The following is a 107326-nucleotide window of genomic DNA, read 5'->3' on the forward strand; positions in this document are numbered from 1 at the left end:
CGATTGCCGCCGGCCTGCGCGCCTGCGAGCTGGGCATGACGGTAAAGTTCTATACGGTTGCGGAACTCGTGATGCGATTGGGCGAGGCCAAACGTGCCGGCACGCTCGAGCGGCTGCTTGGCGAGATACAGCGAACGCAGTTGCTTATTCTGGACGAATGGGGATACATCCCGGTCGATAAGGAAGGCTCGCAATTATTGTTTCGCGTCATTGCCGATAGTTACGAGAGTCGCAATCTGATTATTACGACGAATCTGGAATTCTCCAAATGGGGATCCGTATTTACCGATGACCAGATGGCGGCTGCGATGATTGACCGTTTGGCACATCACGGACACTTGCTGGTATTTGAAGGCGAAAGCTACCGGATGAAGAACGCGCTGATGAAGGCGCGATAAACGAGGAGGCGATGGGAACATGACGGAACAAATCCAGCTTGCGGAGATGGAAGCGGCGATTGAGCGACTGAGGAATGAAATCCAGCAGCTTCAGGAAGAACGCGACGCCCTTGAGCAAGGAAATTTGGAGTTGTACAAGAAGCTGACGACCCCCGATTTCTAGCTGTTCATCCGCTAAAAAATTCCCCACGACTAAGATGGGGAAAAATGCACGATTTTTTTGGGGATTTTTGCTTGACGAAATACATTTATGATTAGTCGACCAGAGTCAGCAGCTCGCTGGCTGGCGTACGGGGTCTCGCCTTTCGCGTCTTCGACTTGTCGAAGTAGCCCATATGAAGCGTACCGACGACCTTTTGCCCCGGTTTGACGCCAATCGCCTCGCGAAAGGAGGGACTCCAGTTGTAGTCGTTCGTCTTCCAGACGACGCCGATATCGCGCTCCCAGGCGAGCAACTGCAAATTCTGGATCAGCGCGCTGGCGGCGGAGAACGCTTCCTCCCATTCCTTCGGCCGGGGCTCCTCGTCGATAAGAACGATCAGATGGACCGGGACGCCGGTGCAGTAAACATTGGCCACTTTCTCCCCAATTTGTTGCCTCTTGTCGTCGGGATAAGTTGACAGAACCGCGTCCGAGAATTGCTTGCGGCCATCTCCGACGAACAGGATGAACCGCCAGGGCTCGCGGTGCTAAAATTCAAAAAAATGGCCAACATATTGCTAGCAAGTCTGGCACCAGCTATACGGTAACAGGGTTAACACCAAATACTTCTTACACATTTGGAGTTTCGGCAGTAAATCCATTAGGAATAAGTACGTATTCTTTAATAACGGTTTCAACAACAACTCTTCAGGTAGGTAATATATATTTAATAATCCTATAGATGTAGATCTTCCGGCAGGAAGTTTTAAGGTTTATAGATTTACGCCACAATCAACGGGAGTTTATGAAATATCTACAAGTCCTTTTGGAGGAATCGGTGCAGAGAATGATACAGTTCTGTATTTGTATAGTGACAGCACGTTAAATAATGAAATAAACAAAAATGACGATAAGAGCGGCAGTAGTAGATTCAGTCTAATCAAACAAAATTTTGTAGCGGGTGTAAGTTACTATATTAAGATCAATCATTACAATACATCAGGTTCTGTACATGCGAGATTATCGGTAAAGGTTCCAAGTGGGGCACAGCTTCAAACCATCACAATTGACCAGCCCATAGATATGGATATCGAAGAAAATGAAGCTGGGCTGTTTGTCTTTACTCCACCAAGAACTGGTGAATATAGTATACGAACTGGGTATTATGGAGACAATTATAATGATGAAATGGGTGACACAATTTTATATTTATACAGCGATCCTTTATTTCAGAACGAGCTAGAAATGAACGACGATATTGATACAGAGAATAATAATTACTTTTCTGGTCTAACTCTGCTGTTAATTGGAGGAACAAACTATTACATTAGAATAGTTGGATATGGTGACAGTCCGTTCCGAGCAAGACTTAAAATAACGGGTTCACCATCCAAAACAGACCTAGATAATGATGGAATACCTGATGAACAAGAGATAGCTGGAATTAGAATCGGGTATCAGGGTACTTATGTGAAAACCGTTGTGACTGATCCAAATAATCCTGATACCGATGGCGACGGAATTGAAGATGGTATCGAACTGTTGGAGATGAAGTATTATAATAGCACAGGAAACTTTTATGAGGCAATTGATGATCCAAGTACCAACGTAATTGGTACTTTGGCTAATGGGGTTTCATTTGATATCCCGTCAAGTTTCAATCTATCATCAATTGATTCTTCGTATTTAGTCTCAATCTTACCTAGTGTTGAACAATACAAACGAAATATTAAATCTTATTATGATTATGTAGAAAGTTATACCTCTACATTGAGCTCAAAAGGAAATGATAGACTCTTAACACTTTCAGATCGCATCTTAGAGTCAGGTTTAGGGTACTATTTTGCTACAACTTACATCATTTCAAATATTCAAGAATTTGGCACAAATGAGGATCGATATTGGTTAGCTACGCAAACCAATAATATTGAACACCTCGCTGCAATAGAAAACGGCATAGGTATGGCTTCTACAGATGACATCGAAGCATCGGCATACGATCCTTATTACTTTCATAGGCTTGGGACAAGGATTCACAACGAAATAACAAAAGTGTTTGAAATGGATCTAACTAGGCGCTATACTTCGTATTCTGGCAAGCAAATTCCAGGTACTGTTCTGAAGGCTGATCTAGTCTATGACCTAGGCAGAGACGAATACGTGACAGTACCTGATATTAGACCCAATTCTGCTTTGCGTGCTGAGATTTTTGAAATAAAGCCAATAACTTGGTCGCGTCAGAGAGATCCAGTCCATTATTCACAGGCTCAAGCACAATTGAACAAATATATTTCTAAATATCAACAGTATTTTACGCAAAAAAGTGTAGAACATGGAAAAACAACTACGTGGTTTCGCTATGGCCAGATTATTATAGTTACAGGAACAAGGTACATTGCAAGGATCGTTCAGGATCCAACACAACCAGGTATGGTATACTATCAGTTAATAAATGAAAGAACGAATTATGATGAGACCTTTCTAGTATTTCCATACACAGTCCCGACTGAGAGACCTCAAGTAAGCGTCATCTATAATAATGTCCCAGTTCAAGGACAAATTGTGGCCAGAGAAAAAGAACCTGATGGATCTTGGGGAGATTACGGGGTTGCATTGTTGAACGTTACTGGTGCCGTTATACTAGTCGTAGGAACCGTCGTTGAAGATGTTGGTACAGGTGGGATTGGAATTGCTGATGATCCAATCTCCTTTGCAGTGGGAGCTAAGTTAGTCCAAGAAGCAGTAAAAGCTTTAAGAAGAGCTCCGGCTATCTGGTGGTAATTATTTTGAAAAGCCCGATGAACTTTATCGGGCTTTTTAAAGAAAGGCGGACAAAAATGAGCGAACAATCCTCTATTATTTTTGCGAAATCTACCGACATTTCAGACATCGAAAGCAAACTGAAAAAAACAAAGGCCATCTTGTTGCCCTCAACTAATTGGACAGGAATTGCCCTGAATGTCGCTTTACGCAATAACCGCAATAAAGCCAGTGAGCTTTCCATTCTACTTGACACGGTGGTGGTAAGCTATGTTTGCGACAGCGACTACTTTTTCGAATATGCATTTTTTGAGAATGGAATAGAACGAGCCTATTTACTGGTGAATTTTGACGGAGCGACAGAGAGCGTACGGGCTAACCTTTCGTATGTGAAGGAGCAGGTGGACCATCCCGAAAATATGGAGCAACTGGCAGAAGTGCTCGACACCTCTCATAGGATCAAAGCGGCGGAGCTATTTCTAAAATCGATTTATTCCGGGAAGGGATTAGATAATCTCACCTATCAGTCATTAAAAACGTATCTTCTCTACAACCCGGACGAAACTTGGTTGACTTCATTGCCTCGCGTCAAGAAGAACAGACACCTAGAGCCGATTCTTGACACAATAGGAGAACAGTTAAAAAGCTATGGATTCACGTATGATCCCGATTATAAAGAAGGGTATATTGATGTCTATTTATTTTCGAAAACGATAGATGATTTCAAGTACGGCGTTAGTCTAACAAAGTTAGACCGAAGCAGAGGATATGCGGTAAATTATCTTTTCCCTAGTCGGTGTAATCCGGAGTATTCCGATTATCATGAGCGAGGTTTCGGGTTCGTAATGAACTACAAGTCGGAAAAGGAGCTGTGCCCCAAGCTGCTTGAGCTTTCTGAGGATATCGTTCATAAAGGGTTAAAGCTGCTGGAGGAGAAAGAAATTCGGCCGTTTGATGTGCATGGCGTATATCGTCGTGGGCTTGATCCCTTTTTCGAGACATACGGCTATAAGAATGAATTTATGAGTCCGTCTTTACTGCATGGAGGAGAAGTTGTTTACGGGAAAAACGATAAAAAAGTCATTTTTAAGCAAGCTGTCAATCAAACCAACCTTGAAATCGAATTTGCGGATAGTCACTCTAACGCTCCTTTACATCAAAAGCTCAGCGAATATGCGGAGAAGTATCAAATTTACAACTTCTATAGAACTTATAACCACCTGCAGCATCATTATTACTATACGAACGAGAAGCAATTAGCGGAGATGCTGGCAAAGTCCGCAGAAGCGATCAAGCTAATTCTCGACGACGAGAAAGCCGGAATGGACTAGCCGCGCCGATAGTTCGCCGGAGTCGTGCCCGTCAGCTTCTTGAACACGCGGTGAAAATGGGGCAGGCTCTCGAAGCCGCAGCGTTCGGCGATCAGGCTGACGTTGTCGTCGCTGACGAGAAGCCGTTCCTTGGCAAGCACGATGCGCTTGGCGTTCACGTAATCGGTCAAGTTCATGCCGGTAATCTGCTTGAACACCCGGGAGAAGTGCGCACCGGTGACGGAAGCGTGCTTCGCCAGGGCGGCAAGGCTGAGATCGGCGCCGGGATGCGCCGCGATATAATGAAGGACGTCCTTCATCCATTGCGGACCGATGCCGGATTCGTCCGCGTCGTCGGCCGTCGCGCTGTTCACGTGGCGGTTGATCAGCAGAAGCCATTGCTGGAGCAGTAAGCCGACGGCATGGCGGTAGCCGATCGCTTTATTATCTAACTCCTCGCGCATGCGTTCAAGCGCTTCTTCCGTAGCTGTTCGAAGCGGCTCGTCGAGCTCCAGCCGGTAGCGCTTGCGCTTGCGGGCCAGGTCGAAGCAGCGCAGGCTGCTGTACGGTTCGCCGATGTCGTCGGCGGAAACGAAGCTCGGCGCGAAGAACACGGCCGTCGACGTTACCGGTTCCTGCGGATCCTGGAACGAGCGGTGGATCGAATTGCCCGGCACGAGCAGCAGGTCGCCCGCTTTGATGTCGTACAGCTTCTGGTCGATGAAGAACGTCGCCTTGCCCGAGTAGACATAGAAAAACTCATACTGATCGTGCAGATGGTCCGGCAGCTCCCGCTCCGGGCTTTTTTTATCTCTGTAGACGAATTCGAACGGAAACAGAGGCTCGCTCGAGAACGGTTTGCGGTAGATTTTCATCGGATGCGTCTCCTCAGGATGCGCCATACTTATAAAATATCAAAATAGAGTATATTTTCGCAAGGATTAAGCCTTTTTACAACGATTGCAGCTGATAAAATAAAAGCAATAGGACGACAAGCAGCCCCGGGACAGGGATCTGCTTTGGCATGCAGGGGGAGAGGTTATATGAGAATCGACGCGCATCAGCATTTTTGGAAAATCGAACGGGGCGATTACGGCTGGATTACGCCGGAGCTGCCCTCGCTATATCGCGACTTTCTTCCCGAGCATCTGAAGGCCTCGCTCGACAAGCACCGCTTCGACGGCACGATAGCTGTGCAGGCGGCGCCGACGTTGGCGGAGACGGATTATTTGCTGAGTCTTGCCGATGCGGACGATTCGATCGTTGGCGTGGTCGGATGGCTCGACTTGCACGATCCGAACCATCGGGACCATTATCGGATAATGGCGTCCCATCCGAAATTCGTCGGCTTCCGGATCATGATCCAGGAAATGCCGGACGCTTCGCGCATCTTGGAACCGGCTTTCGTGGAAGCGCTCCGCTCGTACGCCGACGAGGACGTTCCGGTCGATTTGCTTCTTCGCTCGGATCAGTTGGAACCGCTGACACGCCTATTGGAGCTCGTGCCGAATTTGCGCGGAGTGGTGGACCATCTCGCCAAGCCCGTTATCGCCGAAGGCTGTCTGGAGCCATGGCTTTCTCAGATGAGCGAGATTGCCGGACATCCCGGCATCTACTGCAAGCTGTCGGGCATGGTGACGGAAGCGGATCACGCGGCATGGCGGTACGATCAGTTCCAGCCGTACGTTCGCCATGCGAGCGAGCTGTTCGGTCCCGACCGCGTCCTCTTCGGAAGCGATTGGCCGGTCTGCCTGCTGGCGGCGAGTTACGATCAAGTGGTCGAAGCGATCGAGCGCAATCTGCCCGTAGAATGGGGAGAAGCGGAACGCGCCCGTCTGTACGGGCTTAATGCGAAGGAGTTTTATAAGCTATGAACAAGCTGAATCGACAGCAATTGCAAGCTGCGGGAGCGGCGTTGGGCCAAAGCCCGGATAAGCATGCCGCGAACGCAGCGGCCGGCGCGTACCCGAATGACGCGCCTGTAACGGTGCTGCAGATCGGCGAGGGCAACTTTCTGCGCGGTTTTTTCGACTGGATGGTGCAAGAAAGCCGTAAGCAGGGGCTGTTTCGCGGCGGAGTGGCGGTGACGCAGCCTCGGCCGTCCGGCAAGCCGAAGATCGACGCCCTGAACGGGCAGGATCGGCTGTATACGCTAGTTATTCGGGGCCTTGACAACGGGGAGCCGGTGGAGAGAAGAGAGCTGATCTCCGTATTCGCCGAAGCGTTCGACCCGTACGAGGATTGGCAGCGGCTGGTCCGCCTCGCGGAGAGCCCGGAGCTGCGCATCGTCGTCTCCAACACGACGGAGGCCGGCATCGCCTATCGCCCGGAGGCGCTGACGGAGGGCGAGCCGATCGTCTCGTACCCGGGCAAAATCGCTTACCTGCTGTACCGCAGATACTTGGCCTTCGGCGGAGCCGCCGACCGCGGCCTGCTCTTCCTTCCTTGCGAGCTGCTGGATAGAAACGGCGACGCGCTGAAGGAAGCGGTGCTGAAATACGCTGCCGACTGGGGGCTTCCGGAAGCGTTCCGGGAGTGGGTGACGACGGCCAACCGCTTCCTGAACTCGCTCGTGGACCGAATCGTCGCCGGGTATCCGGATCAAGAGCAGGCCGAGGCGTGGTTCGCCGAATGGGGCTATCGCGACGACCTTCTGTGCGTAGCCGAGCCTTACCATCTATGGGCGATCGAGGGGGAACCGGAGCTTGACGAGCTGCTGCCCTTTGCGAGCGCCGGTCTTAACGTCGTATGGACGGACACCCTGGAGCCTTACCGGAAACGCAAGGTGCGCATCCTGAACGGCGCCCATACGCTGATGACGCCGCTTGGCATCCTATGCGGAGTCGAGTATGTCCGCGAGCTGATGGAGGACGAGACGCTCGGCGCGTTCGTGCGGAGAACGGTGGGCGAGGAGATCATTCCGACTTTGCCTTACCCGCAGGACGAGATGGCCGCATACGCGAACGAGGTGTTCGACAGGTACTTGAACCCGTTCGTCCGCCACCGGCTGTCCGATATTGCGATGAACAGCGTCAGCAAGTTCAAGGTGCGCCTGCTCCCTTCGCTCGAGCATTACGCACTGAAGGGCGAGCGGGCACCGGACGGATTGGCGAGAGGCTTGGCCGCATTGCTTCGTTACTATCGCGTTAGACAAGAAGAGAACGAATATAGAGGGACGGCGTTCGACGGGCGTTCGTATGCGGTGCGCGACGATGCGGAGGCGCTGGCGACGCTCGCAGCCGCATGGGACGAAGCCGGGCGGACGAGAGAGACGCCGGAGGAAACGGCGGGACGTCTGCTGGCCTGCGAGACGCTGTGGGGCAAAGATTTGTCGCAATGGCCGGGACTGGCGGCGCAAGTGGCGCAAGTCTGGGCGGAATGGACGAAGGGGGAACGGACATGAGAGAATGGCTTCGCGTCTCGGAGCGCGACCAAGTCGTCATCGCTCTGAGAGCTTATACGGCGGGCGAAACGATCGCGCTGGAAGACGGAACGTCGGTAACGCTGGCCGAGAACGTCCCGGCCGGACACAAAATCTTGACGAGGCCGGTGGCCGAGGGCGAGGACGTGCTCAAGTTCGGCTATTCTATCGGGAAAGCGACAGCCGGTCTGCAGCCGGGCGCATGGGTGCACACGCACAATCTGCGTACGGGGCTGAAGGGCGTGCTCGACTACCGCTACGAGCCGGTACGCCCGCACATCTCCGCTCCGGCGCCGCGGCGCCGGACGTTCCAGGGTTATGTGCGGCCCGACGGCGAAGTTGGCATCCGCAACGAGATTTGGATCATCAACACGGTCGGCTGCATCAACAAGACGTGCGAGATCATCGCCAACCGGGCTAATGCGCAATATGGCGGACGCGTGGATGGCGTCTACCATTTCTCCCATCCGTTCGGCTGCTCTCAGCTCGGCGACGATCTGCAATACACGCAGAAGCTGCTCGCGTCGCTGGCGAACCATCCGAACGCCGCCGGCGTGCTCGTCGTCGGCCTCGGCTGCGAGAACAATCAGATTGAGACGTTTAAGCTGGCGATCGGCGATGCGGATCCGCGAAGAATCAAGTTTATGAAGTCTCAGGAAACCGAGGACGAATTGGAGGAAGGACTCGCTCTCGTCGAGCAGCTGGTCGAATACGCGGAGACGTTCAAGCGCGAGTCCGTGCCGGTCTCCAAGCTGAAGATCGGACTGAAATGCGGCGGCTCGGACGGCTTCTCGGGCTTGACGGCTAATCCGCTCGTCGGCTCGCTGTCGGATCGGCTGATCGATGCCGGAGGAACGGCGATTCTGACCGAGGTGCCGGAGATGTTCGGAGCGGAGACGATTCTGATGAACCGCGCCGCCGACGAAGCCGTGTTCGGGCGCATCGTGTCGCTTATTAACGATTTCAAGCAGTATTTTATCCGGCATAACCAGGAAATCTACGAGAATCCTTCTCCCGGCAACAAGGCCGGCGGCATTACGACGTTGGAGGAGAAGTCGCTGGGCTGCACGCAGAAGGGCGGACATTCGATCGTGACCGACGTCGTGCCGTACGGCGAACGGGTGAGCAGCACCGGGCTGAACCTGCTGGAGGCGCCCGGCAACGATCTCGTTTCCGTAACGGCGCTGACGGCTGGGGGCGCGCACATCGTCTTCTTCACGACGGGGAGAGGGACGCCGTTCGGCGGACCGGCGCCGACCGTGAAGCTTTCGACGAACAGCGAGCTGGCGCAGCGCAAGAAGAATTGGATCGATTTCGACGCCGGACGGCTGCTGCACGGCAAAAGCATGGAAGAGCTGACCGACGAGCTGTGGGAGCGGATGCTCGACATCGCCTCCGGCGAGTCGCGCACGCTGAACGAGAAGAACGGTTTCCGCGAGATCGCGATTTTTAAGGACGGAGTGATTTTATAATGAAAAAACGCAAGCTGGGCCGAACGGGACTGGACGTATCGGTGCTGAGCTTCGGGGCCTCCTCGCTCGGATCGGTGTTCCGGGAGACGGATGACGCAGAAGCGATTCGTACCGTGCATGCCGCGCTCGACAGCGGCATCAACTATATCGACGTGTCGCCGTATTACGGCCTGACGAAGGCCGAGACGGTGCTCGGAAGGGCGATCAAGGACGTGCCTCGCGACAAATTCCTCCTGTCCACGAAAGCGGGCAGATACGGAGCGGACAGCTTCGACTTCAGCGGACGCCGCATACGGGCAAGCCTGGAGGAGAGCCTGGCCAGACTTCATACCGATTACGTCGACATTCTGTTTTTGCACGATATCGAATTCGTTCCCTCCGGCATCATTTTGGAGGAAGCGGTGCCGATGCTGAAGAAGCTGAAGCAGGAAGGGAAAATCCGCCATTACGGCATATGCGGCCTGCCGCTTCAGCTGTTCGAGAAGCTGCTGCCGGAGATCGATGCGGATGCGATCATCTCTTACTGCCATTACTCGCTGAACGACACCTCGCTTCTCCGGCTGCTTCCGCTGCTCGAGAGCAAGGATATCGGTCTCGTGAACGCCTCACCGCTGTCAATGGGCTTGCTTAGCCTGAGGGGGACTCCGGATTGGCATCCCGCGAGCGCAGAGCTGAAGGCGGTATGCCGCCGGGCCGCGGAGCACTGCGCAAGCCGGGGCGAGAACATCGCCAAGCTGGCCGTGCAGTTCTCCACGGCGAACGAACGCATTCCGACGACGCTCGTCAGCACGGCCAGCCCGGACAACATACGCTCCAACGCGCAGTGGGCCGAGGAGCCGATCGACGAGACGCTGCTCCGGGAGGTGCTGGACATTCTCGAGCCGGTTCGCGATCTGACCTGGACGAGCGGCAGGCCGGAATACAACGAAGGCATCCATACGATGGGGGGAGAAGGATGAGGGGAATCGTCTGTGCGGAAATCGGCCGCTTCGAGCGGATCGAGCTGCCGGAACCCGAACTTAGGGAAGGCGAAGCGATCGTCAGCGTCAAGCGGGTCGGCATTTGCGGTACGGATTTGCATGCGTTCATGGGCAATCAGCCCTTTTTCGCCTATCCGCGGGTGCTTGGGCACGAGCTTTCGGGAATCGTCGAGCAAATCGGAGACAATGAAGCGGGATTGTCCGTCGGAGACCGGGTCGGCGTCATCCCGTATATGCACTGCGGGCAATGCGTCGCCTGCTGCCGGGGCAAAACGAATTGCTGCGTCTCCATGAAGGTGCTCGGCGTCCATATCGACGGGGGCATGAGGGAGCGCATTGCCGTTCCGGTCTCGCATCTGGTCCGCGCGAACGATCTGACGCTCGACCAAGCCGCCGTGCTGGAGCCGCTCAGCATCGGGGCGCACGCGGTAAGAAGATCCGGATTGCGGGCGGGCGAGACGGCGCTCGTCATCGGAGGGGGGCCGATCGGCCTCGGCGTGATGGCGTTCGCCCGGCATGCCGGGGCGAAGGTGATCGCCATGGACGTGAACGAGGACCGGCTGGCGTTCTGCCGGTCATGGGCTCGCGTCGACGCGACGGTGAACGCGCTCCGGGACGCGCCTGCCGAGGTGGCGAGGCTGACGGACGGCGATCTGCCGACGGTCGTGTTCGACGCGACGGGCAACGCGAAGTCGATGGCCGATGCATTCGGCTTGACCGCGCACGGAGGCACGCTTGTCTTCGTCGGTCTGGTCAAAACGGACATCGCCTTTCACGATCCTCTGTTCCACAGCCGCGAGCTGACGCTGATGGGCAGCCGCAACGCCACGAGAGCAGATTTCGAGCACGTCTACTCGGCGGTGAAAAGCGGCGTCGTCGACGTCGAGCGGTACGTGACGCACCGGGCGCCGTTCGGGGATATGATCGACTCGTTCGAGAGCTGGTTGAACCCGGCATCCGGAGTCATTAAGGCGATGGTGGAGCTGTGAACGGAAGCAAGGCAACGGGAGATGAACCGTAAGTCCGCCGCCAAGGCGCTATCTTGGCCTTGGCCCCGCAACCTCAGCTTCGCCAAGGCGCTATCTTGGCCTTGGTCTTGCAGCCCGGGTCCAGCCAAGGCGCTTTCTTGGCCTTGGCCCCGCAATCTCAGCCTCGCCAAGGCGCTTTCTTGGCCTTGACCCCGCAGCCCCAGTCCAGCCAAGGCGCTATCTTGGCCTTGGCCCCACAGCCCCGGTTCCGCCAAGGCGCTATTATAGCCTTACCCCCGCAACCTCAGCTTCGCTAAGGCGCTATCTTGGCCTTGGCCCCGCAGCCCCGGTCCCGCCAAGGCGCTATTTTGGCCTTGACCCCGCAACCTCAGCCTCGCCAAAGCGTTTTTTGAGACCTCGTTCGCCCCGCGCAAGCCTTTTCCACCGTCAACATTATGCTGCGCGTTCAGGCGGCTTCGACCTTCTCGGCCGGGACGGAAGAACCGGACGATTCCGTCCGCATGTAGAGCAGCAAGCCGGCGATGATGAACGCGCCCCCGATAAACTGGGAGGTTGTCGGCATTTCGCGGAAAAGCATCAGTCCCAACAGGCTGGCGCCCACGGGTTCGGCCAGCACGGACATGGAGATCGTCGTGGGGCTGACGTACTGCAGCAGCCAATTAAAGATCATATGGCCGAGCACCGTAGGGACGATAGCGAGCAGGACGAAAATGAGCCATTCCCGCGGCACGTAGTCCACGACATTAATTCCGAGCGCGGCATTATAGATCGCGAAGCAGGCGAATGCGACGGCAAACACGATCAGGCTGTACAAATAAGACGACACGCGCCGGAGAATGACTTTGGCCAGCAGCATGTTCACGACGACGGCCAGCATGCCCGCGAAGCTCAGCATATCTCCCTTAAACGCCTCTCCCGAGATGCGGAAATCCCCGGAACCGACGACGAAGGCGCCGGCGAGGGCGAGGGCGAGCCCAAGCAGCGGGAGCTTGCCGATTTTATCGCGGAAAGCGAAATAAGCGCCGATCATGACGAAGACGGGCTCGAGCGTAAGAATGATCGTGGAGCTGGCGATCGACGTGTAGTTGAGCGAGGCCATCCAGAGCAGGAAGTGCAGCGCCAGGAAAAATCCGGCCAGCCCCAGCAAGCCCCAGTCTTTGCGGGAGATGGAGGCCGTCGCCCGCAGCTGCCGCATGCCGAACGGCAGCATCAGCAGCACCGTGAACAGCATGCGGTACATGCCTTGCACGGACACCGGCGCATCCGAGTACCGGACAAGAATCGGCGAGAAGGAGATGGCGATCATTCCCACGACGAGTGGAATGAGAATAGGAATAGGCGATGATGACGCTTGGCGATTCATGGTTGACGGAGTCCCTTCCTCTTTAGCGCAATCTCATCATTGTATAGCCGAATCGGCGAAAGATCAATCCCTCTGCCTCTCCCTTTAATTTTATAGACAAATTTTATTTTTGTTTGTATATTTATAAACGTAATTAAAATTTGTTTTGAAATAAAGAGGGAGAACTCATCATGTGGCACAATCGTCATGTCCGCGTCATTTTATCGTCCAGAATCTTGCTTAACATGGGCGTATGGATCAGGAACTTCGCCATTTTGCTGTATGTAAGCGAAATGACCGACAACGACTCCTACTACGTCTCGTTAATTTCGGTTGCCGAATTTGCGCCGATCTTTATCTTCTCCATCATCGGGGGAACGTTCGCGGACCGTTGGAAACCGCGCCGCACGATGGTAGGAAGCGATCTGCTTACTTCGGCATCCGTATTCGCCGTGCTGCTGGCGCTGGTATACGGGACTTGGCATGCGCTGTTTTTCGCCGCATTCGTCTCTTCGGTGCTGTCGCAATTTTCGCAGCCGTCGGCGATGAAGCTGTTCAAACGGCACGTTCCCGATGACAGGCTGCAGGGCGTCATGGCGCTTCACCAGTCGATCTCGTCGCTGTTTATGGTCATCGGCCCGGTGGCCGGCGCCTTCGTCTATTCCAAATTCGGGATCGAGACTTCTTTGGTCGCGATGGGGGTGTTGATTCTCGGCTCCGGGCTTCTCCTGCTGAGACTTCCGAAGGACGACGAAGAGCCCGGTCCGGCCCGGGCAAAACCGCGATTTCTTCTGGAGCTGAAGAACGGCTTGCGTTACGTCGCCGCCAACCGGACGCTTCGCTCGCTTGGCGGCACGTTCATGGCTGCCGGGCTTGCGGCGGGCCTGATTCAACCGCTCCTGCTGTTTGTCGCCATAGAGAACCTGGGGCAGGACCGCGCTTTTGTCCAATGGCTGCTTATGGCTAACGGAGCGGCGACGCTGGCCGGCGGCGCTCTCGTCATGACCGCTGCGAAGAAAGCGAAGCCGCAGCAGCTGCTGGCTTTCGGATTGCTCGTCAGCGCAGCCGGAACGGTCGGCATAGGCTGGGCTCACAGCCTGGCGGCCGTCCTGCTGCTGCAGATTGCCACGGGACTATGTTACCCGCTGATCATGATCGGAATTCAAACGATGATCATGCGAAATACGGAGGGAGCTTACGTGGGCAGGGTAGGGGGAGTCATGACCCCGCTGTTCATGGGAATGATGGTCGTCGGCATGTCGCTGGCGGGCGGTTTGAAAACGACTTTGTCGCTTCAGATCGTCTATTCGATCTCGGGAGTTTTATTTTTGACGGGAGCGGCGGCGCTCTTCCCGCTGCTTGGCGTCGGAAAGAGGCATGCGGGCGAGGAGGATTACAGCCCGAACAGCCGGTAAACGAGGAAGGTGACGGCAGCGGCCAAGCTGGCTCCCGCCAGCGCCTGCGACGGCGTGTGGGCGCCGACGCGCCATCTCGCCCAACCGACAAGCGCGATGAGCGGAGCAAGCCAATAAGCGAACGGAGCGACGAGCAGCGCGAGCGTCAGCACCGTTCCCGTAATGCCGATCAGATGCAGACTAATTTTCCACCGGGCAAGCTGAGTGACGAGCAGCGCGGCGGCGACGGCGCAAATCATGCCGGCGAACACGGCCAGCAGCTCGACCGGCGCTTCCAGCAGGAAGAGGAACGCCAACGTGCAGAGCATGCTTCCGATCGTATACAGGAACGGAACGAGGCGCTGCTCGCGGCGGCTGACGTCGTGGTCGCTCCAGCGGCCGCGCGCGACGCCGCGCCGGATAAACGCGAACGGAGCGCCGGCCGCTCCGAGGCTTACGACGATCCCGCACAGCACGCCCTCATAAACGTTCGGAGCAAAGCGGACCGACACGGTCATGAATAACGGGACGATAAGCGCGAAAGGATGGAGCAGAAAAGATACGATGTGGGCCAGCCGATAGGCGGCAGGTTCGGACTTCATCCGTTCAGCCTCATTTCCGCGGAGTTCCATCGATTATAGCACACCGCCCCGTTTTTCCGCATACGTAAATCCGCTTCCGGAGCGGCTCCGAAAGCGGATCTGTCCATTCAGGTGAAGGTTCAGTCGACTAGGCCCATAAGGCCGGCCCACAGACGTTTATCCGCGTTGCGGTCGTTGCGGTCGCTGCCGCCGTTGTCGGCGTAGCCGGTGCCGGCTTGGCCGGCTCCTTCACCGTTATCGTCCGGCGTCTCCGCAACGCCCTCCGATCCGCTGTCAGTCCGGGATTGGCCGCCGTCGGACGCTGCGTCCGCGGGAATGACGCGGCGAGCCGTCACGTACGTTTTGTCCCAGGTGCTGCCTTCGAAATCGGAGATTGTGACGCCGATGCCGACCCTGTACGTGTGAAGGATCTTGCCGTCTCCGACATAGAGGCTGACATGATTAATGACGCCGTCCCGGTTCGTATCGGAGAAAATCAGGTCGCCGGGCTGCAGCTGGCTCTTCGGAACATATTCGCCGACTTCCGACTGCTGCCGCGAAGAACGGGGAATGCTGATGCCGTTTTGATTAAACACGTACTGGGTAAACGAAGAGCAGTCGAACGCGTCCGTGCGGTTCGATTCGGCCCCGTACAGATAGCGGACGCCGATGAATTTCTCTCCCGTGGCGATGACGTCGTCCGCGATCGAACGCGTCGCGGAGTCCGCGGCTTGAACAGCGCCCGTCGCGGCAAGCGCGGTATGGCCGCCCGCGAACATCGTCCCCGCGGAAAAGACGATCGTCAGGCCTAGCGTCGCGCCCAGCATCGCTTTGGTCACGTTGTTTGTAGCAAACGGATATTTCATGGCGATATGCCCCCTTGTCTGAAATTGATTGAATAGGGGCCGGTATCAAGCGTCCGATCCCGTCTGGCTTTCCACTTTACCACATCGATTGGGCCCATCATTTTCTAGTAACAGGCCGAAAACGCGCCTTCCAAGGAATTGGCGGCCATTCTTATAAAACGATGAGATTTTTCACATCCGAAACCGCTTGACAAACCTGCAAAGCGGGCTTAGAAAGCGCGCATAAGAAGCATTTGGGACCGTCCGTAGACGCCGGATGGGTCAAGCCGCAGGACCGCTATTTGCGGCTGAACAAGCTCGATCAAGCGAGAACGGAGTGCGAAGACGCCGAGCTTACCGCAAGTTGTGCGAAGGGCTTCCGGTGAAGAAAGACATCCGGGAGACGCTGGCGGTGCGGATCGGCTGCCGCCGGCCGGAGTCGAGCTTCGGTTCGGGTGAAAATAAGGATTGTCTTTCGCGCCATCGATGCTACTATAAAAGGAAGGAGGCAGCAAAATTCCAATTTTAAGGAGGTTGCGATCGAATGCTGAAAATCGCCGCACTCGTCGGAAGTCTGAGGCAGGGTTCCTACAACATGCAGTTGGCACTCACCATGAAGGAACGCTACATTAAAAAAATGAATCTGGAAATCGCCGACATTCGATCTCTTCCGTTCTTCGATCAGGATATGGAGTTGGATCCTCCTCCGGAGGTCGGAGCTTTCCTGCGCAAAGTCGCCGCAGCGGACGGCGTGCTGATCGTAACGCCGGAATACAACTGGTCCGTTCCCGGCGTGCTCAAGAATGCGATCGATTGGCTGTCGCGTCTGGACAAGGTGCTAATCGGCAAGCCGGTTATGACGGCGGGCGTATCTCCCGGAATGATGGGAACGATCCGCGCCCAGCTTCACCTTCGCGAAATATTGGCCAGCCCGGGCGTCCAGGCCAAGCTTCTGCCCCCGGCCGGTAACGAGATCATGATCAGCTCGGCGGCTCTGAAGTTCGACGAGACGACGAAACGGCTGGTCGACGAATCGACTTTGCGCCATATCGACCGCATCGTAGATCAGTTTATCGAGTTTGCGGCCGATCCTCGGTAAGCTCTCATCCGAAGAAGTCTCTTCCGTTGGAAACGGAGGCAGACTTTTTTCTTTTATGCCCTTTTTTACATATGTCAATATTGACATATAGAAAAAAAGGGCGTATTTTATTTCGTATGCGAACTATTTCCCTGCGAACAATAAAACGGGAAAGGAGAAAGGAGAAAGTAGAAAGGAGGCTCGCCTTGTGCAGGAGAACGAAGAACTCCAGATGATCTTCCAATCGTTCCGGGAAGTCAATCAAGCTTTTCACCAATCGATGACGCAGACGACGCAGCGATTGGGCATTACCGCCATTCAATATTTCGTCATGAAAATCGTCGCCGCACATCCGGGGATCGGCCTTAACGAGCTTGCGGACAAAATCTATTCCGTCACGAGCACGGCCAGCGGCATCGTCGACAGAATGGTTCGAGCCGGCTGGCTGTCCCGCGAACGGCCCCCCGAGAACCGCCGGTCGATCTCCCTGACGCTGACGCCGAAGGGGGAAGCGATGTGGGGCAAAGCCAGCGAACTGCGCCAATCGCAGCTGATCGCGGCGTTCTCGCAGCTGACCTCGGAAGACGTCCAGCAGCTGCAGCGCATACACAAGAAAATTGTGAACATGATACAGAGACAGAGAGAGGTAGAGAAACATGAATCATACGAGTAATTTAAGGAGAGGCCCGATTGTCGCTGCGCTGATTATCGCCGCTTTCGTGGCTATTTTGGCCCAGACGCTTCTGAACGTGGCTTTGCCCGTCATGATGGAGGATCTGGGCATTAACGCGAACACGATTCAGTGGCTTTCGACAGGGTACTTGCTCGTCAACGGCGTACTGATTCCGGTCAGTGCCTATTTGATCGACCGCTTCACGACCCGGCAGCTGTTTATGACCTCTGTCGGCTTGTTTACGCTCGGAACGATCCTATGCGCGGTTGCCCCCAACTTCGAGCTGCTGCTGACCGGCCGCCTGATTCAGGCGGCGGGAGCGGGAATTTTAATGCCGCTCATGTCGGTCATATTTCTGACGATCTTCCCGATCGAAGAGCGCGGCAAAGCGATGGGGATGATGGGGCTGGCGATGATCTTCGCCCCGGCGGTCGGACCTACGCTCTCCGGCTGGATCGTCGAGCATTACGACTGGCGCGTGCTGTTCTACGTCGTGCTGCCGATCTCGGTGTTTTCGCTGATCTTCGGCGCGATATCGATGAAGAACGTGACCAAGAACACGATGCCCAAGCTCGACCTGCTGGGCATCGTGTTCTCCACGCTCGGCTTCGGCGGACTGCTCTACGGCTTCAGCGACGCCGGACACGACGGATGGGGAAGCGCGCGCGTCATTGCCAGCCTGGCCGTCGGCTGCGTGGCGCTGATCTTGTTCTTCTGGAGAGAGTGGACGATCGACAAGCCGATTCTCGAGTTCCGCGTCTTCAAATATAATATGTACTCCCTGACGACGGTCATCAACGTGATCATTACGATGTCGTTGTATTCCGGCATGATCCTGCTCCCGATCTATCTTCAGCAGATTCGCGGCTTCTCGCCGATGGATGCGGGGCTGCTTCTGCTGCCCGGAGCGATTCTGATGGGGATCATGTCCCCGATTACCGGCATCATTTTTGATCGAATCGGGGCTCGCTGGCTGTCGGTCGTCGGTCTGCTCATTACGACATTCACCACCTACGAGTTCAGCCAGCTTACTGCTGATACGACTTACACTCACCTGATCCTGATGTACTCGTTGCGGATGTTCGGCATGTCGATGCTGATGATGCCGATCCAGACCGCCGGCATGAACCAACTGCCGCAAAGGCTGAACGCGCACGGCTCGGCCATGTCCCAGACGCTGCGGAACGTCGCGGGAGCGCTCGGCACGGCCTTCCTCGTGACGATGATGTCGAATTCGGCTGCAGCGCGCGTCAAGGAGTTGGTCGTCCAGGGCCGGATCGATCCGGCGGATCAAGCGGCCATGCTGGAGGTCACCCGGGAAGGCACGATCTACGGCATCAATCACTCCTTCGTCATTGCGACCTGGATGACGGTCGCCGCCCTGGCGCTCGCTTTCTTCATCCGGAAAGTGAAGCCGCACTCGGAGCCGGTCGCCGCGGCGCAGCTGCAAAAGCAAGCGAACTAGAGCCGCCGCGCGCGGCAACCATACAGGGCCGATTCCTCGCGGGATCGGCCTTGATCTCTTTTAGCCGACGGTCAAACGTGGTAGTATTCAAGAATACCGGACATCTTGGGGAGGCCTTCATGATCAAAAAGCTGCTACAGCCATTGAGCATTTCCAGAGGGTATTTTTACGCGCTGCATCTGCTGCTGCTGATCGTGCTTACAGCGTACGCGTTTTCTTTGTTCGGCATCCGGCTCGACTTGCCGAGCCTGTTCCAGTCGGATCTGGGAACGATGACGGTGGCCCATCGGGGCTCCTCCGGCTATGCGCCGGAAAGCACGCTGGCGGCCTACCGATTGGGCGTGAAAATGAAAGCGGATTACCTCGAGATCGACGTTCAGATGACGGCGGACGGAGAGCTGATCGCCATGCACGACAAGACGGTCGATCGAACGACGAACGGCAAAGGAACGGTCGGGCGGATGACGCTGGCTCAGATTAAGGCGCTCGACGCGGGCTCGTGGTTTAACGAGAAGCATCCGATCTATGCCCGGGAGGACTACGAGAACGAGAGGGTGCCGACCATTCGCGAGATTTTCGAGGAATTCGGCAAGAACACCCGCTATATGCTGGAGACGAAGGATCCGAGTCAGCAGCCGGGCCTTGAAGAAAAGCTGTGGGCGCTTATCGAGGAATTCAATCTGGAGAAGCACGTGGCGGTTCAATCGTTCAGCGCGGCCAGCCTGAAGAAGTTTCGGGCATGGGACGAGGAGGTGCCGCTGTTTCAGCTGCTGTGGTACAATCGGCCCGCGCAAATTACGGAAAGAAAGCTGACGGAGATCGCGGCGTACGCGAGCGGCATCGGAGCGAATTTCTTAAGAATTGACGAAAGCTACGTGAAGAAGGTGAAGCAGGCGGGCCTGCTGATCTATCCTTATACGGTCAACTATCAGGTCAACATGGAGAAGGCGGTCAAGTGGGGGGTCGACGGCGTTCATACGGATTTCCCCGACCGGCTGGTAGAAGTGATCGAAGAGGTGGGCCGCTCCTCCCCGATACGGACTTGACGATCGACGGCGTACGGCGAAAGCTGCGCGGCCGGAATAACCGTTCTAGGAGCGGCCTTTGTCGGGCTTCGGCTCGAAGCTTAAACAAGGCTTGCCCGAAGAGGACAGGACGGCCAGACTGGGCAGCGTATGCGACTTGAACCCGAACGATCTGCAGCCCTTCGGAAAGTTCGGGTCCCAGGTGACATAGAAATGCCGGCACTTCATGCAATCGACGCGGCGCGTTTCGGACAATGGAATCCCTCCGTTCCTCTGTTCTACGATATGATTATACTTGCGTCGACCCCCCTCGGTCGAGAGAGGAGAAGAAGATTTGAAAATCGGAAACGGGAAAGGAATGGCCTCGGCGGCAGCGCTCCTTCTGCTGCTGGCGCTCGCCGCCTGCGGAACGGATGAAGCGGCGACGCGGCCTCAGCCCCCGGAGACGCCGGCGCAGGCTTCCGCACCTCCGGAAGCTTCGGTCGCAGAGATTCCTTCGCGACCGCCCGCCGCCTCCGGAGAGGCTGGGGAGGAAGCGCAGCCGGACGAGCCAAGAGAGACGGAGAACGGGGAGCCGGAAACGCGGGAAGAAGGCGAGACGCCCGAACCGGAGCCGGTGTCCGTTCCGAAGCGGGGAGAGTTGCCGGAAGGGTTCGTCTATCTCGACGAGCGAATTCCCGACGCCCTGTACGACATTCGCTACGCGGGCGAGAATAACTTTGTCGGGACGACGATCGACGGGTATAAGGCGCCGCTCGCGATCATGACCGAGGAAGCCGCGGAGGCGCTGAACCGGGTCAACGAAGAGGTGAAGCGGAGCGGTTACGTGCTGCTCATCTATGACGCCTATCGTCCGCAGAAAGCGGTGGATCATTTTATTCGCTGGGCGGCCGACCCGGCCGACACGGCGATGAAGGACGACTTCTACCCGAAAGTCGACAAGTCGCAGCTGTTTAAGCTCGGCTACATCGCCTCGAAGTCGGGACATTCGCGCGGAAGCACCGTCGATCTGACGCTCGCGGACATCGAGACCGGCGTTCCTGCGGATATGGGGAGCCCTTTCGATTTTTTCGGAGACATCTCCAGCCACGGGACGAAGAACATTACGGCCGAGCAGACGGCCAATCGGGAACGGCTGAAGAAGGCTATGGTGATGCACGGATTTAAACCGTATAATAAAGAGTGGTGGCACTATTCGTTAAAGGGTGAGCCTTATCCGGGCGACTATTTCGATTTTGACGTCGAATAGACGACCGGGACAGGTTTATCCTTCCGCCGGGCGGGCATTCTAATTTTATCTTTGAAGGAACGGAGGCGTTATATGTCCTTTTATACGAGTGTGGAGAGGGCGGAACCGGAAGATACGACCGAGATCATGAGATTGCTGGTGAATACGGCGGAGTGGCTGCTTCGCAAAGGTTCGACACAATGGAACTCCTTGCTGAGAGGGGAGGATTCCCACAATACGCCGGAGTCGGTCCATCGCGGTGAAGTGTACATATTCCGGAACGACCGCGATATCACGGGAATGGTCATCCTCCAGGAGGAGCCCAACGCCTGGGACCGCCATCTCTGGGGCGACAAGGCCAACGACGGCTCGGCCGTATACCTGCACCGTCTGGCGGTCAATCGCAAATATGCGGGGCGGGGCATCGGGAAAGAGATTATGCTGTGGGCCGAAACCGCAGTTCGGGAGCAGCTCCATCGGCGGCTGATCCGTCTGGATTGTCTGGCCGCCATTTCGGCGCTGAACGAATTTTACCGCAAGCTGGACTACGAATACGTGGGAGAGGGCGTCAATGCAGCGGGAACCTACAGCAAATACGAGAAGAGAGTATAGCATGACGAATCCCGACCGCAGCTTGCACGATGCGGCCGGGATTTTTTGTAGGGGGGACGCGTCCGATGGCGGCATTTGAAGGGCGGCTCCCATTTCATCCGTTATTGTCCGAATGGTTCGCCGAGACGTTCGGAGCGCCGACCGACGTGCAGAGGCAAGCCTGGCAGGCGATCGGCGAAGGCCGGCATACGCTGATCGCGGCGCCGACCGGTTCGGGCAAGACGCTGGCTGCGCTGCTGCCCTGCCTCGATCGGCTGCTGCGAGCCGAGCGGTCGACGCCCGGCGTCCGCATCTTGTATCTCACGCCGCTCAAGGCGCTCAACAACGATATTCACCATCATGCGGTCGGTTTCGTGGAGCAGCTTCGGGAGCGGGCGGAGGCGAGCGGCGCGCAGTGGCCGGGCATCCGCAGCGAAGTGCGCACGGGAGACACGAGCGCAAGCAAGCGGGCCGCCATTCTGAGACGGCCGCCGGAGCTGCTCGTGACGACTCCGGAAAGCCTGTATTTGCTGCTGACGTCGGACAAGGGCAGAGCGATTCTGGCAACGGTCGAACAGGTCATCATCGACGAGATTCACGATGTCGCTGCGGACAAGCGCGGCGCCCATTTGTCCTTGTCTCTGGAGCGGCTCGTCCGGCTGCGGGGACGGCCGGTGCAGCGGATCGGCGTATCCGCGACTCAGAACCCGCTGGAGCGAGTGGCCGCGTTTCTCGGCGGCTGGGAACCGGAGCGCGAAGAGGCGGGAGAGGAGCGGAAGCGTCAGCCCCGGCCGGTGGCGATCGTCGAGAGCCGAATGCACAAGGAGATGAGCGTCTCGATCGCGATGCCTGACCAGAGCCAGCCGGCGCCACCCGCGAGGCCGTATGGCTGCCCCTGCTTGACCGTTTGATGAAGGCGATGGAGGGCTGCCGTTCGGTCCTCATTTTCGTCAACAGCAGAAGGCTGTGCGAACGGCTTTGCCTGCGGCTGAACGACCATGTCGGCTGCGAGATGGCGCGGTCTCATCATGGCAGCATAGCCAGGGAGCGAAGACTCGAAGTCGAGCGGATGCTGAAGGAAGGCCGCCTTCGGTGCATCGTCGCGACGTCTTCGCTCGAGCTGGGCATCGACGTCGGCCACATCGATCTTGTAATCCAGCTGGATTCGCCGTTGGAGGCGTCCAGAGGCGTTCAGCGCGTCGGACGAGCCGGTCACGCCGTCGGAGAGGCGAGCCGGGGCCTGCTGCTGGCCAGACAGAAGGCGGCGCTCCCGGAGCTGGCCGTTCTCGGTCGGCTGATCGCCCGCCGCGAAATCGAGGAGATTCGCATTCCCGAGGCGCCGCTGGACGTGTTGACTCAGCAGGTCGTCGCCATGGTCGCGGCGGAGGACTGGGAGGTCGGCGATCTGCTTGATGTGATTCGGCGGAGCGACAGCTATCGGAATTACCCGCTGTCCGGACTGGAGAGCGTTCTCCGGGTGCTGTCCGGTTATTTCCCGTTCGCCAAGCCGCTGCTCGACTGGGATCGCGTCTCGAATCGGCTGACGAGGAGACGCAACACCGCGATGGCGGCGGTCACCGGCGTCGGAACGATTCCGCAGAGCGGCAACTACCCGGTCCATCATCTGGACAGCCGGGCTCATCTCGGGGAGCTTGACGAGGAGTTCATCCAGGAAAGCCGGGTAGGCGACGTCTTTCAATTGGGGACGAGCTCCTGGATGATCCGGGAAATCCGCAACGACCGGGTATACGTGGCGGAAGTCGGCAACCGGTTCAGCGAAGTTCCGTTCTGGCGCAACGAGGCGGGCAGCCGCTCGTACGAGTTGGGGGTTCGGGTCGGCGCGTTTGTCCGGGAGCTGGCGGACCTGCTGGAGCTGGACGGCGAAGCGGAGGAAAGGGCGCGGGAAGCGGCCGAAGCCGCGGGCCGGATGCTTCGCGAACGTTACGGAATGGACGGGATCGCCTCCGAGCAGCTCATCGATCTCGTCCGTTCGCAGCACCGATTCTGCGCGCTGCCGACCGATCGGCAGATCGTGATCGAGCACTATCGCGACGTGATGAATCAGACGCATGTCGTAATGCACCATTATGGCGGAAGAAAAGTGAATCGGGCCTGGCTTCTGGCGATGAAGAGGCAGTTCGAGCAGCTTCTTCCTTATCGTCTGTACGGCAACGCCAAGGATAACGGCATCGAATTCGTGCTCCCGGAATGGGATTCGTCCTGGCTGCAGACGATTCTCCAGGTGACTCCGGGCAATATCGAGCGGCTTCTGACCGAAGCCGTCTCGGATTCGCCGATGCTCGGCATCGCCTTCCGCAGAATCGCCGAGAACAGCCTGCTTTTGTCGCGCAGCTTTACCCGCACGCCGCTCTGGCAGAAGCGGCTGCGCAGCGAAGAGCTGCTCCGAAGCGCCTTGCCGTACGCGGACAGCTTTCCGTATTTGCGCGAGGCGATATCCGAATGTCTGCACGTCGACTTGGGAATCGAGCAATTAAGAGATCTGCTGACGAAGCTCGTCTCGGGGGAGATCGACATCGTCGTGAAGGAAACCGCTTATCCTTCTCCGCTGGCCGCCCAGTTCATTGCCGATTACGTAAATATGCAGGTGTACGAAGGGGACGGGCTTGACGAGACGACCCGGATGCAGCTTCTTCATATCAGCAAAGATATGGCGGCGCAAATATTCGACGCCAGCGTTCTTGGCCAAGCCGTCCATCCGGAGGTCGTCGAAGCCGAGAGCCGCAGGCTGGACGAAACCGGCCGCGCGCCGGCCAGCGCGGACGAGCTGGCGGCGCTGCTTAAGCGCAGAGGGGATCTGACCTCCAAGGAAATCGTCCGCGCGGCGGGAGAAGAGGGGCTCGGCTGGTTGAGCCGGCTGCAGGAAGAGGGCCGCGTCTCGGCGGTCGAGCTGTCGGGGGACGGCGAGTACCGCTGGATCCCCGCGGACGAGAAGGAGATCTACGCCGAGTTCCCCGAGTCGCGCCAGTCGGTTCTGTTCGTGCTGGGAAGGTACGCCGATCATGTGATCTCCTTTACGGAATCGGATTTGTGCGAGCGCTACCCGGCGCTCACGCACGCCCAGGCGCGGCGGGCGGTGGAGGAACTGCTGGAACACCGTCTGATCGAGCGGGCTCCCCACGCGGTGGACGAGTCCGAACGGCTATGGACGAGCGTGAAGGTCGCCGAGCGGCTCGTGCGGCTGTCGATCCGTCATGCGAGAAGCATGGCCGAGCCGATGGAGGCGGCCAGATGGTGCGGACAGATCGCTATGAGGCAGCACGCGCGGGAAGGCTCGCAGCTTCAGGGCAGCGAGGGGCTGCTCGCGGTGCTGGAGCGGCTGCAGGGCTTATTCCTTCCACTGTCTCATTGGGAGACGATCGTGCTTCCGACGCGCGTGGCCTCCTATCGCAAGGAATATCTCGATCAGCTGTGCGCATCCGGCGATGTGATCTGGATCGGCCGCAAGGAGGAGGGCGACAAGGAAGGGAAAGTCGCATTTTTCCTGGCGGATTCCAAGCCGCTATTCGCCGCCTTTCTGGAGGAGGCGGCCGCGAAGCCGTGCAAGCATCCGGAGCTGCTGCAGCGCGTCGAGCAGGGCGGCGCGAGCTTCCTGACCCGGCTCAGCCGCGAGGACGGCAGGACGCCCTCCGAGCTGCTGGCCGATTTGATCGATCTGGCTTGGGAAGGCCGCGTATCCAACGATCAGTTCGCGCCGCTGCGGCTGCAGATCGGGACGGCTAAGCCGAAGCAGTGGGCGAGAGCCGGATCCGGGCAAGGCCGCTGGTATGCGACGAGCTCGCTGCTCGATGAAGGCAGCGGCTCCGCGACTGCCCGCAGCGGAGCATCGGAGGCGATCTCTTCCCGACAAGACTCGCCCGTACTCGTATGGACGCATCATTTGCTTAACGTCTATGGACTGATCAACAAAGAGCTGGTCGCAAGAACGGCTCCTTATTCGTGGGACCTGTTTTACCCGACGCTGAAGAAGCTGGAGGAATGGGGGGCGCTGACGAGAGGGAGCTTCATTCGCGGAGCGGCGTCGCTTCAATTCACGACGCGGGAGCTCAGCGAGTCGATCCGCCAACCGCTGCCGGCCGCTGCGGGCTCCGGGCTGTCGATTCTGTCCTCGGCCGACCCCGCCGTTCCTTACGGCCTGCTGATGGAATGGCCGGAGGAAGGCCGCGGGGCGAGCTACTCGCGCAAGCCGGGCAACTTCCTTGTCCTGCAGGGCGACAGGTGGCTGTTCTGGATCGAAAACAACGGGAAACGGGCGTTCTCGGCCCCGGGGGCCGTCGAGGAGGCGGAGGAGTCGGAGGAGCCGGCCGAGGAACGGGCCCCCTTGCTGCTGCAGGCGTTCCATGCGATCATTCGCAGCCGCAGGCTGGTGAAGCTCAAAGTCGACGCTTGGAACGGACGGCCGATTCTGGAGACGGAGCTGGGCCGCAGTCTGCTGGCGCTCGGGGGGGAACGGGACTTGCGGTCGCTCGTGTTTTGGTCCAAATAAGGGAAGTCAGGGCGGCTTGGATCGTGTACAATAAAGGGGAGCTTTCATCCAATTTCATGGGAGAGATGGCCTTGTTGAACGAGAGCGTGCTTTGGGAGGGTAAGCCCTTCAACTTCGGGTTCCCCAGCTTTACGCATTACCGGATCACGGAGCGCAGAATCATCGTGGAGAAAGGTATTTTCACCAAGCGCCGCGAGGAGATCCAATTGTACCGCGTCCGGGATATCACCTTGAAGCGCAACCTGTTCGAGAGAATGCTGAAGATCGGGGATATTACGGTCATCTCCACGGACTCGACGGCCCCGACCTACCTGCTGCGCAACGTTCGGGACAGCGTTGCCGTATCCGATCTGCTCGGACAGGCGGCCGAGAATGCCCGGTTGAAATACAGAGCCCAGGAGCTGACCGAGATCCAGGTTCAGTAAGCGGACGAAGTCCGCCGCTGCCCCGGAGACGAGCGAACAGCGAGAAACCGCCTTGAACGCCGCGAGCGGGCGTTCCAGGCGGTTTTTGCTTGCGCTAACGAAGCTTGATCGGCTTCTTGTACAGCGGATACAGCCACTTGACCCCGCTTGGCGTCATCGTATCCGCGAGCAGATGCGAGGCGTAGCCTGCGGCGGCGACGGCGGCGACGCCTTCGATGCCAGACTGCCGCTCCAGCCCCCAGCCGATCGCTCCCCAGCCGATCAGCGCCCACAGCGTATGGGTCATTCCGCGATGCTTCAGCCACGGAACCCAGACGACGAACACGCCTAATCCGGTCAGCCAAGCCATTCCATTCAGCCAACCGAAGCAGAGCAAGGCTCCGCCGATCAAGCTGACGAGAGCGTTCCGAATGACGCCCTGTCTGGCGACGAGGCCAAGCAGGAGAACCGAAGCGGCGCAGACGGCATAAGCCGGATCGAGGGTTCCCCGATCGGCGAACCGGTAAGCGAGGCCGGCAAGCATCAGAAGCCCGGATGCGAGCGCCGCGTTCCTCAGCCATTTGGAGAGCTTGGAGATTTTGCGGCTGAGCAGGCTCGGTCCGTCGAGATCCGCGCTGAGGGCGGACAGTCCGGCGACGGAGAAATAGAGCGTCGCATGGTTCAGGCTGAACGGATAATACGCGCATGCCAGAGCGCCGATCGCGCAGCCGATGGCCAGATGTGTCGTTCCCTTCATTCTTCCCTCCGCTGACGGTCTTGTTGGAAGCCTAGACCGATAACCCCGTCATAGGCGATAGGCAAACATATGTTTGCTTTCCTATTATACAAGCCGGCAGGACGGCTGAGCAACCCCAATGTTGCCAGGTTTAGCAAACAATCAACAAGCGGCCTTGCAGGAATCGTCCCAGTTGCCGGCGGAGCCCCGACGGTCACCGCGAACAAAGGCCAACTCGCGCCAACCACCAGCCCTCGCCAACACAGGCCAACGAACCCCTATACACTCCAACGCACTCCAACTCGCGCCAACCACCAACCCTCGCCAACATACGCCAGTCCAGGCCAACACACGCCAACCCCGGCCAGCCCACTAACGTAACGGTTGCCAGCGCCGCTAATTGTGCCATTTTCGCAGTACGGAGATTGTAACGGTTGCGGCAGCGGCTATTTCCGCCGAAACCGCGCCGTTTCGCTCGATAACCCCCAAATAAGCGCGGTGGCAACCGTTAGCTTTTCCTTTTTCGGGAAAACGATCGATTAAGCGCCACTGCAACCGTTAAACGTTGCCGACAGGAAGCGCCTTCGATCGCATACTATCGGTCGCATACCATCGACCGTATGCCACCGATCACATAGGACAACGGCTTAACCTGACGACATTGCCCTTCCCCCACCCCCGGGCAGAAGGCCCGGACGGACCGATCAGTTGAATCTCCCCTTGTATTTGCCCGTATTGCGAATATGGATCTTCACCGTAATTTTCCGGATGCAGTCCGGGCCGAGCATCATTTTTTGATTCTTTTTCAGTTCGTGCCACTTTTTGGGCTGTTTCCGGTAGAGCGTCTGCTCCAGCTTAAGCACATCGACGTTTTTCGCCAAGCCGCTCCGGAAGCTGTTCATAATCTCGTCGCGGACGACCTCTTCTCCTAGCCGCTCCAGCTTCTCCATGCTCGCGTTGGCGAACAGCTCGTCTACCGTCGCGTCCAATCTCAGACTTAATTCGAATACGGCCCGTCCGCCGATCACCTCGCTCTCGACGCTGTAGTCCGGATTGATCAAGATGAGACTGGCCACCGGTTTGCCTTCGGCAGGCACCCGGATGAGAGAGCGATTCAATTCGCCTTGCGTCCATCTCGTTCCGGAGAGCTCGTCCTCCGGCAGCCAGGCGACCGCCTTTTTATCATGGAAGAAATAAGCGCCGTCGATCGTCAGCATCGGCTGCTTCTTCCGGTCTTCCTGCCATACCTTCCGGTTAATCGCAATAGACGGCACCATGGCGGCTTGGGCCGGCTCGTTGATTTCCGCGATAATCCGGTTGCTGGTCTTGGGCATAATATACGAGCGCTGTTTGAACGTCGGCTCCGGGCTGAACAGGATCGTATCGAGCGGCGACAGGTTAAATACCGATTTCTGGATAAAGAGGTCGGGCAGCTTCTCCTTCGTTCCGTAGACGAGAATGTTGTAGCGAATTTCCCCGAACCGGTTGATCGAGCTGTAAATATCCTCGACGCCTCTTCTTAAAATTCTGTCGGTGCAGACGATCGTCTTGACGTGTCCCCAGAAAACCCGCATCTGGGAGGTCGCATAGATGGAGGAAAGCGACTCGCTCAGCGTCGTGCCTTTGCCCTGGGCCACCCAGACCGGCAGCAGCTTGCCGATCTCCATCGATTCGTTCCGGCCGACATTGCCGAAGTTCAGAAACTGAACGTAAGTGATAAACTCCCCGTTCTCGTAATCCACTCCGATCGCGGTGGCGTAGTCCATCGTCTGAATATCGTTGGAGTTCCAGCAGCCCGGAAGCGCCAGAAGCAGCAGACCGGCCGCCGCGATTTTCAGCAGCGCTCGTTTCATTTCTCGTCACCGTAGTGATCCGGATCGACCGGGTGAATCACTCCCGGCCGGGTTTTAATTTTGGCCCAGGGCACCCGCAGGTAGGAGACGGCCAAATTTTTGACGTTTAGCGGCGACATCGGCGCCAGGTACGGAACCCCGAACGAGTGCAGCCTAGACAGATAGGCGACGAACAGGATCAGAGACAGAATCAGGCCGTACATGCCGATGAACGCCGAGACGAGGAAGATCGAGAAACGGATGATGCTCACGATGGTGCTCAGCGACTGGTTGACGAGCGTGACGGAAGTGACGGCGGTAATGCCTCCGACGACGACGACGGAGGGGGAGACCAGTCCGGCCCGGATGGAGGCGTCGCCAATAATCAAGCCTCCGACAACCGTCAGCGTCTGTCCGATCGGACTCGGCAGGCGAACGCCGGCTTCCCGGAAGATCTCGATCAGCATAAGCAGAATGAACATCTCGATCTGGGCCGACATCGGCAATCCGAGGCGCGCTCCGGCGACCGTCGCCATCATCCGGAACGGAATTTGATCCTGATGGAAAGCGACGAGAGCCACCCACAGGCCCGGCAGCGAGATCGAGAGGAAGAGGCTGACGATGCGAACGACTCGGGCGAAGGAGATATAGGTGTAGTTAAAGTGAACGTCCTCCGGCGACTTCATCAGCAGAGACAAGCCTGCGGGGCCGATCAGAATCATCGGGATCCCGTCGACGATCAGAATGAACCGTCCGGCCAGCAGGCTGCTCACGACGTAATCCGGTCTGCCGGTCGTTGTGAATACCGGGAACACCGCGTACTTGGAATCGGCAAGCATCTCCTCGAGCTGGTTAATGCTGTACAACCCGTCAATGTCAATGGCGGACAGCCTCTTCTTGACTTCCCTCAAAATTTCCGGCGACAAAATATCCTTGAAATAGATTAATCCGACCTTCGTTTTCGTTCTTCGGCCCAGCGTGTACGTCTCGTAATTCAGACTTGCGCTCCGGATGCGCTTGCGGATTAAAGCGACGTTCACGACGAGATCTTCGGTGAACCCGTCCTTCGGACCCTTGATCGAGATTTCGGTGCTCGATTCTTCGGGAGAGCGGCCCGGCCGGTTGCAGATGTTCATCTTGTACAGGCGCCCGTTGGAGGGGAACAAGATCAGCGTGTCGCCCTGGAACAGAAATTCCGCCAGCTGTTCCGCGGTGTCCTCCGCTTGGAGAGCGATGAGCGGAAGGGCGCCCTGATATCCGCTGTCTGCCGAGCCGAAGCCTCCCCGTTCATAGGACTTTTCAAGCTCCGGCAAAATGATTTGTCCCAGCTGAATCGTATCCGTCAGCCCTTCGGCATAGATCAGAACCACCTCCGAATCGGGACTGTCGGCAAGCATGCACGGCATAATCTGTATATCCGACGATTGGGCGAATATATCCTTCAGCGTATCCAGCTTCCAATGGGGCGAAGCTTTCGTTTTCCTTCTCATGCGGCTCCTCCTCTGGGCGATCTGGCGAACCACGATATGGACATCCAGCAGACGGACAGGGTAAACGCGACGGCAAGCGATATCGGGAAGTAATAGCGGTACATCCATAAGTAGAAGGCGTATTCGTTAATCGGGAATACGGCCAGCGCGACGTAACTGAGGGCGATGAGCATCAGGATCCGGTTCCTCATCTCGCTGCGGCGGATGCGAAGCAGATCGAGCACGAGGAAGAGGGACAAGCTGACTCGCACGCAAGCGCCGGCCAGCCACTGATAGATGGAGAAGAAGTCGACATGCTCCACATAGGTGCCGAGCTTGACCAGCCGCCACTGCTCATACGGAGAGACGACCTGCTTCGCGGCTTCGCCGGGTCCGAATTCCGTAATGGCACCGATCGTCGGCCCCAGCGTGATATAGATCAGGATGGCGGCATACACGATAAGGCCCCACGGCTTGACCTTGCTTTTCAGGTGCTGCTGCATGGCGACCAGAGTGACCAGCTCGATGAAACCGCCTCCCGCATAGAGCATGCCGTGCAGAACCGGGGGGAAGCCGAATTCCATGAACGGCTGAAGCAGGGTGAAATCCTTCTGCGGATTGTTCGAGATGCTCACGAAGAAGCCCAGCAGGACGACTACCGGCAGCAAAATGCCGGACATGATCGCGATAACGCGAATGCCCCAGGCCGCGTAGAGAGCGCATAGACCGGTCAAGATCAGCGCCAGCAGCAGCTTGGGCGTACCCGGAAGATAATTGTTGATCGTCCAGGTCGACGAATGGACGACCGTCATCGCTCCGATCAAGTAGAGCTGGATGCAGAGCGGGATCGTCAGCGCCCAGGCGACGATCGGATGCGTTCTCTCCGACAGCCAGTCGTACAGGGAGATAGACCCCGTTTTTCTTATAAAAAACGCAAGCAGGAGGCACCACAGAAGGAACGGCAGTCCGGCGGCGATGACGGCGATCCAGGCGTCGCGTCCCGACGCGTCCAGAAGCATCGGATTGACGATGACGTGGTTCGTTAAGCCGTTCGTCAGCAGCAGTATCGTGCATGCCTGAAAAAAGTTGATCGTTCTGCTCGGACCTCTCAAATCAAAACCACCTAAGCCTCGGTTATGTCGCAACGGGGTTATTATGCGCGTAGCGGCCGATTTCTATGTCGGAGCGTTCCTCGGCTGCCGGAAACCGGAAGGAGCCGCCGGAATTTATGAAAATTTTTTAATCGACAAATTAACAATTAATCTTCGCATATAGAATGACAAGCTTTTCATCCGCATATATGTACAATCAAACCGATAACTGCAAGCTGTCCTCATCACTTATTACGGAAGAGGTGTATCCGAATGCGTAGGGAAACCATTCGCAAGTGGGTCGCGTATCTCGTAATCGCGGCATGGACGACGACGGCGGGGATCAGCTGCCTGGCGACGAACGCCAATCGGACGGACGCCAATACAAGCCTGGCTGCGCCTGCCTTGAACTGGCCGGTCGGCAGCCGCGGCGCGTTCCCGTTTCCTGCAGCGGCGGAAACGAAGGAACCCGAGCCGGCGTTCGAGGCTGCCGGTGACGAATCGCAAGCGGGCATAAGGCCGACGTCCTTCGAGACGGCCGCCGTGCTCGAACGTTTCCAGACGGCGGCAGCCCCCGCCGCCATGCAAGAAATCGCCAAAAATCCCGATCAGGAAGTACATATCGCATCGCCTGTCCAACCTCGCACGCAGTTGTACGAGGTGACCGCCTACTATTTGAATGTCAGGGTCAACGGGTATTCGAAATCGAAAATCAAGACAGTAGTGGAAAAAGGCACCCGCCTGGAGATTGTCTCCCGAACCGCCGAAGGCTGGCTGAGAATTAAAGGCGGAGGGTACGTGCACGGAGATTACGCGAAGCCCGTAAGCGAGGAACGGGAGGCAGCGGCCGCCGCCGAGGTGACAGCGTCGCAGACCGAGACAGCGTTGCAGACCGAGACAGCGTCTCAGGCCGAGCCGCCGGCTGCGGATATGCAGGCGGCAGCGTGGGCGGAGGAGGAGAAGCCGCCCGCTCCCGGTCAGCCGACCTCCAAGGTAGAGACGGAGTCCGGACTGACGGAGGAGGACATCGCCCTCATTTTCAAGGGGACGGAGCTGGCCGGTCACGGATTGGAGGAGACGATTCTGGAGGTCGAGGAGAAGTACGGCATTAACGCCTTGTTCACGATCGCCGTCATGAAGCTGGAGAGCGGCAACGGCAGCAGCAGACTGGCCAAAAGCAAAAACAATTTGTTCGGGCTGAACGCGACCGGTCCGGACCCTCACCGCAAGGCGTTCGCCTTCGAGACGAAGGGGGACAGCGTCAAGAAGTTTGGCCAGCTGCTGGCCGACAAGTATGTGGGGAAAGGCTATACGACGATCGAGAAGATCGGCACCAAATATTGTCCGGCCAATTCCAAGTGGCCCAGCCTCGTCAAAAACATAATGAAGCGGGACTACAAGAAGCTGAACGTTATTTGAACCAGCCTTTCTCGTTGAATCTCTTGATCGCTTCGACCCGGTTGCTGACGTTCAGCTTGTCCAGAATAACGGAAATATAGTTGCGGATCGTGCCGGTTGTCAGAAACAGCTCGCTGGCGATTTCCTTCGTGTTTTTGCCGTCGGCGATCAGCCCCAGCACTTCCTTCTCGCGGTCGGTCAGCGGATTTCCGCTATCCTCGCGGTAGGCGTCGTCGACCAGCTCGGGCGCGTAGACGCGGCGGCCCGCCAGCACGCTGCGAATCGTGCTCGCCAGCTCTTCGCTCGGACTGTCCTTGAGCAGATAGCCGCCGACGCCGGCTTTAATGGCGCGCTCGAAATAGCCGGTGCGGGCGAACGTCGTCAGGATGATCACCTTGCAGCCGGAATCCTTCAGCTGCTCGGCGGCCTCGAGGCCGCTGATGCCGGGCATCTCGATATCCATCACGCAGATGTCGGGCTTCAGCCGGCGGACGAGTTCGACCGCCGTCGCCCCGTCGGAAGCCTTGCCGACGACCTGCATGTCTTCCTCCAGGTCGAGCAGGGAGCCCAGAGCGCCCAGCAGCATGCGTTGATCCTCGGCGATGACGATTGATATCATTGCGATTCCTCCTTGAGGGGCTGCCGCGAGATTTGCGGAATGGTCGCGACGATGGTCGTACCGTCGCCCGTGTCGATGCCCAGAGTTCCGTTGACGAATTCGAGCCGCTCCTTCATGCCCTGCAGGCCGTGACCTTTCCTGAAGTTCAGAAGCTCGGGCCGGCTGGAGCCGTTGTCGTGGACTTTCATGACGACCTCCGTGCCGCTCTGGCTTAAGCTGACCGTGCAAGCCGTAGCTTCGCTGTGCTTCACGACGTTGTTGACGGCTTCCTTCAGGCACATGCTGAGCACGTTTTCGGCAAGCAGGGAAACGCCTCGCAGCGCGGGACTTCCCTCCAGCTTGAATTCGATCTGGGCCGCAAGCAGAATTTGCCGAATTCTCTCCAATTCGTCTTCCAGCCGGGTGCCTCTCATTTCCGAGACGAGCAGCCGGACTTCCTGCAGCGCCGTTCTGGCCGTATGCTGCACGTCCTTGATCTCCGCCCGCGCGCGCTGGGGGTCGCCGGCGATCAGCCGGTGCGCCAGATCGCTCTTGAGCCCGATCAGCGACAGCTTCTGGCCGAGCGTGTCGTGCAGGTCGCGGGCGATGCGCTGCCGCTCCTCCAGCTTGACGAGCTCGGAGATGCGCTGGTTGGCGTCCTTGAGCTGCTCCTGGAGCGCGCCTTGCTTGTTGCGGTTGTAGCTGCCGAGGGGGAGCAGAATGACGCCAAGCAGACTGATCAGAATAAAGGGCGTCTGCGTAATAAAAAACTTGTCCTGCATAATGAAGCCGACGTTGACGGCGATCAGGGTCGTGGCGATATGAATCGTATAAAGCGTAATGAAGCCGGCCTTGTTTTGGACGTTGCCGATAAAAAAAGCGAGAAAGAACGCGAAATACACGTAGCTGAACAGCAGCGTCATCGCGATCGAGACGGCAATCTGCACGCCGATCCCAACGTAAACCGGCCAACCTTTGGCGCTTAAGGTTAGCCGGTAGCAGAAGAAGAACAGAAGGATCATCAGAATGCCCGCGGCGATCTCGATTTCCGAAGAGGCTCGAAAGATAAAATAAAAAGGCAAAACGCAGAACATCAGCCAGACGTAAGGGCTGATTCCGGTCGTCTTCGGAAAGATTTGGAATCGCCTGAGTTTCCTGTACATTCGCGAACTCTCCTATTGTCGTCAATAGCCCTCTTACGGTTATTCTACCATAAGAAGGCTGTACGTTGGCGATTATGCGACTTCGTTGTCGGGCGGGACCTGCGGCTTGCGAACCGGAAGCCGGCTCGCATCGGAGCCGCCCCGGAGTAGATGGCGGATTTGTCCGAACGTGACGAAGTCCTTCTTCTGTTCGTCCCACAGCTTGAACTTCAGCGAGGCGAAGCTCGACCTGAGCGTCACGGTCGTCGCGTGCTGCAGCGGAGGGACGGCTTCGTGCGCCTTCTCCAGCAAGTAATTCGGCACTCTCGGGCTCAGATGATGAACGTGATGGAAGCCGATATTCCCGGTCAACCATTGCAGAACTCGCGGGAGCTTGTAATAAGAGCTGCCCTCAACGGCCGCTTTCACATAGCTCCATTCCGAATCGTGCTCGTAATACGTTTCCTCGAACTGATGCTGAACGTAGAACAGCCAGATGCCTGCGGCTCCGGACAGCCAGAAGATCGGAAGCTGCACGAGCAGGAAGGCCTGCCAGCCGATCGCCCAGATCAGGGCGCCGTACAGAACGGCGACGCCGGCGTTGGTGATCCACGTATTCATTCGCTCCGCCCGCCTGGCGTCCTTGCGGTTGAAGCGGTATTCGAGCAGGAAGACCGCGAACGGGCCGATCCCGAACATGACGAGCGGATTGCGGTAGATGCGATAACGCAATCTTGTCCATTTCGAAGCTTGGACATACTCGTCTACCGTCAGCAGCCACATGTCGCCGACGCCGCGTTTGTCCAGATTGCTGCTGGTGGAGTGGTGAATCGAATGGCTGTGTCTCCATTGATGGTAGGGGAACAGCGTAAGAATTCCCGTGAACGTCCCGACGATTTCGTTCCATTTTCGATTTTTGAAAAACGATTGATGGCAGCAGTCGTGAAAGACGATAAATATGCGGATCAGGAAGCCGGAGGCCAGCACGATAAACGGCAGCGACAGCCAGTAGGATACCGATAGACTCCAATAGGCCGCGGCCCAGAGCAGGACAAACGGGGGGATCGTGTTAAGCAATTGCAGCGCGCTGGCTTTCGTGTTCGCTTTTTCATAAGGAGAGACACTCTTCTTTAACTGTGCAGCGTTGGAATTCGGCATATAATCATCCTTACGAATTAAAGTGATAATCTCATTGTAGGGGATGCCGCGGCCCGTCGTTAGTCATAAGTGTCAACAATCGAATATGACAAATGTCATATGAAGGTTTTTTCCGGGGAAAAGAGGAATCGTTCCTTGCGGCGTCTAAATGTTAGAAGATCAACTAGTCCCGGAGGCAGGGTTCGTGTCTATAAAAGTCAAGCTATCGCTGCTGCTCTCGCTCATCGCAACGTTGATATTGTCGCTGAACCTGTCAATCTATTATTATTCGACCAAGCACGAGCTGGAGAACGGCTTGCGGCAGGAGATGCTGGCGATCGCCAAGCAGATCGGCACCAATCTGGACGCTGCGGAGAAGTCGAAAAGACTGATGGAGAACATGCTGGGCGAGAAGCTGCGGATGGCCGCGATCGCCGCCAAGGGAGAGCTCGATCCGCGGCTGGAGAGCGTGCGCAACGATCAGTTGGAGGAGCTGAGCCGCAAGCTGGGCGTCGATCATATCTCGCTATGGCAACGGGTCGAGGACGACATTATCGTGCTTCGATCGTCCGACCCGAACGAGCTGAACATGGGCTCCAGGTCGATGGATTATTGGTTTACGGCTTTTAATCAGCTGCTGGACGAGGGCGAGGTGACGATCGAGCAGGGCCAGAAGCTGAACCATTACTGGTCCGGGCCGTACCAGTACGCCTCCTCCGATCCGGAGAGAATTCGCAAGTGGGGATACTACTACGACGGAACGACGGATTATATGATTAATCCGTATGTGAATGCGCAAATGTTTCTCGACTACGAGAACAAGATCGGGACGAACGCCTTGATCCGCAGCGTGATGGACGATAACGCCAACATCGTCGGGATCGCCGGCTACGATCCCGAGTTTTTCGGCAGGCCCGAGGTCGTGAAGGTGAAGAAAGGCAAGACGATACGCAATCTGGACGTGCGGGCCGTTCCGTTCGGCGAATACGTCTATGCGGACGAAGACAGGGATGTCGAGCTCGTCCGGCGGGCGGCGGAGACCGGCGAAGTGTCCACTGCCCGATTCCGGGCCGACGGCATGGAGGTGTTCAAGAGCTTCATTCCGCTGGGCGGCGAGAAGCCCTACGTCGTCAGCGTCATTTTCGATTACGACTTGGTCAAGCAGGCGCTGGGCCACCAGTTGATTCTGCTCTCGGTCATATCCGCCGGTCTGCTCGCACTGGTGGCGGCCGCCAGCTACTTCATCTCGGATCTCATGATCCGGCCGCTTAAGCACATCGTCGGACATGTGAACGAGATCGCGGCCGGCCGCTTCGGCAGAAGAATCGAGGTGCGCAGCCGCGACGAGCTGGGCACGCTGTCGATGCGGATCAATGCGATGGCGGACAGCCTGCGAAAGTATACGGGCCAGCTGCGCGACTCGGCGGAAGAGCTTCGCAGCACGAAGGAATATTTGGAGTCGTTCGTCAACCATACATCGGACGCCATCCACGTGACGGATCTGCGGGGAGCGGTCACGCAGGCCAACAAGGCGTTCGCCGCCCTCTACGGCTGGCTCCCGGAAGAGGCGATCGGCCGGCGGCTGTCTATCGTTCCGGACGAGCTGAAGCGCGAAGACGAGGAAGTTCGCGGGAAAGTCGCCGCGGGGGAATCGGTAACCGACTACGAGACGGTTCGTCTGACGAAGAAGGGGGATCGGATCGATGTCAGCATTACGGTGTCGCCCATTCGCGGCGAGCGCGAGGAGGTCGTGGCGATTGCGGCGATTACCCGCAACATTACCGCGAGGAAGCAGGCGGAGGAAGCGATTCTTCGTTCCGAGAAGCTGTCGGTTATCGGCCAGCTGGCCGCCGGAGTCGCGCATGAAATCCGCAATCCGCTGACGACGCTTCGCGGGTTCGTCCAGCTGGGCCAGAAGCAGGGCGAGCTGTCCCCCGCCTATCTCGACATTATGCTGTCCGAGCTCGACCGGATCAACCTGATCGTCAGCGAGTTTCTCGTCCTGGCCAAGCCGCAGATCAGCGAGTTCAAGCCGACCGATATGGCGGAGCTGCTTCGGGACATGGTGTCGCTGCTGGAGGCGCAGGCCTTCCTCTTGAACGTCAAGTTCGAAACCCGCTTCGAAGCCGGCGCGCCTTTTGTCGTATGTGACGGCAACCAATTGAAGCAGGTCTTTATTAATGTCATTAAAAATAGCCTCGAGGCGATGGAGGACGACGGAGGAACGATCGGCATCGACCTGGCCTGCGACGAGCGGGGAGAGACCGTCGTCATCCGGATCGTCGACCAGGGCGGGGGCATCCCGGAGGAGCATCTGGCCAGACTCGGCGAACCGTTCTTCACGAGTAAGCCTTCCGGCAACGGACTGGGCTTGATGGTCAGCCAGCGCATCATCGCCAAGCACGGCGGGACGATGAGCTTCAGCAGCGAGCCTGGGGCGGGCACCTGCGTGGAGATCAGGCTTCCGGTTTGCGCCCAGCCTTCGGCCTGATACAATAGGAGGGAAACTGATCGGGAGAGTTGATCCGCTATGCGTACCGTATTATCTCGTTATGCGCCGTTGGAATATAAGGGCGCCTGCGAGCTGCCGATCGCCGGCGAAGAGCGGCTGAAGGTGGCGGCCGACGGCTGCGACCGCTTCGGGATCTGCCTGCAGGCCGATCTTCTGGCGGCGTTGGACGGGCCGGGGGGCCGCCCGACCCGCATTGCGGCCGGCGAGCTGTTTCACCTGCCTGCAGGCCGCGCCTCGACGCTGCAGTCGCCGGCGTTCTCGAGCGCGACGCTGCTGCTCGTTTCCTTCAGCGGGCTGGCTGCCAAGCGCAGCTCCGGCAGCTCGTCCGCTGCTGCCGGCATTCGGAGTTTCCGCTTTCCGCAGATGAAAAACTGGATGTCCGAGTTTGCCGGAACGGCGGCCGACCGGCTGAGCGAGAGCGATTATTATTTGGCGCAGTCCCGATTGTACGCGATGGCGGCCGCCTATCTGAACGCGAGCGCAACCCCGATTCGCGACGAGACGGCGCTGTACGACGATCTGGAGAAGGCGCGCCGCCGAATCCGGGACCATTATGACGCCGCTCTGGATATGGAGGAGCTGGCTAGAAGCTCCGGCGTCGGCTCAAGCCGGTTCTATAAGCTGTTCCGCCAAATGACGGGCTTAAGCCCGCTTAAATACTTGATCACTAGAAGGCTGGCCGCTTCGCTCCGCCTGCTCGCCGACCCGAACGTCAGCGTCACGGAAGCGGCCCATTCCGTCGGTTATCCGGACGAATACTATTTCAGCCGGCTGTTCAAAAAGCAGATGGGCATCACGCCGACGGAATACGCCTTGCGGTCTCAAGTTTCGGTTGCCGCTCTGTGCGGGATATACCGAGGCGACCTGGCGGCTCTTGGAATGACCGCGCGTATGACCCTGAAGAGAGACTGGGAGTTGGACCTGGCGAACAGGGACCGTTATTTGCGGGAAATCCGGGAGGCGAGGCCGGACTTCATTTTGGCCGGTCCGCTGCCCGACGATCTGGTCGCCGAGCTTCGGACGATCGCGCCGCTTACGGTCTATCGCTGGCACGAGCATTCGTGGAAGACGCGCTTCGCCGATTTCGCGCGGCTGCTCGGTCTGGAGAGCGTGGCTCAGCGCTGGCTGTCCGACTTCGAGAGCAAGACGGACAACGCCAGGCGTCACGTCGAGGAGCGTCTGATCGATAAGCCTTTTCTTATCGTCGGGGTGCGCGCCGGCAACTTCCGGGTGTACGGCAAGCAGCGGCGCAAGTTCACCGATCTGCTGTACGACGAGCTGCGCTTCCAGTCGCCTGCTGCCGCCGACGACATCGGATTTCTGGACCTGCCGGACGTGCAGGACGTCATGGAGCTGGACAGCGAACACGTGCTGTTTCTGATCGAGTTCCCGGCCGACGATGCGTTCTGCTCCGAGCTGGAGCGGCAGTGGAGGAGCAAGCCCGGCCGTGCCGGAGTGGAGAGGAGCTGCCTGTTTATCCGGCTGGAGGAGCCGTTTTTGTACAATGCGGAAATGCATGAACGGCTAGTCGACCAGATCGTCGACTATTTGTTTGCCCATAGGAGAGAGAAATAGAAAAGTCCATGAAGAAATCGAAATATCCATTCCGGTTTCTTTTTTTTTCTGTAAAATGATAGAGGCAGATGCAAATGAGAATCATTATCATGAAGAGAGAGTCTCAATGAAAATCGGTTACTTATGGATCGCGCTTATCGTTTTATCGTTCACTTCCCTGTTCGTCGGCGTATCCAACCTCACTCCGCTGGATCTGTTCGCCATGACGGAATCTCAGTGGGAAATTATGCGTATCAGCCGAATTCCGAGATTGATCAGCATCTTGATCGCCGGAGTGGGAATGAGCGTCATCGGCTTGATTATGCAGCAGCTCGCCCGGAACAAGTTCGTCTCGCCGACGACAGCCGGAACGACGGATTCCGCCAGCTTGGGCGTGCTCGTCGCGATCCTGCTTTTTCCCGGAGCTTCTCCGCTGTTCAAGATCGTCGTCGCATTCGCGTTCGCGCTGGGCGGTACGATGCTGTTCATGCGGATTCTCAGCCGGATTCAGTTCCGCGACCCGATTCTGATCGCGCTCGTCGGTCTGATGTTCGGGGGAATTGTCGGATCGATCACGACGTTTCTGGCGCTCAAGTACAATTTGCTGCAGAGCGTGAACAGCTGGCTGTTCGGAGACTTCTCTTCGATCCTGAAAGGGAAGTACGAAATGCTCTACGTGAGCCTCCCGCTTATCGCGTTGGCCTATCTGTACGCCAACCGGTTTACGATTGCGGGCATGGGCGAGGAATTCGCGGTGAACCTCGGTCTGAAATACCGCCAGGTCGTTCACCTGGGGCTCGGCATCGTCGCGCTCGTCGCCGCAGTCATTCTGCTGACGGTTGGCTCCCTGCCGTTCCTCGGCCTGATCATTCCGAACATCGTTTCGCTGTACAAGGGCGACAACCTGCGAATCAGTCTTCCGCACACGGCGCTGCTGGGCGCGGTATTCGTACTCGCCTGCGACATTCTCGGCCGGATCATCATCTATCCGTACGAAATCTCGATCGGGCTGATGGTCGGCGTCATCGGAAGCGGCATTTTCCTCTACTTGCTGTTAAGAAGGAGGGGGAGCCATGCGTGACCGGTGGAAGCTTATGGCGCTTGCGGCGCTCGGACTCGGGCTGATTGCCTTGTTCATGACGATAGACGGCAGCGGCAACTGGGACTATGTCCTGCCCCGGCGATCGAAGAAAATCGCGGCCATCCTCCTGACGGGTGCGGCCATCGCCATCTCGACCGTCGTCTTCCAGACACTAACGAATAACAAGATACTGACGCCGACCTTAATCGGTCTCGACTCCCTGTATTTGCTGCTGCAGACGGCGATCGTCTTCCTTTTCGGCTCCGCGACGCTGACTTCGATGGCGAAGAACGTGCAGTTCGCGCTGGCGGTCGGCATGATGATGCTGTTCGCGAGTCTGCTGTACAAGCTGCTGTTCAAAAGGGAGGGCCAGCATCTGTACTTCCTGCTGCTCGTCGGCATCATCTTCGGAACGTTCTTCTCGAGCATTGCCAGCTTTATGCAGATGCTGCTCGATCCGAACGAATTCATGATCGTTCAGGATAAAATGTTCGCCAGCTTCAACAACGTCAACACCGACGTGCTGATCGCGTCCGTCGTTCTCGTCCTGCTCGTGCTCGTCTATTTTCGCCGGGACTTCAAGTATTTGGACGTGCTCGCTCTCGGCAAGGAGCATGCGGTTAATCTGGGCGTCCACCATGAGCGCGTCACGAAGCGGCTGCTCATCGCGGTCGCGCTGCTCGTCGCCGTATCGACGGCGCTCGTCGGTCCGGTCACCTTTCTGGGACTGCTCGTATCGAACGTCACTTACCGGCTGCTGAACACGTTCCGCCACAAAGCCGTGATCGCCGGCACCGTGCTGGTCAGCATCGTCGCGCTCGTCGGCGGGCAGCTCATCGTCGAGAGGGTGTTCACCTTCTCTACGTCGCTTAGCGTCATTCTGAATTTCATCGGCGGCGTCTATTTCCTATATTTGTTGCTGAAGGAGAGCAAGTCAACGTGATCGAAGCTAGAGGCATTACGAAGCGTTATGGAGACAAACACGGCATACACGGCATTACGACATCGATCGCCAAAGGTAAAATCACGTCCTTCATCGGGCCGAACGGCGCCGGCAAGAGCACGCTGCTCTCCGTGATCAGCCGGCTGCTGCAAGCCGACGAGGGGGAAGTGCTGATCGACGGGATGGACGTCAGGAAGACCGACAGCGGACAGCTGGCCCAGAAAATTTCGATCCTGAAGCAGGCGAATTCGATCAATGTCAGGCTCACCGTGCTCGATCTCGTGCAGTTCGGCCGCTTCCCTTACAGCAAAGGCCGGCTGAACGCCGAAGACCATCAACATGTCGAAGCTTCGATCCGCTACATGGAGCTGGAGGCGCTCCAGGATAAGTACCTGGATCAGCTTAGCGGCGGGCAGAAGCAGCGGGCGTTCATCGCGATGGTGCTCGCCCAGGATACCGAATACATTCTGCTCGACGAACCGCTGAACAACCTGGACATGAAGCATTCCGTCCAGATCATGAAGGTGCTGCGCCGCCTTACCGACGAGCTCGGCAAGACGATCGTGCTCGTTCTTCACGACATCAACTTCGCTTCCGCTTATTCCGACTATATCGTCGCGATGAGAGAAGGAACGATCGTCAGAGAGGGGCCGACGGACGAGATGATCGACACGGCGGTGCTGAAGGACATCTACGAGATGCACATCCCGATCCATGTCGTGGACGGGAAGAAGATATGCGTGTACTTTTCTTGAGTTCGCTTGGCTTGCTCCCGCAGGCCAAATGACTATATATCAAAAATAACATTTCAAAGGAGTGGTCCATCGTGAAGAAAGCTTTATCTCTGATTCTGATGTCCGTCATGGCGGTCGCGCTGCTCGCAGCATGCGGCTCCAAAAACAATAGCGAAGGGGCTGCCAGCCCGTCGGCCAGCCCGGCCTCGTCCCCGAGCGCTTCGTCCTCCCCGGCGGAATCCGGAAGCCCGTCCGAATTGGCGGCGCCTGCCGAAGTGACAATTACGCACGCGCTCGGAACGGCGACGGTGAAGACGAATCCGGAGAAGGTCGTCGTATTCGATTACGGCGCGCTTGATTCGCTCGACAAGCTGGGCATCGAAGTGCTGGCTCTGCCGAAAGCGTCGATCCCGGGCAACCTGTCCCAGTACGAAGACGCGAAGTACGAGGACGCGGGCACGCTGTTCGAGCCGGACTTCGAGAAGCTGAACAAGCTGAAGCCCGACGTCATCTTCATCGGCGGCAGAACCGGCGAAGCTTACGAAGAGCTGAACAAGATCGCTCCGACGATCCAGATGTCGATCGACGCCAGCAATTATATGGACTCTTTCAAAAACAATGTGAACGTGATCGGACAAATTTTCGGCAAGGAAGCCGAGGTGGCCGCGGCTCTCGAGGAGTACGACGCGGCGGTGGCCGACCTGAAAGACAAGGCGGCCGAAGCCGGCAACGCTTTGATCGTCCTGACGACCGGCGGCAAAATCAGCGCTTACGGGCCCGGCTCGCGCTTCGGCAACATTCACGACGTATACGGATTTGCGGCCGTCGACGAGAGCATTAAAGTCGATACGCACGGCAACAGCATTTCCAACGAGTTCATCGCGGAGAAAAATCCGGACGTCCTCTTCGTCGTCGATCGAGACGCGGTCGTCAGCGGCGAAGGCTCTTCTCCGGCGAAGGAAGTCATCGAGAACGATCTGGTGAAGAAGACGAACGCCTACCAAAACGGCAAAATCGTCTACCTGAGCCCGAACTACTGGTACTTGTCCGGCGGCGGCCTGAATACGGAGATGGAAATGGTTAAAGAGGCGGCTCAGGCGGTTCAATAAGAAATACGAAGGAGGGCGACGGCAGATATGCTTATACAAACGAGGACGATTGTCGTGCAGAAGGGCAGCGCCGACAAAGTCGTCGAGAGGTTCAGTCGGGAGGGCATTCTCGACGAGCGGGAAGGGCTGATCGACATAACCGTTGCGACGAACAAGCGGTCGAAGGAGACGGAAGAAGTTCTCGTCATCATCCGCTGGGAGTCGGAGGAGGCTTGGAAGAGCTGGGAGAAGAGCCCCGAGCATATTGAAGGGCACCGCAACAGCAGAGGCCAGACTCCTCCCGACTACGTCATCAGCACGACGGTGAACATGTACGACGTGAACAAAGTCAGAAAAGGAAAGTTCGGACAGTAGCTTCCGGACCGTTTCGATCCGATCAGGGCATGCCCTTCCGGCGACGCAAAGCCGGAAGAAGCATGTCCTTTATCATAGGGTTGACGTTGCTTTGATTATTGTATACACTTGTATACAGAGCGATATGTATACGTTTGTATACGGAAAAGAGGCGAAAAAATGAGAATGGGACATCGGGAAGGAGAGGGCCGCAGCGGTCGCCGAGGAGGGCCCCACGGGCCGCAAAGCTCTCGCGGGTTTCACGGCGGGCGAGATTCCGGCGGCGCGCAGACGTTCAGAAGGGGCCGGATTCTTCTGTTTCTGGAACAATTAAAGCTTAAGCGGGCTACGCTCGCCAGACAGCTGACCGAGCCGGAATTCGAGACGATCCGGCCGACGCTGTCCGGGGAATTGAAGGCGCTGGATCAGGTCATCGAGGAGTATATCCATCTCTTCGATCTTCAGGAGATCGGCAGCAGTCCGGCTTCGCGAGATCCGGCCGACGGAGGAGAGGAGAACGGTTAACGATGATTCGCAGGTTTTTTTCCTACTATCAGCCTTACAAAGGCTTATTTATTCTCGATTTCTCTTGCGCAGTCGTCGCCGGCCTGCTGGAGCTCGGCTTTCCGCTGGCGGTCAGAGCGTTCGTCGACGATCTGCTGCCCAGCGGCAACTGGCAGATGATCGTGCTGGCGAGCGTCGGTCTGCTCGCGGTCTACGCGCTGAACACCCTGCTGAACTATATCGTCACCTATTGGGGCCATATGCTGGGCATTAACATCGAGACCGATATGCGCACAAAAATGTTCGATCACATTCAGAAGCTGTCGTTCCGATTCTTCGACAACTATAAGACCGGGCATCTCGTCGGCCGGGTGACGAACGATCTGAACGACATCGGAGAGCTTGCCCATCACGGGCCGGAGGATATCTTCATCGCGATCATGACGCTGGCGGGCTCCTTCACGCTGATGGCCTACATCAATCTGGAGCTGGCGCTGCTTACGTTCATCATCATCCCGATTATGGCTTGGCTGATTATCGTGTTCGGCGGCCGGATGACGAGTACGTACCGGAGGCTGTTCGGCAATGTCGGCAGCTTTAACGCCCGGATCGAGGAGAATGTCGGCGGCATTCGCGTCGTGCAGTCGTTCGCCAACGAGGAGCACGAGAAGAAGCTGTTCGCGGCCGACAACCGCAACTTCCGCGAGACGAAGCTGCTCGCCTACAAGACGATGGCGAAGAGCATCTCGGTCACTTACATGCTGATGCGTCTCATTACGATATTCGTCATGGTATGCGGCGCATGGTTTTTTATCGACGGCAGAATCGTGCTGGGGGAGTTTATGGCGTTCCTGCTGCTGTCGAACATTTTCTTCCGGCCGATCGAGAAGATCAACGCCGTCATCGAGAGCTATCCGAAGGGCATCGCCGGATTCAAGCGCTACGTCGAGATTATCGACACGGAGCCGGACATCGTCGACGCCAAGGACGCCGTCGAGGTCGAGTCGCTGCGCGGAGACATCCGCTTCGAGAACGTGTCGTTTGGCTACGAGGAAGGCCGGGACGTGCTGAAGGGAATCTCCCTGAATATTCGGGCGGGAGAGACGATTGCGTTCGTCGGTCCCTCGGGAGCCGGCAAAACGACGATCTGCAGCCTGCTGCCGCGCTTCTACGAAGTGACCGGAGGACGGATTACGGTGGACGGAATGGACGTTCGGGATTTGACGCTGAAGTCGTTGAGGAAGAACATCGGCATCGTGCAGCAGGACGTATTTCTGTTCTCGGGCTCGATCCGCGAGAATATCGCCTACGGCGATCTGAAGGCAACCGACGAGCAGATCTGGGAGGCGGCCCGGAGAGCCTCGCTCGAGGAGATGATCAAGCAGCTGCCGGAAGGGATGGACACGATTATCGGAGAGCGCGGCGTCAAGCTTTCGGGCGGGCAGAAGCAGCGAATGGCGATCGCGCGGATGTTCCTGAAGAATCCGCCGATTCTCATCCTCGACGAAGCGACGTCGGCGCTCGATACCGAGACCGAGGCGGCGATTCAGCAGTCGCTGTCCGAGCTGTCCGTCGGCCGAACGACGCTTGTCATCGCCCACAGACTGGCGACGATCAGGAATGCGGACCGGATCGTCGTCGTGGACGAGAGCGGAGTCGCCGAGCAGGGCAGCCACCGCGAGCTGATCGCCTCGGGCGGCATCTACAGCAGGCTTCATCATGCCCAATATCAGCATGCGTAAGCGGCGCGGCCCAAACGGCCCCGTCTGCCGGACGTCGAAATCGTTTGCTTGACATTGCATATTGCACAGCGGAAAAAAGGCGGTGGGGAGGGGTTGCCTCCTCAGCGCCTTGGCACATTTCGGGTATTCCGCCCTAAGAGGCGTCCGTCAGCTCTCGGGGCGGCTTGGCGCTTCCGCCGCGCCGGGCGGCAGCTCCTCCTCGTACAGCCCCGTGCGGCGCTTGAACCAGCGAAACAGATGGGTGAAGATCACCTTCAGAATGGCGTAGCCCGGAACGGCCAGAATGATGCCGATGATGCCGAACAGATTGCCGGCCGCGATAATGACGAAGATAATCGTAATCGGGTGGACGCGCATCGTTTTTCCCATAATCTGGGGAGAAATGAATTTGCCCTCGATCAGCTGAACGATCGTCCAGATGACGATCATCTTCACGAGCATGATCGGCGAGGTCATCAGGGCGACGATCAACGCCGGCGTAATTGCGATCGCCGGTCCGAGATAAGGCACGATGCTCGTGCAAGCGGCGATGACGGCGAGCACGAGAGAGTAATCGAGACCGATAATGAGATACCCGATATAAAGCAGCACGCCGATGCAGGCGCTGACGATAATCTGGCCGCGGATATACGAGCTGATCTGATGGTTCATCTCGAGCATGACGCCGAAGGAGCGGTTTCTCAGCCGGGTCGGCACGAATCCGAGCACGAACGGAGCGAGCTTCTTGCGATCCTTGAGCAGATAGAACAGGATAAAGGGCACGGTGATGATCGCCAGCACCGTTTCCGTAATTTTGCCGACGAGGCTTCCGATTCCGGACCAGGCGTTGTTCAGAATCGCGGACGCTCTCGTGGAGAAATCGTCTGCCAGCTTGGCGGTATCGATGCCGATCATCTCTTGCAGCTGATTGAAGTACTCGTTGCCGATCAGCTCCTCGAACTTTAATTGAGCGTTCTGGGTGTAGGTCGGGAACTGGGTGATCAGACTCGAAATTTGCTGGCTGAGCATCGGCACGACTTTCATGACGGTAAGCGTCAGAACGGCGATAATGACGAGATAAAGCGCGACGATCGAATAGACGCGCTTCACTTTCTGCTTCTCCAGGTAGTCGACGATCGGGGTGAGCAGGTAATAGACGACTCCCGTCAGAAGGAAGGGCAGAAAAACGGTCTCCAAAACGACCTTGAACGGATGAAAGACGTACGAGATTTTCTCCAGAATGAAAATGTTCAGACCGATCAGCAGAATGACGACCAGAAACAGAACGACTTTCCGGTCGATCAGAGCCTTGAGCGTGTCCGAAAGTTTACGGGCATTGTGCATCGAGTCTTCCTCCTTGTTTCTTCCATTGTAACCGACGCGAAACCCGCCTTACAATCGCATCCGGGCTTTTCCGGCGGTTGACAGGGCGAAAGGATTATTTTATAGTTATTTTAAGCTTAGTTTCCGGAATATTCCGGAAAGCGGGGGAACCATTCTTTTGGGGCGAATCATTCATGGCGAATGTAGGGAACCATCTATCCCGAGCCCGTCAGCTAACCTCGTCTGCACTGGATGGGTCGGATTGTCATGGGCAGGATAAGCTGCGCATTCTTTTGACCCGTTGAGGGTCTTTTTCTGTCTCTATAGGCCCTTGTTCGCAGTAGGGGATGGTCTGCTGCGCGCGGGGCTATTTTTTGTCTTCGGACGGAAGGAGGGCAAAGCGGGGCTTGGAACGGATTCGTTCTCGAATTCGACTGAATATACGTGGAGGAGGAATGCCGAATGGCGCAACCAAAGTATATCACCGATATCGGAAAAATCTCTCACATCCCCGAGGAACAGCGTGAGAAGCTAAAGGAAATTACGGAAAAGTTCGTGTTCCGCGTGAACGACTATTATCTGGGACTGATCGATTGGGAGGATCCGAACGATCCGATCCGCAAGCTGGTCATTCCGAACGAGGGCGAGCTGGAGGAATACGGGCGCTGGGACGCCTCGGACGAGGATACGAACTACGTCGTCAAGGGCTGCCAGCACAAGTATTCGTCGACCGCGCTGCTGATCGTTTCCGAGGTGTGCGGCGCGTATTGCCGCTACTGCTTCCGCAAGAGACTGTTCCGCAACGACGTCAAGGAGGCGACGTCGGACATCGAGCCGGGCCTGCAATATATCGCCAACCACCCGGAGATCAGCAACGTGCTGCTTACCGGCGGCGACAGCCTCATTCTCGCGACGCCTAAACTGCGCGCGATATTGCATAGATTGCGCGAGATCGATCATGTCCAGATTATTCGGCTCGGATCGAAGATCCCGGTCTTTAATCCGATGCGCATCTACGAGGACGAGGAGCTGCTGGCGACGATTCGCGAGTTTTCCAGCGCGGAGAAGAGAATTTACGTAATGGCTCATATCAACCATCCGCGCGAGATTACGCCGCAAGCGGTCAAGGGCTTCCAGGCGCTTCACGACGCCGGAGCGATCGTCGTCAACCAGACCCCGGTGCTGCGGGGCATCAACGACGATCCGGAGGTGCTCGGCGAGCTGCTCGACCGGCTCAGCTGGGCCGGCGTGACGCCGTATTACTTTTTTATCAACCGTCCGGTAGCGGGCAACAACGATTTCGTGCTGCCGCTGGCCAAGGTTTACGACATCGTCGAGAAGGCGAAGGCCCGCACTTCCGGACTCGGCAAGAGGGTGCGCCTGTCGATGAGCCATACGTCGGGCAAGATCGAGATTTTGGCCATCGAGAACGGCAAGGCGTATCTGAAGTATCACCAGTCCCGCGAAGGGAACTACGGGAAGTTCATGGTGCTGGATTGTCCCGACGACGCTGCCTGGTTCGACGATCTTCCGGGAAGCGAGCGCTACTGGAAGAAGCCGGCCAAGCGGACGAAGGAGGTCGTCTCCGTGAACGAGCTGCCCGACGTTCCCCGCAAGCGGGAAAGAAGGGCGGAAGTGCCGAGCTGACGCAGCCCGCCTTTCAAAGAGTATAGGACCGTCTCGCAAGCCGGGCGACAGCGCCTTCGACAGCTTGCCGGACGGTCCTTTTTTCGCCCGTTCCGCCGCGCATTCAACCGATTCCGACAAAGGTTCCTCGTTTTCCCGTTTGACCGTTTGACATGCTTCTCCTGCCCCGGAAGGTAAAATCTATTCATTGCGAGACAGGGGAGGCTGGAACGGGGATGGGAAGAGGGAGCGCAGCGGTCATATTTCTCCTTGCGACGCTGCTTGCGGGGCAGGGAATCGCGGAAGCGAACGGCGTTCAGAACGGGCAATGGAGCGGCAAGCTCGCCGGCTCCCGAGCGTTTCCCGACACTTATACGGACGTGGAGGGCGTGCTCACTTTCCGCGGCGGCGGAGAGCGAAGCCGACCCTCCTTCGGCACGGTGCAGATGCGGACCTACCGGCCCAAGATCGCGTGGGAAAAGCGGACGAGAAGCAGCTCGTGGGGAGGCGGCGCCGGGTGGACGGGACAGCCGGCGATCGTCAGATGGAAGCCGGAGGTGCTTCGCACCATGAACGTGAAGGCGAAATTCCGCACCAAGCCGGATTTTACGGAAGTGATCTATGCGTCGCTGGACGGCTACGTCTATTTCCTGGAGCTGGAGACGGGGGAGGAGACGAGAAGCCCGATCAAGGTCGGAAATCCGTTAAAAGGCAGCGTGTCCGTCGACCCCCGCGGTTATCCGCTGCTGTACGTGGGCGAGGGGGTTCCGGAGAACGGGACGATCGGGTTCAATCTGTACAGCCTGACCGACCAGAAAAGGCTGCTGCGCGTGAACGGCATCGATTCGTTCGCCTACCGGAAGTGGGGGGCCTTCGACAGCTCCGCCCTGTTCAACCGGCTCGACGATACGCTGACGGTGGGCGGGGAGAACGGCTTGTTTTATCGCATCCAGCTGAACACCGCGTTCGATCCGAAGCGGGCAGCGCTCTCGATCAAGCCGGTGATCCATAAATTCAGATATAAAATCGCCGGCAACGGCTATCCGGGCATCGAGAACTCCGTCGCCGCTTACGGCGATCTGGCTTACTTCGCCGACAACGGCGGCAGCCTGGTGGCCATGAACGTGCGGACGAACGAGCCGGCATGGGCGCTTCCGCCTTTGGACGATACGGATGCGACGATCGTCGTCGAGGTCGAGGAGGGCGTGCCGTTTTTATACACGGGAACGGAGGTCGACAAGCAGGGGAGCAAAGGCTTTGCCTATTTGCGCAAAATTAACGGCCTGACCGGCAAAGTCGTGTGGCAGGCGAAATACGAATGCCTCTCCGTCGTCGGAGACCGCCCCGTGAACGGCGGCATGCTGGCGACTCCCGTTGTCGGCAAAGGAGAGATATCCGATCTCGTCGTATTTACGCTTGCGCGGTACGGCACGCTTGGAGCCGGACTTATGGTCGCGCTGGACAAAAAAACCGGCAAAGAAACGTGGCGGCTGCCGATGAAGCGCTACGCCTGGTCGTCGCCGGCCGACGTCTACGACGCTTCCGGCCGCGCCTACTTGATTCAGGCCGACTCCGCCGGCGTCGTCTCCGTCGTCTCGGCGAGAGAGGGCAAAGTACGGGGGAGCCTCGCGATCGGGGCGAACATCGAAGCTTCTCCGGCCGTGTTTAACGATTATGCCGTCGTCGCTTCCCGGGGCGGCAAGCTTTACGGAATCAAGCTGGAATGATCGGAGGTCAGCCCGACGATGCGCCAGGGCAAGCCGGCGGAGCTTCTTACGACCTCGAAGCGCAGCTTCGCGCGAACCGCTCCCCGTTCCTTCGTCCGAACGAGAACGGGCAGCTCGACTGCCGCGGACAGCTGATCGTCCGGCTCGTCCGACAGCGGCATCCGGCGGCGCTCGATGCGGATCGATTCCAGCCGGTCGAGCAGCCGATTCAGTGCCTCCATGCGCTCGTTAGCCGCTTCCGGCCAGAGCAGGCGGAGCATATCGCCGTCCTTCCGGTTCATCGCCTCGACGAAGCTGGTCGTCAGCTCATGCGGGGAGGCGGAGTCGAAGTAGCGGCGAAGCTCTCCGCTTGCCTTGTATACCATCAGCTGATGCGCCGGATCGGGCGTGTCGGAGCGGTGCGACGTGCTGCCGAGAAAGTGCACGCAGAAATGCCCCTTAAAGCCGTTGCCCGGAATGCCGTCCCCGCCATGGGGCATGCCGTTCATGGAAGCGGCTATTCGCTCTCCCCCTTTCGTCACGACGATCGCTCTGCGTTCCCAGCTCCATGTTCCTCCGTAGATCCGCTTCATTAGCTTCGAATCCTCCTTCGTAACCGGCTGTACGTCGGCGTGGCTGCTGCCGGCTCGGCGCTGCACGCGAAAGCTGAGGCCGGTCTCCAGATCGGTAATCGTGAATCTGCTTTTACGCGTCACCACCTGACGGGCTTCCCGCCAGGTCATCAGCTTGCCGTAGTGGTGCCTCCGCAGCGTTTCGGCATAGCCGAGCAGGCGGTCGGACGCATCGGCCGGAAGCCGCAGCCTGCTCGAGGACGTCTCGTCCCACAGCTGTCCCGTTCGTTCCAGGCGGTATACGCTTTTGCGGCCGCTGGACTTACGCACCGTCACTTCGAGGTCCGGATAATCATCCGCACGCTCGCCGGCGATGCGCTCCGCTTGAGCGACGCGGGCCGACAGGGACGGACTGGCGATCGTCAGCGAGCTGTACATGTCGGCCGTTCGGCTGGCGCGCACGACGAGCTCGATGGTGGACGGTTCGGAAGCCGGCGGCTTCGCGCTGACGGGCAAGGAGCCTCCCGCAGACAGACCGAACGCGATGCCGGCCAGGGCGATTCGTCGCCATAGGAACTGTCTTTTCCATTGGAACATGCTCTCGTCTTCCCCCTTTCGTATCCGTAGTTGGTCGTTCTTTATTTTCGGCGAACGGGGGATCGATTATGTGGCATAAGGACGGCGGATTTCGCGCAACGTAAATAGCGTGCGCCGGTTCGGGCGCCGCAGACACGCTACCGCGTAGATAAGTCGAATCGGGGGATCCGCTTGGCTTGGACATGGATGTTCGGTATACTGCTGCTTGCGCAGCCGATCGCGCTGCCGGATCGGCTGACCGTCACTTCCGACGGACGGGAAATCGCCGTCGTTCGCCGCGCCGATTATGAATTTCCGTTACCGGGACTGCCAATTATTAATGACATTAAATTGTTAGAGCTGACGAACCGGATCGAGAAGCTGGCCGACCGTCCGCCTGTGAACGCCATGCTGGACGCGTCGGGTGCGATCGTCCCGGAGAAAGTCGGCTACAGGCTGGATCGCCGCGACTGGGAGCGAAGCTTCTACCGATTTATGATCGAGGGGCGAAGCGGCGCTCTCGAAGCTCCGCTCAGGGCCGTATATCCGAGAGTGGACAGCGAGCTGCTGACGTCGATCAAGGAGAAGATGATCGGATACTATACGACTTACTATAACGCGAACAACAAGAGCCGTTCGCATAACATCGGCTTGGCGGCCAAGGCGCTCAACAATCGATATGTATTTCCGGGCGAGTCGTTCTCGTTTAACGAGACGCTCGGAGAGCGTACGGAAAGCAAAGGCTATCGGCGAGCCAAAGTGATCGTCAGAGGGGAAGTGGCCGAAGGCATCGGCGGCGGCATCTGCCAGGTCTCTTCGACGCTGTACAATGCGGTCGACCGCGCCGGGCTGAAGATCGTGAAACGCTATTCCCACAGCCGCCATGTGCCTTACGTCCCTCCGGGCCGCGATGCGACGGTCAGCTGGCAAGGACCGGATTTCGTGTTCAGCAACCCGTATGACCATCCGGTGCTGATCCGTTCGTTCGCAGGCGGAGGGCAGACGACCGTTCTGATCTACTCCGCCGACGAAATTCATAATCGTCCGAGAGAAGTGCCGAGCGCCTCCAAGAAGCTGCCGGAGGAGGTGCCGGCGGACCGCAACGTTAATCGCCGCATCTTGCCGTAGCCGCGCAGGAAGGCTGTCCCCGCAGATTAGCCTTCCTGCATGCCGGAGAGACGGCGGAGGGTTCGCTCTGGCAGGAGAAACGGGCGGCTGCAGCCTCCCGGTTGTCAGCGCTCCCGATCATCGCTATACTCATCCATACAGTGAGTTTACCGGAAGGAAGTATGCCGATGAGTCGAGGAATTCGCGCGAACGAGCTGCTGGCGTTGAAGGAAATAGCAGAAGTGCTTCACTCGAGCAACGAGATGGACGAAATGCTGGGCGCCGTGCTTCACAAGCTGCTGCAGGTGACCGAATTTAACGCCGGCTGGATATTCCTGATCGACGACGAGGAGCCGGGCTACGACTGTGCGGCGGCCGAGAACGTCCCCCGTGCGCTGAACAGCGGCAGCTATGCGCTCTCTTGCGGAGAAGAATGCTTCTGCATCGACAGCTTTCGGAGCCGCAGGCTCGAGCGCGACTCGAACGTCATCGAGTGCCAGCGGATCAGAAGCTCGATCGGTCATCGCACCGGCGACGCGGACGCTTTCAGGCATCATGTGACGGTGCCGCTGAAGGCCGGCCAAGAAAGGTTCGGGCTTATGAACGTCGGCGCGGCGGACCGGGAACGGTTCACCGACGACGAGCTGGCGCTTCTGCACGCCGTCGCGCTGCAGATCGGCATGGCGATCAAGCGCATCCGCTTGTATCAGCGGCAGGAGCGCAATGCGCTGCTCTACGCCAAGCTCGGCGATGTCATTCAGCAGCTGAATTCGGTTCATGAGCCGAGCCAGCTCCCCGTTCAAGCCGTCAGGATGATCGGAGACGCGTTCGAATGGCCGAACGTGTCGCTCTTCACCAGCAAGAACGAGGAGCTGTCGCTGTGGGCGCAATACAAGGACAACCGGCTGATGGAAAAATGGCTGGAGCTGGAGATGGAACAGGCCGGGATCGTCCGAACGGCTTATCGCGAGAACCGGCTCGTCATCGAAGCCCACGACGGAGCGGCTTGCAAGGAGGTGCTGAGCAGCCTCGATCTTCCGATCAGCGGCTCCGCCGCAGCAATCCCGCTCAGGATCGGAGGACGGCCGTTCGGCGTGCTGCTTCTCAGCAGCCCGCGCAATCGGCAGTTCGAGAACGATCCGGAGGATTTCATGTATTCTCTCGGAGACCATCTGTCGCTCTGCATCGAGAATATGCGCATCAGCGAGCAGCGCAGCGAGCTGGCTCTGGTCGAGGAGCGCAACCGGATGGCGCGCGATCTGCACGATTCGGTGATGCAGAAGGTGTTTTCTCTGTCCTTCCTGGCCAAAGGGGCCGAAGCCATGATCGCCGGCAAGGAGCCGGCCGTCGCCGACTCGCTCCGGGAGATCGGCGCGCTGTCCCAGGAGGTGCTTAAGGAGATGCGCGCCCTCATCTGGCAGCTCAGGCCGGCGGGGCTGGAGAACGGCCTGCTGCCCGCCTTGAAGCAGTACGGCCAGCGGATTGGCTTAACCGTCTTCGAGCAGGCCGAGGGCGTTATGGATCTGCCGAGGGCGATCGAGGAGGCGCTGTGGCGGATCGGTCAGGAAGCGCTGAACAACGTGAAGAAGCATGCCGGCACGAACGCCGCTTACGTGCGGTTGAAGAAGACCGAGTCGGCGGCCGTCCTGGAAATCGAAGACCGGGGCAAAGGCTTCGGCCGGGGATGGCGCAAGGGACGCCGCTCGATGGGACTGACTTCGATGAGGGAGCGGGCGGAGGCGCTCGGCGGGGATATCGCCATCTCGAGCGGGAACGGCATGCCCTCGGTCGTCAAGGTCAAAATCCCGATCCACGTTATAGAGAAGAAGTGCCTGGAGGAGAAGGAGAAGCTGTGAAAATCAGAATTTTGCTGGCGGACGATCATCAGATTGTATTAAAGGGCATTTCCTTCTTTCTTGCCCTGCAGCCCGATTTCGAGATCGTGGGCGAAGCGTCCAACGGACGGGAAGCGGTGGAGCTGACGGCTTCTCTGAAGCCGGACATCGTCCTGATGGATTTGAATATGCCGGTGATGGACGGCATCGAGGCGAGCCGATTGATCGCGGAAAGCCATCCAGAGGTCAAAGTGCTCGTGCTGACCAGCTTCTCGGATCGCAGCCACGTCGTGCCGGCGCTGCGAACCGGGGCGATCGGCTATATGCTGAAGGAGGTGGAGCCGGATCAACTGGTCGAGGCAATCCGAAGCGCGCATAAGGGGAACGTGCAGCTCCATCCCGATATTTCCAACATCATTTTGTCGCAGCTTTCCCCGATCGGAACCGAGCATCGGAGCGCTCCGTCCAAAGACGCGCTCGACTCGTTGACGCCCAGGGAGCTCGAGGTGCTCGAGCAGATTACGAAAGGGCTCAGCAACAAGGAGATTGCCCAGCGGCTCGTCGTTGCGGAGAAGACGGTCAAGACGCACGTCAGCAGCATCCTGAGCAAGCTGAACCTGTCCGACCGGACGCAAGCCGCCCTGTACGCGGTCTCCGTTTTCGCGCCGGAGCCCGAGAAGACGTCCTCCTACGACTAAAGTCTTAAGACCGGTCCTCCGCCCGCGGAGGATCTTTTTGTGCCCGGAATTCGGTCTTAAAGCCGATGTAACTTGTCGGACTTCAGATTATAGTTGTTGTAGTTACTATAATAAATAAAGTGGAGGAATTCCTTAATGAGTACTGTACTGTTCGTCAAAGCCAACGACCGCGGCGACCAAGCGGTCAGCGTCAAGCTGTACGAAGCTTTCCTCGAAAGCTACAAGCGCAACCACCCGGAGGACGAGGTCGTCGAACTCGACCTGTTCCGGGAAAATCTGCCTTATCTGAACGCCGACATGATCAACGGCAGCTTCAAGGCCGCCCGCGGCATGGAGCTGACGCCGGAAGAGCAGAAGGCGGTCGCCGTCAAGCACAAGTATCTGGATCAATTTCTGGCCGCGGATAAAGTCGTATTCGGCTTCCCGCTGTGGAACCTGACGATTCCGGCGGTGCTTCACACCTATATCGACTACATTTACGAAGCCGGCAAAACGTTCAAATATACGGAGCAAGGTCCGGTCGGTCTCATTCCGGACAAGAAGATCGCATTGCTGAACGCGCGCGGCGGCATCTACTCCGAGGGCCCTGCCGCAGCGGCCGAAATGTCCTATAATTATATCCGCAACATTATGGCTTTCTTCGGCGTCACCCAGTTCGAAAGCATTATCGTCGAAGGCCACAACCAGCTGCCCGACCAAGCCGAACAGCTGATTGCTCAAGGCGTGGAGAAAGCCGGACAAGCAGCAGCAGGCTTCTAAGAAGCCGGAAGCCGGGCGGCCGGCTGTCGCCTCTTGACAGCGGCGCGAAGTCGCAGTATGATTCAACCTGTTGAATTCCAATACGTTCGTATAACCCCATAAGGTATAGGATGGGGGTCTCTACGGGAAGCCTTAACTTCCTTGCTACGAATATCGGATCGTTTTAGGTCGATCCTATATTCTCGGCGAGGAAGTTTTTTATTGGTGATTCAGAAAGGAGAAAATTCGCCATCCTGATCTGAATCCCCTCCGACAAAAAAACGATTCCGCGTCTAGAGGACGCCGAAGGCGTTTTTGCTTGCAATCGCCGAAGAAGGAGCTGCATCGCCATGAAATACAAAGGGCTCGTCCTGCTGGGAGCGATCTGCTACGGCATTTTGTCCACGATCGTCAAGAAGGCGTACGAGCAGGGGTACGGACTTGGAGAAGTCGTCGGCAGCCAGATGCTGACCGGACTTATATTGGCGTGGGCGCTGGCGGCGCTCATCGGAGGAAGAGACGCCGTCCGGCGGAAGAGCGCGCTCCCGGCCGTGCCCGGGTGGAAGTCCGTCACCTGGAGGCAGCGTTTCCTTCTGATGGGGGCCGGAGCTCCGACGGCCGTCACAGGACTTCTGTACTACGAATCGCTCCGCTACATTCCGAATTCGCTGGCGATCGTGCTCTTGTTTCAATTCACCTGGATCGGCGTGCTGATGCAGGCGCTGGCGCGCCGGCAGCGGCCGGACGGCGGCACGCTGCTTGCGCTGGCCGTTCTGCTCGGCGGAACGCTTATCGCGGCCGGGGTCGTCGAGCAGGGGGCGGCCGGCCTGGATTGGAGAGGCGTCGCGCTCGGTTTCGGGGCCGCGCTCAGCTACTCGCTGTTTATTCTGTTCAGCGGCAAGGCGGTGCCGTCGGTCCATCCCGCCTACCGAAGCGGCTGGATGATCACGGGAGGCGCCGTTCTCGTATTCGCGCTGTTTCCGCCCGCATTTGTGCTGGACGGAACGCTGTGGGGCGGCCTGCTTCCTTATGGCTTGCTGCTGGGCTTGTTCGGCGCGTTCCTGCCGCCGGTGCTGTTCGCGATCGGCGTTCCCCGCGTCGGCGAAGGCTTATCCGGGATTCTGGGCGCCTTGGAGCTGCCGGTTGCGGTGCTGTTGGCCGCCGCCGTGCTTCATGAGCGGGTCAGCCTTCTGCAGTGGACCGGCGTCGCGCTCGTGCTGCTGGGGGTCGCGCTGCCGGAGCTGCTGAACCGGAAGCGGCGGCCGGCTACACCTGGATAAGGATCGGCAGGATCATCGGCCGGCGCTTCGTCCTCGTCCACAGAAACTGCCCGACCTCCTCCTTGATCGTCTGCTTGTACGTGCTCCACTGGTTGACGCGTTCGGCGAGCAGCTTGACGAGAGAGGCGGCGGCGATCCGGTTCACTTCCTCGAGCAGCCCTTCCGATTCGCGAACGTAGACGAACCCCCGCGAGACCGTGTCCGGACCGGATACGATTCTGCCTTCGGCCCGGCTGAGCGTAATGACGATGATGAGAATGCCGTCTTCGGACAGCAGCTTGCGGTCGCGCAGCACGACATGGCCGACGTCTCCGATGCCGAGCCCGTCCACAAGCGTGTTCCCGGTCGGAACTTTCCTGCGCTGGCTGGCGACGCCGTCCCGGATGTCGACGACGTCTCCGTTCTTGACGATAAATACGTTGTCCCATTCGACGCCGACCGATTCGGCCAGCTGCCGATGCTGGCACAGCATCCGGTACTCGCCGTGGATCGGGACGAAATATTTCGGCCTCATCAACGTCAGCATCAGCTTCAGCTCTTCCTGGCTCGCATGCCCGGAGACGTGCATGCCGGTCACCGATCCGGAGCCGTAGATGACCTTGGCGCCGATCTCGTACAGATTGTCGACGATGCGCGCCACGCTGCGTTCGTTGCCGGGAATCGGCGTCGCCGCCAGAATGACCGTATCCCCGCGCTGCACCTCCACCTGGCGGTGGCTGGAGTCGGCCAGGCGCGATAGCGCAGCCATCGGCTCTCCCTGGGAGCCCGTGCACAGCACGACAATCTCGCCGGGGGAATAGCGGTTGACGTCGGAAGGCTCGATCAGCATCCCCTCGGGCAGCCGGAGATAACCCAGCTCTGTCGATACGTTAACGACGTTAATCATGCTCCGTCCGAGCAGCGCGAGCTTCCGGTTCAGCCGGTGCGCGGCGTCGACGATCTGCTGCAGCCGATGGACGTTGGAGGCGAACGTGGAGATGAAGATTTTCTGCTTCGCTTTGGCGAACGCCTCCTCGATATGCTCGCCGACCAGCCGCTCCGAAGGCGTAAAGCCCGGACGCTCCGCGTTGGTGCTTTCGGAGAGCAGCAGCAGCACGCCCTTCTGGCCGATGGCCGCCATCTTGTGGATGTCCGGATAATGCTGATTGACCGGCGTAAGATCGAATTTGAAATCGCCGGTGTGCACGACCGTGCCTTCGGGGGTATTCAGCGCAATGCCCAAGCAGTCCGGAATGCTGTGGTTCGTGGCGAAGAAGCTGACGCGGAATCGGCCGAACCGGAGCACGGAATCGGCCGTAATCGCCTGGAGTCGGGACTGCCCGAGCAGGCCGTGCTCCCGAAGCTTGATTTCGATCAGGCCAAGCGTCAGCCGGGTGGCGTAGATCGGCATATTCAGCTGCTTGAGCACGTAAGGAATGCCGCCGATATGATCCTCATGGCCGTGCGTCACAATCAGCGCCCTGATTTTATCCCTGTTCTCCAGCAAGTATGTAACGTCCGGCACGATGACGTCGATGCCGAGCAGGCTTTCGTCCGGAAACTTGGAGCCGCAATCAATCACGATAATATCGTCCGCATAGCGGATCACGTACATATTTTTGCCGATTTCATTGACGCCGCCGAGCGCGACGACCGACAGCGCGTTCTCTTCCGAGCTCAAGGAACGATCCCTCCGTTTGCGATAGGAATAAGTGCAGTATTGCCTTGAACGGGATCGTTCATCCCGAGAAGACAGGCGCGCGGGGAGGCCGAATACGCGACGGCGGATTTTTTCGATTGCATTTTGCGGGAACCGTGCGTATAATAACATCAAATTCATAGCAAAGTTAAAGTCGAAGAAGAGAAAGAGTACGTTATCGGTCTGTTCCTCAGAGAGTTGGGTCAGGTGAAAGCCAACGTTCGGGCGATAACGGAAAGCCGTCTCCGAGACGCAGACTGAAATTCGAGTAAGCTCTGCCGCATTTCCAGCGTTAACGGGAACACGTATTGATGGATACGTTGCAGAGCGCCGCTTCTTTTGCGATCGGAAGCGGAACTAGGGTGGTAACACGGGTAGCAGACTCGTCCCTTGCGGGCGAGTTTTTTTGTTTTAAAAAAACAATCAGAGAGCATTCCAAGGAGGTTTTTTTCATGCCTTATCAGACGGTTACGCCTGTCGGGCGGCTGCTGTCCCCGCAAGTTCGCGCCATGCCGCCGTCCGGCATTCGCAAGTTTTTCGACTACACGGCGGGAATGAAGGACGTCGTCTCGCTCGGCGTGGGAGAGCCGGATTTCGCGACGCCGCAGATTGTCCGCGACGCCTGCGTCGCAGCGCTGGACAGAGGGAGAACCGGCTACACCTCCAACGCCGGCATGCCCGAGCTGAGGGAGGCGATCGCCGAATACGTATCGGGCCGCTTCGACGTCGAGTACGAGCCGGCGGCGGAGGTGCTGGTCACGGTCGGCAGCAGCGAAGCGATCGATCTTGCGCTCCGAGCGCTGATTACCGAAGGGGATGAAATCGTCATCCCGGAGCCCTGTTACATTTCCTACTCGCCGATCGTGTTTCTCGGCGGCGGCAAGCCGGTCGGCGTGGAGACGCGCGCCGAGAACGGGTTCAAGCTGACGGCCGACGCGCTGAGAGAGAAGCTGACCTCCCGGTCCAAGGTGCTCGTCCTCTGTTACCCGAACAACCCGACCGGGGCCACGATGACGTACGAGGAATGGCTCCCGATCGCAAGATTGGCGGAGGAGCGCAATCTGGTCGTCATTGCCGACGAAATCTATGCCGAGTTGACTTACGGGGAGCGTCACGTCAGCTTCGCGTCGCTGCCCGGCATGAAGGAACGAACGCTCGTCGTGAGCGGCTTCTCCAAGGCGTTCGCCATGACCGGCTGGCGCGTCGGATACGCTTGCGGACCGCACGAGCTGATCGCCGCCATGCTGAAGATTCACCAGTACACGGTCATGTGCGCGCCGATCATGGGGCAGGCGGCAGCGCTGGCTTCGCTGCAGGTCGGCATGGAGGAGATGGAGCGGATGATCGAATCCTACGACCGGCGGCGAAGAGCTTTCGCGCGGGGGCTGCGGGAAATCGGACTTCCGTGCCATGAGCCGCAGGGGGCGTTCTACGCGTTTCCTTCGATCGCTCATACCGGGCTGACCTCGGAGCAGTTCGCGCACCGGCTGCTGCAGGAGGCGAAGGTCGTGACGGTTCCCGGTCACGTCTTCGGCTCGGGCGGCGAAGGATTTATCCGTTGTTCTTACGCCTCGTCCCAGGTACAATTAGAAGAAGCGTTGGAGAGAATCCGCAAATTTCTAAGCTTCATATAGAAGGGATGAGGAAGCGAGCATGGAAGCGAATAAAATGAACGGCATTAAATATTACCCGCCTCTGGAAGATTACATCGCCTTCGACAACGAGGAAGACTATGCGGAGAAGGGGCGGACTTGGGGGCTGTTCGCCAAGACTCCGAAGACGACATTTTGGTACAAGAGCGCGACCTCGCAGCATCCGGTCTCGATCAAGGGCTATCAGGAATACGGAAGCATGAACGTGCTGGTCGTCGAATTCGAGGACGGACGGCTGACGTGCATCCACCCCTCCTTCCTGAAGGAGATGCAGAGCGGCGCGTTCGGCCGGAATCCGGTTGGCGCAGAGACGGAGGAAGCGGAGGGCGGAGAACGCTCCGCGGACGTTTCGGAGCCAGCGGAAGCCGACGAGAATCAGCCCGCGAAAGCCGCGAAAGCCCGAAAGAAGCCGAAGGAGAAAAAGGAAAAGCTGGAGCTTCCCGTCGATAAAGTCAAATTCACCGCGAAGGTGAAGGAGTTTACGACGAAGCCGAATCCGTTCTCGGAGCGGGACGACGAAGTGCTGCTGCTGGAGGAGGTAGCCGTAATCGGCGATTCTCCGCTGGAGATCGGGGAGGCGTGGTGCGGCTACAGCAACACGCTGAAGAGCTTCGGTCTCGAAGTAGGCAACGTGATCGTCTTCGAAGGCAAAGTCGTCGACAAGAAATTCAACAAGGAAATTGTGTACAAGGTGAACAATCCGTCCAAGATTGTCGTCCAATAGACCGGCAACTGCCATTTCCTTAAGGTGATCCCTTTCGGTCAGACAAGCGAGCCTGAAGCGCGCAAGCAGTCTGCTCCGAAGGGGATGTCTTTGTTTTCGGATACGCTTGACATTGCCGTTACGTTAAGGTGTACGATCGGTTTGCGAGGAGGGATCGAGATGGAATATACGGTTCAGAAGCTCGGCCGGTTGGCCGGAATCAGCACGCGCACGCTCCGTTACTACGACGAAATCGGACTTCTCAAGCCGGCGAGAATCAATTCGTCAGGGTATCGGATCTACGGACAGCGGGAGGTGGATCGCCTTCAGCAAATTTTGTTCTATCGGGAGCTTGACGTCGGCCTCGAGGAGATCAAGGCGATCGTGGACGCCCCTGAATTCGACGCCCGTCGCGCGCTGGCTCGGCACCGCGAGCAGCTTCTGGCCAAGCGGCGGCAGCTTGACGCGCTGATCGCCAACATCGATCTGACCTTAGCCTATCATGAGGGGATGACAGACATGAGCGATCTGCAGAAATTCGAAGGCTTCAAGCAGAAGCTTATCGACGATAACGAGGCTGCGTACGGCGAGGAAATCCGCGCCAAATACGGTCATGACCGAGTGGACCAATCGAATGCGAAAATCAAGAACATGACGAAGGAACAGTACGAGGAGCTCGAGCGCCTGTCAGAGGACGTTCACGCGACGCTTGCCCAAGCGTTCGCAACAGGCGATCCGGCGGGCGAGCTGGCCCAGAAGGCCGCCGATCTGCACCGCCGCTGGCTCAGCTTTTACTGGGACCCGTATTCCAAGGAAGCGCACGCGGGCGTAGCTCAGATGTACGTGGACGACGAACGGTTCAAGGCTTATTACGACAAGGATCAGCCGGGTATCGCAGAGTTTCTGCGAGACGCCGTGCGGATATACACGGGCGTCGACGCTTAACCGGATGGGGCCGCTCCCCGGGCGAGAAGATGCCGTTCCGCAAGCGAGATTTCGCTTGTCATTGGGCCGCTCCCCTCGGGGGGCGGCTTTTGTCCGTGATGCAGCAAGTATAAAATACGCTATCCTGATCTGAATCCCCTCTGACAAAAACGCGATTCTGCCTAGAGGACGCCGAAGCGTTTTTGCTTGTATCGATTCGCTAGAAGAATACAGACCAGCTGTGGAGAACATCGTTATTTCTAAAAAGGGTTGACAGAAAACGGTATGAAGGGGATAATACGCCTATGGTGTATGAACTACTTAGTACACACACTTAAGGCGATTGCGGGGTAGCGGAATGAGAACAGGTGGAGGCTGGGAGGAAGTCGAGTTCAACAGCCGGGATCCGGTCTATCTGCAGGTAGTCAGACATTTTAAAGAGATGATCGTCGCCGGAAAGCTGGTAGCGGGTCAAGTGATTCCTTCTCGGCGGGAGCTGGGCGCGCTGCTGAAGATCAACCCGAATACGGCGCAGAGATCCTATAAGGAGATGGAGGAACGCCAATTGATCGTAACGGAAGGAAACTCGCCAAGCCGAATTACCCACGACGAAGCCGTACTGCGGGCGATCCGTGCGGAGCTGCTGGGAGAGGCGGTCGACGCCTTCGTCTCGGCGGTCAGGAAGATCGACGTTCCGGTCGACGAATTGGTCGATCTGGTGAAAAGCAAATACATAGCGGCCCGGATCGTCTCATCCTCGACCGATTCCGCTCCGGAAGGAGGCGGGGAAGGACTATGATCGAGCTGAAGGAAGTTCGCAAGCGGTATCGCGGACGACGCGTGCTGAACGGGCTGTCGTTCACGGCCGAGAAAGGAAGCATCACCTGTCTTATCGGCATGAACGGCGCGGGCAAGTCGACGGTGATGAAGGCGATTATGGGGCTTGTCCCCGTGAACGAAGGGCATATTCTCGTGGACGGGAAGCCCGTCGGAGCATGGATCTACGAGAAGGTTTCTTTCGTTCCCGACCGTCTGACGATGCCGCTAGGCATGAGGATGGCCGAGGGGCTGACGTTTATGGCGGATTTCTACGCCAGCTGGAATGCGGAGCGGGCGGCCGAGCTGATGCGCTTCTTCCGGCTGGAGCCCGGCGAGAAAATCGGCAATCTGTCGAAAGGAACGGCCGCAAAGTACAATCTCGTGCTCGGACTGGCGCAAAATTCCGACTACGTGCTCATGGACGAACCGTTCTCCGGAATCGATCTGTTCAGCCGGGAGCTGATCGCAAAAGTCTTCTCCAGCGAGCTGATCGAGGAACGCGGCGTACTGCTGACGACGCATGAGATCGGCGAGGTGGAGCATCTGATCGACAAAGCGGTCATTTTGCAGAACGGAAAAGCGGAAATGGAATTCGACTGCGAGACGATGCGGAGCGAAGAGGGCAAGTCGATCGTCGACGTGATGAGAGAGGTGTATTCGCGTTGAGCAACTACCTGAAGCTTGTCCATATGGAGATCCGTCGGTTTCGGTCGATTCTGTTCGTGCTCATGGGGCTGACCGCGCTGGTGCAGTTGGGCGCGATTGCGGCGAACGCCGTCGGAGAGATGAGCGATAGAGACGCATATTTTCGGCAGACGGGCCAGGCGCCCGAGACGTTCTTCGCCGAGATGTCCTTTACTCGCGCCGTGCAGGAGACGCAGTTCTGGTTCGCCGTTCCGGTCGGTCTCTGCATCGCGGCGCTCGCGATCTATGCGTTTCTGATCTGGTATCGCGACTGGTTCGGAAGGAGCACGTTCGCGTATCGGCTGCTCTCGCTTCCGTCCGAACGCAGGAACCTTTTTTTCGCCAAGCTGACCGCCATTCTCACGTTCGTTTTCGTCCTGGTCGGGTTTCAATTGGCGCTCATGCCGGTCGGAAGAGCGGTTTATGCGATGATCGCGCCGGCCGGCCAGCTGCAGCCCTCCTATATCGCGGACGCGATTCACGCCAATCAGGCGTTCAAGATTTTGCTGCCGCGCTCGTTCGCGGATTTCTTCGTCAACTACGGCCAGGGCGTTATCGCGCTGCTCGTCGTGTTCGCGTCGATATTGCTGGAGCGGAGCTATCGTTGGCTCGGCCTCGTATACGGAGTCGCGTATGCCGCCGTCTGCGGAATTCTGATGTTCTTGCCGCCGCTTGCGCTCGGTCTGGACTATTCTACAAGTTATTTCTATACCGATGAAGTGTACGCGATTCAAATGGCGATCGATGCGCTGATCGGCGTCGCTTCCGTCTGGATCAGCCTGCATCTGTTAAAGAAAAAAGTGTCGGTGTAAGGAAGGAGACGGCGTACGATGAAACGTTACATTCTGTCGATGGCGCTCGGCGTATTCGCGGTCGGTTCGATCGGTTCGTATTATGCGTCCGGCACGGAAGGGGATGCGCCCCGATATCAGCTGGTCACTCTGGAGGGAGACGCGGAACAGGCGGCGTCCATGCGGATCTCCGGTGCCTATGTCGGAGGTGTCGGATCCAAGGCGCTGCAGCTTACCGTCGAAGGAACGGAATACGACTTGACGCAATCGTTCTATGACAAGTATCTCAAGGATCGTTCCTATCTGACGAGGCAATTCGAGGATATGAGAGAAATAAAACGGGAGCATCGGGATTTTATGAGAGCGAGGCACAACGTCAACAGCTTTTATAGGGATTCGGAATGGCTCATCTATGCGGATGCCGCGCTTTACGGCCCCCATAGCGCACACGACAGGAAGCTGGAGCTGAGACTGGACCTGCTGGAGGAGGCGACAGGCCGCGTTACCAAGCATCGCGTTATGCTCGAAGGCAAACCGTTGAACTGGATCCAGGTGGAGGACGTGCAGAGAATTGGCGACGAAGTGCATCTTCTGGCCAGAATACAGCTTCGGAGTGACACTGCCGCCGAGGCGGCCACGGAGGAGCTGCGGGATTACGTCGTCGATCTTCGCAGCGCCGTGCTTCTGCGCGAGAACGCCCTCGCGTCCGAGAAGCTGGAATCGATGGCGGGGACCCGCGCGAGCGGGGCGGCTCAGCAGACGCTGAACGAGATTCGCCTGTCCGCCATATCGAGCGAGGTGCGCTCCCGCCCTTCGGAATACGTCGTGCTCCAGACGCTGCGAAGCGTGTCGACGGCCGAAGAGGGAGGCGGGGAACGGACGACGCGCCTGCTCCGGCATGAGATCTACTCCTACAGCACGGGCACGCGCACCCCGCTGCCCGAGCCGCCGGAGGCCTACGCTTCGTACCCGACCAGTCAGGGAGAGCTGGGCGAAGAACGCTTCACGATGCTGTATTCCGGCTCCGAGAGCTTGGCGCTTACGAGCTTTACCCTCTCCACAGGCACGCAGGAGCCGGGCGGATGGACGCTGACGGCCGAGCAGCTCGGCGGACAGGCGATCAAAAGCGCGAGACTGGCGCAAAACCGGGTCTATGCGCTAATCCAGACGGGATCCTCCGGCGATCAAGTCGGCATTGCCGACGGCCGGCAGCTGGCGGCCGTCGTGATCGACGCCGCCAACGGGAGCGTTCTGTATAAAGGACAGGCGGAATATGCCGGACCCGCCGAGAAGGCCGAGCAGTTCCGCAAAAACCTGTGGCTGACCAACATCGATGTCAAGAACCGGCAGTGAGCGGATGGACAACGCGCTGGAGACGAAAATCCGGCTGCTGAGAAGCCTGGAAGGGCACGGCTATGCGATCGCCTACTACCTTCTGCAGAACGAGACGCTTGCCGAGGAGGCGACGCGGGCCGCGCTGCTGGAGGCGGGCTGCGACGACAGGCTGCGCGAATGGCCGGCCGAGGCGCAGAGGGAGAAATTCGCCAGGCTGGTCATGAGCCAAGCGATCGCGGCCAAGCGCGAATGGCTGCTGCGGCAAGCGGAATAACGGCAGAACGCTCTTCCCCGAATGTCCGGGGAAGAGCGTTCTGCTAGGATCGGCGAATATGGTAGACGCACTTGCGGTCGCCGGAGGCGAGGCAGTCGGAGCGGGTCACCTTCGCTCCGAGCAGAGATTCGAACAGGCTCAGCTCGCAGGCGCAAGCCTGGTTGTACTTGTTGGCGACCTGGGAGATCGGGCAATTGTACTCGGTGAGCACGTAAGCGTCGTCGTCCGTTTTCTCCCAGGCGGCCATATAGCCGTTTTCATTCTGAATGTCCGACAGCGCTGCGATCTTCGCCTCGAGTTCCTTGTCGGCCATTTTCGCTTCGTATCTTTTCAGCAGAGCCGCCTTGCGGCGCTCGAACAGAAGATCAACCATCGCTTGCCCGGCTTCGTCCTCCAATTCCGTGAGCAGGTCAAGCGCGACGGCGTGATACTTTTTCGGAAAGTGGTCGTCCGCCTGGGCGGTCAGCCGATAGACAGCCGCGGGCCGGCCCATCGGCAGCCTGACGGTCGTCGATTCGATCAGATTGTCCCGCTCCAGATTGAAAATATGCCGCCGGACGGCCATGCCGGTAATGCCGAGCTGGTCGGTGAGCTCCTTGGCGGTCAGCTCCCCCGAAGTTTTCAGCAGCTGCATAATTTTGCTGCGCGTGGACAGATCCGAATCCTCTCTCAACGCTTCACCTCCCCGGCTTCAGCGGATCGGTCCGGCCGAAGCCAGATCGTGCTCGGCGCACTCCGCCGAGCAGTATCCGCGATGCTCCTCTTCGCATTTGCCGCAGACCAGATGCTGCAGATGGCAGGTGTCGTCCGCGCAGTTGATGTAGCGATCCGTCTTCGTCCCGCAGTGATGACATTCTCCGACCAGCGTATGCTCCTCGGTGCGGTTAATCCGTACGGAGACGCGCTCGTCGAAGACGTAGCAGTTGCCGTCGAAGCCGCGTCCCTGCACTTCCGAATCCTGCCCGTACGTCACGATGCCGCCCTCAAGCTGGTAGACGTCCTTAAAGCCCTCGTTCTTCAGCACGGCAGTCAGCATCTCGCAGCGAATGCCTCCGGTGCAGTAGGTCAGAATCGGCTTGTCCTTATGCGCGGTCAGATTGCGTCGGATCCACTCCGGGAACTCGCGGAACGTCTTCAGATCCGGCTTGATCGCGCCCCGGAAATGCCCAAGATCGTACTCGTAATTGCTGCGCCCGTCGAGTATGACGACGTCGTTCTGCTGCATTTTTTCGAAAAATTGCTTCGGGCTGAGCCGCTCGCCCCCGTCGACGTTCGGGTCCAGCTCCTTGTCGTAACGCAGCGTGACGAGCTCCTTCTTATAGCGAACGAATATTTTCTTGAACGCGTGCCCGTCGGACTCGTCAATCTTGAACAGAAGATCGGAGAACAGCGGGTGGTCGCGCATGGCGGCCATATAGGCTTCGGTCTGCTCCACCGTGCCCGAGAGCGTTCCGTTAATGCCCTGATCCGCGATCAGAATTCGTCCGAGAACGCCAAGCTCCTTGCAAAATTGCAGATGCTCGGCAGCGAACGCTTCGGCGTTCGGAACGTTGACATATTTATAGAACAGCAGAATGCGATAAGCTTTCGTAGACATGAATAACACCTTTCTTCGGCGAATGGCGGTTGGCGCACGCCTTTTAATCATATTAATGGTAGCGGTTCGCTCCCACTTAGTCAACATATAGGTTTATTATGTGTTCGGCCGCCGCTGAGAGAAGGGGCTTTTTTTGATGGATGATTTTCCTGATACAGGGAATAATTCGCGTAGGTTCACTTTACAGGTCTTCAAGAGAGGAAGATTCCCATGGACAACCAGCAATCCCAGAAGCCCAAGGACGAATCGCGCAGAAGGTTTCTCAAGTATTCGGGCGCGGCGCTTGGCGGAGTGGTCGTCGGGGGCGTCATCGGCGGTCTCGTCGGCTCGAATCTGAACCGGTCGGCCGAGAACGAACCGGCTCCTCCGGGGACGGGGGAGACGCCGGCCCCGCCCCCGGGTCAGGACTTCAGCCAGGCACTGATGTTTTTCTCGCAGGAGCAGTTCCAGACGGCCGAGGCGGCGGCCGAGCGAATATTCCCCCGGGACGACAACGGTCCCGGCGCCATCGAACTGGGCGTCGCCTTCTTCATCGATCATCAGATGGCGGGAGCGTACGGCTTTAACGCCCGCGAGTACATGTCTCCTCCTTTTTACAAAGCCGAGGCGTCCCAAGGCTACCAGCTTACGTACCGGCGGCGGGAGCTGATGGCGCTCGGCTTGGAGGCGCTGAACGAATATAGCGGGCAGAAGCACGGGATGACCTTCGCCAAGCTGGCGCCGGAGGAGCAGGACGCGGTGCTGACGGCGTTCGAGAAGGACCAGGTCGATCTGAAGGACGTTCCGGCTTCCACGTTCTTTACGATGTTCCGCAATCTGACGATCGAGGGGGCTTACGCCGATCCGCTGTACGGCGGCAACCGCAATATGGACGGCTGGAGAATGCGCAATTACCCCGGCAACCAGATGAGCTATATGAACGAGATCGAGAAGGAAGAGTTCGTCAAGATGGAACCGCTCAGCCTGCGCGATCATCTGCAGATGGGTTAAGGAGAGAGAAAGCATATGGCCAACAAGCTTCCGAAAGTTCCCGTCGTTATCGTCGGCATGGGGTGGGTAGGCGGCATTATCGCGGCGGAGCTGACCAAGGCGGGCATTAACGTCGTCGGTCTGGAGAGAGGCAAGAGCCGCAGCACGCAAGACTATTACCACGTTCACGACGAGCTTCGCTACGCCTTGCGCTACGAGCTGATGCAGGATTTGTCCAAGGAGACGGTCACCTTCCGCAATTCGGAAAAAATGCGGGCGCTGCCCATGCGCTCCTACGGCTCGTTCCTGATGGGAGACGGACTCGGAGGGGCCGGCGTACACTGGAACGGACAGTATTACCGGTTTCTGCCTTACGATTTCGAGATCTACACGAAGACGGTCGAGCGGTACGGGAAAAACAAAATTCCGAAGGAGATGACGATTCGGGACTGGGGAATTACCTACGATCAGCTGGAGCCTTACTTCGTGAAATACGAGCAGATGGCCGGCATATCGGGACCGGCCGAGCTTCCCGACCACGTCGGGAAAATGTCCCAGCCGTACCCGACTCCGCCGATGAAAACGACGCCCGCTATGAAGCTGTTCACGGACGCCGCGGCGAAGCTGGGCTACCATCCGTACATCATTCCTTCGGCCAATCTGTCCGAGGATTACACGAATCCCGACGGCATCGAGCGGGCGGCCTGCCAATATTGCGGCTTCTGCGAACGGTTCGGCTGCGAATACGGCGCGAAGGCCGATCCGGTCGTCACCGTGCTGCCGGTCGCTCAGCAGAGCGGCAAGTTCGAGCTGCGAACGCATTCGAACGTTACGGAGATTTTGCACGACGGGAAGAAGGCGACCGGCGTGAAATACGTCAATACGCTGACGGGACAGGAGTCGGTGCAGCCTGCGGACGTCGTCGTCCTCGCCGGCTACGTGTTCACCAACGTTCGCCTGCTGCTGCTGTCCAAGCTCGGCAAGCCGTACGACCCGAAGACGGAGACGGGCTCGGTCGGCCGCAACTACGCCTATCAGGTCAACGGAGCCACCGTGTCGGTCGTGTACGAGGACCGGGAGTTCAATCTGGCGATGGGAGCGGGGGCGCTGGGGTGCAGCATCGACGATTTTAACGGGGACAACTTCGATCACAGCGACTTGAATTTTATTCATGGGGCGAACATCCGGTTGACGCAGTCGGGCTATCGGCCGATTCAGTTCCAGCCGATGCCGGCCGGCGGGCCCACGTGGGGACAGGCGTTTAAGCAGGCGACGATCCATAACGCCAATCGGGTGCTTGGCATCTCGGGCCAAGGAGCGAGCATGCCTTTCCGCTATCACTATTTGGATCTGGATCCGGAATACAAGGACAGTCTGGGCTTGCCGCTGATCCGGCTGACGTTCGACTTTCTGGAGCAGGATCGGGAGCTGGTCAAGTTTATCGCGCAGAAAGCGAAGACAATCGCCGACGAGATGGGCGGCACCGAGGCGATGATGTACGATACGATTACGCAATACAATATCGTGCCGTACCAATCGACGCACAATACCGGCGGGACGATCATCGGCGCGGATCCGGACACGTCGGTCGTCAACAATTATTTGCAGATGTGGGATGCGGAAAACGTGTTTATTTGCGGAGCCTCCAACTTCCCGCATAACAGCGGCTACAACCCGACGTCGACCTTAGGGGCGCTGGCTTACAGAGCCGCCGAAGGCATTCAGAAATATGTAAGCAAGGGCGGCTCTCTCGTATGAGCGCCGCCGGGAGCGGCGAGAGCAAGCGACGGGCCGACTCCGATTGGATCGTCCATCTGACGGAGCTTCGCAAGCGTCTGATCTATGTCGCGTCGTGGTTCGTCGCATCGCTTGCGCTGGGGCTGTACGCGGCGCCCCGCCTGCTGGGCTACGTGAAGGACCACACCGGCTCGTTCGCGGTCGAATGGAGCGTCTTCTCGCTCTCCGACGGACTCGTCGTGTACATGAAGTGCGCGCTGCTCGTCGGCGTCGTTCTGACGCTCCCGATGCTGCTCTACCATCTCTGGGCGTTCGCGCGTCCGGGCATGACCGATGCGGAGGCGAAGAGCGCGCTCGTCTACGTGCCGGTTTCGTTCGCGCTGTTCGTGCTTGGCGTCGCATTCGGCTACGCCGTCGCGGTTCCGATGATGATCCGCTTTATGATGAAGCTGAATCAGAGCATCGAAGCGGCGGAAGTATACGGCATCCACCACTACGTTTCCTTTCTCGTCAGCTTTCTTCTGCCGATGGGCATCGCCTTCGAGATGCCGCTTGCGATGCTGTTTCTGACCCGCATCGGCCTGCTGACGCCGGCCAATATCAAGCCCGTTCGCAAATACGCCTACGTCGGCCTGGCCGTTCTCGGCTCGTTGATCTCCCCGCCGGATTTCGTCTCGCACCTGTCGGTGACGATTCCGTTGATCGCGTTGTTCGAGATCAGCGCGTTGGCCGCCGCGCGATATTATCGCCGTAGAGAGCTTGTCCCGCTCGGTCAGGCTTGATCGAACGGAGAGAAAGGAGAAGCATTCGCTGCAGCGATGCAGGAGGGAGGTGCACCCATGTTCAACAATATCGGCGTATCCGGTCTGATCATCATTCTGATCATCGCCTTGATCGTCTTCGGGCCGGCCAAGCTTCCGCAGCTCGGCAGAGCTTTCGGCGACACGCTGCGCGAGTTCCGAAATTCCACGAAAGGGATCGTGGAGGAGGATCTGGCGGACAAGCCCTCGGTGATCGAGATCGACAAGGCGAAAAGCTAGCGAACCGGAAGGCGACCCCCTGCCCGGCGAGAGGACGTTCTCTCGCAAGGGCAGGGGGTATTTGCGCGGAAGCCGGCGGTCGCGATGTTCAGGAATTTTTCAGATTTTCCCTGTAGAATATTCTGGGGGGATTATGTCTAATCGGCTCGCACCGCTATTCAAACTTCGGCATAGCTGGCCGATGAGAGTAGGAGAGGTCGACCGTTTGTCAGGCTGCCGATTCGGCCGTCGTCCCCCCAATCTCAATTATTGAAGGCAGGTAAACTTATGCAGCACGTTCACGGCACCTACGACATCGCCCTTGTCTTATTCTCTTATATCGTAGCGGTGGTCGCTTCTTACACGGTGCTGGACCTGGCGGGCCGCGTCAGCGAAACTCGCGGATTCAGCCGAGGGCTGTGGCTCGTGTTCGGCGCGGCCGGCATGGGCATGGGCATCTGGTCGATGCATTTCGTCGGGATGCTGGCCTTTAAGCTGGAAGTTCCCGTCGCCTACGATCTGACGCTTGTCCTCATCTCCGTGCTGGTCGCGATTGCGGCGTCGTACATCGCTTTGGCGATCGTCGGACGCAAGAAGCCGACGACCGGCAACCTGCTCGGCGGCGGGCTGCTGCTGGCGACCGGCATATCGGCCATGCACTATATCGGGATGGCCGCCATGCTGATCGATATTTCCTACGACCCGCTTATGTTCGGGCTGTCGATTTTGATAGCGATTGTCGCTTCGATCGCGGCGCTGTGGCTTTCTTTTTATTTTCGCAAGGACAGCGAGCAGACAGAGGTTTGGAAGAAGGTGGGAAGCGGTCTGGTGATGGGCGGGGCAATTGTCGGCATGCATTACACGGGCATGTTCGCCGCGCATTTCCACGTCGGAGGCCGGGCGGAAGCCGCCTCCGGCATTTTGCTCGACCAGAAATGGCTGGCCTATCTGATCTCGGGCGGCACGCTGCTTACGCTCGGAATTTCGCTGCTGGGCATCTATATCTCGAGACGTTTCTCGAGCAAGGATTCGGAGATCGAGCTGAAGTCGAAGGAAATTCATCTGAAAAATCAGGAGCTTCAGCGCCTGAACGACCATCTGGAGGAGCTCGTTCGCGAGCGGACGGCGCAGCTCGAGAAGGCGCATGACGAAGCGATCCAGGCGAACCGGATCAAGAGCCAGTTCCTGGCCAACATGAGCCACGAGCTCAGGACGCCCCTGAACGCGATTATCGGCTACAGCGAGATGCTGACGGAGGAAGCGATGGAGCTGGGCGAGCCGGCCTTCGCCGCGGATCTGGAGAAGATCAGCAAGTCCGGCAAGCATCTGCTCGCGCTGATCAACGACATCCTGGACATCTCCAAGATCGAATCCGGGAAGATGGAGGTTTATCTGGAGGAGTGCCAGCTCGGAAGCATGCTTCAGGACGTGTTCTCGACCGTGCAGCCGCTCGTCGAGAACAACGGCAACCGGCTGGAGACGAAGTGGGACGAGGGCGTCATGACGACCGACGCGACCAAGCTGAAGCAGATTCTGCTCAATCTGCTGAGCAATGCCGCCAAGTTCACCCGCAACGGCACGATCCGGGTCGAAGGGCTCCGCATGGAGAAGAAGGGCAAGGACGGCTACATGATCCGCGTGGCGGATTCCGGAATCGGCATGACGGAGGAGCAGCTCGGCAAGCTGTTCCAGCCGTTCACCCAAGCCGATTCCTCCACGACCCGCAAGTACGGAGGAACGGGTCTCGGCCTGGCGATTACCCAGCGCTTCTGCGACATGCTCGGAGGAGAGATTACGGTCGAGAGCCGTCCGGGAGAGGGCAGTGTCTTCTCCTGCTGGCTGCCGATGATTCAGGGAGATTCGAGCGGGCAGGCGCTGCAGCGGCTTGAGGCGAAAACGAAGGCTTCGTCCGCCGCCGAATTCGACGGCGAAGGCCAAGTCAGCATTCTGCTGATCGACGACGAGCCGGTGAACCTGCAACTGATGCGCAAATATTTGGCCGACGAAGGCTGGACGCTGGCGTTCGCCGAGAGCGGCGCGGAAGGTTTGCTGCTCTCGAAGAAGCTGAAGCCGAAGCTGATCTGCCTGGACATTCTGATGCCGAGCATGGACGGCTGGAGCGTACTGTCGGAGCTGAAGAAGGACCCGGAGCTTCGGGAGATTCCGGTCGTCATCCTGTCGATGACCAACGACAAGCAGCTCGGCTACGCGCTCGGCGCGTCGGAATTTCTGACGAAGCCGCTGAACCGGGATCAGCTTGTCGAGATGATGGACAAGCATCTGACGAACAAAACGTCCGAGCCCGTTCTCGTCGTCGAGGACGACGTGACGACGAGCGAGATGATGGCCAAGCTGCTGGGCAAGGAGGGCTATACCGTTCTGACGGCCGGCAACGGCAGACTCGCGCTGGATAAGCTCGCCGAAGAGAAGCCCGGGCTCATCCTGCTGGATCTGATGATGCCCGAGATGGACGGCTATCAATTTCTAGCGGAGCTGAAGAAGCGGGAGGAATGGAGCTCGATCCCGGTCGTCGTCGTCACCGCCAAGTCGCTCGAGGCCGAAGAGAGCATGAAATTGAACGGCTATGTCAAAAGAGTGCTGCAAAAAGGCTCCTTCGAGCCGACACAGCTGCTCTCCGAGGTTCGCCGCTATATCCAATCGCAACGGGAGGCGATCTGATGCATACGATTCTTCTGGTCGAGGACAACGAGTTGAACCGGGATATGTTGTCCAGAAGACTCGCTCGCAAAGGATACCGCGTCTTGACGGCCGAGGACGGGCGCGCGGGAGTGGAGCTGGCGGCTTCGGAGCTTCCCGCTCTCGTTCTTATGGATATGAGCTTGCCGGTTCTCGACGGCTGGGAAGCGACGAGGCTGCTGAAGAGCGATCCGAAGACGCAGGCCATTCCGGTCATCGCGTTGACGGCTCATGCGATGGCGGGGGACGAGCGCAAAGCCTATGAAGCGGGATGCGACGACTTCGACACGAAGCCGGTCGATCTTCCGAGGCTGCTCGGCAAGATCGAATCGGCGTTGGCCAAGCTAGAATAGAATGGAGCGCGTGACACGATGGACGACAGCTTATCTGCCAAAATATTGATCGTCGACGACCAGGAGTACAATATAAGCTTGTTGGAACGCATTCTGACGCGGGCGGGCTTCCGCCGGATCTACAGCACGCCCGATCCGCTCGAAGTGACGCGCATGCTTGCCGAGGTAGAGCCCGACATCGTGCTGCTTGATCTGCACATGCCCGGACTGGACGGGCTGGAGGTGCTGAAGCGGATCCGCGAGCAGACCGGCGAGGAGCAATACTTGCCCGTGCTGATGCTGACGGCGGACACGACGCCGGAGGTCAAGCAGCAGGGGCTGCAGGCCGGAGTCAACGACTTTCTGACCAAGCCTTACGACCGCGTGGAAGTCGTGCTGCGGATTCGCAATCTGCTGAAGACGAGAGAGCTCCACCTGCAGCTGCAGCATCACAATCGCACGCTGGAGGAGAAGGTGCAGGAGCGCACGCGGGAGCTGAACGAGGCCAAGCTGGAAATGCTGCGCTTGCTCGGCCGCGCCGCGGAATACCGCGACGACATGACGGGACAGCATACCCAGAGGGTCGGCGAGCTGTCGGCCTTAATCGCCGAACGGCTCGGTCTGCCGGAGCAGGAAGTCGATATCATCCGCAAAGCGGCCCCGCTGCACGATATCGGCAAGATCGGCATTCCGGACGAAATTTTGCTGAAGCCCGGACGCTTCGAACCGCATGAATTCGAACGAATGAAGACGCACACGACGATCGGAGCCCTTATTCTCGGGGGGAGCTATTTTAATATCTTGCAGCTGGCCGGCGTCATCGCCATGTTTCATCATGAGAAATGGGACGGAACCGGCTATCCGAACGGACTGGCCGGCGAGGAGATTCCGATCGAGGCGAGAATCGTCGCCTTGGCCGACTTCTACGACGCGCTCACGCACGAGCGTCCGTACAAGAGAGCGTGGACGCCCGAGGAGACGCTCGAAGAGATCGTCCGCCAGCGAGGGGCGCACTTCGATCCGCAAGTCGTCGACGCCTTCGAGTCGCTGTTCCGGGAAGGCGGCTTCGGCCACCTGCTCGAGTTATCCTCCTAGCGCTTAGGGCGGCCTTTACGGCCGCTTTTTTTCTGCTGCTGACTCATTCACGCACATCAGCGCCCCCCATGGAATGGTCTTCCCCGAATCGGATCGGATGACAGTCTGTAGCGGCCTGGCGGACCGTTAGGCGAGCAGCTTTGGCGGGCAAGTCGTGGATGGACGGCGCAAGCCAGTCTATGCCGGGTTGAAGTGTAAGAAATCGCGAGCTCGATCGTCTAATTCATAAGCCGTCGCGGGAAGGGAAGGAGGAGCCATGGACGACAATTCGAAGATTGAGCAGTGGTTTCGGGCCTATGGCTCGGACATTCATCATTTTCTCGTCTACTATACGGGAAGGAATCAGGTGGAGGATCTCGTGCAGGACGTCTTCGTGAAAGCGATCCAGGCGCATCGCGGGTTCCAGGGGCGGGCCGATCCGAAAACCTGGCTGTTCGCGATCGCGCGGAGAGCGGCGATCGACGAGCAGAGAAAAATGCGGAGAAGCCGGCGGCTTCCGCTCAGACTGTTCGGCGATCGGAAGACGCCGGAGGAGACGCCCGAAGAGATTGCGATTCGCCGGCAGGATGTCGCCGACATGTACCGGACGGTGATGAAGCTGAAGCGGACTTACCGGGACGTGCTGCTCCTTCGCGTCATGCAGCAGCTGTCCGCGGCCGAAACGGCGGAGGTGCTCGGCTGGACGACAGCCAAGGTCGACGTCACGCTGCACCGGGCGATCCGCAAAGCGAGAAGCATCGGCGAATCGAGGGAAGGAGGCGTGGCGAATGGAGAAACTAACAAACGGGGATAGCCGGGTCGAGCTGCTGAAGGAGCTCCCGCCCCGACCGCTCTCTTCGGCAGCGGAACAGGCGATCGCACAGAAGCTGAGACAGACGGAAGCCGCACAGGCGCGGCAATCCGGACGGAGGAGGACGAGAAGACGTTATGCTCTGCTCGCCGCCACGGCCGCTGCGGCGTTGGCCGCCGTCGTAATCGCAGCGGTTCCCGGGCTCGCCGAACGGATGACAGCGGGCAGATGGGGATCGGAGCTGTTCGGCGCCCGCCCGGCCGCGCCGGCTGCGGAGCTCAGCCCGCTGTTCGACCTGCTCGACCGGGACGGCACGCTCGTCTACCCGGACCGGCTGAGAGGCATCGAAGGGAGGATTGCCTTCAGCGAGTATCCGGGAGGCTTCGTCGCCCGGTCGGAACTGACGGGTTCCAAAGTATTCTGGTACGTCTGGGGAGATCCGCAGCAGCTGGCCGGGGCGAATCTCGTCGCCACGGCGGTCAGCCTCGATAACGGCACGAAGTTCGTCCTTAACGAGGCTAAGCTGAGCGGTCCGTTCTATGGAGCAGATGCCCATGTCGTGACGCGGTTTAACGAGTTTCCGAGCCGGGGGACCTGGCGCATCGACGTCCGGCTGAACGATGAGCTCTACGGCTCGATCGTCGTTCGGGTGAAGGACGAGTATATTCAGACGGAGTCGGCCAGATTTCTCGTCTCCAAGGACGATGCCGTCGCGGGCGGGATCGAGACGTCCGTGATCGTCGACGGTCACGGTCTTGCGGATACGATCGACGTCATCGTTCAGCGCGCCGACGCGCCCGGTCAAGCGCGCAAGCTGACTTTCTTCAAAGAGCAGGAATATGTGCAAGCGAAGGGGCTGATCCCCGTCACTTCGTATACGGGCCGCCTCGAATTCGACGCTCCGGGCCGGTGGCGAATCGAGGCGCTCGGCGAGAAGACGGAGATCGAGGTGCGACCTTAGCGCGCGGCGGCCGGGAGCGCATCGGCAGCGGATAAGGAATAAAAAGGGGCAGAGCAAGGAGGAGGCGGGAAAGCCTTCCTTCCTTGCTCTGCCCCTCTTCGCGCGCAGACGATCAGGAGCGCGAACGAATTTCCTGTCTCATGAACAGCAGATAGGTCGCGGCGAACGACAGCGACGTCTCGGCGATGAGAGCGACGATGTGCGGCCATACGAGCAGCGTGCTCTGGCCGAAGGACAGCGGCGCCGAGATCGCCAGATACGCCTGTTCCTGCGTAATGAACGGATTGAGCGTCCGCACGTCCGGAAGCAGCAGCGTCGAGGCCGCCTCCTGAAACAGGTGGGCCGGCGAGATCCGCGACAGAAACGTAAGCAGGTTCTGCGCGTCCACGTAAGCGCCGACGTCGTTCGGATCGTTGGGCATGATCGCGTTGCCGATCAGATTGACGATCATGCCGTAGAAGACGAGGAAGAAGATCCATACCGCGATGCCGCCCAGCGCGGAGGTGGCCGCCTGCTTGAACCGCACCGAGAACAGGAGAGACAGATTGAGCCATAGGCCGACATAGACGGTCGTGATCAGCAGCGTGACGATAACCCGGCCGAACTCCTCCGGCGTCGGCGGATAGCCGATCGTGTACAGCCCCGTCCCCATGACGAGGAAGCCGAGGGAGAAGACGACGACGGCGATCAGCAGCAGGCCGGCGACGAACTTGGCGACGAGGAAGTCGTCGCGGTGTACCGGCTGCGACATGACCCGGCTCAGCGTTCCCTTGCTCCTCTCCGAATTGACCGCGTCAAAGCCGATGGCGATGCCGATGAGCGGAGCCAGGAAGGAGAGGAATGTCAGGAAGTTCGGCAGTCCGCTCGAAGAGACGGTGAACATGCTCAGAAACAGGAAGTTGGCCTCCCCGCCGCCGGTTTCGGCTCCTTCCTTAAGAGCCGTGACGGCGGTGTACAGCGAGCCGATGCAGGCCAGCGTGACGATGCCGAGCAGGATGACGAACCGCCAGCTGCGGATATGGTCGCCGAATTCCTTCTGCACCATGACCCAGAACGGGCTTGCGGCGCGCTCCGCGCGGTTGGCGGCAGCTTCCCTGGCCGCATCGGCCGCCCGCTTGCCCAGCGCGCCCCGCCATTTGTTAACCGATGCGTTCACGCGTCTCGCCTCCTTCGAAATAGCGGTGATAGATGTCGTCCAGGCCGTAACGGAGCGGGCGGACGCCGTACAGAGACGCCCCCGAAGCGATGACGGCTTTCGCCAGCTCGGCGGTGACGTCCGCCGTGCCGGAGACGATGGCGGTCGAGATGCCGTCTCCCGGGCGCTCGGCATTCGTCTCGACGACGGCGGGCTTGAGCTGCACGTCGGTGACGCCCTCGACGCCGCGCAGCGCGGCGTCGAGCGATTCGCTCCACGGCGAAGCGTCGAGCTCGATGCGATACGTCGGAGATCCGTCGAGCTGGCGGGACAGCGTCTCGATGTCGCCGGAGGCGATCAGCTTGCCCTGGACGAACAAGCCGACGCGATCGCATATTTGCTGCACTTGATGCAGGTGGTGAGACGACAGCAGGACGGTCAGGCCTTCGTTGCGGCTCAGCTCGCGGATCAGCGCGAGCAGCTCGCGAACCCCTTCAGGGTCGATGCCGAGCGTCGGCTCGTCGAGGATGATCACCTGCGGGTTTTTAATGAGCACGTCAGCCAGCCCGAGCCGCTGCCGCATCCCCCGGGAGAACGTGCCGGTCCGCTTGTGCGCCGCTTCGGCCAGCCCGACCCGTTCGAGCAGGAGAAGGGCGCGGCTTCTCGCCTCCGCTTCGGGAATCCGGTTCAGCCTCGCCGTGTAGACGAGATTGTCGAGCGCCGACCGGTCCTCGTAGAAGCCGACGTCGTCCGGCATGTAGCCGACTTTCCTTTTGACCTGCATCGGATTGCGGGTCGCGTCGATGCCGCAGACGACCGCTTCTCCCGATACGGGCTCCGTCAAGCCGAGCATCATCAGGATGGTCGTTGTTTTGCCCGCGCCGTTGGGACCGAGAAGGCCGAAAATTTCACCGGGATAAATGTTCAGATTCAGGCGGTCGACAGCGGTAAATTCTCCGTACGTTTTCGTCAGATTTTTTAACTGGATGACCGGTTCCGCCGTTTCGATCGTCGTCACGTTTACCGCCTCCCATACTTCCTGAACAGGCCGTATATGCCGGCCAGCACGGCCAGGACGATCAGCACGCCGATCCAGCCCCACAGCATCGACGTTTCGACGGTGACGCGGAACGCGGCGGAGGCCGTCTTCTCCGGCGAGCTCGCGGTCAGGTTGGCGACGTAGTCGCCGGCCAGCGCTTTGTCGGAGGCTTTAACGGTAGCGGTCACCGGCACGGACTGGCCGGCCGGGATCGAGCGAATCGTTTTCGGCTCGAACGTCACTTCCCAGTTGGCGGGCAGCTGCCCGCTCAGGCTGACGTCCGTCAGCTCGGCAGATCCGGTATTTCGGACGACAAGCTCGAGATTGCGCGTCTTGCCGGCGGTAATGTCGGCGCTCAGCCGCTCGTCCGCCGTGCTCAGCGTCAGGCCGTAGGTACCGGTGATCGCCGCCTCTACCTGCGCTTGCGCCGACGAGCTTCCGCTGGCCGCATGCACGACGATCGGATACGTATCGGCTGCGGCGTTCTCGGACGGGGTGACGTCCAGGCTGATCGATTTCGAGCTGCCGGCCTCCACGTCGACGGACGTCACGTTGCTGCCGCTTACCGAGAACCGGACGTCCCAGCCGGCCGGAGCTTCCGCGGTCAAGGCATACTGCTGACTGGAAGCGGTGCGGTTGTCGAGCGTCAGGCTGTACGTGAATTTCGAGTCCGCGTGTCCTTCGCGGTTAGGCTGGTCGACCGACAGCTCGGATTTGTAGGAGCCTTGCTCCGCCACGTTGACTTTCAGCGGAAGCGATCCGAAGTCCCCGGCGTTCAGCTTAAACGAGTAGTCGCCCTTGTCGACTTCGAGCGGCACGGTCAGATTCAGGTTTAACGTCTGGGACTCTCCCGGCTTGACAGAGATTTGGCGGATGCGGTTGCCGCCGGCGTTCAGCTCGTATTTCCAGCCGAGCCCGCCGACGTCGAGCGCGACGTTGGCGGAGCGAATGTCCTCGGAGTCGTTAATGAGGTCGACGGAATAGTGGATCGTCTCCCCCGGCGATACGGACAAGTCGGTGTACGGCGTGAACAGCTTCAGAAGCGGAGCCGCCGAGGCGATCGGCGCTCCGCCCAGGAGCGCGCCCAGCAGCAGCGACAGGGCGAGCGCTCCGGATAATGGTTGGGTCAATTTTTTCATGACGATGTTCCCCCTCAACTCCATAAAGTGATGTTCACCCCTATTACGTCCGGACGGGTGGAACGGATTTAGTCGAAAGTTAAAAAATTGCTTAGAAGAAGCTTAAAGGAAGATAAAAAAAATGCCGGCCGGTTTTCTCCCGCGCCGCTTTCTGATACTTTAATCTCGAAAAGGTGTTGAGGCGGGAGAAGGGCGCTGCCGAGGGGGAAATCCGACGCCGCGTCCCTCCAATGCGAAGAAGCGCGGAGGTGCAGTCCACATGGACACGATCCCTGGACGTTCGGGGAACGAGGATCTGTTCGAGCTGATTGTGTTATTGAAGGAAGGCTCGCTGGAGGCGTTCGACCGATTCTACGAGCAGGCCGCTCCTTTCGTCATGAGGATAGCCGGCAAGCTGCTCGGCGGAGACCGCATGGAGATGGAGGATGTGTGCCACGACGTGCTGCTGGCCGTCATCTCCCAGCCGGAGAAATATAGTCCGGACAGAGGGTCGGTGGAAGCCTGGCTGGCCGTGCTGACGAAGAGCCGCTGCATGGATCGGCTGCGCAAGCGCCGCAGAATCGTGCTCGAGGAACGCGATTCTCCGTTCGAGCGGGGGCTCGCTCTGGCGGGGGAAGCGGCGCTGACCGAGCAGCGCGTGCTGGCGAAAATGGAAGGAGAGGCGCTGAGGCGAGCGCTGTCCGAGCTCGACGGCGTACAGAGACGGACGCTGACGGAAGTTTATTACCGCCGCCGGACGCGCAGGGAGCTGGCGGAAGCCTGGGACGTTCCCGTCGGAACGGTCAAGTCGCGCGTGCGCTACGGGCTAAGCCGTCTGCACAAGGCAATGGCGCGGCTTGGCTGGTCGGACGGTCCGAGAGGAGGGGAATGAAATGTTGGGCAGAGATTGCGGGATACCGGACGAGCGATGGATCGACTATCATCTCGGCAATCTGGGCAAAGTCTCGTCCGAAGCGTTGGAGAGACATGCGGAAAATTGCTCCGTCTGCCGGATCGCGAGCAACGAATGGGCCGATTTGCTCGGGGTGACGGCCGGGCGGAACGAAGGGGTTCGGGAGGCGGCGCCCGAAGGCGGTTCGCAGCGGCCTTTCCCCGGTGTGTACCGCTCTCTGCGCAGACAAACGGCGGTCCGGCTGCTTTGGCGCAAGGCGAAGCGCAGGCCGGCCGTAGGAGCGGCCTTCTGCGCGGCGCTGCTGGCCGCCGCTCTGATCGGATTGCTCAAGTCGGCGGCGGTGCATGACGTGCCGAAGACCGCTGCGCCGCTCGAGGCCCAGCACTACGCGGCGCTGCACGAGCCGAACGGGGCGCGGCTGATGGAGCTGCCGGGAACTCGCGTCATCTCGTCGTCGGAGGTCGCGGTCTGGCCCGCCGTCACGCCTTCGTTCGTGCCGGGACGGAGCTTGACGGTGTGGATCAATGCGGATACGGAGGAGCTGTTCGTGCTGCTGGAAGGGGTGCTCGAGTCCGAGGCCAGCGACATGCAGGCTTGGGCCGACAGCAGCAGCCGGACATCGAATCTCGGCCTGTTGAAGTTCCACAGCGGACAGGGTCATCTGTATTCGCGCTTCCGCGAGATGGCCGCGCTGGAAGCGCTGCGGATCACAATCGAGCCGAAGGGCGGCAGCGAGCGGCCGACAAATCCCGTCAGCGCGCACGTACGGCTGGCAAGCGAGTAACGAAGCGGCCCGTGCGCCCTGGGGCGGCTGGGGCGATCGAAGGGAGTAACGGAAATGAACGGAGCCGAGCGGCCAGAAACCGCTTGGGACGACCTTGAGCATCGCGTTCGCGGCCTAAAACAGGAGGCATCTCCCCGGTTGGGGGAGATGCCTCCTGTTTTAGGATTCAGGCAGGATGAAGTCGCTTACGCCTGGTTCAAGTTAAGAACAGTTTGTTACAATGTGATTTTATTCACAAGATAATCGGGACGGCGGGGCTATACTGGAGTCAAGAAGAAGAAGGGAAGTGATCTCGTGGTGAAGCTGCACATCGCACTCGACGCCATCCCTCCCGGCGAGGAGAACGGCGGGCTGCTGCTCGAAGCCTCCGTCGTCCGCGCCAGGCAAGAGCACGACGCGCTTAAGGAAGAGCTGCGCAACATTTACGAGCGGGCATGCGCCGTCCGCAACGATCACGAAGAGAAAAAACGAAACCGCGAAATGCGTCAGCTGTACGATTGCGTCAAGCTGTTCATGAAGCATTGGATCGAGCACACCCGCTGGGAGGATGCCGAACTGTTCCCTCAGGCGGCGTCTTATCTCGGAGCCGAGCTGGATTTGTTTCTGCTCATGGAGCAGGAATACGAGCTGGCCGATCAGTATTTGCGAGTGTTCTTGCGGCTGCTGGAGAAGGCCGAGCATCCGATCGGACGGGAGGACGCCCGCCGAATGACCGCTTATCTCATTCAAGCGTATGCGGTGCTGAACAACCGGTTTCGGGAAGAGGACGAGATTATGCTGGATTTGACGGACCGCTCCAACGCATACGGCTTCTGACCCGCGTCCGACCGCCCATTAACCGAACAGGAAAGGAGCGACACCATGCCGAACGCGGTTAAATCCCCGCTGTACGAGCTGTATATGAGGTACGACCAGTGGAAGGAAGAGCACGACGCGCTGTACGGCCGGCTGCTGGAGCTGTGCAAGCTGATGCGCTGGAATCCCGGCAACTTCGACTATCCGTTCTGGGGGACGCATCACCGCAGTGTGCACGACAAGTTCGTCTCCTTCATGACCGACTGGCAGGCGCACCTGGCCCAGGAAAAGCAGATCATCTATCCGATCGCCAGATCCGCCATCTGCGGGGGAAGAATCGGCCCGGCGGCAGTGCTGGAGCAGGAGGACGCCATCGCCGGCCAGTTTTACGAAGCTTATCTGTCGGCGGTCAGAGGCGGAGAGCCTCCGGAGGACTGCTTGTCGAGACTGCTGCAGGTGCTTATGATCATCGCCGAGCACTTTCGGGTCGAGAACGAGACCGTCGTTCCGGCGGCCGAGCGGCTGATGGACGAAATCGAGTATATCGGATCTTAACCAATCAGGGGAGGCAGAATCTATGGCAGCGAAAGAACAAGTTCAGGAAACGTTTGTCGCCGCTCAGAAGGAAGTCGGCCAGCTGGCCGAAAGGGCGAAGAAGGCGCAGGAGGCTTACATGGAGCTGGATCAGGAGGCCGTGAACCGGATCGTGCAGAAAATGGCGCTGGCCGGCCTGGACCAGCATATGACGCTGGCGAAGATGGCGGTGGAAGAAACCGGACGAGGCGTATACGAGGACAAAATTACGAAAAACATTTTCGCCACCGAATACATCTACCACAGCATCAAGAACGAGAAAACGGTCGGCGTCATCGAAAACAACCCGTACGAGAACTATCGCGTCGTCGCGGAGCCGGTCGGCGTCATCGCCGGGATTACGCCGGTGACGAACCCGACGTCCACGACGATGTTCAAGGCGCTGATTGCGGCCAAGACGCGCAATCCGATCATCTTCGCCTTCCATCCGTCGGCGCAGCGCTCCAGCCGGGAGGCCGCCAAGACGCTGCTGGAAGCGGCGGTAGCGGCCGGCGCTCCGGAGCACTGCATCCAATGGATCGAGCGGCCGTCCGTGGAAGCGACGCAGCAGCTGATGAACCACCCGGATGTGGCGCTCGTGCTGGCGACCGGAGGCTCGGCGATGGTCAAGGCGGCCTACAGCACCGGGAAGCCGGCGCTCGGGGTCGGTCCCGGCAACGTGCCGTGCTTCATCGAGCGGACAGCCGATCTGGACCAGGCGGTCACGGATCTGATTTTGTCCAAGACGTTCGACAACGGCATGATCTGCGCGTCGGAGCAGGCGGTCATTCTCGACGAACCGATCTATGCGGCGGCGAAGAAGAAGATGACGCAGCTCGGCTGCTATTTCTTGAGCAAGGAAGAGACGGAGAAAGTGTCCGGCCTCGTCATCAACCCCGAGAAATGCGCGGTGAACGCGGTCATCGTCGGCCAGCCGGCGGCCAAAATCGCGGAAATGGCCGGAGTGGCCGTGCCGTCCGGCACAAAAATACTCGTCGCCGAGCTCGGGGGCGTCGGAGACAAGTATCCGCTGTCGGCGGAAAAGCTAAGTCCCGTGCTCGCCTGCTACAAAGTCAAGAACGCCGAGCAGGGGATCGAGCGGGCCGCGCAAGTCGTCGCCTTCGGCGGGATGGGCCACTCCTCGGTCATCCATTCGAACGATCAGGCCGTCATATCGGCGTTCTCTGCCCGTCTGCAGACCGGACGGATTATCGTTAACGCGCCCTCCACGCACGGCGCGATCGGCGACATCTACAATACGAACCTTCCGTCGCTTACGCTTGGCTGCGGCTCCTACGGGCAGAACTCGACGACGTCGAACGTCACCGCGGTGAACCTGATCAACCTGAAGCGGGTCGCTTATCGGACGCTGAACATGCAGTGGTTCAAGGTGCCGCCCAAGGTGTACTTCGAACGGGGAGCGACGCAGTATTTGGAGAAAATGCCGGACATTACGCGGGTGATGATCGTTACCGACGCGGCGATGGTGAAGCTGGGCTACGTCGAGAAGGTCGAGTATTATCTTCGCAAGCGGGCGACGCCGGTCGCGATCGAGGTGTTCTCCGAGGTCGAGCCCGATCCGTCGACGGATACGGTGGACCGCGGCACGCGGATGATGGAGCAATTCCAGCCGGATTGCATCATCGCGCTCGGCGGCGGCTCGCCGATGGACGCGGCGAAGGCGATGTGGCTGTTCTACGAATATCCGGATACGAGCTTCGACTCGCTGAAGATGAAGTTTCTCGACATCCGCAAGCGGATTTACAAATATCCGAGATTAGGCCGCAAGGCGAAGTTCGTCGCCATCCCGACGACCTCGGGCACCGGCTCGGAAGTCACGTCGTTCGCCGTCATTACGGATAAGAACAAAGGCAATACGAAATATCCGCTCGCGGACTACGAGCTGACTCCGGACGTCGCCATCATCGATCCGGATTACGTCTACAGCCTGCCGAAGACGGCGGTCGCCGACACCGGCATGGACGTGCTGACCCACGCGATCGAAGCGTACGTGTCGGTCATGGCCAACGACTATACGGACGGACTGGCGCTCAAGGCGATCCAGCTCGTATTCGAGAACCTGGAAGCCTCGTACCACAAGGGCGATCCGAGAGCCCGCGAGAAAATGCACAACGCCTCGACGATCGCAGGCATGGCCTTCGCCAATGCTTTCCTCGGCATCAACCACAGTCTGGCGCACAAGTGGGGCGGCCAGTACCATACGGCGCACGGGCGCACGAACGCGATTTTGATGCCGCACGTCATTCGCTATAACGCGGAGAGGCCGACGAAGTTCGCTTCGTTCCCGAAATACGATCACTTCGTGGCCGACAAGCGCTATGCCGACATCGCCAGACTGCTCGGGCTGCCGTGCGGCACGACCGAGGAAGGCGTCGCCAGCCTGATCGAGGCGGTCCGCAAGCTGAACCGCTCGCTCGACATTCCGGAGTCGTTCCAGGCGCTCGGTTTCGACGCCGGCGATTTCGAGAGCAGGGTCGACTACTTGGCCGACCGCGCGTTCGAGGATCAGTGCACGACGGCGAATCCGCGCATGCCGCTCGTCAGCGAGCTGGCCGACGTCTATCGCAACGCATTTTACGGCAAATTCGCCTAAACGATCAGGGAGGGAACAACTATGGCGACTACGGAACAAAATTTAAGAGGAGCGGCGCCGTCTCCGGACAGCTGGAGAGGCTTCCGCTACGGACGCTGGCAGCGGCATATCGACGTCAACGATTTTATCGGCCTCAACCTGACGCCCTACGAAGGGGACGACGGCTTCCTGGCCGGCCCGACCGACGCTACGCTGGAGCTGTGGCAGACGGTGCTGGAGCTGATGAGAAAGGAGCGCGAGAACGGCGGGGTGCTCGACATCGATACCGAGACGGTGTCGACGATCGTCTCGCACGGCCCGGGCTACATCCGGCGGGAGCTCGAGCAAGTGGTCGGCCTGCAGACGGACGCGCCGCTCAGGCGCTCGATCCAGCCGTTCGGCGGCATCCGCATGGTGGACGACGCCTGCAAAGCCTACGGCTACGAGCTGCCGGAAGCGACGCGCAAGCTGTTCACCGACATTCGCAAGACGCATAACCAGGGCGTGTTCGACGCCTACACGACCGAGATGAAGCTGGCGAGGAAAGCGGGCATCATTACCGGCCTGCCGGACGCTTACGGACGCGGTCGGATCATCGGCGACTATCGCAGAGTGCCGCTGTACGGGGTCGACCGGCTGATCGAGGCGAAGAAGGAGGAGCTGCTGCAGCTCGAGACGAGCGCGATCACCGAGGACGTCATCCGCGCGCGGGAGGAGCTGTCCGAGCAGATTCGCAGCCTTGGCGAGCTGAAGATGATGGCCGCTTCCTATGGCTTCGACATTTCCCGTCCGGCGGCGACCGCGAAGGAGGCGGTGCAGTGGCTCTACTTCGCTTACCTTGCGGCGATCAAAGAGCAGAACGGGGCGGCGATGAGCCTCGGCCGCGTATCCAGCTTTCTCGATATCTACATCGAGCGGGACAGGAAGGAAGGCCGGCTGACCGAGGAGCAGGCGCAGGAGCTGATCGACCATCTCGTCATGAAGCTGCGGATGGTCAAGTTCCTCCGCACGCCGGACTACAACGAGCTGTTCAGCGGCGACCCGACCTGGGTGACGGAATCGATCGGCGGCATGGGGAACGACGGGCGCACGCGGGTGACACGCAGCTCCTTCCGCTTCCTTCATACGCTGTACAACCTCGGACCGGCGCCGGAGCCGAACCTTACGGTGCTCTGGTCGACGAAGCTGCCTGAAGGGTTTAAGGCCTACTGCGCCAAGGTGTCCGTCGACACCAGCTCGATTCAGTACGAGAACGACGATCTGATGCGGCCGGAATTCGGCGACGATTACGGCATCGCCTGCTGCGTCTCCGCGATGCGGATCGGCAAGCAGATGCAGTTTTTCGGAGCGCGGGCGAACTTGGCCAAAGCGCTGCTGTACGCCATCAACGGCGGCAAGGACGAGAAGCTCGCCATTCAGGTCGGACCTGCGCTCGCGCCGCTGACCGGGGAGACGCTCGATTACGGGGAAGTGACCGAGCGATTCGACCGCATGCTCGACTGGCTCGCCGGCTTGTATATGAATACATTGAACGTCATCCACTACATGCACGACAAGTACTGCTACGAACGGATCGAGATGGCGCTGCACGACCGCGACATCTTGCGGACGATGGCCTGCGGCATCGCCGGGCTGTCGGTCGTCGCCGACTCGCTGAGCGCCATCAAGCACGCCAAGGTTCGGCCGATTCGGAACGAGCAGGGGCTGGCCGTCGACTTCGAGATCGAAGGCGAATATCCGCAGTTCGGCAACAACGACGCCCGAGTGGACGATATCGCCGTCGCGCTGACCGAGTCGTTCATGAACAAGCTGCGGAAGCATCCGACTTATAGGAACGCCCTGCCGACGATGTCGGTGCTGACGATTACGTCCAACGTCGTCTACGGCAAGAAGACGGGCAGCACGCCGGACGGCCGCCGTGCGGGAGAGCCGTTCGCGCCGGGCGCCAACCCGATGCACGGCCGGGATCGCAAAGGGGCGCTCGCCTCGCTCAGCTCGGTTGCCAAGCTGCCGTACGCCAGCTGCCTGGACGGCATCTCGAACACGTTCTCGATCGTTCCGAAGGCGCTCGGCCGGGAGGCGGACACGCGGATCGACAACCTCGTCTCCATGCTGGACGGCTATGCCGCGAGCAAGGGCCACCATCTGAACGTCAACGTCTTTAACCGGGAGCAGCTTCTGGACGCAATGGAGCATCCGGAGAAATATCCGCAGCTGACGATCCGCGTCTCGGGCTATGCGGTCAACTTCATCAAGCTGACGCGGGAGCAGCAGCTCGACGTGCTGAACCGGACGTTCCACGGCGCGATCTAGGGCACGCCGGGCGCTCGGAAAGTCGATCAAGAGAGGGAGGCGGACAGCATGCATACGGGGAGAATCCACTCTCTTGAAACGTTCGGGACGGTAGACGGACCGGGAATCCGGTTCGTCCTGTTCCTGCAGGGCTGCGCGCTTCAATGCGGCTACTGTCACAATCCGGATTCGTGGGATACGCAGGCCGGCGCGCTGAAGAGCGTGGACGACATTTTGCGGGAGATCGAGCCTTATGTCGAATATTACCGCCGTTCCGGAGGGGGCATTACGGTGACCGGCGGCGAACCGACGCTGCAGGCTCCGTTCGTGGCCGAGCTGTTCCGGGCGTGCAAGGAAAACTGGGGGCTGCACACCGCGCTCGACTCCTCCGGCTTCTGCGAGCCCAGCCGCGCGGAGGCGCTGCTGGACGCGACCGATCTCGTCCTGCTCGACCTGAAGCAGATGGACGGCGGCGCCCACCGAGAGCTGACGAGCCAGCCGAACGACCGCATACTCAGGTTCGCCCGCTATTTGTCCGACCGCGGAACGAAAATGTGGATTCGAAGAGTGCTCATTCCGGGCTGGACCGACAATGCGGACGAGCTCCGGGAGTTGGGCCGCTTTATCGGCGGGCTGGAGGGCGTGGAAAAAGTCGAGGTGCTGCCTTACCACCGGATGGGCGTGTACAAGTGGCACCAGCTCGGCAAGGCGTATCCGCTGGAAGGCGTTCTGGAGCCGGGGCCGGAGGAGACCGCAAGAGCGTGGAGGCTGATCTCGCACGGAATAGAGGAGGGGAAGCGGGAGCTGGCTCTCATGGTTAATACGTAAAAGCGGCCAAAAACCGTCGAGCCAGCGAAACGCGCTGTCCGACGGTTTTGCGCGTATAATCTCGTCCCTAAGAGAGGTTATACCGTGATCACGACGTTTCCTCTTTTACGGCCTCCGTCCACGTACGCGTGCGCCTCAGCCATTCGTTCGAGCGGGTAACGCCGATCGATCACCGCTTTTATTTTCCCCGATTCATAGAGCTCCTTCAGCAGCAGCAAATCCTCCGCGAGCTCCTTGGCGACGCCTTGTCCTTCGACCGTAACGAATTTGCCGTCCTTGGCCAGCACCTTCTTGCAAGCCGACTTGGTCGATTTGCCGACCGCGTCGAAAACCACGTCGTAACGTTCCCGCGTTCGGGTGAAATCTTCTTGGGTATAATCGACGACCTGATCGGCTCCGAGAGACTTCACGAGGTCGGCGTTAGCGCCGCTGCACACGCCCGTAACCTCCGCTCCGAGCGCTTTGGCCAGCAGTACCGCAGACGTACCCACGGATCCGGAGGCTCCGTAGACGAGCACTTTCTGCCCTTCCCGAAGACGCGCTTTCCGGAAAAAGTGCAGCGCCGTCGTCCCTCCGAACGGAAGCGCGACAGCCTCCTCGTAAGTCGCGTTGTCCGGCATAGGGGCGACGACTCCGGTTTCTCTTACGCACGCGTACTCCGCATAGGCGCCCATCCTGAACCCCGTCATCGCGAAGACCGCATCCCCCGGCTTGAATCGCTGGACGTTTCGGCCGATCGCTTCGACCTCGCCGGCCAGTTCGACGCCGAGAATCGGATTTCTCGGTCTGCGCAGGCCGAGAACGAGCCGCATGGGAAGCCAAAAGAGAAGCGGGCTTCGGAAGCCGCGAATGCGGCAATCTCCCGATGTGACCGTGGTCGCGCGAACCCTGATCAGCAGCTCGTCGGGCTTGGGCGCCGGCTTAGGGGCTTCTTTAAGCTCAAGTACATCCGGAGATCCGTATTTCCCGCATAGGATTGCTCTCACGAAATAGCCTCCTTAACAAACGTTGCTTTTGCGAGAATCATACAGGGAGGACCCCCGGATGAACAGATACTTAAGTACGGTTATTCGAAGCTCAACAGCGGAAGCTGGGCAAGCATACGACAGGCAAGGCGTGCGTCTACGTCAACAAGCTGGACGACGTCGAGGTTTACAGCTTAAACGCGACTTCAAGGTCGCGGATCTGCTCCGGGCCGATGTGCACGATGTCGCCGAGGCAGCCGGCCGACAGGATCGCCTTGGCGCTGTATTCGGCGACTTCGAGCCGGTCGAACGCGTTGAGCAGGTTCTGGCCGGTGACGATGACGCAGTTGTTTTCCACGATGGCGATCGGGGTGTCCTTCGTAAAGCGCGCGGCCGTTCCCTCCGTGTCGCGATAGACGGCGTCGAAAGGGAGCTTGGGCGTCTGCCGCATCAAAATGTAGCTTTCCGGAATCGTGCGCGAATCCAAGGCGTGCTCGGTCACGGCGAAAGCCATCACGTTGGGCGGGTGGGCGATGATGACGCTGTCGATATGCGGATGCAGCTCGTAAATCCGCCGATGCAAGCGCACCGACCGGCTGGGCTTCTTGCCGGCTTCGGCCGCTTCGCCTTCGATGCGGACGAGATCCTCCGGCTCCAAATATTTGCGGTCGGCCCCGTACGGCGTAATGACGAACGAGCCGTCCGCCAGCCGGTGGGAGAAGGTGCCTTGCGTGCTCGTGAACAGCCGCTGATCGTACGCGCGCTTGATCAGCGTGCACATGTCCCTGCGAATGGCGAGCTCGTCCGCTCCGTAAGAGCGCGGGACGAACGAGCCGAGCTCCGGTTCGTCGGAATGGGAAATCGTGCGGAATTGCTCTTCCGACAGAAGCGCCGGCGTTCCGAGTCTTCTGGCGTTAATCTCGAGGCGCGCGCAGAAGTCGAGCGTCTCGAAGCTTTGGAACGCCTGGAACAGGTCGGGGCCGCCGACGACGACGCCGTGGTTTTCCAGCATTACCGAGTGGATGCCGCTGGCGAACACGGAGGCGATATTTTCGCCCAGTTGGCGGCTGCCGGGCAGCGCGTACTCGGCCATGCCGATCTCTCCGCAAATTTGCCGTTCGTTGGGCAGCAGCCTCGTGTCGGGCATCCGTCTTACGATGCTGAAGGAGACGAGAGCGGGAGGGTGCGCGTGCACGATCGCCCGCAAGTCGGGCCGGGCGTCGTAGATGAGCCGATGAAAAGGAAATTCGCTGGACGGGCGGTGAGGACCGACCGTCGTTCCGTCGGGCTTGACGCATACGATGTCGTTTCTCGTCAATGCGCCTTTATCGACGCCGGCAGGGGTAATCCAGACTTGATTTTGTTCGTCGAGAACGGACAGATTGCCTCCGGAGGTCGTCGTCATGCCGTAGCCGTAAATTCGATCCATCATCAGCAGAATCTGATCCGCGGGATGTAGCCATTCGTATCGCATCGAAATTCCTCCTCAGTCCAATATGCGGTCTCCTTCACTGTAACACGACGCCGCTTTTTTAACTGTAACGAAAGTCATATTCCGCGCGATGAGCCGATTTTCGCCCAAATGTGAGAAACGATACAGTAAACGGCCCCGCACGGGAATACACTATACGAAGAAAGACCGTCAAACTCGATTGGAGGAATTCGCATGACCTATCATCACATTCTGGCCGCTTACGACGGTTCCAAGGCGTCCAACAAAGCGCTCGAACACGCCGTCAAGCTTATCGAGAGACGCCAGGGCAGCAAGCTGACGGTCGCTCACGTCGCCATCAGGCCGCCTTACGGCTTCGCAGGCTTCGGCATGGTCGTTCCGGTCGGGTACGAGGAGCAGATGAAGCAGCAGCAGGCGAATCTGGTCCGCCAGGCGGAAGAAAGGATCAAGGAGCTGCCCTATGCGAAAGTCGTCGTACTCGAAGGCGCTCCGTCCTCGGCGATTCTGGAGCACGCCAAGCAGAACGGCTGCGACCTGATCGTCATCGGCAACCGCGGCCTCGGACCGATTCGCGAATGGATGCTCGGCAGCGTCAGCCATCATGTCGTCCAGCAGGCTCAGGTTCCGGTGCTTGTCGTCAAATAGCCGCCCCTATGGGCGGTTTACGGCGGGCGGGCAGCCGCCCCCGTTCGAACAGAATCGTCAGACTGACGAGGTGACGAACACGGTAGCCCCCATATCGGATAACGCGGTCGAGCGGAACCCGTTCGTCCAGCTTAAGCTTGCCGCTGGCGAAGCTGAGTTTGGCCGATTCCCCGTAATCCAACCGTCTGGTTTCTTCCTCCAGCGTTCGCGCGCAATTGCCGCACGTCAGTCCTTTTACCCGATATTCGATCATGTCCGTTCATCTCCAGCTTATAAATGAATAATTGCTCATATATTGTTTGAAAATGATCGGGAAAACAAGAAAAAAGCCTAGGGTGGTTGATTTTTTGGCGGAGTATGGTAATCTATTGGAGCGAACGCACGTTCTGTTTATGATTCGAGGAGGGCATTGCGCGGATGGACCGCTATCGGTATCCCGAAATCGACGAAGCGATTGCCTACATTCACAGCCATTTGGACGAGCCGCTGTTGTTGAGCAGGCTTGCCGGCCACATCGGATATAGTCCGTTTCATTTTAATCGTCTATTCAAGATGAGGATCGGCGTTCCGCCTCTGTATTACGTATCCGCGATTCGATTGCAGAAGGCGAAGGAACTGCTGCTTCAGACGAATCTGAGCGTGCGGGACGTCGGATTGGAGATCGGTCAGCTGAGCCTGGGAACGTTCACGACGCGATTCACCGAGAAGGTAGGCATGACTCCGTCCCAGTTTCGCAGCTCGCCGACGCTCGCAGACGACAGACTGCGGGCGCTGCGGCAGCTGAACCAGTGGCGGGACGTCCGCCGAATCGAGCCAGGCCGCTCGAGCATCGCGGGCAGAGTCGTTCCCCTGGTTCCGTTCGAAGGCGTCGTTCTGATCGGCCTGTTCGCGAAGCCGATTCCCGAAGGCGTTCCGGAGCACGGCACGCTCACTTCCGGCTCGATGGAATTTGTCCTCCATAACGTAAAGCCGGGAATCTATTACTTGATGGCGACGTCTGTCGCCTGGAACGCCAAGGCGATGGAGATTCTGCTGCCCCATACTACGCTGCGAACCCGGTCTCGGGAACCGATCGTCGTCGAGGCCGGCAGACCCGTGCCCGAGCAGATCGTCACGCTCCATCCGCCGCTGCCGGACGATCCTCCGATTCTGATCTCTTTGCCCTTGCTGATGGACCGATTTCTTAACCGCAACAGCCTCGTTCTGCGGTAGCAGGCGGCCAGGGGCGCGAACGGCCGTTGGCCGCTCGCAATGAAGGCAATAACTTGTGAGGTGTTCGAATGATCGCTTTAAGAGCGCAACCGCTTTTTCCGAACGTCGGCGTCGGCGTCGCGCCGATCGTCGTCGCGGCCGCAGAGAACGGGAAGCAGCCCGGCGGATGAAGCTGCTGGCAGAGATCCAATCCCCTTACAACGAGATCGCGGTTTACGAGACGGCGCAATTGGACGGGGAGACCGGTCGATTCAGATGCGTCCGCTTCGCGGACGGAGACGTTCAGGGGGCGATGGATCTGAGAGATCCGCAGCGTCTCGTGCTGGCCTATCAGAAGGCGCTTGCCGGTCTGATGGTTCGCCGGCAGCCACTCTTCGCAAGCGCGTTCATGATCGGCTACGGCATCGGCTCGCTCTCCCGTCATTTTCGCGGAAAAAGGATCGTAACGGCGGAAATCGACCAGGCGGTTGTGGAGGTCGGCAAACGCTATTTCGGGGCTGCGAACGACGATGTCCGAATCGGAGACGGCCGTCTTCTGCTCGAAGCGGAGCCGGACCGGTCCTTCGATTTTATCGTCCTGGACGCCTTCACGAGCAGGGGGACGCCGCCGCACTTGACGACGGAGTCGTTTTTTCGGATGGCCTCGGACAAGCTCCGCCCGGGCGGAGCTCTTTTCCTGAACGCCATGGGGAGGCCGAGCGACGATAGACACGCGGAAGCGGTCGCCACGACGATGCGGCAAGTTTTCGCCGATGTGCGCTGCCGCTCGCTGCCTGCCGAGCGCAGCCGCGACAGACGAAATATGATTTTCGCCGGCAGCGACGTTGGGTTCGAGCTCTCGGGCAGGAAGGCGGCCGGTCTTATGGAGCTCGAGCTGGTGGAGGTCGAGCTGGCCGAGGGCCATGTCATTCGGGACGGCTCGTCGGGCCCCGATATTTCCGGAGCGCAATGACCGCGTTATGTCCGCCGAAGCCGAACGAATTGGACAGGCCGACGTTCGGATCGGTTCTGCGCGCCACGTTCGGCACACAGTCGAGATCGCAGTCCGGATCGGGCGTTTCGTAATTGATCGTCGGCGGAATCCATCCGGTCTGCAAGGTTTTGACGAGGGCGACCGCCTCGACCGCGCTGGCGGCTCCGAGCAGATGCCCGGTCATCGATTTGTTCGCCGTCACCGGCACGCGATAGGCGTCATCTCCGAACAATCGTTTGATCGCCTGCGTCTCCGAGCGGTCGCCGATCTCGGTGCTCGTCGCATGTGCGCTGATGACATCGATCTGATCCGGGCTCAGACCGGCCTCGGCCAGCGCCAGTCTCATCGCCCGGTAAGCCCCGTCGCCATCGGGGTGCGTGGCCACCATATGGTAAGCGTCGGAGCTCGCTCCGTAGCCGATCACCTCCGCATAGACGCGGGCGCTGCGCCTCGCTGCGTGAGTCAGCGATTCCAGAATGACGATGCCCGCCCCCTCGGCCATGACGAAGCCGTCGCGGCCGGCGTCGAACGGTCTGCTGGCTTCGGTCGGCGCGTCGTTGCGGCAGGAGAGCGCAGTCGCGTTGCCGAAGCTGGCCAGCGATATTTCGGACAGAGCCGCCTCGGCTCCGCCGGCGATGACGACATCCGCGCCGCCGCTGCGGATGAGCCGGAACGCTTCGCCGATCGCCGTATTGCCGATCGAGCACGCCGTCACCGGGGACAGGGTCGGGCCGAGCGCGCCGAATTTCATGCTGATCAAGGCGGCGGCCATATTGGAGATCATCATCGGCACGAGCGTCGGACTGATCCGTTCCGGTCCGCGGTCGCGAAGGACCGAAGCTTGCTCGAGCAGCGTCTGCAGGCCGCCGACTCCCGAGCCCACATAGACGCCGATCCTTTCTCCGTCGACTCGATCCGCTTGAAGCCCCGCATCGTCCCAGGCCTCGCCGGCCGCCGCCATCGCGAACTGACAGAAGCGATCCATCCGCCGGGCTTCCTTGCGTCCGAATAACGTCTCCGGGTCGAAGCCGCGAACCTCTCCCGCGATCCGGCTCTTGAAGCGATCCGAATCGAACGCTTCAATTCGCGAGATCCCCGATTCCCCCCGGACGAGCCGCTCCCAGAAGCGGTCCACCGAGTTGCCGAGGGGAGACAGAACTCCCATTCCGGTAATGACGACTTGCTCCATGCCGATCTCACTCCTTAATCGTATCGAAAGTACAATCAGCATCTCATTTCCATTATCCTATTACAAGTTATCAATTATACTAGTATAATAACTACTACGATAACGAACCGGAGGCGCTGTTCATGAATCATGAAGCGAGGCTTCTCGCTCTGTCGGCGTTCCTTAAGGGAAAGCGCGCCAAAATCTCGCCAGAATCGGCCGGATTCGCCACCGGCAGGCGGAGAAGAACGCCGGGGCTGCGCAGGGAAGAGGTAGCGCAGCTGGCCGGGGTCAGCCTGACCTGGTACACCTGGTTCGAGCAGGGACGCGACATTCGCGTGTCGTCTTCCGTGCTCGATTGCATCGCTGCGGCTCTGCAGCTTAACGTAGACGAGCGCAAATATTTGTACTCCCTTGCGATGGAGACGAGCCCCGGACCCGCGCTGAAGGAAAAGCTGCCGGAGATCAGCCCGCCGCTGAAGCGGATTTTGCGGGAGCTGGTCGCCTGCCCGACGATCATCACGGACCGGCGCCATATGATCGTCGGCTGGAACGAAGCGGCCTCCCACGTGTTTCTCGATTTCGAGAAGGTTCCGCCGGAAGAGAGAAATATGATCCGGCTGTTGTTCGCAAGGAGGGAGCTGAGGCGGCTCGCCGTGAACTGGGAGCATTTCACGAAAGGCTTTCTCGCCATTTTCCGCGCCTATTACGGCCAATATGTCGACGACGAATGGTACGACCGTTTTCTCCAGGAGATGAAGGCAGCCTACCCGGAGTTCGAAGCGCTGTGGGAGGAGAGCGAGGTCCAATCCGCGCCGGAGGTGCTGATCGAATTCCGGCACGCCAAAGCCGGCAAGATGCTGTTCCATCTGACTTCGCTCCAGGTTCAAGGCAGCGTCGATCTGAGATGCAGCATCTATACGCCTGCGCCCGACTCCACGACGGAGAACAAGCTCAAAAGGCTGATCGGGGAAAGTCCGGGCGCTGGAAAGTAGCGGAAAGCGTTGCCCGGCGCTCGCCGCGATTCTGAACGGCAAGACAATCTCATAGGGTAGAGAAGGACGGGCAATTCGCCGAATCTTCGAACAGGATGGGATGCCGGATGGATACGCTGCGTTTGCAAGTAACGGGAATGACGTGCGCCGCATGCTCGGCACGCATCGAGAAGGGGCTTGGCCGCATGGCCGGCGTCAGCGGCGCTACCGTGAATATGGCGACTGCGCAAGCCTACGTTCAGTACGATCCGCGAGTGACTCGCGAGGCGGACATTCGCCGCAAAATCGAACAGCTCGGCTACGGGGCCGCCGAGCATCTCGATTCTCCGCAGAAGGCCCACGAAGCGGAGCTTCGGGCTCTCCGCAGCAAGCTGGCCGTCGCCGTCGCCGTATCCGTTCCGCTGCTCTGGGCCATGCTTGCCCACCTCCCGCTCGTACCGGCCGCCCTGTGGATTCCGGACGTTCTATTCAGCCCTTACTTGCAGTGGGGGCTTGCGACGGTTCTGCAGTTTTACGTCGGCTACTCCTTCTACAGGGGGGCGTGGCAGGCTCTAAAGCAGCTAAGCGCCAATATGGATACACTCGTCGTTCTCAGCACTTCGGTGGCCTATTTCTACAGCCATTATAAACTGATGCGATTCCCCGGGGCGGTCGCCCACGATCAGCTCTATTTCGACGCGATTGCGATGATTGTGACGGTTGTCCTGTTCGGGAAGCTGCTGGAGGCCAAGGCCAAGGGGAGGGCGCTGAAGGATCTGAACGAGCTGTACGGGCTGCAAATCCGCTTCGTGCGGGTCGCCAGGCGGGAGGGAGAGGAGTGGATTCCGGCCGGCGAGCTGCGCAGGGGGGAACAGGTCGTCGTGCACGCGGGAGAATGGATATCCGCCGACGGCAGAATCGTAGACGGCGCCGCCGAGATTGACGAGTCGCTGCTGACGGGGGAAAGCTTGCCCGTGCTGAAGCAGAAAGGGGATCGCGTCTTCAGCGGCACGCGCTGCCTGAACGGCTCGCTCAGCATTCGGGCCGAATGCGATGCCGGGGAGACGCGGCTGTCGAGGATGATCGCGATGGTCGAGGAGGCGCAGAGCCTGAGACCTGCGATCGCGCGCAAGACGGACCGGGCGGCGGCGGTGTTCGTGCCGGCCATGATCCTGTGCGCGGCGGCCACCTATGCGGGCTGGACGGCGCTGGCGGACGCCGCCCCGCAGGAAGCGGCGATTCGCCATGCGCTGGCCGTGCTGCTCATCGCCTGTCCTTGCGCGCTTGGACTGGCCGCTCCGGTATCGGTGCTGATCGCGACGGCGCTTGCCGCCAAACGGGGCATTCTGTTTAAGCACGGCAGCGCGATGGAGACGTTGGCCAAGGCCGACCGGATCCTGTTCGACAAAACCGGGACGCTGACCGAGGGCAAGCCCCGACTGATCGCGATCGATGCCGTGCATTCCCCGAACGCCTATATGCTGAAGCTGGCCGCCGCTATCGAACGGCATTCGGCGCACCCGCTCGCCCAGGCGCTCGTTCGGGAGGCGGAACGACTGCGCGTGCTTCTGCCGGAGGCGGAAGACGTACGGGAGGTGCCGGGCGGGGGGATGCAGGGACGAGTGGAGGGCAAGCTCGTCCGCGTCGGCCATGCTCGCTGGGCGCTGACCGAAGGGCCGGAGCTGGCTCGGGCGGCAGGACCGGAAGCAGAGTCCGCGAGACCGGGGGAGACGGTGCTGTACGTGACGGTCGACGGTCGGCTTGAGGGCCGATTTGCCTTTGCCGACACGCTGCGCAGCGAGACGCTCGAGGTGGTGCGCGAGCTGAAGAAGACAGCCTCGCTCGGGATAGTGACGGGCGATCAGCCGGAGCCGGCGAGCGCGATTGCCCGGGAGGCGGGCATCGACGACGTCTTCGCCGGCTGCACGCCGGACCGCAAGGCCGACATCGTGGCGGAGGCTCGCCGCGGCGGCCGTGTAGTCGCATTCGTCGGCGACGGCAGCAACGATGCGGCCGCATTGGCCACGGCGGACGTCGGCGTCGCGATGGGAGGCGGAGCCGGGGCGGCGATGCAGACCGGAGACGTCGTGCTTACGCGCGACCGGCTGTCCGGCATCGCGGACGCGATGGCGATCAGCAGGCTGACGCTGAGAAATATTCGGCAAAATATCGGGTTCGCGATCGCGTACAATACGGCGGCCGTGCCGCTGGCCGCGCTTGGCTATCTGGACCCGAGAATCGCCTGCATGGGAATGGCCGCAAGCTCCGTGCTCGTCGTCGCCAACGCGCTTCGGCTGCAACGCTCGGCCGCGGCGAGAGGGAGGGAATGATGCTCGCGCAAAGCCTGATTCTCGCTGCGGCGGCGGGGCTGATGGGGGCGCCGCACTGCCTCGTCATGTGCGGCGGCATCACGTCTTCGTTCATGCTGAACGCGCGGGAGCGGGAGCATGCGCTGAAAGCCGCGGCCGCGTATCACGCAGGCAGAATTACGACTTATGCGGCTACGGGAGCTTTTATGGGCTTCGTCGGCTCGTTCCTCAACGCGGCAGGGACGCTGGTCGGCCTGCAAAGCATAGCCAGCATCCTTGGAGGTGCGCTGATCATCGCCTGGACGTACTGGCGGTTTGCGCTTCCCTTTCCGCACCGCTTTCTGCCGCAGAGCAAGCGGGCCAGCGCCAAGCAGGCGTCCGACGGACGAGGCGAATGGCTCGGCACGTATTCGTCTGGGCTTCTGCTCGGCTTCCTGCCGTGCGGCTTGACGTACGCCATGCAGATGAACGCCGCCGCTTCGGGATCGTGGGCGGCGGGAACGGCGCTGCTGCTCGTATTCGGGCTCGCCACCGTTCCGATTTTTGCCCTGCTTGCCCTCTTCTCCAGTCAGTTGAGCCAAGGACGCAAAAGAGCGATGCGCGCCGCCGGCACGGTGCTGGCCTACACGATGGGTTTTCTCGCCATCATGAAGGGACTGGCGGCCAACGGGTGGATTCCGAGCGTGCATCCGTGGCTGTGGTAATGTAAATCTTCACGCCGTTCATGCCATTCATATTATTAATTCCATTAATATTATACGGCATTAAAAGAATGAGTCGCTCTTAGCGTCTCCCCGTTCGCGACGACGACGATTTCCGCTTCCCATTTCCCCGCCATGACGGGGATCGCCAGCAGATCGTACAGACCCGGCGAGACCTCGTGCGTCTCCGCCGGGACGCGGCCGCAGAACATGCCCGGCATGACGAGATGGACTTTAATGCTGGCGCGTTCGACGGGCAAGCCGCGCTTGTCGTTAAGCGTAATCCGAAATCGGTTTTCCTCCATCACGACCGCTCCGTTCTCCTCGGCCCGAATGTCCATCTGCAGCAGGACGCCCGCCGCGGAGCTTTCCGAACTTTCCCCTCCGGCAGCCCTTCCGTACATCCACCCGAAGCCTCCGATAGACAGCAAGCCGATCGTACAGAGCAAGGCGATGAGCTTTTTGGACATCTTACCCCTTCTTTCGCCTGTTTTCCGCTCTTCATGTATATCCTTCGAACAAGTTGTTCATGCCTGATTCATGGAGCTGCGCGCAGTTGTCACAATTATGTCATCGGATGTAGCCCTATCGAGTTATGTCTGCGGCCGGATTAAGGGCTAGAATAATAGAGAAGTAACCGACAGTGAGGAGCGATCCGTATGAAAACGAGGAAATCGGGATGGCTGATTCTGGTCGTTCTGGCGGCGCTGGGATTGACGGCGTGCTCGTCCTCGCAGCCGGGGGAACAAGACCCGCGGGATGTCCAGGTCGAGCTGGCGACGAATCCCGCCGAAGCGAAGGCTGGCGACGAGGTCAAGCTGATCGCGACGGTGACGGGGCTGGTGGACGAGCAGAACACGATCGTGCAGTTCGAAATCCGCAAAGCGGACCACAGCGGTCTTCCGGAGCTCGTGGAGGACGTCGATCGGGAGGGCGACGGCAAGTATTCGGCCGGTTTCAAATTCATGGAGAGCACGACCTACGACGTCTACATTCACATCTACAAAGGCGAGCTTCACATTACGAAGAAGAAGCCGGTGGAAGTGGGGGCATGAACGCTTTGGCGCGAAGACACGGGCCGACAATCATCGGCTGCCTGCTGGTCGTCGGCCTGACGCTGACGGCGATGGCGATGCCCGGCCAAGCTTCGCCCCGATCCGAGGAGGCGATCGATCTTCAGGCGATCATAGACGCCGCCCAGCCCGGCAGCGAGCTCATTCTCGACGCGGCGGCCTACTCCGGTCCGGCGATTGTCGATAAGCCGCTGACCCTCCGGGGTGAAGGAACGCCTACGGTATTCGGCGGAGAAGCGGATACGGCGCTGACGATTCGGGCACCCGGAGTGAAGCTTAGCGGGCTGAAGGTCGTCAGCGCCAAAGGCACGGCCATCGCGGTCGAAGCCGATGACGCCGTCATCGAGGGTACGACCATCGAAGCGTCGGGTCTCGGAATCGCCCTCCGCGACGCCGATCGGGCGGCTATCGTCGGCAATGCCGTCTATCCGGTCGATTCGGGCCGCGCCGCTTCGGGCGCTGCAGCGCGCACCGGCAACGGGATTGACCTTTACGATTCTCATGACGCCCGGATCGAAGGCAACGAAGTGCACGGCATGATGGACGGCGTTTATTTGGAACGAAGTCATCGCGCCGTCGTCGAATCGAACCGGATCTACCGATCCCGCTACGGCATTCATTGCATGTATACCGACGGAACGACGATAGTCGGCAACGAAGGCGAGTACAATGTGACCGGAGCGATGGTGATGGGCGTCAGAGACGCCGTCGTGACGGGCAATTCGTTCCGCAAGCAAAGCGGCAACGTCCATTCCCAAGGGCTTCTTCTGTTCGACGTGCACACTTCCCGGGTCGAGCGCAATACGTTCGAGGGCAACCGCGTCGGCATCTATATGGAGCTGTCCTCGAACAACCGGCTCGAGAGCAACGAAGTGCTGAGGAACTTCGTAGGCGTTCAATTTCTCGAATCGGCGGACAACGTGTTCACGGGAAATCTGTTTCTATCCAACGTAATCGAAGCGCAAGCGACGGACAGCGAAGGCAACCGGCTGGAGGGCAACTACTGGGATGCCGCGCAGCTGCTCGACAAGGACGGGGACGGCGCGAGCGACCTGAAGTATGCCATCAATCCCTTCTTCGAGAAGGCTGTCGATCGCACGCCGGCGTATCAGCTGTTCTTTCAATCTCCGGGGATGACGTTTCTGAGCGGATTGTTTACGTCCGATGCGGCCGAATGGTCCTCCGATGCTGCTCCGCTCATGAGACCGCCCGGGAGCCTGGAAGCCGTCCCGCAGATGAGGGAAGAGGACGGACGAGACGGCATCGTCGGGTGGATCGGCATATCGCTGGTGCTAGGAGCTGCAGGAATCATTTATATGGGGGTTAGGAAAATATGAAAAAATGGCTGACGCTAAGCTTGCTCGTTCTGTGTGTCTCGATCGCTGCCGGATGCGGCGGGAAAAAATACGAGGCGGTGCCGATCAACGAAGAGGTCGACGTGTGCGCGATTTGCAAAATGCAGGTAAAGGACGACGCCTATGCGACCCAACTCACGACCAAAGACGGCAAGACGTACAAGTTCGACGACCTTGGCTGCATGAACGAATGGAAGCAGAAAAACGGCACGGACGACATCGGCATGGATTTCGTCAGGGATTACAACGATAAGGAATGGATCGAATTTTCGAAAGCGACATTTGTCTACGATTCTTCTATTCGGACGCCGATGGCCTACGGAATCGTCAGCTTTAAGGATCGGGAGTCGGCCGAAGCGTTCGTCGCCGAGCACGGTGTCGGGCAGCTGATGACCGCAGCCGACTTGGCGAGTCATTCGTGGAAGCAGAATGTACAGGGCATGGAGCATATGGACATGAAGCACAGCCACAGCCACGGCCCGGAAGACGGCACGGACGGGCACGGCGAAGGCCATGGACAGCCGGAAACGGAATCGCATGCGGAGATGTAAGCGATGGCGAACATGCTGCTAGTCGCGATGAGGGAAATCCGGATCGGATTTCGCAATCCGTGGTCCTACTCTTTTATGGCGTTATTTTCCGTATTCAGCTTCAGCTTGCTGCTGATGAACGCCAGCGGCGTGGCTGACGGCTACTCCGGAGTGACCGGTTCGATGATCAGTCTGATTCTCTATTTGCTTCCGCTAATGACGCTGCTGCTCGGCTCGTTCTCGCTGACGGCGGAGAAGGAGGAGGGAAGCTGGCAGCTGCTGGCGACCTATCCGCTTGGCACCGTCTCGTATATCGTCGGAAAATATGCGGGCCTTGCCGTTGTGCTGCTGACGATCGTCGCTTTCGGCTACGGCGGGATGGGAGCGATCGGCGCCGTCGTGGGGACGGGCTTTTCCCTGAACACCTACCTGTTGTTTTTGGCGTTTTCCGCCGGGCTGGTGCTCCTGTTTCTGGCGATCTCCATGATCGTCGGCTCGCTGTCCCGCAATCGGTGGCAGGCGATGACGATTTGCGTTGCGCTCTGGTTTTTTCTGGTCATTGGCTGGTCGACGATTCTGATCGCGCTGCTCGGAAGCCTGCCCTACTTGTGGATCAAGCCGGCGCTTCTGATTCTGACATTTCTCAATCCTGCCGAACTCGTCCGATTGTTCGTCGTTATCCGGCTGGGCGGAGGAGCCGTGCTCGGTCCCGAATACTTTGAATGGGTCGGCTGGGCGAGCAGCTCCGGCGGCACGCTGATCTTCCTCGGCGGCTGCGCGGCGATGATCGGACTGTCCGGAGCGCTCGTATGCTGGATCTGGGAAAGGAGGAGGCGGTATGGCTGAACCGCTGCTAGTAGCGGACGGCATCTCCAAAACGATCAAAAAACAAACGCTGGTCGAGCCGATCGAGCTGAAGCTGCAGCGCGGCGAAGTTCTCGCCCTGTGCGGGGGCAACGGCGCCGGCAAGAGCACGATTCTGCGAATGATTGCCGGCATTCTTCGTCCCAGCGAGGGAAGCGTCCGCGTGAACGGGTGGGAGTGGACCCGCAATCGGGTCGAATACGCCAAGCAGATCGGCTATATGCCGGACGATTACGCCTTCAGCCCGGGGCTGACGGCGATGGAAGCGCTGAGCTTCTGGGCGGCTCTGCGCGGGATCGGCAAAGCTCGCGTGCTGGAGGCGCTGGAGCTGGTCGGTCTGGAGAATAAGCGCGGCGGCAAAGTTCAGACGTTCTCCAAAGGGATGAAGCAGCGCTTGCTGTTCGCGCAAGCGATTCTTGCTGAGCCGCCGCTGCTGTTAATGGACGAGCCGACCAACGGCTTGGATCCTTACTGGATGGACGAGTTTGTGCGGCTGCTGCGCGAGCTCAAACAGCTCGGCCATGCGGTCGTTTTCAGCACGCATCAGCTCCAGACGGCCGAGGAGATCGCCGACCAGGTCGTCTTCCTGATCGACGGCCGGAAATGCGGGGAGGGCTCCGTCGAATCGTATCGGGCCACTTACGGCGAGCACCCGCTGCACGCAGCGTTCCGGGCGGCGCTCGGATGAAGCGCTCCGCTACTCTTAGCGCCCGTCTGACCGCGATCATCGGCGTGCTGGCGCTTGCTGTGCTGCTCGTCGTGGCGTGGACGGCTTTCCGTTCCGATAACGTAGGCGCTGGAGGAATCGTCGCAGGGGCGGAAGCGCCCGAGATCCACGGAATCGATACGTCCGGTGCGAGCATCGACCTCCAGAATTACCGTGGGCAGCCGGTCATAGTGAATTTCTGGGCTTCCTGGTGCCAGCCTTGCGTGACGGAGATGCCGTTGATCGATGAAGTGTACCGCAGCGCCTCCGACCAGTTCAGGTTAATCTCGGTTAACGTTGGCGATACGAAGGGAACGGTCAACGAATTTTTGACGAAATACGGCCTTTCGTTTCCCGTGCTGATCGATGCGACGGGCAAGACGGCGGAGCTTTATCGCGTATCTGCGCTGCCTGCGACGTTCGCGATCGATGCCGAGGGACGGATCCGCCATGCCGGCATCGGGCAAATAACCGAAACGGAGCAGTTGTTCGCGCTTTTCCGATCCGATCGATAAGAAGCAGAGGTCATTGACAACCAAACCGGCCACGCGTCAGGCGCGCAGGATTTCCGCACGGAAGTCCATGCGCGCTTTTTAGCTAAGCGCGCGCTTTTTGACTGAGCATGCTTTTGACTGAGCACCCGAAAACCGATTCCGGCCGATTTCAGTCCGAAGAAGGGTAATCTGACGGGTTTGTGGCAACCTATAAGAAATCTGTTTACGTTTCCGGTATGGCTTACGTATGAGATAAGATAAATATCGTGAAAGGAAGACTAAATTGATATTCAATTTGTTTCTCGTCGCTATTCTTATCGTGTTAACCGCTTTTTTCGTAGCCACCGAATTCGCTGTCATTAAGCTTCGGCCCAGTCGCGTCGACCAGATGGTGATCGAGGGGAGAAAAAATGCGCTGGCGGTTCAGAAAGTGACGAACAATCTGGACGGATATTTGTCCGCATGTCAGCTTGGCATTACGATTACCGCTCTCGGACTCGGATGGCTCGGCGAACCGACGGTGGAAAAGATGCTGTACCCCGTATTCGAACAGTTGGGAATAGGAGAGAGGACAGGACATATTCTGTCGTTCGGTATTGCCTTCCTATCCATCACGTTCCTGCATGTCGTATTGGGAGAATTGGCGCCTAAGACGATGGCCATCCATAAAGCGGAAGCCATTTCGGTGTTTACCGCTCCGCTGATCATTATTTTCTATAAAATTATGTATCCGTTTATTTGGGCCTTGAACGGTTCGGCGAACGCTCTCGTCCGGGTGTTCGGAATGAAGCCGGCCAGCGAGCATGAGGAAGCGCACTCGGAAGAGGAGATCCGAATCATTTTGTCGGAGAGCTACGAAAGCGGGAAAATCAACAATACGGAATTCGGTTACGTGAACCGGATTTTTCAATTCGACGAAATAATGGCCAAAGAAATCATGGTTCCCCGCACCGATATGGTTTGTCTGTACGAGGACATGTCGCTGGAAGATCTGATCGCGGTCGTGAGGAAAGAGCAGTATACGCGTTTCCCCGTCGCGAAGAAAAGCAAGGACCATATTATCGGATTTATCAATACGAAGCAGTTGTTTCTGAAGTATGACAACGACCCGGAATTCGACTTCCGGAAGCATATCCATCCCGTCATGACGGTGCCGGAAGCGATGCCGGTCAAGCTGCTGCTTCTTCGGATGCAGGAAGAGCACGTCCATCTGGCCATTCTGCTCGACGAATACGGAGGCACCTCCGGACTTGTGACGATCGAGGACATTCTGGAAGAGATCGTCGGAGAGATTCGGGACGAGTTCGACAACGACGAGAAAAAGCCGATCGAAGAGCTCGAGCCCGGCCAATATTTGGTCGACGGCTTGACGCCGATCGACGAGATCAATTCGCTGCTGGGCTCATCGCTTGAACAGGACGGCGTGGATACGATCGGCGGCTGGCTGTACAACAAACAGCCGGAGCTGGCCAAAGGCGCGGAATGGAGCTACGGAGAGCTTCACTTTGTCGTTCGGGAGAGGGACAAGCATCGCATCCGTAAGCTGGAGATCAGGCAAATCGAATGACCTCTTTCTGTCAAATGAAAGTGGCGTTTCGCTGTTATAGGATCCCGTCTGCGCCGTCGTTGGTTCGTCCTCGAGCCGCCGCTTCTAGGCAGTCTTGGCGCCGGAATCGGAATGAAGCGGCGAAGCGCGAAGCCTCCCGTACTCGTTATGCGTATAGATGGTGGCGCAGGCGCTCGTAGCCAGCATCATGAACGCCCCGGAGGGATTGTGGGCGTGGGTGCTGCGGAAGCGATATTCGCAAAAGTAGTACGGCC

Annotated in this window: 99 protein-coding genes, 1 pseudogene, 2 riboswitches and 1 other annotated feature; of the genes and pseudogenes, 74 read left to right on the forward strand and 26 right to left on the reverse strand. The window is 59.0% G+C overall.

Annotated elements, in window-relative coordinates; translation table 11 throughout:
* Both ACFO3S_RS23415 and ACFO3S_RS23420 read left to right on the forward strand, forming a co-directional pair.
* The coding region (locus ACFO3S_RS23415; protein ID WP_378100988.1) for an ATP-binding protein at nucleotides 1–398 on the forward strand (398 nt) is incomplete at its 5' end.
* 19 nt (nucleotides 399–417) lie between these two features.
* Nucleotides 418–561, forward strand: a complete 144-nt coding sequence (locus ACFO3S_RS23420; RefSeq protein WP_378100989.1) for a hypothetical protein — start codon at nucleotides 418–420, stop codon at nucleotides 559–561.
* A 91-nt stretch (nucleotides 562–652) separates the two neighbouring features.
* Here ACFO3S_RS23420 and ACFO3S_RS23425 read toward each other — a convergent pair.
* A pseudogene (locus ACFO3S_RS23425) lies at nucleotides 653–1072 on the reverse strand (nitroreductase family protein); the annotation flags it as partial.
* Nucleotides 1073–1113: 41 nt separating this feature from the next.
* Between ACFO3S_RS23425 and ACFO3S_RS23430 the strand changes: the two are divergent.
* The 3 genes from ACFO3S_RS23430 (at nucleotide 1114) to ACFO3S_RS23440 (ending at nucleotide 4630) form a co-directional block, all read left to right on the forward strand.
* A complete protein-coding gene (locus ACFO3S_RS23430; protein WP_378101176.1) occupies nucleotides 1114–1281 on the forward strand; it encodes a fibronectin type III domain-containing protein in 168 nt (55 codons plus the stop codon).
* A gap of 122 nt (nucleotides 1282–1403) precedes the next feature.
* On the forward strand, nucleotides 1404–3320 hold the full coding sequence (locus tag ACFO3S_RS23435) for a hypothetical protein (protein ID WP_378100991.1): 1917 nt from the start codon (nucleotides 1404–1406) through the stop codon (nucleotides 3318–3320).
* Nucleotides 3321–3325: 5 nt separating this feature from the next.
* Nucleotides 3326–4630, forward strand: a complete 1305-nt coding sequence (locus tag ACFO3S_RS23440; RefSeq protein WP_378100993.1) for a hypothetical protein — start codon at nucleotides 3326–3328, stop codon at nucleotides 4628–4630.
* On the opposite strand, the gene ACFO3S_RS23445 is transcribed toward ACFO3S_RS23440, so the two are convergent.
* Nucleotides 4627–5484 carry a helix-turn-helix domain-containing protein gene (locus tag ACFO3S_RS23445; protein WP_378100995.1) on the reverse strand — a complete coding sequence of 286 codons (858 nt, stop codon included), beginning with the start codon at nucleotides 5482–5484 and terminating at the stop codon, nucleotides 4627–4629. The genes ACFO3S_RS23440 and ACFO3S_RS23445 overlap by 4 nt on opposite strands.
* 168 nt (nucleotides 5485–5652) lie before the next feature.
* On the opposite strand from ACFO3S_RS23445, the gene ACFO3S_RS23450 reads away from it, so the two are divergent.
* The 5 genes from ACFO3S_RS23450 to ACFO3S_RS23470 are packed head-to-tail and all read left to right on the forward strand — an operon-like array spanning nucleotide 5653 to nucleotide 11471.
* A complete protein-coding gene (locus ACFO3S_RS23450; RefSeq protein ID WP_378100997.1) occupies nucleotides 5653–6483 on the forward strand; it encodes an amidohydrolase family protein in 831 nt (276 codons plus the stop codon).
* A complete protein-coding gene (locus tag ACFO3S_RS23455; RefSeq protein ID WP_378100999.1) occupies nucleotides 6480–8012 on the forward strand; it encodes a tagaturonate reductase in 1533 nt (510 codons plus the stop codon). Before ACFO3S_RS23450 ends, ACFO3S_RS23455 begins: the two co-directional genes overlap by 4 nt.
* Complete coding sequence (locus ACFO3S_RS23460; protein ID WP_378101001.1) at nucleotides 8009–9502, forward strand: UxaA family hydrolase; 1494 nt, start codon at nucleotides 8009–8011, stop codon at nucleotides 9500–9502. The genes ACFO3S_RS23455 and ACFO3S_RS23460 overlap by 4 nt, the downstream gene beginning before the upstream one ends.
* Complete coding sequence (locus ACFO3S_RS23465) at nucleotides 9502–10461, forward strand: aldo/keto reductase (protein WP_378101002.1); 960 nt, start codon at nucleotides 9502–9504, stop codon at nucleotides 10459–10461. The genes ACFO3S_RS23460 and ACFO3S_RS23465 overlap by 1 nt, the downstream gene beginning before the upstream one ends.
* Nucleotides 10458–11471: a zinc-binding alcohol dehydrogenase family protein gene (locus ACFO3S_RS23470; protein ID WP_378101004.1), complete on the forward strand. Its 1014-nt coding sequence runs from the start codon at nucleotides 10458–10460 to the stop codon at nucleotides 11469–11471. Before ACFO3S_RS23465 ends, ACFO3S_RS23470 begins: the two co-directional genes overlap by 4 nt.
* 445 nt (nucleotides 11472–11916) lie before the next feature.
* Here ACFO3S_RS23470 and ACFO3S_RS23475 read toward each other — a convergent pair whose 3' ends face one another.
* Nucleotides 11917–12834, reverse strand: coding sequence for a DMT family transporter (locus ACFO3S_RS23475; RefSeq protein WP_378101006.1), 918 nt, complete (start codon nucleotides 12832–12834; stop codon nucleotides 11917–11919).
* A gap of 170 nt (nucleotides 12835–13004) precedes the next feature.
* Between ACFO3S_RS23475 and ACFO3S_RS23480 the strand changes: the two genes are divergently transcribed.
* On the forward strand, nucleotides 13005–14228 hold the full coding sequence (locus ACFO3S_RS23480; RefSeq protein WP_378101008.1) for an MFS transporter: 1224 nt from the start codon (nucleotides 13005–13007) through the stop codon (nucleotides 14226–14228).
* Here ACFO3S_RS23480 and ACFO3S_RS23485 read toward each other — a convergent pair.
* Both ACFO3S_RS23485 and ACFO3S_RS23490 read right to left on the reverse strand, forming a co-directional pair.
* Nucleotides 14207–14809, reverse strand: coding sequence for a hypothetical protein (locus ACFO3S_RS23485; RefSeq protein ID WP_378101010.1), 603 nt, complete (start codon nucleotides 14807–14809; stop codon nucleotides 14207–14209). The genes ACFO3S_RS23480 and ACFO3S_RS23485 overlap by 22 nt on opposite strands.
* 119 nt (nucleotides 14810–14928) lie before the next feature.
* Nucleotides 14929–15654: a C40 family peptidase gene (locus ACFO3S_RS23490; protein ID WP_378101011.1), complete on the reverse strand. Its 726-nt coding sequence runs from the start codon at nucleotides 15652–15654 to the stop codon at nucleotides 14929–14931.
* 523 nt (nucleotides 15655–16177) lie between these two features.
* Here ACFO3S_RS23490 and ACFO3S_RS23495 point away from each other — a divergent pair.
* From ACFO3S_RS23495 to ACFO3S_RS23510, 4 genes are all read left to right on the forward strand, one after another.
* Nucleotides 16178–16732 carry an NADPH-dependent FMN reductase gene (locus ACFO3S_RS23495; protein WP_378101013.1) on the forward strand — a complete coding sequence of 185 codons (555 nt, stop codon included), beginning with the start codon at nucleotides 16178–16180 and terminating at the stop codon, nucleotides 16730–16732.
* 187 nt (nucleotides 16733–16919) lie between these two features.
* Nucleotides 16920–17384, forward strand: coding sequence for a MarR family winged helix-turn-helix transcriptional regulator (locus ACFO3S_RS23500; RefSeq protein WP_378101015.1), 465 nt, complete (start codon nucleotides 16920–16922; stop codon nucleotides 17382–17384).
* Nucleotides 17368–18849 carry a DHA2 family efflux MFS transporter permease subunit gene (locus ACFO3S_RS23505; protein ID WP_378101017.1) on the forward strand — a complete coding sequence of 494 codons (1482 nt, stop codon included), beginning with the start codon at nucleotides 17368–17370 and terminating at the stop codon, nucleotides 18847–18849. The genes ACFO3S_RS23500 and ACFO3S_RS23505 overlap by 17 nt, the downstream gene beginning before the upstream one ends.
* A gap of 119 nt (nucleotides 18850–18968) precedes the next feature.
* Nucleotides 18969–19895 (forward strand): glycerophosphodiester phosphodiesterase, encoded by a 927-nt coding sequence (locus ACFO3S_RS23510; protein ID WP_378101019.1) that lies wholly within the window; start codon nucleotides 18969–18971, stop codon nucleotides 19893–19895.
* A 45-nt stretch (nucleotides 19896–19940) separates the two neighbouring features.
* Here ACFO3S_RS23510 and ACFO3S_RS23515 read toward each other — a convergent pair whose 3' ends face one another.
* Nucleotides 19941–20129: a uracil-DNA glycosylase gene (locus ACFO3S_RS23515; protein ID WP_378101021.1), complete on the reverse strand. Its 189-nt coding sequence runs from the start codon at nucleotides 20127–20129 to the stop codon at nucleotides 19941–19943.
* Between the two features lie 79 nt (nucleotides 20130–20208).
* Between ACFO3S_RS23515 and ACFO3S_RS23520 the strand changes: the two genes are divergently transcribed.
* The 5 genes from ACFO3S_RS23520 (at nucleotide 20209) to ACFO3S_RS23540 (ending at nucleotide 26622) form a co-directional block, all read left to right on the forward strand.
* A complete protein-coding gene (locus ACFO3S_RS23520) occupies nucleotides 20209–21123 on the forward strand; it encodes a M15 family metallopeptidase (RefSeq protein ID WP_378101022.1) in 915 nt (304 codons plus the stop codon).
* Between the two features lie 72 nt (nucleotides 21124–21195).
* Nucleotides 21196–21714, forward strand: coding sequence for a GNAT family N-acetyltransferase (locus ACFO3S_RS23525; RefSeq protein ID WP_378101024.1), 519 nt, complete (start codon nucleotides 21196–21198; stop codon nucleotides 21712–21714).
* Nucleotides 21715–21779: 65 nt separating this feature from the next.
* Complete coding sequence (locus tag ACFO3S_RS23530) at nucleotides 21780–22604, forward strand: DEAD/DEAH box helicase (protein ID WP_378101026.1); 825 nt, start codon at nucleotides 21780–21782, stop codon at nucleotides 22602–22604.
* On the forward strand, nucleotides 22604–26197 hold the full coding sequence (locus ACFO3S_RS23535) for an Lhr family ATP-dependent helicase (protein WP_378101028.1): 3594 nt from the start codon (nucleotides 22604–22606) through the stop codon (nucleotides 26195–26197). Before ACFO3S_RS23530 ends, ACFO3S_RS23535 begins: the two co-directional genes overlap by 1 nt.
* Before the next feature lie 23 nt (nucleotides 26198–26220).
* Nucleotides 26221–26622, forward strand: coding sequence for a PH domain-containing protein (locus ACFO3S_RS23540; protein ID WP_378101030.1), 402 nt, complete (start codon nucleotides 26221–26223; stop codon nucleotides 26620–26622).
* 94 nt (nucleotides 26623–26716) lie between these two features.
* On the opposite strand, the gene ACFO3S_RS23545 is transcribed toward ACFO3S_RS23540, so the two are convergent.
* The 4 genes from ACFO3S_RS23545 to ACFO3S_RS23560 all read right to left on the reverse strand — a co-directional run bounded on the left by ACFO3S_RS23545 (nucleotide 26717) and on the right by ACFO3S_RS23560 (nucleotide 31750).
* Nucleotides 26717–27358: a metal-dependent hydrolase gene (locus ACFO3S_RS23545; protein WP_378101032.1), complete on the reverse strand. Its 642-nt coding sequence runs from the start codon at nucleotides 27356–27358 to the stop codon at nucleotides 26717–26719.
* 683 nt (nucleotides 27359–28041) lie between these two features.
* Nucleotides 28042–29190 carry a Ger(x)C family spore germination protein gene (locus ACFO3S_RS23550; RefSeq protein ID WP_378101034.1) on the reverse strand — a complete coding sequence of 383 codons (1149 nt, stop codon included), beginning with the start codon at nucleotides 29188–29190 and terminating at the stop codon, nucleotides 28042–28044.
* On the reverse strand, nucleotides 29187–30659 hold the full coding sequence (locus tag ACFO3S_RS23555; RefSeq protein ID WP_378101036.1) for a spore germination protein: 1473 nt from the start codon (nucleotides 30657–30659) through the stop codon (nucleotides 29187–29189). The genes ACFO3S_RS23550 and ACFO3S_RS23555 overlap by 4 nt, the downstream gene beginning before the upstream one ends.
* Complete coding sequence (locus tag ACFO3S_RS23560; protein WP_378101038.1) at nucleotides 30656–31750, reverse strand: endospore germination permease; 1095 nt, start codon at nucleotides 31748–31750, stop codon at nucleotides 30656–30658. Before ACFO3S_RS23560 ends, ACFO3S_RS23555 begins: the two co-directional genes overlap by 4 nt.
* A 252-nt stretch (nucleotides 31751–32002) precedes the next feature.
* Between ACFO3S_RS23560 and ACFO3S_RS23565 the strand changes: the two genes are divergently transcribed.
* Nucleotides 32003–33148, forward strand: a complete 1146-nt coding sequence (locus tag ACFO3S_RS23565) for a glucosaminidase domain-containing protein (protein WP_378101040.1) — start codon at nucleotides 32003–32005, stop codon at nucleotides 33146–33148.
* Here the strand turns inward: ACFO3S_RS23565 and ACFO3S_RS23570 are convergent.
* The 3 genes from ACFO3S_RS23570 to desA all read right to left on the reverse strand — a co-directional run bounded on the left by ACFO3S_RS23570 (nucleotide 33141) and on the right by desA (nucleotide 36025).
* Nucleotides 33141–33746, reverse strand: coding sequence for a response regulator (locus ACFO3S_RS23570; RefSeq protein WP_378101042.1), 606 nt, complete (start codon nucleotides 33744–33746; stop codon nucleotides 33141–33143). The two genes, ACFO3S_RS23565 and ACFO3S_RS23570, sit on opposite strands and share 8 nt — an antisense overlap.
* Nucleotides 33743–34888: a sensor histidine kinase gene (locus tag ACFO3S_RS23575; protein ID WP_378101044.1), complete on the reverse strand. Its 1146-nt coding sequence runs from the start codon at nucleotides 34886–34888 to the stop codon at nucleotides 33743–33745. Before ACFO3S_RS23575 ends, ACFO3S_RS23570 begins: the two co-directional genes overlap by 4 nt.
* A gap of 72 nt (nucleotides 34889–34960) precedes the next feature.
* Nucleotides 34961–36025, reverse strand: a complete 1065-nt coding sequence (gene desA / locus ACFO3S_RS23580) for a Delta(5) desaturase DesA (RefSeq protein WP_378101046.1) — start codon at nucleotides 36023–36025, stop codon at nucleotides 34961–34963.
* Between the two features lie 184 nt (nucleotides 36026–36209).
* Here desA and ACFO3S_RS23585 point away from each other — a divergent pair, with 184 nt between their 5' ends.
* The 9 genes from ACFO3S_RS23585 (at nucleotide 36210) to ACFO3S_RS23625 (ending at nucleotide 46516) form a co-directional block, all read left to right on the forward strand.
* Complete coding sequence (locus ACFO3S_RS23585; protein WP_378101048.1) at nucleotides 36210–38495, forward strand: ATP-binding protein; 2286 nt, start codon at nucleotides 36210–36212, stop codon at nucleotides 38493–38495.
* 39 nt (nucleotides 38496–38534) lie between these two features.
* A complete protein-coding gene (locus ACFO3S_RS23590) occupies nucleotides 38535–40091 on the forward strand; it encodes an AraC family transcriptional regulator (RefSeq protein ID WP_378101050.1) in 1557 nt (518 codons plus the stop codon).
* Nucleotides 40092–40197: 106 nt separating this feature from the next.
* Nucleotides 40198–41151 carry an ABC transporter permease gene (locus ACFO3S_RS23595; RefSeq protein ID WP_378101052.1) on the forward strand — a complete coding sequence of 318 codons (954 nt, stop codon included), beginning with the start codon at nucleotides 40198–40200 and terminating at the stop codon, nucleotides 41149–41151.
* Nucleotides 41144–42094 carry an iron chelate uptake ABC transporter family permease subunit gene (locus ACFO3S_RS23600; protein ID WP_378101054.1) on the forward strand — a complete coding sequence of 317 codons (951 nt, stop codon included), beginning with the start codon at nucleotides 41144–41146 and terminating at the stop codon, nucleotides 42092–42094. Before ACFO3S_RS23595 ends, ACFO3S_RS23600 begins: the two co-directional genes overlap by 8 nt.
* A complete protein-coding gene (locus ACFO3S_RS23605) occupies nucleotides 42091–42849 on the forward strand; it encodes an iron ABC transporter ATP-binding protein (RefSeq protein ID WP_378101056.1) in 759 nt (252 codons plus the stop codon). Before ACFO3S_RS23600 ends, ACFO3S_RS23605 begins: the two co-directional genes overlap by 4 nt.
* A gap of 71 nt (nucleotides 42850–42920) precedes the next feature.
* Nucleotides 42921–43937 (forward strand): siderophore ABC transporter substrate-binding protein, encoded by a 1017-nt coding sequence (locus ACFO3S_RS23610; protein ID WP_378101058.1) that lies wholly within the window; start codon nucleotides 42921–42923, stop codon nucleotides 43935–43937.
* A gap of 27 nt (nucleotides 43938–43964) precedes the next feature.
* Complete coding sequence (locus tag ACFO3S_RS23615) at nucleotides 43965–44291, forward strand: antibiotic biosynthesis monooxygenase (protein ID WP_378101060.1); 327 nt, start codon at nucleotides 43965–43967, stop codon at nucleotides 44289–44291.
* 159 nt (nucleotides 44292–44450) lie between these two features.
* Nucleotides 44451–44795: a hypothetical protein gene (locus tag ACFO3S_RS23620; protein WP_378101062.1), complete on the forward strand. Its 345-nt coding sequence runs from the start codon at nucleotides 44451–44453 to the stop codon at nucleotides 44793–44795.
* Nucleotides 44796–44797: 2 nt separating this feature from the next.
* On the forward strand, nucleotides 44798–46516 hold the full coding sequence (locus ACFO3S_RS23625; RefSeq protein WP_378101064.1) for an ABC transporter ATP-binding protein: 1719 nt from the start codon (nucleotides 44798–44800) through the stop codon (nucleotides 46514–46516).
* A 147-nt stretch (nucleotides 46517–46663) separates the two neighbouring features.
* On the opposite strand, the gene ACFO3S_RS23630 is transcribed toward ACFO3S_RS23625, so the two are convergent.
* A complete protein-coding gene (locus tag ACFO3S_RS23630; protein ID WP_378101066.1) occupies nucleotides 46664–47839 on the reverse strand; it encodes an AI-2E family transporter in 1176 nt (391 codons plus the stop codon).
* Nucleotides 47840–47942: 103 nt separating this feature from the next.
* A riboswitch (cyclic di-AMP (ydaO/yuaA leader) is annotated at nucleotides 47943–48082 on the forward strand.
* Between the two features lie 198 nt (nucleotides 48083–48280).
* Between ACFO3S_RS23630 and ACFO3S_RS23635 the strand changes: the two genes are divergently transcribed.
* Nucleotides 48281–49465, forward strand: coding sequence for a KamA family radical SAM protein (locus tag ACFO3S_RS23635; RefSeq protein WP_378101068.1), 1185 nt, complete (start codon nucleotides 48281–48283; stop codon nucleotides 49463–49465).
* A gap of 215 nt (nucleotides 49466–49680) precedes the next feature.
* On the forward strand, nucleotides 49681–51171 hold the full coding sequence (locus ACFO3S_RS23640) for an outer membrane protein assembly factor BamB family protein (RefSeq protein WP_378101070.1): 1491 nt from the start codon (nucleotides 49681–49683) through the stop codon (nucleotides 51169–51171).
* Here the strand turns inward: ACFO3S_RS23640 and ACFO3S_RS23645 are convergent.
* Nucleotides 51150–52319 carry a hypothetical protein gene (locus tag ACFO3S_RS23645; RefSeq protein WP_378101071.1) on the reverse strand — a complete coding sequence of 390 codons (1170 nt, stop codon included), beginning with the start codon at nucleotides 52317–52319 and terminating at the stop codon, nucleotides 51150–51152. The two genes, ACFO3S_RS23640 and ACFO3S_RS23645, sit on opposite strands and share 22 nt — an antisense overlap.
* Before the next feature lie 171 nt (nucleotides 52320–52490).
* Between ACFO3S_RS23645 and ACFO3S_RS23650 the strand changes: the two genes are divergently transcribed.
* The 5 genes from ACFO3S_RS23650 to ACFO3S_RS23670 all read left to right on the forward strand — a co-directional run bounded on the left by ACFO3S_RS23650 (nucleotide 52491) and on the right by ACFO3S_RS23670 (nucleotide 57956).
* Complete coding sequence (locus ACFO3S_RS23650; protein ID WP_378101073.1) at nucleotides 52491–53426, forward strand: VanW family protein; 936 nt, start codon at nucleotides 52491–52493, stop codon at nucleotides 53424–53426.
* Between the two features lie 167 nt (nucleotides 53427–53593).
* Complete coding sequence (locus tag ACFO3S_RS23655) at nucleotides 53594–55261, forward strand: GAF domain-containing sensor histidine kinase (protein WP_378101075.1); 1668 nt, start codon at nucleotides 53594–53596, stop codon at nucleotides 55259–55261.
* Nucleotides 55258–55938 carry a response regulator gene (locus ACFO3S_RS23660; protein WP_378101077.1) on the forward strand — a complete coding sequence of 227 codons (681 nt, stop codon included), beginning with the start codon at nucleotides 55258–55260 and terminating at the stop codon, nucleotides 55936–55938. Before ACFO3S_RS23655 ends, ACFO3S_RS23660 begins: the two co-directional genes overlap by 4 nt.
* Nucleotides 55939–56073: 135 nt before the next feature.
* Nucleotides 56074–56697 carry an FMN-dependent NADH-azoreductase gene (locus ACFO3S_RS23665; RefSeq protein ID WP_378101078.1) on the forward strand — a complete coding sequence of 208 codons (624 nt, stop codon included), beginning with the start codon at nucleotides 56074–56076 and terminating at the stop codon, nucleotides 56695–56697.
* A gap of 66 nt (nucleotides 56698–56763) precedes the next feature.
* A riboswitch (purine riboswitch) is annotated at nucleotides 56764–56864 on the forward strand.
* Nucleotides 56865–57026: 162 nt separating this feature from the next.
* Entirely contained in the window at nucleotides 57027–57956 is a 930-nt protein-coding gene (locus ACFO3S_RS23670) for an EamA family transporter (protein WP_378101080.1), read from the forward strand.
* Here ACFO3S_RS23670 and ACFO3S_RS23675 read toward each other — a convergent pair.
* On the reverse strand, nucleotides 57943–59616 hold the full coding sequence (locus ACFO3S_RS23675) for a ribonuclease J (protein ID WP_378101082.1): 1674 nt from the start codon (nucleotides 59614–59616) through the stop codon (nucleotides 57943–57945). The genes ACFO3S_RS23670 and ACFO3S_RS23675 overlap by 14 nt on opposite strands.
* A 166-nt stretch (nucleotides 59617–59782) precedes the next feature.
* Nucleotides 59783–60028 (forward strand) — a binding site (T-box leader).
* Between the two features lie 58 nt (nucleotides 60029–60086).
* On the opposite strand from ACFO3S_RS23675, the gene ACFO3S_RS23680 reads away from it, so the two are divergent.
* The 8 genes from ACFO3S_RS23680 (at nucleotide 60087) to ACFO3S_RS23715 (ending at nucleotide 66816) form a co-directional block, all read left to right on the forward strand.
* Nucleotides 60087–61268 (forward strand): aminotransferase class I/II-fold pyridoxal phosphate-dependent enzyme, encoded by a 1182-nt coding sequence (locus tag ACFO3S_RS23680; protein WP_378101084.1) that lies wholly within the window; start codon nucleotides 60087–60089, stop codon nucleotides 61266–61268.
* Between the two features lie 19 nt (nucleotides 61269–61287).
* Nucleotides 61288–62010 (forward strand): hypothetical protein, encoded by a 723-nt coding sequence (locus tag ACFO3S_RS23685; protein ID WP_378101086.1) that lies wholly within the window; start codon nucleotides 61288–61290, stop codon nucleotides 62008–62010.
* 159 nt (nucleotides 62011–62169) lie between these two features.
* A complete protein-coding gene (locus tag ACFO3S_RS23690) occupies nucleotides 62170–62934 on the forward strand; it encodes a MerR family transcriptional regulator (protein WP_378101088.1) in 765 nt (254 codons plus the stop codon).
* Nucleotides 62935–63271: 337 nt separating this feature from the next.
* Complete coding sequence (locus tag ACFO3S_RS23695) at nucleotides 63272–63712, forward strand: GntR family transcriptional regulator (RefSeq protein ID WP_378101090.1); 441 nt, start codon at nucleotides 63272–63274, stop codon at nucleotides 63710–63712.
* Nucleotides 63709–64398, forward strand: coding sequence for an ATP-binding cassette domain-containing protein (locus tag ACFO3S_RS23700; protein ID WP_378101092.1), 690 nt, complete (start codon nucleotides 63709–63711; stop codon nucleotides 64396–64398). Before ACFO3S_RS23695 ends, ACFO3S_RS23700 begins: the two co-directional genes overlap by 4 nt.
* Nucleotides 64395–65228, forward strand: coding sequence for a hypothetical protein (locus ACFO3S_RS23705; protein ID WP_378101094.1), 834 nt, complete (start codon nucleotides 64395–64397; stop codon nucleotides 65226–65228). Before ACFO3S_RS23700 ends, ACFO3S_RS23705 begins: the two co-directional genes overlap by 4 nt.
* An 18-nt stretch (nucleotides 65229–65246) precedes the next feature.
* A complete protein-coding gene (locus tag ACFO3S_RS23710) occupies nucleotides 65247–66560 on the forward strand; it encodes a hypothetical protein (protein ID WP_378101096.1) in 1314 nt (437 codons plus the stop codon).
* Nucleotides 66561–66564: 4 nt separating this feature from the next.
* Nucleotides 66565–66816 (forward strand): hypothetical protein, encoded by a 252-nt coding sequence (locus tag ACFO3S_RS23715; RefSeq protein WP_378101098.1) that lies wholly within the window; start codon nucleotides 66565–66567, stop codon nucleotides 66814–66816.
* A gap of 43 nt (nucleotides 66817–66859) precedes the next feature.
* On the opposite strand, the gene ACFO3S_RS23720 is transcribed toward ACFO3S_RS23715, so the two are convergent.
* Nucleotides 66860–67489, reverse strand: a complete 630-nt coding sequence (locus ACFO3S_RS23720; RefSeq protein ID WP_378101100.1) for a helix-turn-helix transcriptional regulator — start codon at nucleotides 67487–67489, stop codon at nucleotides 66860–66862.
* 18 nt (nucleotides 67490–67507) lie between these two features.
* Nucleotides 67508–68413 (reverse strand): oxygen-dependent tRNA uridine(34) hydroxylase TrhO, encoded by a 906-nt coding sequence (gene trhO / locus ACFO3S_RS23725; RefSeq protein ID WP_378101102.1) that lies wholly within the window; start codon nucleotides 68411–68413, stop codon nucleotides 67508–67510.
* Between the two features lie 210 nt (nucleotides 68414–68623).
* Here trhO and ACFO3S_RS23730 point away from each other — a divergent pair, with 210 nt between their 5' ends.
* The 9 genes from ACFO3S_RS23730 to ACFO3S_RS23770 all read left to right on the forward strand — a co-directional run bounded on the left by ACFO3S_RS23730 (nucleotide 68624) and on the right by ACFO3S_RS23770 (nucleotide 78013).
* Nucleotides 68624–69403 carry a gluconate 2-dehydrogenase subunit 3 family protein gene (locus ACFO3S_RS23730; RefSeq protein ID WP_378101103.1) on the forward strand — a complete coding sequence of 260 codons (780 nt, stop codon included), beginning with the start codon at nucleotides 68624–68626 and terminating at the stop codon, nucleotides 69401–69403.
* Between the two features lie 15 nt (nucleotides 69404–69418).
* Nucleotides 69419–71140, forward strand: coding sequence for a GMC family oxidoreductase (locus ACFO3S_RS23735; protein WP_378101105.1), 1722 nt, complete (start codon nucleotides 69419–69421; stop codon nucleotides 71138–71140).
* Nucleotides 71137–71901, forward strand: a complete 765-nt coding sequence (tatC, locus tag ACFO3S_RS23740) for a twin-arginine translocase subunit TatC (protein ID WP_378101107.1) — start codon at nucleotides 71137–71139, stop codon at nucleotides 71899–71901. The genes ACFO3S_RS23735 and tatC overlap by 4 nt, the downstream gene beginning before the upstream one ends.
* A 57-nt stretch (nucleotides 71902–71958) precedes the next feature.
* Nucleotides 71959–72159: a twin-arginine translocase TatA/TatE family subunit gene (tatA, locus tag ACFO3S_RS23745; RefSeq protein WP_378101109.1), complete on the forward strand. Its 201-nt coding sequence runs from the start codon at nucleotides 71959–71961 to the stop codon at nucleotides 72157–72159.
* A 267-nt stretch (nucleotides 72160–72426) separates the two neighbouring features.
* The gene (locus ACFO3S_RS23750) at nucleotides 72427–74817 is read left to right on the forward strand and encodes an MHYT domain-containing protein (protein ID WP_378101111.1); all 2391 of its coding nucleotides are present in this window, start codon (nucleotides 72427–72429) and stop codon (nucleotides 74815–74817) included.
* Nucleotides 74817–75188, forward strand: a complete 372-nt coding sequence (locus ACFO3S_RS23755) for a response regulator (RefSeq protein WP_378101112.1) — start codon at nucleotides 74817–74819, stop codon at nucleotides 75186–75188. Before ACFO3S_RS23750 ends, ACFO3S_RS23755 begins: the two co-directional genes overlap by 1 nt.
* An 18-nt stretch (nucleotides 75189–75206) precedes the next feature.
* On the forward strand, nucleotides 75207–76262 hold the full coding sequence (locus tag ACFO3S_RS23760; protein WP_378101114.1) for an HD domain-containing phosphohydrolase: 1056 nt from the start codon (nucleotides 75207–75209) through the stop codon (nucleotides 76260–76262).
* A gap of 256 nt (nucleotides 76263–76518) precedes the next feature.
* Complete coding sequence (locus tag ACFO3S_RS23765; protein WP_378101116.1) at nucleotides 76519–77055, forward strand: RNA polymerase sigma factor; 537 nt, start codon at nucleotides 76519–76521, stop codon at nucleotides 77053–77055.
* A complete protein-coding gene (locus ACFO3S_RS23770) occupies nucleotides 77030–78013 on the forward strand; it encodes a hypothetical protein (RefSeq protein ID WP_378101118.1) in 984 nt (327 codons plus the stop codon). Before ACFO3S_RS23765 ends, ACFO3S_RS23770 begins: the two co-directional genes overlap by 26 nt.
* Nucleotides 78014–78125: 112 nt before the next feature.
* On the opposite strand, the gene ACFO3S_RS23775 is transcribed toward ACFO3S_RS23770, so the two are convergent.
* From ACFO3S_RS23775 to ACFO3S_RS23785, 3 genes are read right to left on the reverse strand one after another with little or no spacing between them, the layout of a single operon-like run.
* Nucleotides 78126–79169 carry an ABC transporter permease gene (locus ACFO3S_RS23775; RefSeq protein ID WP_378101120.1) on the reverse strand — a complete coding sequence of 348 codons (1044 nt, stop codon included), beginning with the start codon at nucleotides 79167–79169 and terminating at the stop codon, nucleotides 78126–78128.
* On the reverse strand, nucleotides 79153–80166 hold the full coding sequence (locus tag ACFO3S_RS23780) for an ABC transporter ATP-binding protein (protein ID WP_378101122.1): 1014 nt from the start codon (nucleotides 80164–80166) through the stop codon (nucleotides 79153–79155). The genes ACFO3S_RS23775 and ACFO3S_RS23780 overlap by 17 nt, the downstream gene beginning before the upstream one ends.
* Before the next feature lie 2 nt (nucleotides 80167–80168).
* Entirely contained in the window at nucleotides 80169–81326 is a 1158-nt protein-coding gene (locus tag ACFO3S_RS23785; protein WP_378101124.1) for a COG1470 family protein, read from the reverse strand.
* Between the two features lie 259 nt (nucleotides 81327–81585).
* Between ACFO3S_RS23785 and ACFO3S_RS23790 the strand changes: the two genes are divergently transcribed.
* The 7 genes from ACFO3S_RS23790 (at nucleotide 81586) to pflA (ending at nucleotide 90083) form a co-directional block, all read left to right on the forward strand.
* Nucleotides 81586–82197, forward strand: a complete 612-nt coding sequence (locus ACFO3S_RS23790; protein ID WP_378101126.1) for an RNA polymerase sigma factor — start codon at nucleotides 81586–81588, stop codon at nucleotides 82195–82197.
* A 1-nt stretch (nucleotide 82198) separates the two neighbouring features.
* Complete coding sequence (locus ACFO3S_RS23795; protein ID WP_378101128.1) at nucleotides 82199–83002, forward strand: anti-sigma factor; 804 nt, start codon at nucleotides 82199–82201, stop codon at nucleotides 83000–83002.
* A gap of 294 nt (nucleotides 83003–83296) precedes the next feature.
* Nucleotides 83297–83818 carry a hypothetical protein gene (locus ACFO3S_RS23800; RefSeq protein WP_378101130.1) on the forward strand — a complete coding sequence of 174 codons (522 nt, stop codon included), beginning with the start codon at nucleotides 83297–83299 and terminating at the stop codon, nucleotides 83816–83818.
* A gap of 45 nt (nucleotides 83819–83863) precedes the next feature.
* The gene (locus ACFO3S_RS23805) at nucleotides 83864–84352 is read left to right on the forward strand and encodes a hemerythrin domain-containing protein (protein WP_378101131.1); all 489 of its coding nucleotides are present in this window, start codon (nucleotides 83864–83866) and stop codon (nucleotides 84350–84352) included.
* Nucleotides 84353–84374: 22 nt separating this feature from the next.
* Complete coding sequence (gene adhE / locus ACFO3S_RS23810) at nucleotides 84375–86984, forward strand: bifunctional acetaldehyde-CoA/alcohol dehydrogenase (RefSeq protein WP_378101133.1); 2610 nt, start codon at nucleotides 84375–84377, stop codon at nucleotides 86982–86984.
* A 21-nt stretch (nucleotides 86985–87005) separates the two neighbouring features.
* Nucleotides 87006–89276 (forward strand): formate C-acetyltransferase, encoded by a 2271-nt coding sequence (gene pflB, locus ACFO3S_RS23815; RefSeq protein WP_378101135.1) that lies wholly within the window; start codon nucleotides 87006–87008, stop codon nucleotides 89274–89276.
* Nucleotides 89277–89324: 48 nt separating this feature from the next.
* Complete coding sequence (gene pflA / locus ACFO3S_RS23820) at nucleotides 89325–90083, forward strand: pyruvate formate-lyase-activating protein (RefSeq protein ID WP_378101137.1); 759 nt, start codon at nucleotides 89325–89327, stop codon at nucleotides 90081–90083.
* A 77-nt stretch (nucleotides 90084–90160) separates the two neighbouring features.
* Here the strand turns inward: pflA and ACFO3S_RS23825 are convergent, their stop codons facing one another.
* A complete protein-coding gene (locus ACFO3S_RS23825) occupies nucleotides 90161–91069 on the reverse strand; it encodes an NAD(P)-dependent alcohol dehydrogenase (protein WP_378101139.1) in 909 nt (302 codons plus the stop codon).
* A gap of 166 nt (nucleotides 91070–91235) precedes the next feature.
* Complete coding sequence (locus ACFO3S_RS23830) at nucleotides 91236–92522, reverse strand: class II aldolase/adducin family protein (RefSeq protein ID WP_378101141.1); 1287 nt, start codon at nucleotides 92520–92522, stop codon at nucleotides 91236–91238.
* A 192-nt stretch (nucleotides 92523–92714) separates the two neighbouring features.
* Between ACFO3S_RS23830 and ACFO3S_RS23835 the strand changes: the two genes are divergently transcribed.
* Nucleotides 92715–93146 carry a universal stress protein gene (locus tag ACFO3S_RS23835; RefSeq protein WP_378101143.1) on the forward strand — a complete coding sequence of 144 codons (432 nt, stop codon included), beginning with the start codon at nucleotides 92715–92717 and terminating at the stop codon, nucleotides 93144–93146.
* Here ACFO3S_RS23835 and ACFO3S_RS23840 read toward each other — a convergent pair.
* On the reverse strand, nucleotides 93139–93399 hold the full coding sequence (locus ACFO3S_RS23840) for a heavy-metal-associated domain-containing protein (protein WP_378101145.1): 261 nt from the start codon (nucleotides 93397–93399) through the stop codon (nucleotides 93139–93141). The two genes, ACFO3S_RS23835 and ACFO3S_RS23840, sit on opposite strands and share 8 nt — an antisense overlap.
* 164 nt (nucleotides 93400–93563) lie before the next feature.
* Here ACFO3S_RS23840 and ACFO3S_RS23845 point away from each other — a divergent pair, with 164 nt between their 5' ends.
* Together ACFO3S_RS23845 and ACFO3S_RS23850 are read left to right on the forward strand one after the other, a co-directional pair.
* Nucleotides 93564–94358 (forward strand): helix-turn-helix transcriptional regulator, encoded by a 795-nt coding sequence (locus ACFO3S_RS23845; protein ID WP_378101147.1) that lies wholly within the window; start codon nucleotides 93564–93566, stop codon nucleotides 94356–94358.
* A gap of 166 nt (nucleotides 94359–94524) precedes the next feature.
* Nucleotides 94525–95310, forward strand: coding sequence for a spermidine synthase (locus ACFO3S_RS23850; RefSeq protein ID WP_378101150.1), 786 nt, complete (start codon nucleotides 94525–94527; stop codon nucleotides 95308–95310).
* Here the strand turns inward: ACFO3S_RS23850 and fabF are convergent.
* The gene (gene fabF, locus ACFO3S_RS23855) at nucleotides 95264–96520 is read right to left on the reverse strand and encodes a beta-ketoacyl-ACP synthase II (protein WP_378101152.1); all 1257 of its coding nucleotides are present in this window, start codon (nucleotides 96518–96520) and stop codon (nucleotides 95264–95266) included. The two genes, ACFO3S_RS23850 and fabF, sit on opposite strands and share 47 nt — an antisense overlap.
* 122 nt (nucleotides 96521–96642) lie before the next feature.
* Between fabF and ACFO3S_RS23860 the strand changes: the two genes are divergently transcribed.
* From ACFO3S_RS23860 to ACFO3S_RS23870, 3 genes are all read left to right on the forward strand, one after another.
* Nucleotides 96643–97494: a helix-turn-helix transcriptional regulator gene (locus tag ACFO3S_RS23860; RefSeq protein ID WP_378101154.1), complete on the forward strand. Its 852-nt coding sequence runs from the start codon at nucleotides 96643–96645 to the stop codon at nucleotides 97492–97494.
* 107 nt (nucleotides 97495–97601) lie between these two features.
* Nucleotides 97602–99803, forward strand: a complete 2202-nt coding sequence (locus ACFO3S_RS23865; protein ID WP_378101156.1) for a heavy metal translocating P-type ATPase — start codon at nucleotides 97602–97604, stop codon at nucleotides 99801–99803.
* Complete coding sequence (locus ACFO3S_RS23870) at nucleotides 99800–100486, forward strand: sulfite exporter TauE/SafE family protein (protein ID WP_378101158.1); 687 nt, start codon at nucleotides 99800–99802, stop codon at nucleotides 100484–100486. The genes ACFO3S_RS23865 and ACFO3S_RS23870 overlap by 4 nt, the downstream gene beginning before the upstream one ends.
* Nucleotides 100487–100536: 50 nt before the next feature.
* On the opposite strand, the gene ACFO3S_RS23875 is transcribed toward ACFO3S_RS23870, so the two are convergent.
* A complete protein-coding gene (locus ACFO3S_RS23875) occupies nucleotides 100537–100953 on the reverse strand; it encodes a FixH family protein (RefSeq protein WP_378101160.1) in 417 nt (138 codons plus the stop codon).
* Nucleotides 100954–101142: 189 nt separating this feature from the next.
* Here ACFO3S_RS23875 and ACFO3S_RS23880 point away from each other — a divergent pair, with 189 nt between their 5' ends.
* The 7 genes from ACFO3S_RS23880 (at nucleotide 101143) to ACFO3S_RS23910 (ending at nucleotide 107072) form a co-directional block, all read left to right on the forward strand.
* Nucleotides 101143–101538 carry a hypothetical protein gene (locus tag ACFO3S_RS23880; protein ID WP_378101162.1) on the forward strand — a complete coding sequence of 132 codons (396 nt, stop codon included), beginning with the start codon at nucleotides 101143–101145 and terminating at the stop codon, nucleotides 101536–101538.
* Entirely contained in the window at nucleotides 101535–102893 is a 1359-nt protein-coding gene (locus ACFO3S_RS23885; protein WP_378101164.1) for a right-handed parallel beta-helix repeat-containing protein, read from the forward strand. Before ACFO3S_RS23880 ends, ACFO3S_RS23885 begins: the two co-directional genes overlap by 4 nt.
* Complete coding sequence (locus ACFO3S_RS23890; RefSeq protein ID WP_378101166.1) at nucleotides 102890–103462, forward strand: nitrous oxide reductase accessory protein NosL; 573 nt, start codon at nucleotides 102890–102892, stop codon at nucleotides 103460–103462. Before ACFO3S_RS23885 ends, ACFO3S_RS23890 begins: the two co-directional genes overlap by 4 nt.
* A gap of 3 nt (nucleotides 103463–103465) precedes the next feature.
* Nucleotides 103466–104287: an ABC transporter permease gene (locus ACFO3S_RS23895; RefSeq protein ID WP_378101168.1), complete on the forward strand. Its 822-nt coding sequence runs from the start codon at nucleotides 103466–103468 to the stop codon at nucleotides 104285–104287.
* Nucleotides 104280–104993: an ABC transporter ATP-binding protein gene (locus ACFO3S_RS23900; RefSeq protein WP_378101170.1), complete on the forward strand. Its 714-nt coding sequence runs from the start codon at nucleotides 104280–104282 to the stop codon at nucleotides 104991–104993. The genes ACFO3S_RS23895 and ACFO3S_RS23900 overlap by 8 nt, the downstream gene beginning before the upstream one ends.
* Nucleotides 104990–105526: a TlpA family protein disulfide reductase gene (locus tag ACFO3S_RS23905; protein WP_378101172.1), complete on the forward strand. Its 537-nt coding sequence runs from the start codon at nucleotides 104990–104992 to the stop codon at nucleotides 105524–105526. Before ACFO3S_RS23900 ends, ACFO3S_RS23905 begins: the two co-directional genes overlap by 4 nt.
* 262 nt (nucleotides 105527–105788) lie before the next feature.
* Nucleotides 105789–107072: a hemolysin family protein gene (locus ACFO3S_RS23910; protein ID WP_378101174.1), complete on the forward strand. Its 1284-nt coding sequence runs from the start codon at nucleotides 105789–105791 to the stop codon at nucleotides 107070–107072.
* Nucleotides 107073–107326 lie beyond the last annotated feature (254 nt).

This window comes from Cohnella hongkongensis (genome assembly GCF_042654645.1).
GTDB classification, from domain to species: domain Bacteria; phylum Bacillota; class Bacilli; order Paenibacillales; family Paenibacillaceae; genus Cohnella; species Cohnella hongkongensis.

Excerpts from the sequence above, each read along its gene's own strand:
- ACFO3S_RS23795 (WP_378101128.1), top strand. The coding sequence starts at position 82,199 with ATGTTGGGCAGAGATTGCGGGATACCGGACGAGCGATGGATCGACTAT.
- ACFO3S_RS23535 (WP_378101028.1), top strand. The coding sequence starts at position 22,604 with ATGAAGGCGATGGAGGGCTGCCGTTCGGTCCTCATTTTCGTCAACAGC.
- ACFO3S_RS23510 (WP_378101019.1), top strand. The coding sequence starts at position 18,969 with ATGATCAAAAAGCTGCTACAGCCATTGAGCATTTCCAGAGGGTATTTT.
- ACFO3S_RS23830 (WP_378101141.1), bottom strand. The coding sequence starts at position 92,522 with ATGCGATACGAATGGCTACATCCCGCGGATCAGATTCTGCTGATGATG.
- ACFO3S_RS23715 (WP_378101098.1), top strand. The coding sequence starts at position 66,565 with ATGGACAACGCGCTGGAGACGAAAATCCGGCTGCTGAGAAGCCTGGAA.
- ACFO3S_RS23485 (WP_378101010.1), bottom strand. The coding sequence starts at position 14,809 with ATGAAGTCCGAACCTGCCGCCTATCGGCTGGCCCACATCGTATCTTTT.
- ACFO3S_RS23690 (WP_378101088.1), top strand. The coding sequence starts at position 62,170 with ATGGAATATACGGTTCAGAAGCTCGGCCGGTTGGCCGGAATCAGCACG.
- ACFO3S_RS23850 (WP_378101150.1), top strand. The coding sequence starts at position 94,525 with ATGAAGCTGCTGGCAGAGATCCAATCCCCTTACAACGAGATCGCGGTT.
- pflB (WP_378101135.1), top strand. The coding sequence starts at position 87,006 with ATGGCGACTACGGAACAAAATTTAAGAGGAGCGGCGCCGTCTCCGGAC.
- ACFO3S_RS23900 (WP_378101170.1), top strand. The coding sequence starts at position 104,280 with ATGGCTGAACCGCTGCTAGTAGCGGACGGCATCTCCAAAACGATCAAA.
- ACFO3S_RS23695 (WP_378101090.1), top strand. The coding sequence starts at position 63,272 with ATGAGAACAGGTGGAGGCTGGGAGGAAGTCGAGTTCAACAGCCGGGAT.
- ACFO3S_RS23840 (WP_378101145.1), bottom strand. The coding sequence starts at position 93,399 with ATGATCGAATATCGGGTAAAAGGACTGACGTGCGGCAATTGCGCGCGA.
- ACFO3S_RS23625 (WP_378101064.1), top strand. The coding sequence starts at position 44,798 with ATGATTCGCAGGTTTTTTTCCTACTATCAGCCTTACAAAGGCTTATTT.
- ACFO3S_RS23770 (WP_378101118.1), top strand. The coding sequence starts at position 77,030 with ATGGAGAAACTAACAAACGGGGATAGCCGGGTCGAGCTGCTGAAGGAG.
- ACFO3S_RS23470 (WP_378101004.1), top strand. The coding sequence starts at position 10,458 with ATGAGGGGAATCGTCTGTGCGGAAATCGGCCGCTTCGAGCGGATCGAG.
- ACFO3S_RS23890 (WP_378101166.1), top strand. The coding sequence starts at position 102,890 with ATGAAAAAATGGCTGACGCTAAGCTTGCTCGTTCTGTGTGTCTCGATC.
- ACFO3S_RS23685 (WP_378101086.1), top strand. The coding sequence starts at position 61,288 with ATGGAAGCGAATAAAATGAACGGCATTAAATATTACCCGCCTCTGGAA.
- ACFO3S_RS23785 (WP_378101124.1), bottom strand. The coding sequence starts at position 81,326 with ATGAAAAAATTGACCCAACCATTATCCGGAGCGCTCGCCCTGTCGCTG.
- ACFO3S_RS23730 (WP_378101103.1), top strand. The coding sequence starts at position 68,624 with ATGGACAACCAGCAATCCCAGAAGCCCAAGGACGAATCGCGCAGAAGG.
- ACFO3S_RS23835 (WP_378101143.1), top strand. The coding sequence starts at position 92,715 with ATGACCTATCATCACATTCTGGCCGCTTACGACGGTTCCAAGGCGTCC.
- ACFO3S_RS23465 (WP_378101002.1), top strand. The coding sequence starts at position 9,502 with ATGAAAAAACGCAAGCTGGGCCGAACGGGACTGGACGTATCGGTGCTG.
- ACFO3S_RS23545 (WP_378101032.1), bottom strand. The coding sequence starts at position 27,358 with ATGAAGGGAACGACACATCTGGCCATCGGCTGCGCGATCGGCGCTCTG.
- ACFO3S_RS23495 (WP_378101013.1), top strand. The coding sequence starts at position 16,178 with ATGCTGAAAATCGCCGCACTCGTCGGAAGTCTGAGGCAGGGTTCCTAC.
- ACFO3S_RS23475 (WP_378101006.1), bottom strand. The coding sequence starts at position 12,834 with ATGAATCGCCAAGCGTCATCATCGCCTATTCCTATTCTCATTCCACTC.
- ACFO3S_RS23590 (WP_378101050.1), top strand. The coding sequence starts at position 38,535 with ATGCGTACCGTATTATCTCGTTATGCGCCGTTGGAATATAAGGGCGCC.
- ACFO3S_RS23845 (WP_378101147.1), top strand. The coding sequence starts at position 93,564 with ATGGACCGCTATCGGTATCCCGAAATCGACGAAGCGATTGCCTACATT.
- ACFO3S_RS23530 (WP_378101026.1), top strand. The coding sequence starts at position 21,780 with ATGGCGGCATTTGAAGGGCGGCTCCCATTTCATCCGTTATTGTCCGAA.
- ACFO3S_RS23710 (WP_378101096.1), top strand. The coding sequence starts at position 65,247 with ATGAAACGTTACATTCTGTCGATGGCGCTCGGCGTATTCGCGGTCGGT.
- trhO (WP_378101102.1), bottom strand. The coding sequence starts at position 68,413 with ATGTCTACGAAAGCTTATCGCATTCTGCTGTTCTATAAATATGTCAAC.
- ACFO3S_RS23805 (WP_378101131.1), top strand. The coding sequence starts at position 83,864 with ATGCCGAACGCGGTTAAATCCCCGCTGTACGAGCTGTATATGAGGTAC.
- ACFO3S_RS23860 (WP_378101154.1), top strand. The coding sequence starts at position 96,643 with ATGAATCATGAAGCGAGGCTTCTCGCTCTGTCGGCGTTCCTTAAGGGA.
- ACFO3S_RS23630 (WP_378101066.1), bottom strand. The coding sequence starts at position 47,839 with ATGCACAATGCCCGTAAACTTTCGGACACGCTCAAGGCTCTGATCGAC.
- ACFO3S_RS23555 (WP_378101036.1), bottom strand. The coding sequence starts at position 30,659 with ATGAGAAGGAAAACGAAAGCTTCGCCCCATTGGAAGCTGGATACGCTG.
- ACFO3S_RS23735 (WP_378101105.1), top strand. The coding sequence starts at position 69,419 with ATGGCCAACAAGCTTCCGAAAGTTCCCGTCGTTATCGTCGGCATGGGG.
- ACFO3S_RS23790 (WP_378101126.1), top strand. The coding sequence starts at position 81,586 with ATGGACACGATCCCTGGACGTTCGGGGAACGAGGATCTGTTCGAGCTG.
- ACFO3S_RS23565 (WP_378101040.1), top strand. The coding sequence starts at position 32,003 with ATGCGTAGGGAAACCATTCGCAAGTGGGTCGCGTATCTCGTAATCGCG.
- ACFO3S_RS23595 (WP_378101052.1), top strand. The coding sequence starts at position 40,198 with ATGAAAATCGGTTACTTATGGATCGCGCTTATCGTTTTATCGTTCACT.
- ACFO3S_RS23765 (WP_378101116.1), top strand. The coding sequence starts at position 76,519 with ATGGACGACAATTCGAAGATTGAGCAGTGGTTTCGGGCCTATGGCTCG.
- ACFO3S_RS23635 (WP_378101068.1), top strand. The coding sequence starts at position 48,281 with ATGGCGCAACCAAAGTATATCACCGATATCGGAAAAATCTCTCACATC.
- ACFO3S_RS23680 (WP_378101084.1), top strand. The coding sequence starts at position 60,087 with ATGCCTTATCAGACGGTTACGCCTGTCGGGCGGCTGCTGTCCCCGCAA.
- pflA (WP_378101137.1), top strand. The coding sequence starts at position 89,325 with ATGCATACGGGGAGAATCCACTCTCTTGAAACGTTCGGGACGGTAGAC.
- desA (WP_378101046.1), bottom strand. The coding sequence starts at position 36,025 with ATGCCGAATTCCAACGCTGCACAGTTAAAGAAGAGTGTCTCTCCTTAT.
- ACFO3S_RS23570 (WP_378101042.1), bottom strand. The coding sequence starts at position 33,746 with ATGATATCAATCGTCATCGCCGAGGATCAACGCATGCTGCTGGGCGCT.
- ACFO3S_RS23895 (WP_378101168.1), top strand. The coding sequence starts at position 103,466 with ATGGCGAACATGCTGCTAGTCGCGATGAGGGAAATCCGGATCGGATTT.
- ACFO3S_RS23420 (WP_378100989.1), top strand. The coding sequence starts at position 418 with ATGACGGAACAAATCCAGCTTGCGGAGATGGAAGCGGCGATTGAGCGA.
- ACFO3S_RS23575 (WP_378101044.1), bottom strand. The coding sequence starts at position 34,888 with ATGTACAGGAAACTCAGGCGATTCCAAATCTTTCCGAAGACGACCGGA.
- ACFO3S_RS23450 (WP_378100997.1), top strand. The coding sequence starts at position 5,653 with ATGAGAATCGACGCGCATCAGCATTTTTGGAAAATCGAACGGGGCGAT.
- adhE (WP_378101133.1), top strand. The coding sequence starts at position 84,375 with ATGGCAGCGAAAGAACAAGTTCAGGAAACGTTTGTCGCCGCTCAGAAG.
- ACFO3S_RS23600 (WP_378101054.1), top strand. The coding sequence starts at position 41,144 with ATGCGTGACCGGTGGAAGCTTATGGCGCTTGCGGCGCTCGGACTCGGG.
- ACFO3S_RS23700 (WP_378101092.1), top strand. The coding sequence starts at position 63,709 with ATGATCGAGCTGAAGGAAGTTCGCAAGCGGTATCGCGGACGACGCGTG.
- ACFO3S_RS23760 (WP_378101114.1), top strand. The coding sequence starts at position 75,207 with ATGGACGACAGCTTATCTGCCAAAATATTGATCGTCGACGACCAGGAG.
- ACFO3S_RS23670 (WP_378101080.1), top strand. The coding sequence starts at position 57,027 with ATGAAATACAAAGGGCTCGTCCTGCTGGGAGCGATCTGCTACGGCATT.
- ACFO3S_RS23645 (WP_378101071.1), bottom strand. The coding sequence starts at position 52,319 with ATGTTCCAATGGAAAAGACAGTTCCTATGGCGACGAATCGCCCTGGCC.
- ACFO3S_RS23525 (WP_378101024.1), top strand. The coding sequence starts at position 21,196 with ATGTCCTTTTATACGAGTGTGGAGAGGGCGGAACCGGAAGATACGACC.
- ACFO3S_RS23615 (WP_378101060.1), top strand. The coding sequence starts at position 43,965 with ATGCTTATACAAACGAGGACGATTGTCGTGCAGAAGGGCAGCGCCGAC.
- ACFO3S_RS23865 (WP_378101156.1), top strand. The coding sequence starts at position 97,602 with ATGGATACGCTGCGTTTGCAAGTAACGGGAATGACGTGCGCCGCATGC.
- ACFO3S_RS23655 (WP_378101075.1), top strand. The coding sequence starts at position 53,594 with ATGAGTCGAGGAATTCGCGCGAACGAGCTGCTGGCGTTGAAGGAAATA.
- ACFO3S_RS23750 (WP_378101111.1), top strand. The coding sequence starts at position 72,427 with ATGCAGCACGTTCACGGCACCTACGACATCGCCCTTGTCTTATTCTCT.
- ACFO3S_RS23640 (WP_378101070.1), top strand. The coding sequence starts at position 49,681 with ATGGGAAGAGGGAGCGCAGCGGTCATATTTCTCCTTGCGACGCTGCTT.
- ACFO3S_RS23875 (WP_378101160.1), bottom strand. The coding sequence starts at position 100,953 with ATGTCCAAAAAGCTCATCGCCTTGCTCTGTACGATCGGCTTGCTGTCT.
- ACFO3S_RS23870 (WP_378101158.1), top strand. The coding sequence starts at position 99,800 with ATGATGCTCGCGCAAAGCCTGATTCTCGCTGCGGCGGCGGGGCTGATG.
- ACFO3S_RS23455 (WP_378100999.1), top strand. The coding sequence starts at position 6,480 with ATGAACAAGCTGAATCGACAGCAATTGCAAGCTGCGGGAGCGGCGTTG.
- tatC (WP_378101107.1), top strand. The coding sequence starts at position 71,137 with ATGAGCGCCGCCGGGAGCGGCGAGAGCAAGCGACGGGCCGACTCCGAT.
- ACFO3S_RS23445 (WP_378100995.1), bottom strand. The coding sequence starts at position 5,484 with ATGAAAATCTACCGCAAACCGTTCTCGAGCGAGCCTCTGTTTCCGTTC.
- ACFO3S_RS23885 (WP_378101164.1), top strand. The coding sequence starts at position 101,535 with ATGAACGCTTTGGCGCGAAGACACGGGCCGACAATCATCGGCTGCCTG.
- tatA (WP_378101109.1), top strand. The coding sequence starts at position 71,959 with ATGTTCAACAATATCGGCGTATCCGGTCTGATCATCATTCTGATCATC.
- ACFO3S_RS23550 (WP_378101034.1), bottom strand. The coding sequence starts at position 29,190 with ATGAAACGAGCGCTGCTGAAAATCGCGGCGGCCGGTCTGCTGCTTCTG.
- fabF (WP_378101152.1), bottom strand. The coding sequence starts at position 96,520 with ATGGAGCAAGTCGTCATTACCGGAATGGGAGTTCTGTCTCCCCTCGGC.
- ACFO3S_RS23480 (WP_378101008.1), top strand. The coding sequence starts at position 13,005 with ATGTGGCACAATCGTCATGTCCGCGTCATTTTATCGTCCAGAATCTTG.
- ACFO3S_RS23620 (WP_378101062.1), top strand. The coding sequence starts at position 44,451 with ATGAGAATGGGACATCGGGAAGGAGAGGGCCGCAGCGGTCGCCGAGGA.
- ACFO3S_RS23905 (WP_378101172.1), top strand. The coding sequence starts at position 104,990 with ATGAAGCGCTCCGCTACTCTTAGCGCCCGTCTGACCGCGATCATCGGC.
- ACFO3S_RS23755 (WP_378101112.1), top strand. The coding sequence starts at position 74,817 with ATGCATACGATTCTTCTGGTCGAGGACAACGAGTTGAACCGGGATATG.
- ACFO3S_RS23505 (WP_378101017.1), top strand. The coding sequence starts at position 17,368 with ATGAATCATACGAGTAATTTAAGGAGAGGCCCGATTGTCGCTGCGCTG.
- ACFO3S_RS23665 (WP_378101078.1), top strand. The coding sequence starts at position 56,074 with ATGAGTACTGTACTGTTCGTCAAAGCCAACGACCGCGGCGACCAAGCG.
- ACFO3S_RS23490 (WP_378101011.1), bottom strand. The coding sequence starts at position 15,654 with ATGAAATATCCGTTTGCTACAAACAACGTGACCAAAGCGATGCTGGGC.
- ACFO3S_RS23880 (WP_378101162.1), top strand. The coding sequence starts at position 101,143 with ATGAAAACGAGGAAATCGGGATGGCTGATTCTGGTCGTTCTGGCGGCG.
- ACFO3S_RS23460 (WP_378101001.1), top strand. The coding sequence starts at position 8,009 with ATGAGAGAATGGCTTCGCGTCTCGGAGCGCGACCAAGTCGTCATCGCT.